82 protein-coding genes and 2 pseudogenes are annotated in these 115,343 nt (G+C 42.7%); 39 read left to right on the top strand and 45 right to left on the bottom strand.

Annotated features, from left to right (window positions below):
* Window positions 1-519 precede the first annotated feature (519 nt).
* The 10 genes from A7985_RS06215 to A7985_RS06260 form a co-directional block, all read right to left on the bottom strand.
* Window positions 520-885 carry a hypothetical protein gene (locus tag A7985_RS06215; protein ID WP_065789548.1) on the bottom strand — a complete coding sequence of 122 codons (366 nt, stop codon included), beginning with the start codon at window positions 883-885 and terminating at the stop codon, window positions 520-522.
* 259 nt (window positions 886-1,144) lie between these two features.
* Window positions 1,145-1,513, bottom strand: a complete 369-nt coding sequence (locus tag A7985_RS06220) for a hypothetical protein (RefSeq protein WP_065789549.1) — start codon at window positions 1,511-1,513, stop codon at window positions 1,145-1,147.
* A gap of 1,125 nt (window positions 1,514-2,638) precedes the next feature.
* Entirely contained in the window at window positions 2,639-2,851 is a 213-nt protein-coding gene (locus A7985_RS06230; RefSeq protein ID WP_141685272.1) for a hypothetical protein, read from the bottom strand.
* Window positions 2,852-2,899: 48 nt separating this feature from the next.
* Window positions 2,900-3,091, bottom strand: coding sequence for a hypothetical protein (locus A7985_RS26400; RefSeq protein ID WP_176716691.1), 192 nt, complete (start codon window positions 3,089-3,091; stop codon window positions 2,900-2,902).
* 96 nt (window positions 3,092-3,187) lie between these two features.
* Window positions 3,188-3,769 carry a hypothetical protein gene (locus A7985_RS06235; protein ID WP_065789552.1) on the bottom strand — a complete coding sequence of 194 codons (582 nt, stop codon included), beginning with the start codon at window positions 3,767-3,769 and terminating at the stop codon, window positions 3,188-3,190.
* A gap of 267 nt (window positions 3,770-4,036) precedes the next feature.
* Entirely contained in the window at window positions 4,037-4,471 is a 435-nt protein-coding gene (locus A7985_RS06240; protein WP_065789553.1) for a DUF4177 domain-containing protein, read from the bottom strand.
* Window positions 4,472-4,703: 232 nt separating this feature from the next.
* Complete coding sequence (locus A7985_RS06245; protein WP_065789554.1) at window positions 4,704-5,693, bottom strand: questin oxidase family protein; 990 nt, start codon at window positions 5,691-5,693, stop codon at window positions 4,704-4,706.
* Between the two features lie 185 nt (window positions 5,694-5,878).
* Window positions 5,879-6,565, bottom strand: coding sequence for a helix-turn-helix domain-containing protein (locus tag A7985_RS06250; RefSeq protein ID WP_065789555.1), 687 nt, complete (start codon window positions 6,563-6,565; stop codon window positions 5,879-5,881).
* A 375-nt stretch (window positions 6,566-6,940) separates the two neighbouring features.
* A complete protein-coding gene (locus tag A7985_RS06255; RefSeq protein WP_065789556.1) occupies window positions 6,941-7,264 on the bottom strand; it encodes a hypothetical protein in 324 nt (107 codons plus the stop codon).
* A gap of 309 nt (window positions 7,265-7,573) precedes the next feature.
* Window positions 7,574-7,969, bottom strand: a complete 396-nt coding sequence (locus A7985_RS06260; protein WP_065789557.1) for a M23 family metallopeptidase — start codon at window positions 7,967-7,969, stop codon at window positions 7,574-7,576.
* A gap of 200 nt (window positions 7,970-8,169) precedes the next feature.
* Between A7985_RS06260 and A7985_RS06265 the strand changes: the two genes are divergently transcribed.
* The 11 genes from A7985_RS06265 (at window position 8,170) to A7985_RS06315 (ending at window position 39,917) form a co-directional block, all read left to right on the top strand.
* Window positions 8,170-9,657: a PfaD family polyunsaturated fatty acid/polyketide biosynthesis protein gene (locus A7985_RS06265; protein WP_065789558.1), complete on the top strand. Its 1,488-nt coding sequence runs from the start codon at window positions 8,170-8,172 to the stop codon at window positions 9,655-9,657.
* 14 nt (window positions 9,658-9,671) lie between these two features.
* Entirely contained in the window at window positions 9,672-10,787 is a 1,116-nt protein-coding gene (fabD, locus tag A7985_RS06270) for an ACP S-malonyltransferase (RefSeq protein ID WP_065789559.1), read from the top strand.
* Between the two features lie 84 nt (window positions 10,788-10,871).
* A complete protein-coding gene (locus A7985_RS06275; RefSeq protein WP_065789560.1) occupies window positions 10,872-12,614 on the top strand; it encodes a carbamoyltransferase family protein in 1,743 nt (580 codons plus the stop codon).
* Window positions 12,615-12,720: 106 nt separating this feature from the next.
* Window positions 12,721-32,892, top strand: coding sequence for a non-ribosomal peptide synthetase (locus A7985_RS26205; protein ID WP_065789561.1), 20,172 nt, complete (start codon window positions 12,721-12,723; stop codon window positions 32,890-32,892).
* 97 nt (window positions 32,893-32,989) lie between these two features.
* Window positions 32,990-33,652 (top strand): DNA alkylation repair protein, encoded by a 663-nt coding sequence (locus A7985_RS06285; protein WP_065789562.1) that lies wholly within the window; start codon window positions 32,990-32,992, stop codon window positions 33,650-33,652.
* An 86-nt stretch (window positions 33,653-33,738) separates the two neighbouring features.
* Window positions 33,739-34,215 (top strand): GNAT family N-acetyltransferase, encoded by a 477-nt coding sequence (locus tag A7985_RS06290; protein ID WP_065789563.1) that lies wholly within the window; start codon window positions 33,739-33,741, stop codon window positions 34,213-34,215.
* Window positions 34,216-34,343: 128 nt separating this feature from the next.
* The gene (locus A7985_RS06295) at window positions 34,344-34,955 is read left to right on the top strand and encodes a LysE family translocator (protein ID WP_065789564.1); all 612 of its coding nucleotides are present in this window, start codon (window positions 34,344-34,346) and stop codon (window positions 34,953-34,955) included.
* A gap of 31 nt (window positions 34,956-34,986) precedes the next feature.
* On the top strand, window positions 34,987-35,697 hold the full coding sequence (locus A7985_RS06300; protein ID WP_256096649.1) for a sulfite exporter TauE/SafE family protein: 711 nt from the start codon (window positions 34,987-34,989) through the stop codon (window positions 35,695-35,697).
* Window positions 35,698-35,835: 138 nt separating this feature from the next.
* Window positions 35,836-37,728 (top strand): hypothetical protein, encoded by a 1,893-nt coding sequence (locus A7985_RS06305; protein ID WP_065789566.1) that lies wholly within the window; start codon window positions 35,836-35,838, stop codon window positions 37,726-37,728.
* On the top strand, window positions 37,725-39,431 hold the full coding sequence (locus tag A7985_RS06310) for a HEAT repeat domain-containing protein (protein ID WP_065789567.1): 1,707 nt from the start codon (window positions 37,725-37,727) through the stop codon (window positions 39,429-39,431). Before A7985_RS06305 ends, A7985_RS06310 begins: the two co-directional genes overlap by 4 nt.
* Window positions 39,432-39,557: 126 nt before the next feature.
* A complete protein-coding gene (locus A7985_RS06315; protein WP_065789568.1) occupies window positions 39,558-39,917 on the top strand; it encodes a glyoxalase superfamily protein in 360 nt (119 codons plus the stop codon).
* 31 nt (window positions 39,918-39,948) lie between these two features.
* Here the strand turns inward: A7985_RS06315 and A7985_RS06320 are convergent, their stop codons facing one another.
* Together A7985_RS06320 and A7985_RS06325 are read right to left on the bottom strand one after the other, a co-directional pair.
* Window positions 39,949-40,362, bottom strand: a complete 414-nt coding sequence (locus A7985_RS06320) for a rhodanese-like domain-containing protein (protein WP_065789569.1) — start codon at window positions 40,360-40,362, stop codon at window positions 39,949-39,951.
* 131 nt (window positions 40,363-40,493) lie between these two features.
* Window positions 40,494-41,852, bottom strand: a complete 1,359-nt coding sequence (locus A7985_RS06325) for a hypothetical protein (protein WP_065789570.1) — start codon at window positions 41,850-41,852, stop codon at window positions 40,494-40,496.
* Between the two features lie 163 nt (window positions 41,853-42,015).
* On the opposite strand from A7985_RS06325, the gene A7985_RS06330 reads away from it, so the two are divergent.
* Window positions 42,016-42,384 carry a HopJ type III effector protein gene (locus tag A7985_RS06330; protein WP_065789571.1) on the top strand — a complete coding sequence of 123 codons (369 nt, stop codon included), beginning with the start codon at window positions 42,016-42,018 and terminating at the stop codon, window positions 42,382-42,384.
* A 147-nt stretch (window positions 42,385-42,531) separates the two neighbouring features.
* The gene (locus A7985_RS06335) at window positions 42,532-42,783 is read left to right on the top strand and encodes a TIGR03643 family protein (RefSeq protein ID WP_065789572.1); all 252 of its coding nucleotides are present in this window, start codon (window positions 42,532-42,534) and stop codon (window positions 42,781-42,783) included.
* An 87-nt stretch (window positions 42,784-42,870) separates the two neighbouring features.
* Here A7985_RS06335 and A7985_RS06340 read toward each other — a convergent pair whose 3' ends face one another.
* Together A7985_RS06340 and A7985_RS06345 are read right to left on the bottom strand one after the other, a co-directional pair.
* Entirely contained in the window at window positions 42,871-43,299 is a 429-nt protein-coding gene (locus A7985_RS06340; protein ID WP_065789573.1) for a response regulator, read from the bottom strand.
* 193 nt (window positions 43,300-43,492) lie between these two features.
* Window positions 43,493-43,723 carry a hypothetical protein gene (locus tag A7985_RS06345; protein ID WP_065789574.1) on the bottom strand — a complete coding sequence of 77 codons (231 nt, stop codon included), beginning with the start codon at window positions 43,721-43,723 and terminating at the stop codon, window positions 43,493-43,495.
* A gap of 244 nt (window positions 43,724-43,967) precedes the next feature.
* Between A7985_RS06345 and A7985_RS06350 the strand changes: the two genes are divergently transcribed.
* From A7985_RS06350 to A7985_RS06365, 4 genes are all read left to right on the top strand, one after another.
* Window positions 43,968-45,143: an efflux RND transporter periplasmic adaptor subunit gene (locus A7985_RS06350; RefSeq protein WP_065789575.1), complete on the top strand. Its 1,176-nt coding sequence runs from the start codon at window positions 43,968-43,970 to the stop codon at window positions 45,141-45,143.
* 6 nt (window positions 45,144-45,149) lie between these two features.
* Entirely contained in the window at window positions 45,150-48,299 is a 3,150-nt protein-coding gene (locus A7985_RS06355; RefSeq protein WP_065789576.1) for an efflux RND transporter permease subunit, read from the top strand.
* 196 nt (window positions 48,300-48,495) lie between these two features.
* Window positions 48,496-50,838 (top strand): hypothetical protein, encoded by a 2,343-nt coding sequence (locus A7985_RS06360; protein WP_065789577.1) that lies wholly within the window; start codon window positions 48,496-48,498, stop codon window positions 50,836-50,838.
* A gap of 219 nt (window positions 50,839-51,057) precedes the next feature.
* Complete coding sequence (locus A7985_RS06365; protein WP_065789578.1) at window positions 51,058-51,495, top strand: hypothetical protein; 438 nt, start codon at window positions 51,058-51,060, stop codon at window positions 51,493-51,495.
* Between the two features lie 8 nt (window positions 51,496-51,503).
* Here the strand turns inward: A7985_RS06365 and A7985_RS06370 are convergent, their stop codons facing one another.
* Window positions 51,504-53,771 carry an acyl-CoA dehydrogenase gene (locus A7985_RS06370; RefSeq protein WP_065789579.1) on the bottom strand — a complete coding sequence of 756 codons (2,268 nt, stop codon included), beginning with the start codon at window positions 53,769-53,771 and terminating at the stop codon, window positions 51,504-51,506.
* A 225-nt stretch (window positions 53,772-53,996) separates the two neighbouring features.
* On the opposite strand from A7985_RS06370, the gene A7985_RS06375 reads away from it, so the two are divergent.
* From A7985_RS06375 to A7985_RS06395, 6 genes are all read left to right on the top strand, one after another.
* On the top strand, window positions 53,997-55,808 hold the full coding sequence (locus A7985_RS06375) for a M2 family metallopeptidase (protein ID WP_065789580.1): 1,812 nt from the start codon (window positions 53,997-53,999) through the stop codon (window positions 55,806-55,808).
* Between the two features lie 126 nt (window positions 55,809-55,934).
* Window positions 55,935-56,744, top strand: coding sequence for an ABC transporter permease subunit (locus A7985_RS06380; RefSeq protein WP_065789581.1), 810 nt, complete (start codon window positions 55,935-55,937; stop codon window positions 56,742-56,744).
* The gene (locus tag A7985_RS06385; protein WP_065789582.1) at window positions 56,741-57,643 is read left to right on the top strand and encodes an ABC transporter ATP-binding protein; all 903 of its coding nucleotides are present in this window, start codon (window positions 56,741-56,743) and stop codon (window positions 57,641-57,643) included. The genes A7985_RS06380 and A7985_RS06385 overlap by 4 nt, the downstream gene beginning before the upstream one ends.
* A gap of 77 nt (window positions 57,644-57,720) precedes the next feature.
* A complete protein-coding gene (locus tag A7985_RS25730; RefSeq protein WP_176716692.1) occupies window positions 57,721-58,206 on the top strand; it encodes a SixA phosphatase family protein in 486 nt (161 codons plus the stop codon).
* 123 nt (window positions 58,207-58,329) lie between these two features.
* Entirely contained in the window at window positions 58,330-58,971 is a 642-nt protein-coding gene (locus A7985_RS06390) for an NAD(P)H-binding protein (RefSeq protein WP_065790047.1), read from the top strand.
* An 80-nt stretch (window positions 58,972-59,051) separates the two neighbouring features.
* A complete protein-coding gene (locus tag A7985_RS06395) occupies window positions 59,052-59,495 on the top strand; it encodes a GNAT family N-acetyltransferase (protein WP_065789583.1) in 444 nt (147 codons plus the stop codon).
* An 11-nt stretch (window positions 59,496-59,506) separates the two neighbouring features.
* On the opposite strand, the gene A7985_RS06400 is transcribed toward A7985_RS06395, so the two are convergent.
* Complete coding sequence (locus tag A7985_RS06400; protein WP_065789584.1) at window positions 59,507-59,893, bottom strand: hypothetical protein; 387 nt, start codon at window positions 59,891-59,893, stop codon at window positions 59,507-59,509.
* 204 nt (window positions 59,894-60,097) lie between these two features.
* Between A7985_RS06400 and dld the strand changes: the two genes are divergently transcribed.
* Both dld and A7985_RS06410 read left to right on the top strand, forming a co-directional pair.
* Window positions 60,098-61,798 carry a D-lactate dehydrogenase gene (gene dld / locus A7985_RS06405; protein WP_065789585.1) on the top strand — a complete coding sequence of 567 codons (1,701 nt, stop codon included), beginning with the start codon at window positions 60,098-60,100 and terminating at the stop codon, window positions 61,796-61,798.
* Between the two features lie 192 nt (window positions 61,799-61,990).
* Window positions 61,991-62,935, top strand: a complete 945-nt coding sequence (locus tag A7985_RS06410; protein ID WP_065789586.1) for an endonuclease/exonuclease/phosphatase family protein — start codon at window positions 61,991-61,993, stop codon at window positions 62,933-62,935.
* A gap of 56 nt (window positions 62,936-62,991) precedes the next feature.
* On the opposite strand, the gene A7985_RS06415 is transcribed toward A7985_RS06410, so the two are convergent.
* A complete protein-coding gene (locus A7985_RS06415; protein WP_065789587.1) occupies window positions 62,992-64,335 on the bottom strand; it encodes a serine hydrolase domain-containing protein in 1,344 nt (447 codons plus the stop codon).
* A gap of 75 nt (window positions 64,336-64,410) precedes the next feature.
* Window positions 64,411-65,850, bottom strand: a complete 1,440-nt coding sequence (locus A7985_RS06420) for an MATE family efflux transporter (protein ID WP_065789588.1) — start codon at window positions 65,848-65,850, stop codon at window positions 64,411-64,413.
* Window positions 65,851-66,147: 297 nt separating this feature from the next.
* Between A7985_RS06420 and A7985_RS06425 the strand changes: the two genes are divergently transcribed.
* The 3 genes from A7985_RS06425 (at window position 66,148) to A7985_RS27070 (ending at window position 69,078) form a co-directional block, all read left to right on the top strand.
* Window positions 66,148-66,345, top strand: coding sequence for a DUF1289 domain-containing protein (locus tag A7985_RS06425; protein WP_065789589.1), 198 nt, complete (start codon window positions 66,148-66,150; stop codon window positions 66,343-66,345).
* 97 nt (window positions 66,346-66,442) lie between these two features.
* Complete coding sequence (locus tag A7985_RS06430; protein WP_065789590.1) at window positions 66,443-66,823, top strand: hypothetical protein; 381 nt, start codon at window positions 66,443-66,445, stop codon at window positions 66,821-66,823.
* A 23-nt stretch (window positions 66,824-66,846) separates the two neighbouring features.
* Window positions 66,847-69,078, top strand: a complete 2,232-nt coding sequence (locus A7985_RS27070; protein WP_141685273.1) for a fibrinogen-like YCDxxxxGGGW domain-containing protein — start codon at window positions 66,847-66,849, stop codon at window positions 69,076-69,078.
* Window positions 69,079-69,118: 40 nt separating this feature from the next.
* On the opposite strand, the gene A7985_RS06440 is transcribed toward A7985_RS27070, so the two are convergent.
* The 4 genes from A7985_RS06440 to A7985_RS06455 all read right to left on the bottom strand — a co-directional run bounded on the left by A7985_RS06440 (window position 69,119) and on the right by A7985_RS06455 (window position 73,902).
* Window positions 69,119-70,780 carry a tannase/feruloyl esterase family alpha/beta hydrolase gene (locus tag A7985_RS06440; RefSeq protein ID WP_065789592.1) on the bottom strand — a complete coding sequence of 554 codons (1,662 nt, stop codon included), beginning with the start codon at window positions 70,778-70,780 and terminating at the stop codon, window positions 69,119-69,121.
* Window positions 70,781-71,061: 281 nt separating this feature from the next.
* Window positions 71,062-71,388 carry a hypothetical protein gene (locus tag A7985_RS06445; protein ID WP_063374099.1) on the bottom strand — a complete coding sequence of 109 codons (327 nt, stop codon included), beginning with the start codon at window positions 71,386-71,388 and terminating at the stop codon, window positions 71,062-71,064.
* A gap of 294 nt (window positions 71,389-71,682) precedes the next feature.
* Window positions 71,683-72,804, bottom strand: a complete 1,122-nt coding sequence (locus A7985_RS06450) for a response regulator (protein WP_065789593.1) — start codon at window positions 72,802-72,804, stop codon at window positions 71,683-71,685.
* Between the two features lie 18 nt (window positions 72,805-72,822).
* Window positions 72,823-73,902, bottom strand: a complete 1,080-nt coding sequence (locus tag A7985_RS06455) for an HD-GYP domain-containing protein (RefSeq protein ID WP_063374101.1) — start codon at window positions 73,900-73,902, stop codon at window positions 72,823-72,825.
* A gap of 91 nt (window positions 73,903-73,993) precedes the next feature.
* Between A7985_RS06455 and A7985_RS06460 the strand changes: the two genes are divergently transcribed.
* Window positions 73,994-78,004, top strand: coding sequence for a PAS domain-containing hybrid sensor histidine kinase/response regulator (locus tag A7985_RS06460; protein WP_065789594.1), 4,011 nt, complete (start codon window positions 73,994-73,996; stop codon window positions 78,002-78,004).
* Between the two features lie 107 nt (window positions 78,005-78,111).
* Here A7985_RS06460 and A7985_RS06465 read toward each other — a convergent pair whose 3' ends face one another.
* Both A7985_RS06465 and A7985_RS06470 read right to left on the bottom strand, forming a co-directional pair.
* Window positions 78,112-78,597 (bottom strand): GNAT family N-acetyltransferase, encoded by a 486-nt coding sequence (locus A7985_RS06465; RefSeq protein WP_065789595.1) that lies wholly within the window; start codon window positions 78,595-78,597, stop codon window positions 78,112-78,114.
* A gap of 404 nt (window positions 78,598-79,001) precedes the next feature.
* Window positions 79,002-79,286, bottom strand: a complete 285-nt coding sequence (locus A7985_RS06470) for a YciI family protein (protein WP_065789596.1) — start codon at window positions 79,284-79,286, stop codon at window positions 79,002-79,004.
* Between the two features lie 270 nt (window positions 79,287-79,556).
* Between A7985_RS06470 and A7985_RS06475 the strand changes: the two genes are divergently transcribed.
* The 3 genes from A7985_RS06475 to phnW all read left to right on the top strand — a co-directional run bounded on the left by A7985_RS06475 (window position 79,557) and on the right by phnW (window position 84,389).
* Complete coding sequence (locus tag A7985_RS06475; protein WP_065789597.1) at window positions 79,557-81,008, top strand: PepSY domain-containing protein; 1,452 nt, start codon at window positions 79,557-79,559, stop codon at window positions 81,006-81,008.
* The gene (locus tag A7985_RS06480) at window positions 81,008-83,107 is read left to right on the top strand and encodes a TonB-dependent receptor (protein WP_065789598.1); all 2,100 of its coding nucleotides are present in this window, start codon (window positions 81,008-81,010) and stop codon (window positions 83,105-83,107) included. Before A7985_RS06475 ends, A7985_RS06480 begins: the two co-directional genes overlap by 1 nt.
* 187 nt (window positions 83,108-83,294) lie before the next feature.
* Window positions 83,295-84,389: a 2-aminoethylphosphonate--pyruvate transaminase gene (gene phnW / locus A7985_RS06485; RefSeq protein ID WP_065789599.1), complete on the top strand. Its 1,095-nt coding sequence runs from the start codon at window positions 83,295-83,297 to the stop codon at window positions 84,387-84,389.
* Between the two features lie 78 nt (window positions 84,390-84,467).
* Here phnW and A7985_RS06490 read toward each other — a convergent pair whose 3' ends face one another.
* From A7985_RS06490 to A7985_RS06525, 7 genes are all read right to left on the bottom strand, one after another.
* Window positions 84,468-85,274 (bottom strand): energy transducer TonB, encoded by an 807-nt coding sequence (locus A7985_RS06490; RefSeq protein ID WP_065789600.1) that lies wholly within the window; start codon window positions 85,272-85,274, stop codon window positions 84,468-84,470.
* 67 nt (window positions 85,275-85,341) lie between these two features.
* On the bottom strand, window positions 85,342-85,761 hold the full coding sequence (locus A7985_RS06495; RefSeq protein ID WP_141685274.1) for a hypothetical protein: 420 nt from the start codon (window positions 85,759-85,761) through the stop codon (window positions 85,342-85,344).
* A gap of 93 nt (window positions 85,762-85,854) precedes the next feature.
* Window positions 85,855-86,268: a hypothetical protein gene (locus A7985_RS06500; RefSeq protein WP_065789602.1), complete on the bottom strand. Its 414-nt coding sequence runs from the start codon at window positions 86,266-86,268 to the stop codon at window positions 85,855-85,857.
* Between the two features lie 376 nt (window positions 86,269-86,644).
* A complete protein-coding gene (locus tag A7985_RS06505; RefSeq protein WP_065789603.1) occupies window positions 86,645-87,148 on the bottom strand; it encodes a hypothetical protein in 504 nt (167 codons plus the stop codon).
* A 16-nt stretch (window positions 87,149-87,164) separates the two neighbouring features.
* Window positions 87,165-87,932: a hypothetical protein gene (locus tag A7985_RS06510; RefSeq protein ID WP_065789604.1), complete on the bottom strand. Its 768-nt coding sequence runs from the start codon at window positions 87,930-87,932 to the stop codon at window positions 87,165-87,167.
* A 368-nt stretch (window positions 87,933-88,300) separates the two neighbouring features.
* Window positions 88,301-88,504 carry a hypothetical protein gene (locus A7985_RS06515; RefSeq protein WP_065789605.1) on the bottom strand — a complete coding sequence of 68 codons (204 nt, stop codon included), beginning with the start codon at window positions 88,502-88,504 and terminating at the stop codon, window positions 88,301-88,303.
* Window positions 88,505-89,441: 937 nt separating this feature from the next.
* Window positions 89,442-91,076, bottom strand: coding sequence for a methyl-accepting chemotaxis protein (locus A7985_RS06525; protein ID WP_065789607.1), 1,635 nt, complete (start codon window positions 91,074-91,076; stop codon window positions 89,442-89,444).
* A 334-nt stretch (window positions 91,077-91,410) separates the two neighbouring features.
* On the opposite strand from A7985_RS06525, the gene A7985_RS06530 reads away from it, so the two are divergent.
* A complete protein-coding gene (locus A7985_RS06530) occupies window positions 91,411-92,574 on the top strand; it encodes a DUF819 family protein (protein WP_065789608.1) in 1,164 nt (387 codons plus the stop codon).
* 49 nt (window positions 92,575-92,623) lie between these two features.
* Here A7985_RS06530 and A7985_RS06535 read toward each other — a convergent pair whose 3' ends face one another.
* From A7985_RS06535 to A7985_RS06560, 6 genes are all read right to left on the bottom strand, one after another.
* Window positions 92,624-93,316: a UTRA domain-containing protein gene (locus A7985_RS06535; protein ID WP_065789609.1), complete on the bottom strand. Its 693-nt coding sequence runs from the start codon at window positions 93,314-93,316 to the stop codon at window positions 92,624-92,626.
* Window positions 93,317-93,409: 93 nt separating this feature from the next.
* Complete coding sequence (locus A7985_RS06540) at window positions 93,410-94,816, bottom strand: FAD-dependent oxidoreductase (protein WP_065789610.1); 1,407 nt, start codon at window positions 94,814-94,816, stop codon at window positions 93,410-93,412.
* Entirely contained in the window at window positions 94,813-95,622 is an 810-nt protein-coding gene (gene phnX / locus A7985_RS06545) for a phosphonoacetaldehyde hydrolase (protein ID WP_065789611.1), read from the bottom strand. The genes A7985_RS06540 and phnX overlap by 4 nt, the downstream gene beginning before the upstream one ends.
* 27 nt (window positions 95,623-95,649) lie before the next feature.
* Window positions 95,650-96,981 carry a DUF5690 family protein gene (locus A7985_RS06550; protein ID WP_065789612.1) on the bottom strand — a complete coding sequence of 444 codons (1,332 nt, stop codon included), beginning with the start codon at window positions 96,979-96,981 and terminating at the stop codon, window positions 95,650-95,652.
* Window positions 96,982-97,033: 52 nt separating this feature from the next.
* Entirely contained in the window at window positions 97,034-99,838 is a 2,805-nt protein-coding gene (locus tag A7985_RS06555) for a TonB-dependent receptor (RefSeq protein ID WP_065789613.1), read from the bottom strand.
* Between the two features lie 193 nt (window positions 99,839-100,031).
* A complete protein-coding gene (locus A7985_RS06560) occupies window positions 100,032-101,108 on the bottom strand; it encodes a serine hydrolase domain-containing protein (protein ID WP_065789614.1) in 1,077 nt (358 codons plus the stop codon).
* Window positions 101,109-101,408: 300 nt separating this feature from the next.
* Here A7985_RS06560 and A7985_RS06565 point away from each other — a divergent pair, with 300 nt between their 5' ends.
* Both A7985_RS06565 and A7985_RS06570 read left to right on the top strand, forming a co-directional pair.
* Window positions 101,409-101,927: a hypothetical protein gene (locus tag A7985_RS06565; protein ID WP_065789615.1), complete on the top strand. Its 519-nt coding sequence runs from the start codon at window positions 101,409-101,411 to the stop codon at window positions 101,925-101,927.
* A 46-nt stretch (window positions 101,928-101,973) separates the two neighbouring features.
* Window positions 101,974-102,348 carry a nuclear transport factor 2 family protein gene (locus A7985_RS06570; protein ID WP_065789616.1) on the top strand — a complete coding sequence of 125 codons (375 nt, stop codon included), beginning with the start codon at window positions 101,974-101,976 and terminating at the stop codon, window positions 102,346-102,348.
* A gap of 22 nt (window positions 102,349-102,370) precedes the next feature.
* Here A7985_RS06570 and A7985_RS06575 read toward each other — a convergent pair whose 3' ends face one another.
* The 4 genes from A7985_RS06575 to A7985_RS06590 form a co-directional block, all read right to left on the bottom strand.
* On the bottom strand, window positions 102,371-103,339 hold the full coding sequence (locus A7985_RS06575) for a glutathione S-transferase family protein (RefSeq protein ID WP_065789617.1): 969 nt from the start codon (window positions 103,337-103,339) through the stop codon (window positions 102,371-102,373).
* Between the two features lie 143 nt (window positions 103,340-103,482).
* Entirely contained in the window at window positions 103,483-103,899 is a 417-nt protein-coding gene (locus tag A7985_RS06580) for a DoxX family protein (protein WP_065789618.1), read from the bottom strand.
* Window positions 103,900-104,156: 257 nt separating this feature from the next.
* On the bottom strand, window positions 104,157-104,873 hold the full coding sequence (locus A7985_RS06585; protein ID WP_065789619.1) for a DUF4397 domain-containing protein: 717 nt from the start codon (window positions 104,871-104,873) through the stop codon (window positions 104,157-104,159).
* A 195-nt stretch (window positions 104,874-105,068) separates the two neighbouring features.
* Window positions 105,069-105,989 carry a hydrogen peroxide-inducible genes activator gene (locus A7985_RS06590; RefSeq protein ID WP_065789620.1) on the bottom strand — a complete coding sequence of 307 codons (921 nt, stop codon included), beginning with the start codon at window positions 105,987-105,989 and terminating at the stop codon, window positions 105,069-105,071.
* 300 nt (window positions 105,990-106,289) lie between these two features.
* Here A7985_RS06590 and katG point away from each other — a divergent pair, with 300 nt between their 5' ends.
* Complete coding sequence (gene katG, locus A7985_RS06595; protein WP_065789621.1) at window positions 106,290-108,503, top strand: catalase/peroxidase HPI; 2,214 nt, start codon at window positions 106,290-106,292, stop codon at window positions 108,501-108,503.
* 147 nt (window positions 108,504-108,650) lie between these two features.
* Here katG and A7985_RS06600 read toward each other — a convergent pair whose 3' ends face one another.
* Window positions 108,651-109,154 (bottom strand): RNA methyltransferase, encoded by a 504-nt coding sequence (locus A7985_RS06600; protein ID WP_065789622.1) that lies wholly within the window; start codon window positions 109,152-109,154, stop codon window positions 108,651-108,653.
* A gap of 389 nt (window positions 109,155-109,543) precedes the next feature.
* Here A7985_RS06600 and A7985_RS26405 point away from each other — a divergent pair, with 389 nt between their 5' ends.
* Window positions 109,544-109,708, top strand: coding sequence for a hypothetical protein (locus A7985_RS26405; protein WP_176716693.1), 165 nt, complete (start codon window positions 109,544-109,546; stop codon window positions 109,706-109,708).
* A 226-nt stretch (window positions 109,709-109,934) separates the two neighbouring features.
* Here A7985_RS26405 and A7985_RS06605 read toward each other — a convergent pair whose 3' ends face one another.
* Genes A7985_RS06605 through A7985_RS06615 form a run of 3 tightly spaced genes read right to left on the bottom strand, consistent with a single transcriptional unit; the run spans window position 109,935 to window position 111,503 of the window.
* Entirely contained in the window at window positions 109,935-110,384 is a 450-nt protein-coding gene (locus A7985_RS06605; protein WP_256096650.1) for a methyltransferase family protein, read from the bottom strand.
* A gap of 54 nt (window positions 110,385-110,438) precedes the next feature.
* On the bottom strand, window positions 110,439-111,032 hold the full coding sequence (locus A7985_RS06610) for a Crp/Fnr family transcriptional regulator (protein ID WP_065789624.1): 594 nt from the start codon (window positions 111,030-111,032) through the stop codon (window positions 110,439-110,441).
* A gap of 12 nt (window positions 111,033-111,044) precedes the next feature.
* Entirely contained in the window at window positions 111,045-111,503 is a 459-nt protein-coding gene (locus A7985_RS06615) for a GNAT family N-acetyltransferase (protein WP_065789625.1), read from the bottom strand.
* 1,516 nt (window positions 111,504-113,019) lie between these two features.
* Here A7985_RS06615 and A7985_RS27220 point away from each other — a divergent pair.
* Together A7985_RS27220 and A7985_RS27225 are read left to right on the top strand one after the other, a co-directional pair.
* Window positions 113,020-114,471, top strand: a pseudogene (locus tag A7985_RS27220) (PAS domain-containing protein); the annotation flags it as partial.
* Window positions 114,472-114,735: 264 nt separating this feature from the next.
* Window positions 114,736-115,293 (top strand): annotated as a pseudogene (locus tag A7985_RS27225) (methyl-accepting chemotaxis protein); the annotation flags it as partial.
* Window positions 115,294-115,343: the final 50 nt, after the last annotated feature.

The raw sequence follows: 115,343 nt of genomic DNA on the forward strand, positions 1-115,343 counted from the left end.
ACCTCTAACTCATTCATTATTAAACGTAAATATCAAATAAACGCGCCGAAAAGTAGAATACTGATTTGCCATTCTCACACTTATAACTATTCAAAAATGATTAAATTAGTTAAAAACTTAGGAAAATCAGTAAACTATGAATGTATTAAGCACTAGATTGTTGTTAGGAAATAAGACTTATAACTGTAAAATAATCAATGATGTGAACACACCTTGCTTTTTATCGCCTTGATAACTCACTCTGCACCTATGGCCATCGTTAATCTTCAAGAACTAAAGTACCCGGCTTACAATACCTCATCTTCAGCCCTCTAACCCTAAGCGCTCTTTTATTCAGCCTATAGCTTGATACTCGCCTACTTTGCAAACCTTGTAAAAACTGTAAAATCCAATTGATATTGGACTCGTTCATATAACATGGGGATTTATTAAAGCTGGGTTAGGCGTTGCCTAACTTAATTGAATTGGGCCCAGTACAGACTCCACTTGGGCAGTGAAAGGCGTTTTTCGAAGCGGTCTTTATACATGTCGAGCACTTTTGAAGCTTTCAAATCTTTTGCTCCAGTTACCGTCATTTTCAGCTTCACAAGCCTCTTCAGTATCAAATAAAATACGCTTTTTGATACCCTTTACTTTGATATCAAAGGTCAATAATTTTTTTTCAATTGTTCCCTTCAGCTGCTCGCCTTTATTGTCATCTAAGGCTTTTTGTAGGTGCTCTTTATTATTGAAAACACAGACGATTGATAAACTCTCTGGAAAATGTTGATAGTTGACTATATGGGTTAACCACTGAAACCCTTCATACGCTTCTAGTGCGTCTTCACATGCTTCAGTTAAAGCTGAAACAATGTTTTTCTCTAATTTCTTATCTGATTTTCTCATGGTGTTTCAGTAACACGCCCCGCTAAAGACACATTTTGCATGCCTCTAAATTACTATAATTGGATAACTTTACGACGCCCTGTAAAGGTTTAATATCCTCAAGGACGAAGAAGGTTTTCGACGCCAACACATTCCTTAATATTGCAGATAAAGAGTCAGCTCAACAAGCATGTATCTCTATACGGTGATGACCTACACAACAGGTTATATCCCAAAAGCAAAAGAGTGGCTGCCTGACTCTCAATAGTATCTACATCAATTACAGTATGGTTATGTACTGTACTTTGCAATAAGAGGGGCTTGGAAAGTCTACCGTGTCGTCAAACGTAATTCTAACTCTTTTACTTGCCATCTTGGCTGCAAGCACCATCGAAATTGCTGTGTCATTGCCATCAGGAATCGTAATTGAGTAACCGCCCCCATGAATGTAACAACTTGGTTTTGGCTGCCCCGGATCTGCTTTCAAAGTAAACCAAGTATGCTTTTTCCAAGAAGGTGCTAACGTATTTGAGGCTTCATGATATCTGATTTCACCTATTTCACCTATCAGGTCGAATCTATTTGCATTGGCTAAAGCATGACTACTCACCACTAGCAGCAATAATACAAATAACATTTTTAACTTCATTAATTATCCCTCGAAAGAGTTTATTTTTTATGTGTCGAATAATAATAAATAATACAATGAAAGCCAATACGTTTCGATAGCCTTATGGCTGTTTATATTAAAAATATTGAGAGTTAAATTAATAAGCCAGTGAATAAAACTTCAAATTTAAATTCAAGTTAAATATGAGTAAAAATTAAGCAAAAAACATTCTCGCTCAATCACATCAGCCAGATACTTTAAAATATAACACTTTTATATAAGAGGGTTAGCCAATTTGATAGCAATTTAAATACCAGTACGTTTGTCTAACTTTGCAAGTACCTTAGCAGCCCTATGACACTACTATGTTTGTACAACAGGTCTCCCCTTTCCAACTAAGTCTGGGCTTATAAAACCTTCATATACAGTGGATTAAATTCCATCTTTGTGTGACATAAAGTTACTTTTTATATCAATGGATATAACAAGGCCTTGCAGAGATACCTCGGTAATTTTGACGTGTTTCTTTGAGGCCCTGACACGGTGGAGCTTCTAGCCGACCCAGTTAACACATTCTGGGCCGTCTCAATCTGATTAATTAAGCACCGGTATAGTTATATATCGCCGCGGCCTGCGTAGCATAAAAAATGCTTGGAGTAAGGATTATCGAACCTAACATAAACACCTTTGTGAGTGTTTTATTGTTTTTATTTCGAACAAACTTTAGTCCACACGTTGCTACGACAAGTATTGGGAATAAGTAATGAAATTTAATAAGGGCAGTTAAAACAAAAAGCTGCTGAACTTCTGAAAGCGTAGGCAAATTGTAGAGCGATGCCATCAAAGGAGCACCTATAAAACCTCCCAGAACAATTGTGGTGATATATAGGATGATAATGAACCACCACGGTGTGGTTTCTATGAATTTGATCATGTTTGAATTTACTCTACAACGACGCAGTATGAGGCGTATTACGCTTGGCTAGCACTAGCATTGAATGGGCGTCAGCCAAGCTTTAGACGACCCATTCGTAATTTCAGTACCATTTTACAACTTTTATCGCTGCTTGAAACTGTTTATTGATTGGCGAAGCCATAAAGGCACGCTTTTTGATTGAAATTCCCTAGCATATAACAACTGGTAAATAGCCACTCTATTAGATGTTAAAATGACTCAGCTACATTGAGTAAAGCCAAAGCGGCTTTCCATTCAGCTCTATCTTCATCACACTCAAAGGGAATTTCTAGTGTTAAAATCTCAAGAATCCGATTTACAGCGTCTTGTTCATTTCGGTGCCAGCTCGAAAAGCCCATAGAAGCCAGCTTTTCTAACATTAACTCCGGTGCAAGTGTATCTACAAAATGCGGCTTGCCCATCAATTCAAGCATTCTGGGTAGAAAGTGGCAAAAGGCCTCTCTGCTAGATCAATGATCTGCGACTTCGGTAACCAGAGTGTAACCGTCACTAGCGCCTATATCAGATAACGACATGTGCGCGAGTGCTATCTGCCATGCTTCAGAATGGCAGAAAGTACATGAAAAAGGCACACATTTTGGATAAACAGTAAATACGTCATAGAGGTGATTCATTGCGACACTTCGTGCGTTTACCACCATATTTACCCATCTGAGGAAACATGTCTAAACAGGTTATGAAAGTAGCTCCACACTTATAAAACAAGCAACCAAACAAGTCCTCTTGTTCATGGTCACTTAGGGTGAGCCAGCAGCCATTACCGTTGCTGCAAAAAACACTGCGGGCACAGTAACAACCGCGTCTATTGTTATGGTTGCTGGTGTCGCAATAATTTTTCCTGCAGTTTCTGTAAATGTTCGAGGCTGAGCCACCATTATGGTATATTCTTTCTCTAACTTCTCGAGGGGTATCTCACCTTCTATGGTGTAACGCTTCCCTGTTACTTTACGTGTCAATTGTAACCTTTTGGAATAGATATCTGGTTCAAAACCTAAAGATGCTAGCTCAGCAGCAAGCGACTCAGGTGGAAACTCTTCTTTTAGTGTCAGCGTTACATAGCCGCTCACTTCATTTTTATCATTGAGTTTAAAATCTTCAAACTTAGGCATAAACTCAATTTTTCTCGATAATTGAAGCGCATTGCCAAATTGTTGATCAATGCCGAGTAAGTAAGCTGTTTTTGTGGTTGTGACAAAAAGTTCGCGGGTGTCACTTTTGACATAAAAACCATTAAGGCTTTCTTTTTTGTAATTTGGTGCCCATAAGCTTGTGGTGCATCCATTTAAAAAAATTAAAACGAACAAAATATACTTGTACATAGAACCTCCTTTATCCATAACACGACTCTAACACGCAAATACATTTCAGCGAATTAATCTTAGCGTTTGAATTACCATAACATATCACTTCAAAACTCACTCTGTAATAGAGAGCTATAGGAGTCGGCAAAATTGACAATGTGGTATTTCAAATACAGCTTGGCTGACCAAAAATGCTGACAAGAAAGAAAGTTTTTGGACATAACACTCCTGTTTAAACACCTGTGAGATTTCCTATCTACCAACTCAATCAAGTTAAGCAGTATTTCATACACTCTCGTCTATTATTTCTTTTTGCATTATGATGATAAACCTTCCACTTTTGCCAGACCATACACCTTGCGCAAGATCTGGCGTTAAGATTTGCACCAAAGACCACCCTTGCTGCCCTTCGTGATTGAGAATATCGGTAAAGTTAGGTAACTTAGCCTTTGCTATCCCACTTAAAAAGCCATCTTTCGATTCAATTTCTATCGATTTAAATTCGTATTTCTTGACCATGCTCACCTCCTTGAAGTCAAGCGATTCAATTGCAATATCAAATGCAGACGCTAACGCTTTTCTTGACTGTAACGAAGCTGAGCCTTCTCGTTCAATTCTTTGAATCGTTCTCAAGTTAAGGCCCGTTGATATGGCTAACTCTTCTTGAGACCAAGCATGTTTGTGTCTCAACTCTTTTACTAGTTCAGCATTTATTTTCATTTTATTAAACAGCCATGTTGATGATGAAGTTACATAATCTATTATTTTTATTGTTTTTTTACGAAGTTTATACGCAGAATCAACGACAACTATACGGCACTAATACGACATCAGCAATTTTCAAAGTGGTTTCAATTAACTTTCTTGGTACTGGCGTGAGTAGCGAATGCAATTTAGCAAGCCAAAAATAGTCGTTTACGATAAAGGCTTAACTTGGCGGGTTATGCATACCTTATTTGTGCTCATGAAATACAGCTCGATGCGCGGCTAAATAGTATAATGAGTCACCGGATAACTGATATTCTCTCAAACAGCTATAAACGAGTTTGATAACATGTGAATCGTTCGATAAACAGGCATTGTCCCTCACTAAATCAAAACAGACCTCTTTGCACGGTATTATTATTTTTTCACCTTTATACGCGAGACCAGTGCTCAAATATGCAACAACTATCGCCTTCCAAAAAGACCGTAAAGCACACTCTACGTCATCAATAAAAGGTAAGATAATAGAAAATGCATGGCACCCAGTTACCGTGTGTAGTAGTGTAAAATCGTCCTGTAAGTAATACGACTTTATAGCAAACTGTCGTATTGTCGAAAGATCTATGAACGCGGGTTGAATCTCTGAGTCTAGACGCTGTAGCAGCCCGGCTATTTCATCCATTCGGTCGACTATAATGCCAGGCGAAAAACGGAAGTTCTCACCATATTTAGATAATCGCGCAAGGATATCTTCACAACTTTCCTCTGTTGTCTTGTCAGATAATTTAAAGGGCTGATATTCAGAGCTCCAAAAAGCAAGCGCAATCGCCATTTCACTTTGGTTATTTGCTTCAACAGCATAAGCTAGCCTTATTAATCCATGAAATGCTGACGCGGCGATACCTGATATTAAACTCGGCAAGGTCTTTTCGAGTACGGTATTAACGCCATTTTCAGCCAGTTCTCTTTGGTAATACTTTAAATAACTCAGATAGCTTCCACTATTCCCTAATTCACTTTCAACGCCCTCAACCACATTTACTTTATCAAGATTGTCTGTTAGCTCAAGCTCATCCAAACCGTTATCAAAAGCCTTCAAAAGTATCTCATCTGGCGCTTTCAATTTTGACAACGCAATAAGCACCATTGGCAGGTGCGTCGCCAATCCTCCTCCATATAAGGGATGATATACCGCCACTTTTTCCAAAAGCGAATTTAGAGTATTTGATTCGTCCATGTTGCTCCTAACTACTTGTTAAAACTCAACCAAAATACTTGATAAAAAGTAAAACTTCGAGATACCCTTCGTCAAGGAAGCCTGTGAAATTAGCCTTCAACATGTATGTAAGTAAGCTGGTAATTCAGGCCCAAACCCGCACTACCTTTTGTCGTATAGTTTATAAAACATAACTCGCTTTAGAGCTACTCACTAATATCGCACGTTTTGAGCTTGATGCTCAAAGGTCGAAACACGCACTCACTCAGTATTGCTGCATAAAATAAAACGACTAAATTTACTGCTAACGCACGTAATAGCGCAAAGTTCTCATAGTTATCTATATTTCCAAATATCGCAATTGCCCCAGCGATCATACCAACCAAAGCTCCTCCATATAAAAACTTTATTTGGCTCTCATATACCTCACTTAGATGTTTCGCTTGAGAACCTCCATTCATTTCTTCTGTAAACAGGTATTTAAGACCACACAAGGACTTGATAAAGCCACTGCTTCCAAATGTTACGATAGTCGCTGAATACAAGAATAAAATTAAAAATATTCCAGATACCACGTCTATGTAATTTTTTACACTCGCCCCCAGAATAATCAGCATTACAATTGCGCCAGATATGAGCAGCAACGCCAGTAGGTTTTTCATAATCATTCTCCTCGTCCAATTTACTTCAATTTCATTTGAAGTTGCTTTCAATGCCTGAGGTGACAAATTAAAAACGGAAGCCAACGCCAGTGTCGATTCTGCCGATGCTTTACCTTCAGCCTCTATACGCTGAATTGTCCTTACGGATAATCCCGTGGAACGAGCTAATACTTCTTGAGACCAACCATTTTCACTGCGCAATGTTTTTAATTTATTTGTTGATAGGTACAAATCAAACTCCTTTTAAGCTCCGAAAGTAACTGAGGTGCATTATGTGCGGCTTTGTGTACTTTGATAGCTTTATACTACGCCATTTCTACGACACTACACGACAAACTATATTAATCAATATGTTAGAAGACCAATAGGTCATGATGAATGGAGTTCTAATCATGCTCCTATTTCAATATTTTCTTGGCGCATACATAGTCTGAGTAATTCAAAATGAGATTATTGATGTGTTTTACTCGAAGGTATAGCTCAGACAAAAATGAGTATTCAATGACAAGCTTGCTAACCGACCTTTTATGCTATGAACATAACAGTCATCACTTAATATTGAGGCTTACACCAAATTGTAAGTAGTGGCAAATAGGGACTTTTGGGTTACCTAAAAGTTATTGTTGGCATTGACGCAGTAAAACCTAAGGTCAATTCAGCACAACACAAGCCGAACTCCCAAATAGCCCCGGTCTTTTCTATCGAGTCGAGACGAATGATGTCCCATGGAAGATTGAGGTTTGATGTTGCATCTGTGTCATGACTTTCAACATAAATGATGTTCACATTTTCAAATAAGGCAATGGCCTCATTTTGCAGATCGTCCCATGGCGCTACAACAATCTGAATTTGATGCAGCGAAATTGATAGCTCCTTAAGAGCGTGTGTCCCTAAAGAGCGAAACAGTGCATCAGATAAACTTTTATTCATATCGGCCTTTCTTAAGTCTTTACACATGTACAGAGAATGCGAGGCAAAACAATATTTAATAATTCTAGTTCCCCACCTATCACGCCTACCAGAATATTTAGGGTATTTGCCATTGAAGCTCCAAGTGATACGCAATATTTCCGTAGAAAGTACCTTCCGCTTTAGTAAGCAAAGGAGAACTGACTCTAAATTTTATAAAAACGAGCGCTTAAAACAACGGAGTAAGCCTACATTGCTGCTCTAGTCTGTAAAGCGAAATTAAATCAAGTGTTCAGGAGTACTGTACCTATCTCACAGTTTGGCACAACACTAGAAATAATGACGCCTCATATGTGCATAGTAATGAATGCGCCATTTTGGACCAAGCACTGCCACTGCATTCCCACCTTTTTCGACATCCCCCTTAAAAATTACAAAACCGTCTCCGGCTGAGATAACCGTAGTACCAACCTTTCCAAAAATATCAATTCCCTTGTGCACGCGGGAACTTCCCCAAGATTCATACCAAAACGTTTCTTGATTCCAATCGTGTGTAGATGCACCTGTAACAGGTATTTGTATTTTTTCTGGCACCAACGTACCTAATAAAATCACTATGAACAGACCAAAAAGAATTCGTTTGAAGTACGTCAACTTTCTCTCCTTAAAAATAATTACTTTGCTATGCGCAATAAAAAGCGAGCAGAGCAATTGTGGTAATTGCATGAAAAGTATTAAGTTAGCAACTAACCAGCCTTTAAAAGTAGATTAAATACTAAAACTCCTTAAAAAGTGCTGAATATCCATTTGCTCAAAATACAAACTAGTAATCTTGTCTGATATAAAATCAATTTATCCCTCCATTTTGCTTTCATAATTATGTATCACTATGTGCTAAGAATACGGTGAACCAGCTCGGAATTTATATGCAGCAAACTCAAAATGGGGAAAAACCTATACCCATAAACTCTGTTTGTGAACAAAAAAATAACAAAAAAAACGCTAAAAGTAGTAAAAAACCCGAAAAGATTGAAATACCTGCTATTTCACCTTCTAGCTTGGGAAGCGCTGAATTTCGTAAAGACTATTGCATCAAGTATGCTTATTTAGCCGGCGGAATGTACCGCGGTATTGCATCAAAAGAATTAGTGATTGCGCTAGCAAATGCAGGATTGATGGGCTTTTTAGGCACTGGAGGCAGAAGCTTAAATGACATTGAGCAAGATATCATTTGCATTCAGGACGCGCTCAAAGAGGACCAAGCTTATGGCGTAAACTTAGTCGCCAATTTGGACTCGCCAGATTCAGAAATAGCGCTAATTGAGCTTTATCTCCATTACAGTATTCGTTGCATAGAAGCAGCCGCTTTTATTCGCATCACCCCTGCGCTTGTTTTATATCGTTTGCAAGGCATATATAAAGACCAACATGGTGCGGTGCGCACCAAAAACAAAGTCATCGCCAAACTCTCTCGCCCAGAGGTAGCTAATCAATTCTTAAGCCCCGCACCCATGCACCTCGTTCAGCAACTTTTTGCCCTCGGTAAGATTACCCCCGAGCAAGTTGAGCTCAGTCAGTCCATCTTTATGTGCGATGACATTTGTGTTGAAGCGGACTCCGGCGGGCATACAGACAGAGGACAACCCGCGGTGTTACTGCCAGCGATTCAAACCCTGCGCGACCAAAAAGTACTTGAACATGACTTTGCTCATAAGCCTAGAGTCGGCCTTGGTGGGGGTATTGGCACACCCAATTCTGCAGCCGCCGCCTTTGTGATGGGTGCAGACTTTATTCTCACAGGCTCTATTAACCAATGCACCGTTGAAGCCGGAACTTCAGACCTAGTAAAGCACATGTTGCAAGACATCAATGTACAAGATACCGATTACGCCCCTGCAGGCGATATGTTTGAGTCTGGTGCAAAAGTACAAGTTCTTAAAAAAGGTGTATTTTTTGCGGCACGCGCAAACAAGCTTTACCAGCTCTATCAGCAATATGATTCGCTACATTCCCTGCCCGAAAAAATACAAACGCAGCTACAAGACAAATATTTCAATGCATCTTTTGAAGATGTTTGGACGCAAACAAAACAGTACTTGTTGAACTCAAATCGCTCACAAGATATTGAACGAGCCGAACATGACGAAAAATACAAAATGGCACGCGTATTTCGTTGGTATTTTGCACAAAGCATGAAACTGGCTTTTACTGGCTCAGAGCACGCTAGAGTTAATTTTCAAGTACATACCGGACCTGCTCTTGGCGCGTTTAATCAGTGGGTTAAAGGCACGGAGTTAGAACCATGGCAAAACCGCCATGTGGACCAAATTGCAGAAAAACTGATGCAAGACACCGCAGCATTGTTAAGTAAACAAACACAACAGCTCATCACCTTGAGCCACGTGGCAGGATAATAAACTGAGGCCATATGAAAACTTACATATTTCCGGGACAAGGATCTCAATATGTTGGTATGGGTAAAAAGCTCTTTGTTGAATTTACACAACACGTTGAGCTGGCAAATGACATACTCGGCTATTCAGTGACAGAGCTTTGCTTGGCAGATCCAAAAAAACAGCTCAATAATACTCTGTTCACACAGCCCGCGCTGTATGTAGTAAGTGCCCTCGCCTATTTACAGCAACAAAAACATGATGCTTCTCCTGTTGATTACTTTGCAGGTCACAGTTTAGGAGAATACACGGCACTGTTCGCCGCAGGCGCCATGAGTTTTGAAACCGGTTTAAAGCTTGTTAAAAAACGTGGTGAGTTGATGAGCCAAGCGGCATCTGGCGCCATGGCAGCGGTGTTGAATGTTGACGAACTGAATCTGCGCACTTGCTTGCAAGCGCATAATTTGGTGGGTATCGACATTGCAAATTTAAATTCACCAGAGCAAATCGTCATTTCAGGGCTTGTTGATGACATAAATCGCAGTCAGCACAGTATCGAGCAACTAGGTGGGCGCTTTATCAAGCTTAACACCAGTGGTGCGTTTCACTCTCGTTACATGGCACCCGCACAACAGGAATTTGCCCAGTACATTGCTGATTTTGATTTCTCTTCATTACAAACCCCCGTGATAGCCAACGTCACGGCAAAACCTGTTACGGAAAAAGAGATTGCCCATTGTCTAATTGAACAATTAACGCAACCAGTCAGGTGGACACAAAGTATTGAGTTCTTGCTCGCTCAGGGCGAGATGGCATTTGAGGAACTTGGGCCCAAAAAAGTACTCACTAAGCTTGTCGATAGCATCACAAGTCATCGCGATGCCACTCTTCACATCGGCGCTCATAAGCCAACCGACACAGCCCAGACTTCTTTGACGCCACAACAGCAAATAGATACGTGGAATACCACCTACCCCATTGGCACCGAGGTCAAACTCAATAAAACAGGAAAGATCTGTTCAACGCGCGCTCAAGCCACTTTATCGTTTGGCCACCGCCCTACAATTTATTTGCACGATTACGGCGGATACTTTCACTTATCTGAATTAAGCCCACTGCCACAAGTCGTTAGAAAAACGACTGAGGCTTAACACAATTATGAATAAATACATTGGCTTCGAACATAGTCAGGCCACCAACAGAATAAACATTAACAACACTTTTGGATCACAGCGATGAAATATTATATTGGCTTAGCAACCTCATTTCACGACCCTGCTATTGCAATCGTAAACGAAAAAGGCGAACTCATTTTCGCTGAAGATGCAGAGCGCTTTTTGGGCTACAAACGCGGTTTATACTGCTTGCCAGACAACCCTTATTACATAGAAGAAGTACTAAAAACTCACTGCGCTGATTGCACCGAGTTAGTTATTGCCAAAACTTGGAGCAAAGGGCGCGAAAAAAGCACTAATATTCTCGAGAATGTGGTCCTCAGTATTTTAGAAACGTTTTCTTTCAACATTGACGTCAACACACGAGATATCAAAGATCAGTTCTATTTCGCCAGAGCTTCTCAGGCAGCGGCTGGCAGAACCTTGTCTCGGTTTTTTGAAGCGGGTTGTCGGAATTTTATCGTCGGTAACTATCGTACAAAAAAACCGACCGATGTGCGCTATCACGACCACCACTTAACGCACGCTGCCAATGCCTGTTTCAATAGCCCGTATGACGATGCAGCTTGTATTGTGGTAGATGGTATGGGCGAAAAAAGCAGTATTGCTTATTACACCTATAAAGACGGCAAAATCAAGCCCGCGCCAATTAAGGTAAAACGCTCCTTTAAAAGCCTAGGTTTGTTCTACACCATCATCTGTGAAAACCTCGGTTTTGACCCGCTTAAAGGTGAAGAGTGGAAGGTCATGGGTTTAGCGCCTTATGGTAAAAAAGATCAGAAAGTCTATGACTTACTGCGCTCATCGCTTCAGGTAAAAAATGGTAATTTTTTCGTACCTAAAAACCTTAATGCCATCATGAAAGAAATCAAAAGTATGGCAAGAGAACCCGGTGAGTCGGTTGAGCGTTTTAAGGACTTCGCTTACACAGGACAGTTGGTGTTTGGCGAGATCTTTATGGATTTGATCGATGCAGCCTATGAGTATGCACCGTCTAAAAACCTCACAATTTCAGGTGGCTGTGCACTGAACTCATCATTTATGGGAACCGCGTTAGCACGCTCTAAATTTGAAAACATCTTTGTGCCTTCAGCCCCTGCAGATGATGGCAATGCCATTGGCGCTGCACTTTTAAGCTATCAGCAAGATAACCCTAGCTGGCAACCAAATAAAACCGTGCAATCTCCTTATACTGGCTCCACAGTCAAAGAAAAGTCACTGCAAAAGTTAGCGCAATACGGCCACTTAAAAGCCACCGATTATGGCGATGACGTTTACCAAAAAACCGCTGAGTTTTTAGCCGACGGTAAAATCATTGGTTGGGCACAAGGTCGCGCCGAGTTTGGCCCTCGCTCTTTGGGTAACCGCTCAATCCTTGCAAATCCATGTTTACCAGACATGAAAGACACCATCAACGCGCGCGTTAAATTCCGTGAAGAATTCAGACCTTTTGCACCGTCAATCTTGCACGAGCACGGCGATGAGTACTTTGAAAACTATCAAGAGTCTCCTTACATGGAGCGTACTTTGGTCTTTAAAGAAGCCGTTCGCGATAAGGTTCCTGCGGTTGTGCACGTTGATAACACAGGTCGTTTGCAATCGGTGAAAAAAGAGTGGAACGAGCCTTACTACAACCTGATAAGCAGCTTTAAAGAGATCACCGGTGTCCCTGTATTACTTAACACTAGCTTCAACATCATGGGTAAGCCCATTGTGCACTCCGTTGAAGACATGCTTGCGGTCTTTTTGATGTCAGGCATCGACGTATTGGTGATCAACAATACCATCTACGAGAAAAGCTAGCGGCAATAGCCCTAAATCAAGGTCGATTTAGGGCGACCGCCAAGGTGGTGGTGACATTATTTGTTTTGCCCATTTTTTAGTTACATCCGTTTTACTGAGACAAACCATGAAAAACAAACAAGATACTATGGCCAATGAACCTGCAAATGCGCAACAAGAGATTGCCATTGTCGGTATTTCTCTGCGCTTCCCCGGCGCTAGCAGCAAAGAGCAGTTTTGGCATAACTTAATAAACAAAGTAAGTAGTATCTCAGAAATCCCCGCGACACGCTGGCAATGGCAGGATGACTTTGACCCAGCCCCCAAAAAAGACGAACAAAAAATCGTGAGTAAATGGGGTGGATTCATCGATAACATTGACGGCTTTGACGCAGGCTTTTTTGCCATTTCGCCTAAAGAAGCTCAAAGCATGGACCCGCAACAGCGCCTAAGCATGGAGCTGGCGTGGCAATGTTTTGAAGATGCGGGTTTGTCTCCAAGCACCTTCAAAAACACCAAAACGGGTGTGTATTTGGGCTGTAGTAATACAGATTATCAAGAGCTTGCTACGGGGAATATCGACCCGCATTTCTTAACTGGCATGTCGACTGGGGTGTTTGCCAATCGTATTTCCCACTATTTTAATTTTCAAGGGCCTAGCGAAACCGTCGATACTGCATGCTCTTCTTCTCTCGTAGCTCTAAACAAAGCAGTGAATGACTTTAAAGCGGGTGAAATCAATGCAGCGCTTGTCGGTGGCGTTAACTTACTGATCACTAAAAGTCGTTACGTTTCATTTAGCAAACTTGGAGTGCTGTCTCCGCGGGGACGCTGTAAAACATTGGATGCGGATGCCGATGGGTATGTACGTGGAGAAGGTGTTGGTATGGTTCTACTGCTGCCGCTTGAACGTGCACTAGCAGAAAACCTAACCATTTACGGGGTAATAAAAGGTAGCAGTGTTGGTCATTCTGGCCACACCAATACCCTCACCTCACCTAGCCCATTTTCGCAATCTCGGGTTGTTCAAGCTGCCATCGACAATGCAAATATACATTCCGACGATTTATCTTATGTGGAATTGCACGGCACCGGCACACGGCTTGGCGATCCCATCGAAATTCAAGGCCTTAAACGCGCTTTTCGTGCAACCAAGTCAAAAGATGCCAACAGTGACCATATTTGTTATCTCAGTACCGTTAAAACCAATATTGGTCACTTGGAGTCCGCCGCGGGCATTGCTGGCATCATCAAAGTGCTCTTAAGCTTTCAGTATCAGCAAGTACCGCCTCTACAAAACTTTGAGGTGTTAAACCCTAAGATTTCTTTGGAAAACTCACCGTTTTCTATAGCAACTGACGGTGTACCAATACAGCAAGCTGACGCACTTGCGGGGATTTCATCATTTGGGTTCGCGGGGGTCAACGCCCACGTAATATTGCAATCACCGCCAACAAAAGCAGCACACTCAATCAAGCTTGGCGCGCCAGCCGTTATTGTCCTCTCTGCCAAACAGCCTGAAGCGTTAGTCGCACGCGCCAAAGCGCTCAATGCATTTATTGAAGAGCAAAGCATCACCAATGATAAGCTGGTAGACTTGGCTTTTACCCTACAGGTTGGCCGCGAAAGTATGCGCCACCGATTGGCTTTTAGTGCTAGCTCAATTGCCGATGTCAAAGAGCAGCTGACTCTGTTTATCAACGGCGAGAATGGCGCTTGGCAACAAGGTAAGGCTAAAAAAGACAATGCCAAAGCCTGTATTAAAGCTGATCATAAAAATATCTCCGACGCATTAAACCAGTGGCTATCCGGTGCTAAGGCTGACTGGTCAGCGCTTTACCTTGAGACAAAGCCACATCGACTTGCCCTGCCCGGCTACCCGTTTAATCCAAAGCCATATTGGATAACTTCAAAAAAAGACGAGCCAAAAACCGACGTTTTGCACCCTCTGCTTCATAAAGCATTACCAGTTTTTGATGAACTGCTGTTTAGCTCAACGTTTACTGGCGAAGAATTCTTTTTAGCCGATCACCAAGTTAATGGCGAGAGAGTATTACCTGGGGTTTGCACCTTGGAAATGGTCCGTGCTGCCATCGCATTATCGCACAATTTAGATACGTCCCACGCCATTCAAATCGAAAACGTCAAATGGCTACGCCCAATCAGTATTAATCCAGGAACATCGACTGAGCAAAACACTGTTTATTTATCCCTTTGGGAGTCTGGCAGTGCAATGCAATTTGAAGTGTGGCAAAAGCATGAAGGCGCACAGCAGGTATGTGCCTCAGGAGAGGTGCAAGTATCACAGCGAAATGCCTCAGCATCCCTGTTTGAGTTAACCACAGACTCAGATCAGCGACTTATACCAAGTGACGCTTACGCTGCATTTAAAAGCATGGGCATAGACTACGGCATAAGCTTTCAAGGTCTACAGCAATTAAGCAAACAAGGAACTGTAGCAACCGCCAAAGTGGCGGTGTCTTCATCATACAGTCAAGGCTTTGGATTATCACCAGCCCTTTTAGACGCGGCGCTGCAATCACTGATCATATTTGCTGACCAAACCCACGCTGCGCTGCCATTTGCCACAGAGCAAGTTTGTTATTACAACGCACATCAATTAAGCCAAGCGCAGCACCATGAGATCTGGGTAAAAGCGACTCAAGTAAGTCCAGATGCGAATAACACGCAAAAATTTGATTTAGATATTTGTGATCTAGATGGCAACTTACTTATGGGCATTAAAGGCTTTTCAACACGTAACATACCGTTAGATACCATCAAACCAAGCACGCAAGACTTGCTGACGCTCGCGCCTTCCTGGCAAGCGGTGGTACCAGACTTTTCAAACTCATGCAGCCAACGCGCATCCTATTTTGGCCCACAGACATTAAAACCTGATTGGTTAACTGAGACTTCAGACACCAATCAGCTGGTTTGGCTGGCAACAGATGAGTATGCGCAGCCGCTGGCTTTATTCCAGCAGCTTAAGCGCCTGCTGGCAGACGGATTCGATCGCAAGCCCCTCTCAATCACCTTAGCCACAGAGCAAACTCAAGCTGTTTTTGGCCAAAGTGAACAAATTAATTGCGAAGGTGCTGGCCTGATAGGTCTATTGCAAAGTGTGGCGCAGGAATATCCAAACTGGACAGTGCGTATTATTGACGCGGAGCAACTCAGTTCTATCCCAAGTGAGTTTTTGACTTTGCCTGCCGGTTTGTACGCGCAGCGCTCTGATCAGTACTTTACTTTTGAGTTGGCTAAACACACCTACTTAAATACCGTATCCAAGAACAACAAACGCTTCCAAACTCATGGAACCTATATAGTGCTTGGTGGTGCTGGCGGCCTAGGCCAAGTGTGGAGTGAGTGGATGATAACACACTACGATGCACAGATTATTTGGCTTGGTCGCCGAGCTGTAAATACTGACATTCAAAGCGATATAGACCGTTTGGCGAAGCTTGGCAAAGCGCCTGTTTACATTCAATGTGATGCCAGCGATAAAGTCGCTATGGAAAATGCATTTGCCGACATTACCAACCAATTCGGAGCTTTAAATGGTGTAGTGCACTCTATTTTACACCTAGAAGACCAAACGCTAGCAAACATGGATGAAGCGCAATTTAACCGCAGCTATATCGCCAAACAGCAAACTGGTGAAGTTGCGCTGGAAGTATTCAGTCAAGCTGATTTAGACTTTTTCTTATTCTTTTCATCGATGCAGTCGTTTTCTCCAGCTGCTGGACAAAGTAATTATGCTGCTGGATGTCTTTACTTGGATGCCCTCGCCCGTACTTATCAACCACAATGTCCAATTAAAATAATTAACTGGGGTTACTGGGGATCTGTCGGTGTAGTGCAAGATGAATACTACCAAAAGAAAATGCGTGCCATGGGCATTGGTTCCATCGAGGCAGAGCAAGGCATGCAAGCACTTGCAACCTTCATGAGCTCAAACTTAACTCAATCTGGGGTTCTTAAAGTCGCACACTCTGAATTAGTCGATACCTTTAAACTACACAGCTTTAGTGCAGACGGCACGAAAGATACTATCACGCAACAGGGCTCCAAACATCAGCCCCCCGAGCTAGATAACAAAGCACAGGTGGAATTAAACCAGCTTTGCTTTGCACTCAAACAAGCCGGTTGGCAACACCCCACAGAACGTGAACAAGCGCTTGCTACTTTGCCTGAGTATTTCAGCACATGGTGGACAGAAACCGCGCGTTACTTAGAGGTTGAGCGATTAATAGACCGTGGAATAGTCCAAGATGTAGAAGTCACACCTATTTCAAACCCCGAAGCGAACCTACTGGACAACTGTTTAGCTAACTTACCAGCGATTTTAAATGGGGAGATTAAAGCCACAGATGCGTTGTTTCCAAATGCCTCTATGGCCTTAGTCGAAGCCGTTTACCAAAATAACCCTGTTGCTGATTATGCGAATGCAGTGCTTATTGAGCAGCTGCAAACCTACTTGACTAAAGCCAGTGTAGAGTCGGTGCGAGTGCTTGAAGTAGGTGCGGGTACTGGCGGCACGACCCGCTCCGTATTGCCAGCACTTGCGCAGTGGCAAGTCACTGAATACGCCTATACTGATTTATCCAAGGCGTTCTTTAATCATGCCAAAGAGCAGTACCAAACTGATTACCCGTTTGTTGACACCAAATATTTAGATATTAGCAAGCCACTTGCTGGTCAAAACATTGATATCGGCAGCTATGATGTGGTGATTGCCACCAATGTGCTGCACGCCACTGCGGATATTAAAAACACCCTGCAAAATGCCAAAGCTTGCTTGAAACAAGGTGGTCTTTTGCTTATTAATGAAGTGGTACAAAAGTCTCTCTTTACGCACCTCACGTTTGGATTGTTAGAGGGTTGGTGGCTAAGCCAAGATCAACACCTGCGTCAAACTGGCTCGCCCATGCTATCAATTGAAAACTGGCAACAGGCCCTTTATGAGTCAGGGTTTGCTAACATTTTTTCAGCCACCGCCACCCGCAACCCTCAGCAAGTTTTTTGCGCCCAAAGCGATGGCATTTCTTTACAAAAAAGAGTGCAAAAACAAACTACAAATACACACATCAAGGGCAGTAACAAAGCAACACCGAGCATGAGCAGTACATCAATACAAAAACCACAACACAGTGCAAACAATACAGATCCCTCCGCGCTGACTGAATTTGTCCAAAATGCGTTATTCGACATTGCTAGCACAGCCTTAGGCATGGCCCCAAATGAACTGGATGCAGAAGAGTCATTTGCGGACTATGGCGTCGACTCCATCTTAGCCATTCAAATGCTTGATGAAATCAATGCCAAGTTTAACTTAAACCTGCCAGCGACCTTGCTGTTTGACTATCCGTCAATCGACACACTGAGCGCCCACATCATTGCAGAGCACTACGATAACATTGTAGCGCTACTGCCGGTGCAAAACCGAACCAGCAGCACATCTACGCCGCCTCTTGAAACCCAAGTGGACTCCAATCACACTCATAATTTGCGTAAGCACCAAGCACACAGTAAAGCCGTGCATTCCGAACCAGAACAATCAGCTACCAAAGCCAGCGTTGACAGCGGTAGAATCGCCATCATTGGCATGAGTGGCCAATTTGGTGATGCGGATAATCTCGACGAATTTTGGGCCATGCTGGCTGAAAAACGTACGTCAGTGAAGACTCAAACACGCTGGGATTTATCGGACCTTACCACCAGTCAGCAAAGCTGGAGCAAATATGCCAGCCTGCTTAATGACATTAGTCTATTTGATGCGCCGTTCTTCTCAATTACGCCGCAAGAAGCCATGTATATGGACCCACAGCAAAGACTGTTTTTACAAGAGGCCTACAAGGCATTAGAAGATGCCAATATGATCACGAAGGTGGCTGGCCAAAATGTTGGGGTATACTTAGGTTGCGCACAGAGTGATTATGCTGGTTTGACCGAGGATGATGCGCCCGCACAAGTATTTTGGGGCAATGCTGGCTCTGTGATCCCAGCACGCGTTTCTTACTTTTTGAATTTAAAGGGCCCAGCCCTTGCCATCGATACAGCGTGCTCGTCTTCTTTAGTCGCTTTGCACAGTGCGTGTCAGGCTTTAAACAATAATGAGATCAGCAGTGCCCTTGTTGGCGGCGTTGCAACTTTATGTACACCCAAATTTTCGCTTCATGCTGGTAAAGCGAGTATGCTGAGCCCAACAGGTACATGCTATACCTTTGATGATCGCGCCAATGGATTTGTGCCTGGTGAAGGTGCTGGTGTTTTAGTACTGAAAAAGTTAGAAGATGCGGAACGTGATGGCGACCATATTTACGGTGTGATTATTGGGTCTGCTACCAACCAAGATGGCACCACCAGCGGAATTACCGCGCCGAGTTCTCTGTCTCAAGAGCAATTACATCGGGACATATACGCGCGATTTGATATTCACCCTGATTCAATTCAAATGATCGAAGCGCATGGTACTGGCACCAAGCTCGGTGATCCGATTGAGTTTCAAGCGCTCACTCGCGCTTTTAGAGAGCACACAAGCAACAACGAATTTTGTGCGCTGGGTTCAGTGAAAACCAATATTGGCCACTGCCTGACCGCGGCAGGCGTTGCAGGGGTGATTAAGGCGCTGCTCGCAATGAAACATCGCACTATTCCAGCATCACTGCATTTTGAAAATGGAAACAGCCATATAGATTGGCAAAACACGCCGTTTTTCGTCAATCAAGACGCCATTGCATGGCAAACCGATAACGCGCAGAAACGCCGCGCAGCGGTGAGTTCATTTGGCTTTAGTGGCACTAATGCCCATGTTGTACTCGAAGAGTACCAGTCTGATCCCGTAATACCATCAGGCGGATCTCAGCATGCTGTGATCATCACGCTCAGCGCCAAAAGTAAAGATGCGTTAAAAAACAAAGCCCGCACGCTGAAAACTTGGTTAGAAAGCGAAAAAGTACCAAACATCATGCTTGCAAGCTTAGCCTTTACGCTGCAAAGCGCCCGTGAAGAAATGGACTACCGGATGGCGTTTGCGGCCAATACCATTGCAGATGTGGATACTGAGCTATCGCGCTTTTTAGGCAGCGCTCGTGGTCAATACAAACACGGAGAGGTCAAGCAAGGTAAAGAGATTTTAAGTGCATTAGATAATACTGATTTTGCGCGCTGGATAGACCAAGGTGAACTTCACAAGCTACTCGCGCTTTGGGTCGTCGGTGCGACCATCGATTGGCCCTTGCTGTACGCAGAGCAAACGCCTTCGTTAATGCGCATCCCTACTTACCCGTTTGCAAAAACATCGTATTGGCTACCAGAAAAGCGCGCAAGTAAGCCTATCAGAGTTGAAACTCACGCTGTTGAGCCTGTTGAAACCGATGAAAATTCAAGTCTTGAGTTAGACTTCAACGTAAAAAGCACGCCGATTTTTGAGCCCATTGAGCAAATACCCAATGCACATCGCCCAGCCCCTGCGCTTTTACATTACACAGCCAGTTGGCAGGACACACCGATAACATCAACTGAGCCCGCAACTTATCATCGCCAAGTTGTATTACTGGGTCGTGACTTGCCGAAGCTCTACTCCGTATCGAGTACACGCTTAGATTGCGAAAAATCCAAGGTTCACGAACAACTTGAAATGTATACAGTGGGCCTTATCGACTACTTCAGACAACTTGAATCACAACAGGGAGCAACAGCCAGCCAAGCTGGCAGTAAACTGCTGGTGCAAGTGATTGTACAAGACAAAGCTAACTTATTGTCAGCACTCAGTGGGGTGCTTAAAACCGCTGCGATAGAATACAGCAGCATCGAAACGCAACTTATTGCTGTAGATGAAACTAACGATCTAGAGCACCTAGTAGAAGCAGAAGCCAAAAAACAAGATTCATGCGTACGTTACCAACAAGGCAAACGACAAGTAATCAACTTTGACTTGCAAGCCTATCAGCAAGTCGACAATTCAACATTGCCTTGGAAAGAAGATGGCGTCTATGTGATCACAGGTGGCCTTGGCCAACTCGGTCAAACTTTTGCTAAGGAAATTATTGACCATACCACAAGCGCGCAGATCGTCTTTGTCGGCCGCCGAAAAAACAGTACCGCTATCCAATCTCAGCTCAATACGTTAAGTGATAAGCACGCTAGATTGAGTTATGTGTCTTTAGATATTGCCAACCACAACGAAGTGAAAGGGCTATTTAACAACCTCAAAGCCAAGTATGGCACCGTGACTGGTATTATTCACAGTGCAGGCGTGATTAAAGATCAGCTCATTAGTAATAAAACGCCGCAAGAAGTGGCGCACGTGTTTGCGCCAAAAGTGGCAGGCCTCATAGCGTTGGATGAAGCAACCAAAGCACTAGATTTAGACTTTTTTGCCTGTTTTTCCTCGATTGCTGGGGTCTTTGGAAATATGGGACAGGCAGATTATGCTTGCGCCAATGCCTTTATGGATCGCTTTATGGCAACTCGCCAAACGCAGGTAGAACAAGGTGAGCGCAGTGGTTTAAGCCTATCTATCAACTGGCCGCTGTGGTCAGAGGGCGGTATGCAAGTTGACTCATTAACGACCTCAATTTTGCAATCTCAAGGCATTGAAGTAATGCCAAACAAAGTGGGCATCGACGCATTTTATCGGATATTTACATTACGAAAAATCCCAACGCAGCACTGTTTTTTATTTGGTGATACAACTAAATTAACGCGACTTTGGCACAAGCCAAAAACGGCATCTCAAAGCCCCAATGCTACCTCTGTATTCACAGGAAAAGATCATGCTCAGATCCACAACTACGTTAAGTCTCTAATTACAGACATTACGAAAATAGATAGTAGCGACTTAGACGATGACGTCGATTTTAAAGACATGGGCTTTGATTCCATCATGCTGATGTCTGTAGTGCAAAGATTAGAATCTGAGCAGTACTTGGCTATCGAAACCTTGCCACCGGCCTTACTGTTCGAGATAAGCACCATCACCGAGTTGTGTGACTATTTGGCAGAGCACCAATTGCCAACGCCCCCAAACGAGCTACCGGTTAATAACACATCACCCACTACACCATACAATTTGAGTGCGCCAATACCCCTGTCAAAAGCCCAGCAAGGTTTGTGGTTATTGCACAAGCAAAACCCGCAGCTGAGCAACTATCACGTGCCGATGGTGTTTGAAGTAAGTAACTTAAACCCAGCTTACATGCAGCAAGCGCTAGACTGGTTGACTCAAAAACACCCAATATTGTCGGTAGTGCTCTCTGAAGTCGAAGGTTTACCTCAGCAACAAGTGACTGGCCAAACACCTGTGTTGACACAGAGCAATACAAAGAGCATGTCCAAATCGGCCCTGATTAGTTTGATTCAGGCAGATATCAAGCAACCATTCGCCCTCACACACGCACACACTGCACAAAACCAATTGCTATGGCGTGCAACGCACTGGCAAGTGAACAATGAACGCGATGTCGTGGCTTTAGTGTTTCATCACCTGCTCATCGACGGTGTCTCTGCGACCTTACTTCTAGAACAATTATGGCAAACTTATCATGCGCTTGTGGCGAATGATACGCTTGAATCACCACAACCAAATACTGGGTTTTTCACTTATGTTGAGTGGGAAAAGCAGATGCTCAACAGCGAGCAAAGTACACACTTAAAACACTACTGGCAATCACATTTACAAGGCGCAGAGCCTGAACTAGCGCTTGCCAACAAGCAGCCTCATCAAGGCGGACAAAAGCAAGCACAGCGCATCGAATTGCATGTAGAAAACAGTCATGTCCAACGTATTCACCATTACTGCCGGAACAGTAAGATAAACCCAGCAGCATTCTTCTTATCTGCTTTTCAAACGCTGTTAAGCGCAAAAACTCTGCGTACAGACATCATTTTAGGCGTACCTGTATTGCATCGCCCGACTAACGAAATGACTAACTCGTTGGGGTTATTTGTAAATCAGTTACCATTTAGAAACGCACTCAATAAAGCACAGTCATTCGCCAAACTTGCACAAAGCAACCAACACCGTCTTGGTGAATTGATAAAACACAGCGCCTATCCATTTGCAGAGATTGTCCGTGCAACTGGTGCGCAGCGCACCCAACATTGTCACCCAATTTTCCAAATGGGGTTTGCATACCATAACTTCTTAAAACCTGACTGGGTAGAGTCGAATCAAGATCTGGTTGACGCCATTTGGACTCAGTGCTTGCAAGAGCCTGAGTTAGACTTAAGCCTTGAAGTCACTCCATTGACCAATACCTTTAAGGTTGCCTTTAAGTTTGACGCTGCCATCTATCCATACCATGTAATTGATGCGTTAGCCAAAGACTACTTGACCCTGCTTGATGACGTCATGTTTGCAGGCGATCAGTTACTTGGCAACTTACCCGTATTTTCAAACTCGCAGCCTCAAGCCATGGTGCAATCAGCGCAAACTACGCTCGTTGATTTATTTGAAGCGCAAGCTGCAAAGCACCCCGAGCGCACAGCCGTATGCTTTGGAATGCAATCGATCAACTACCGTCAGCTCAATAACAAAGCCAATCAATTTGCGCACACCTTGTTAAATCACAGCGAGTTCAAACAAGGTGCTGAAAACCTCATAGCACTGTGCGCAAAGCCATCCATTGAGCTAATCGTCGCCATACTGGGCATTTTAAAATCGGGGGCTGCCTATGTACCGCTTGATGCCAACTCTCCAGAGACACGTATCAATCATATTTTACAAGATGCCAAACCCAGTATTTTGGTCCTAGGCGCAGATCTGCCGCATGCACAGGCCAGCCAACATAATCAGGTGATTAACTTACAGTCGGCCCTTGCGGGTAACGCACAAGTTGCCAATATCAATCACGCATCATCAGCAAGCCTTGCCTATGTTATTTATACATCCGGCTCAACGGGTAAACCCAAGGGGGTGTTAGTCGAGCACCACAATGTGTGTAGCTTGTTTAACAATACTCAATCACTATTTGGTTTTAATGAACAAGACACTTGGTGTTTATTCCACTCTTACGCATTTGACTTTTCAGTGTGGGAAATTTGGGGGGCGTTGCTACACGGTGGCAAACTCATGATCCCTGACGAGCTAACTCGAAAAGAATCCACCAGCTTTGCCAAGTTTGTCACAGACAATGAAATTACGATTTTAAATCAGACCCCATCCGCATTTTATCCTTTGCTGGACATATTACTCACCAAACCAACAAATGCGCTGCGCAAAGTGATATTTGGCGGTGAGGCGTTAGATCTAAGCAAATTAGCACCTTGGTTTGAACAAGCACAACCACAAGCTGAGCTTGTCAACATGTACGGCATCACGGAGACTACGGTGCATGTAACTGAAGTGACCATAGACGCCAATATGGTATATGGTGCACAAGCGCGTAGTGTCATAGGCCGTGCCCTACCCGGCTACGACATACTGCTGTTAGACGAGCAATTGAACCCCGTTCAACAAGGCCAAGTGGGCGAGATTTATGTTGCAGGCAGCGGCGTGACTCGCGGCTACCACAACCTACCGGCTCTGACTGGTGAGCGCTTTATCACACATAATTCAGGTCAGCGCCTTTACCGCTCAGGGGATCTAGCCCGCTTAAACGAAACAGGGTTACTAGAATATATGGGCAGAGCCGACGACCAAGTTCAGATCCGTGGCCACCGCATTGAACTTGGCGAAGTGCAACATGCATTGCAAGCGCTAAGCTACATAACAGAAGCCTATGTTGTTGCCGCACAAAAGCAGCTAGGACAAGTCTTAGTGGCTTATATTATTGCCCCTGATGCGCCGCCTACGGCAAAAATCCGAGCGGATTTACTTACTAAACTACCAGAGTACATGGTGCCAGCTTATTTTGTGTTAGTGCCTCATTACCCACTGACCTCAAACGGTAAAATTGATAAAGAGACATTATTAAAGCAGCTGCCTTTCAATCAAGCAGCAAAAGCGGCGCTTTTAAATTCACAGCAGCCAGCATACACCAGCGCTCCCCTTCCTCAACTTGCAACTAGAGTTGAGCGCTCAGAGTTAACATCCGCCGTGAAACAAATTTGGCTGCAAGTATTAGAAGTTGATGACATTGCTTCTAATGTGCCATTTTTTGAGGCTGGCGGTGATTCATTACTGGCTAATGTGCTGACTGCGAAATTCAAGTCACAGTTAAGCGTTGAGTTTCCGCTGACACAGATTTTCCAATATAGCACCATTGATGCGATGACAGACTACATCGCACAGCAGCTGCCTGAACACAACACCAAACCTGTCCACACAATTGAAGAAAATCAGCAAAACAATGTATCAATGGCAAGCAGTAGCGACCAAAACATCGCTTTAATCGGATTGTCTTGCCAATACCCTGACTCACCCAACCATCAAGCGTTTTGGCAAAACTTAGTCGAAGAAAAAGACTTTCTAAAACGCCTCAGTGAATCTAGCGAACAAGGGGACATCACTTGGCTAGACTCATGGGTTGAAGGCCAAGATCAGTTTGATCCAGAGTTTTTCAATATCTCTGAAAAAAATGCTAAAACCATGAGTTATTCACAGCGTCAGTTACTATTGCACGCTTGGAAAGCCATTGAAGATGCGGGCTATTGCGCAGAAAACATGCCAAATACTGGGGTTTATGTGTCATCTTCTGGCGCTGATAACCCAGACTTGAACCTGCAGGACAAATTTAAAGACGGCCAGTTTATTTTAAACGCCGAAGATTATGTGGCTTCAACCATTAATCAACCCGGTACGCTGCCAACTACAATTTCTTACCACCTTGGTTTTACAGGCCCAAGTTTGTTTGTCCATTCAAACTGCTCCTCGTCTATGTCTGCCATTGCATTGGCCTGCAGTGCATTGAAAGCTGGAGAAATAGACTATGCCATTGTAGGCGCTGCTTGTTTATATCCACAGCGCTACACGGGATATGAGTACGAAAAAGGCCTAAACTTCGCAGGCGATGCCCGCTGTAAAGTGTTTGACGAAAAAGCGGACGGCATGATTGGCGGCAGTGGCGTTTCCGTGATTGTGCTCAAACGCGCAGAAGATGCAATCGTAGACGCAGACAACATTTATAGCCTAATACGTGGCATAAAAGTGAATAATGATGGTAAAAACAAAGCTGGCTTCTTTGCACCGGGTACCCAAGGTCAAATGAGCGTGATTGAGCAAACGCTCAACGCTGCTAAGGTGTCTGCTGCGTCGATTAGCTATGTTGAAGCCCATGGGACTGGCACTGCACTCGGGGACCCTATCGAGTTTTTTTCGCTTCAGCAGATTTATCAAAAGCAAACCAACGAAAAACAGTTTTGTGGTCTTGGCGCCGTCAAATCTAACCTGGGCCATACAGATACGTTGGCGGGTTTAACCGGATTGGTTAAAACCTCTTTGGCGCTTTACCATAAAAAGCTCCCCGCGTCTTTGCATTATACAAAGGCAAACCCACATATAGAGCTGGCCAGTTCGCCATTTTATGTTGTTGAACAAACCAAAGACTGGCAAACACCGCTTTTACCAAGGCGTGCTGCGGTTAGTTCGTTTGGCATCGGTGGTACCAATGCCCATGCTGTTCTAGAAGAAGCTGGCGCAAACGTCGTCAATTTAAAGGCTGACAACGCATTGCTTTTACAGCCTAAGATCATTGTTTTGTCGGCACACAATTCACAAGTGCTTGCAAAACAAGTAGCGCGACTCAGTGAATTTCTCGACCATCATGACTTAGATGAACAAGCCCTCGTACGACTTGCGTACACGCTGCAAACAGGTCGCACCGTTATGGACGTGCGTACAGGTTTTGTCGTTCATTCAATTGCAGAGTTAAAAGTCAAACTGAGCAATTACCTTGGAGCGCCGGATTATGTTGCAAAAGACACTGACACAGCAGAGCCTGTTACCCCCTCAGAGCTTAGCGTGTTGCTTGCCCAAGAAAATCATGAAGCAATTTTAAACGCTTGGCTGAGAGCTGGATTTAACAATTGGGGCTTTTTATATCAACACGCTAAGGTCACTAAAATAAGTTTGCCAACCTATCCGTTTGCACTCAAAACGATACCAACAGGGGAAAATCATCAAGTCACAGCGCCTAACACAGGGCATTCTAATCAGACCAATGAAGGTCAGGTTTGTTTAAAAGTGCCGATGTGGATACCAAAAGAGCTGGCTGTTCACGATGATAAAATGCAATCTAAAGAATATCATCATGTCGTTTTATGTGAGGCTCCTGCTGTCGAACATACCAGTGACACCTTACATACACTGCACTCTGAGCATTTCGCTATTGAACAAAAAATAGCAGACTACGGCTTTCAACTCGTTGAGCTGTTCAAGCAGCTTATCGCAACCAAACAACCAATAAAGTTACAACTGGTGATAGGCGCAACCCAAGAGGAAGACGCGGCTAGCTTATACACATGTTTTCACGCGCTGCTCAAAACTGCCAGCCTTGAAAGTAATACACTAAACACACAATTAGTGTTATTAAATTCAAATATGTCGGCATGCGAGATTGCAAGCATACTTAACCAAAACCTAAACAGCTTTGAAGATAGCTATGTACGCTACCAACATGGCAAGCGAGAAGTATTAAGCTATCAACCTGTGCCTAGCAAAACGCCATACACGCCGTTCAAACATGATGGTGTCTATCTTATCACGGGTGGTTTTGGAGGAATTGGCAAGCACTTTATCGATGAACTTAACGCACAAACATTCCATAAAACGGTCATTGTTACTGGCCGAAAACCCTTAGAACATCCAGATGTACAGCAGTGTTTGGCGACATTGCAAAGCCCACACACCACTTTGCAATATCACTCAGTAGACGTTTCACACAAAATGAATGTACTACTGTTGGTGCGTAAAATTATTGCCCAGCATGGCGCCTTATCTGGCGTTATTCATGGCGCAGGTGTTCTCAAAGATACACTGTTAACCAAAAAAGACCGCGATACATTTAATCAGGTGCTCAGCCCTAAAGTTACTGGCCTCGTTGCTTTAGACGAGGCGACACAAGACATTACCCTAGACTTTTTTGCTTGTTTTGCGGGGCTAAGTGGCGTCAATGGCGCATTAACTCAAGTGGATTATGCCACCGCGAATGCATTTTTAGACTGTTACATGCAGTATCGTGCAGCGCTACAAAAACGCGGCAAACGCCACGGCCTGAGCGCAAGTATTGACTGGCCCTATTGGCAAGATGGCGGCATGAAGATCAACCCTGACTTCGAGCACACCCTGCGCCAAAGCGGATTTGCACCGATGCCAACACACATCGGAGTCGAAGCGTTCTATCAAGCTTTGTACTACCCACAAGCATTGGTTGAATATACCCATCAAGACGAGCCTAACGTAGCAAATAATCAGCAAGTCGCACCTCAATTTTCTGACTTAGCATCCTTACAGTCTGAACTATCGGTGGGCCTTGCTAGCATTGCGGCAAATGTTCTAGGCGTCAAAACTGAAGAGCTTGATGCAGATACTGATTTAGGAGACTTTGGCGCTGATTCAATCGCATTTATCACCTTTATTAACCAAGTAAATTCTAAATATCAGTTAGCACTCTCGCCCAGCGTGCTATTTATGCACTCAACCTTAAATGGTATTTTGGGTCATATAGTCGATGAACACAGCGATTCATTGATAGGCACGGCAGTAGCGCAAACCTCGAATCAAAACACCCCAGATGAAATGCTCAACAACGACAATGAAGATCGCATTGCGATCATCGGTATGAGTGGACAATTCCCACAAGCAGATAATCTTGAGGCTTTCTGGCAAAATTTAGTCAATGAAAAAGACAGTGTCACCGCGTTCGATTGGCAGTCCCAACAAAATAGTGATACCCGTTCACAGCAACCACTGCCAAAAGATATTAACTGGCTAGGTCGCCTTGAACGCAATCAAATTTTTGACCCTCTGTTTTTCAATATTGCACCGGCTGAAAGTGACCGTATCAAGCTTCAAGAAAGCCTACTCATGACCCATGTATGGAAATGTATTGAAGATGCTGGCTACAACCCTAAAGCACTCGCAGGTACCAATACCGGGCTGTTCATTGGCTGTCAGGCGAGTTATCACGACGGTTTAATTACTTCTTCAGCCTATGCCCCAAATCGTATGAGTTACTTTCTTGATTTACATGGCCCCAGTGAAGGCATAGATACCACCTGTTCATCGTCACTTGTGGCTATTCATAAGGCTGTGCAGTCCATTCAGAACGGAGAATGTGAACAGGCGATTGTGGGTGGAGTCAATGTTATCGACTCTCCAAGTGCGTCCCTTGCCATGCATGAAATTGGCGCTTTATCTCCTTCAGGTCGATGCCGAACTTTCTCTAGCGATGCCGATGGTATCGTGCGGGGTGAAGGCGTTGGGATGATCTTTATTAAAAAGCTTTCAAAATGCGAGCAAGACAAAGATCACATTTATGCCTCTATTTTAGGTTCTGCCATCAATCACGGTGGTAAATCTCAAGGTTTTACCGTCCCCAATGCAAAAGCGCAAACACGCTTATTAGATAAAGCTTGGGCTGATGCGGGCATAGATCCAACCACACTAAGCTACCTAGAGTGCCATGGAACGGGCACATCATTAGGCGATCCGGTCGAAATTGACGCGCTAAAAGCTGCGTATAAAAACGCCCAGCCTGACACGGAAGCAACAACAAAATGTGCTTTGGGCTCTGTAAAAAGTAACATTGGACATTTAGAGATTGCAGCGGGAATAGCTGGGGTCATTAAAGTGCTGTTGCAGCTCAAAAACCAAACTTTGGTGCCCTCTTTACACGTCAATGAGCTCAACCCTTACCTTTCTCTTGATAACTCACCATTTAAAGTACAAACAGCAGTTTGTCCTTGGAAAGCCGAGCACAAGCGCAGAGCGGGTATAAGCTCCTTTGGGATCAGTGGTGTCAATGCACACCTTGTGCTAGAGGAGTACCCACATCAAACCTCAAAACAGGCGCAAACACCTGATGAAATGACTGAGCACACCATAATTTTGTCTGCTTCGAATAAATCCGAATTAACGGCTAAAGCCAGTGAACTCAGCATCTACCTTAAGAAGCACCCGACCACTGAACTCACTTCTTTGGCGTATACCCTGCAAGTAGGCAGAGCCGCGCATAAATATCGGATCGGTTGGGTCGTCTCGTCACTTGACGCTTTACAAGACAAGCTCTCGAACCTTAAGCCCTGCGCAAAAGCGCCCAGTGGTAAACAGCCAGCATTAAATGATCACGAGGTTTTGCAATTACAACACAACCCACAAGCCTTGCTGCGCTTATGGCTTGAGGGCAAAGCGATAAATTGGCAAGCACTGTATACACATAAACCAAAGAAACTGGCATTGCCAACTACGCCATTTATCAATTCCAAAAAGGTGCCTTCCAGTCCTGCGAGCTCACCGTGGTTGCTGCTTGAAAACCAATGGCGGGACCAACCTTTAGACTTGCCAACCAATGAGCCTGAGGAAGTTCTCCGAGCTATCAACGAACAACACGTTATGGTTGTAGCACTTGATTCTCAAACCGCGAGTGAGCTAAATGAAAAATTACCCAGCGCACATCTAACGACCGTTTTATTCGCGCAATTAGATTCATTGAAATTAGACGCTGAGACTCTGCCTGATATTGTGTTTTTCATCGGTCCGGCGGGTAGTTTGACGGCTGTCAATTCGCAAATTGAGCCGCTTTTCAAGTTTATGCAAGCGATTGCGCCATTCGATAACCACCCTATGCAACTTTTTTATGGGCAAACGCACTGTGATGACAGGACCTGTTGTGATGATATTTCCGCGTTGCTCAGAAGCTACACTTTGAGAAATTCAGACCATGTATGGACCTTGATTGAACTTTCACATCAAGTTCCAGATTGGACACAAGTCATGACGCAGGAACTGATTAGCTCCAATTTATGTACTCAGCAAGCGCAACCAAACCATATCAAATACCAAGGCAAGGAACGAATGGGCATGCACTTGCACAATGCACCTGTGCCGCAAATAAGCACGACTCAGTTTAAACAAAACGGTGTCTATCTCATTGCCGGTGCACTGGGTGAGTTAGGGTTGGCATTAAGTACGCACCTGCTCAAGGAATTTAACGCCACGCTAGTGCTACTAGGTAGACGACCAGCACAAGCATGCACTGAGGCACTTGCATACTTAAAGGCGCTAGATAAAGGGCAAATTCATTATCTCACAGCGGATATTGCCTCTGTACAGCAGGTGCGTAATGTTAAACAGTTCATTACAGATAACAATTTAGGTTTAAATGGCGTTCTTCATTTGGGTACAAATTATACACCGGATGAAAGTACTTGGGATGAATTTGAAAATGCCATGAGTGTCAAAGTCCAAGGTTCATTGAACCTAGATACGGTCTTCGCACGCAGCAAATTGGATATGTTTATCCTATTTTCTTCTATGGCTGTTTTTGGCAGTCTTAATCACCTCTCGTATTCATACGGTAATGGTTACCAAAACGCGTTTGCTAAGCAGCGTCAGAATTTGGTTGAGCAAGGAGAAAGACAGGGTAAAACGTTGGCAATTAACTGGGGGTACTGGCACTCAAATGATTCGGTAAAAAGCATCGAAAACGGTTTCGCAGAGAAAAAAGGATATCAACTCATTAAGATGGCTGAGGCATTTAATTTGATTGAGTCTTTACTGCACTGCGAGCATACCTCAATTGGTGCCCTATTAAGCTCAAAGCCTGAGCAGATATACCAAAACACCGCCCAGTTGATGACTCGAAAAACGCCGAGTATCAACACGCCTTCTTCCTCTTTGGCGGCTATGGACCGTGATTTCAGCCATACAGATATTCGCAGCACAGTGATTCAAATTGTCAGCCGCGTTATTGGTATCGCGCCTGATGAGCTCGATTTAGAGTGTGACTTGTATGAATATGGCTTTGATTCCATTTCGTTACTTAAAACTTTCCAGCAGCTCAAAGAGGTGCTGGATATCGACTTGCAAGCGGATGCCTTCAAGAATATGAACACCATTCAATCGTTCATTGACGATATTGAAAGGCTACACCTGACACAACACAGTGATAATGCAAACGCCGAGGTTCAGCAAAAGCCTGACTTTATTTTAGACGCAGGGTTCTCCCCGACTAAGCACACGGACATGCTCGAACATGCATTTGAAGGTAACGTAGAGTCTGTTTTACTCACAGGTGCCACAGGCTTTTTGGGTAGTCATATTCTGCATCAACTTCTGACAGAAACAAATGCAACTATATTCTGTCTAGTGCGTGCAAAGTCATTAAAGCAGGCTCAACAACGTATCGAGCAATCCGCTCAAAGTTATCAATTGGATATTGATATGTCACGAATAGTGCCAATGCTTGGAGATATGGAGCAGCCTCAACTGGGGCTAAGTAATGCCAACTGGCAAACCTTGTGCGCGCAAGTACAACATATTGTCCACACGGCATCTTATGTAAACCATATTCAGCCCTACTTTGCGTTCAAAAAGTCAGTCGCGGGTACCAATCAGTTGCTCACCATTGCGACGACTGAAAAGCTTAAAATGATTCACTTCGTGTCTAGCACCACAGCGAGCACTCAGATTAAAAATTCACATTTTTCGGTTAACCCGGTGGAAGACTTCATAAATATTGAAGATGCCGAATTGATTTGCAGCGGTTATGGTCAATCTAAATGGGTGCAAGAAGAGAATATTCGACAGGCGGCCGCAGCGGGTGTGCCTTACACCATTTATCGCTTCGCACAAATATCTGGCTCGTCAGAGACAGGTATAGGTAACACCGATGATATTTTCCATCGTATTTTAAAGATGATGATGCAAGTCCCTGTGCAACCGGATGACGTGCCCTATTTGCTCGATATCATACCGGTAGATAAAGCGGCATCAGCCATCGTGTGTGGAATGAACGAGCCACAAAAGCGTAACTTGGTGTTTCATGTTGCAAACTCCGCTCCTTTGCCTGTGGCGCAGTTTTATCGTTTTGCTCAGTCTCAAAAATTGAGTTTCGAGGCAGGCTGCAAATCCAAATTTATCCAGTCCTGCAAAGCATATGTGAATACATTAGAGCCGGATGATACACAAGTTATTATGGAGGGGTTACTTACCCAGCGACCAGGTTATGATGAATACTTATTTGAAACCTACTTAATGCCGATGACGCCCTATGATAAGGACAACTACATAGCGCTGATTGAAACATACAACATCGGCTTAACTGATTGGGGGTCGCTATTTGCAACTTACTTTAAGCAGTGGCAACAAGATAAGCATTACCAAACTATATGGCCTGCTGTGACGGAAAAATGATTTAACGCTGTACTAAAGCCTCACACTCGCTGTGAGGCTTGGAATCTTTGCACTAAGTGAGCTAGCTTAATTCAAAAGCCCCAAGAAACAAACAGCAATGAATATAATTGAAACAGCTTGGCATGCGCTGGCAGTCATTAGTTACCCCGAACAACAAGTCAAAACAGCGCAAATACGTAAGATCTCGTCTAATACTTATAAACTGCTAACAGACCATAACATAGACAATGTGCTCACATACTGCGAGCAACTGCTTTCTCAGCGGGATTGGGCATTGAGCCTCATTGCCTATGACTGGGCATTTCGAGTTAAACGTCAGTATACGCCGAGTACATTTGATGTATTTGAGCATTGGCTGTTTGAATATGTGATTGACTGGTATGACTGTGATGATTTTTGCACACACGCGTTTGGTGAGTTACTCGCGCAACACAATGACCTCATCGCAAAAACGCATGCTTGGGCGACACACCCTCACTTTACAGTCAGGCGAGCGATGGCTGTCATTCTGATTTATCCAATCAAAAAAATGCGCTGTCCCACTGGTGCACCGATGCAAGCCGCAAACTTATTATTGAATGATCAGCATGATTTAGTCCAAAAAGGGTATGGCTGGATGCTAAAAGTGTTGTCACAAGAATCTTTGAATGAAGTCATTGAGTATTTAAAATCAAACCACCAACACATGCCAAGAGTGGCATTTAGATATGCAATAGAAAAGCTAGATAAACAAACCCGTACAGCACTAATGTCTCTATAAGAACCACAAACATGACCGTTGGCCGTAGTATTTCCACCGTATATAACATATGATTTTGTTACTTTATCACAATTAAAACGAAAACCATGATAACGATAAAAAAGCTCTCTGACGCATATGTGACTCAAGTTGAAAAAATACAACTGTGCGATAATCAAATAGAATTTGCTGGCACTACCGCTGAATTTTTGAATGACGCATCTGACACAACGCATTTGCACGTCATAAAAAATGACCAAACCGTCATTGGGTATTTTAAGCTCGACTTGGCGTATGCCTATAAATATGACTTTTGTCCACAAAACGCTGTAGGAATAAGGGCATTTGTAATCGACAAACAGCAACAGGGTAAAGGCTTTGGCAAGCTGGCCGTACGCGCGCTGTTTGCCTATGTGGCCGAAAACTACCCGACTTATTCGCAAATCATGTTAACCGTTAACTGCCGCAACCAAGTGGCCTATGAATGCTATAAAAAAGCGGGATTCCAAGACACCCAAGAAAAGTATTTAGGCAGCCCGGCGGGCCCTAATTACATCATGCGCGGCCTTTGCAAAGTGGCTTAAGGATTCCGCAAGACGTTTCTAGTCAGGTTAACTCTACGGAGGTTACCTCTACGGAGATTATCTCTGGTCATTTTATTCATTTCGATTATGCTACGATGTCTTGCGATTAAATAATGATGGAGACTCAAGTGAGTATTGAAAGTTATATTGCCCTGTTCAGTGCTATGTTTGTTGTAGGTATTATCCCCGGTCCGGCTGTGTTTGCCATCACCACCACATCCATCACCGGTGGCTTTCGTCGTGGCGCGGCAATGACCATTGGCTTAGTACTCGCCGACTATGTGTTTATTTTATTGGCAGTGTCAGGCTTGGCATTTGTTGCTGAGTCCATGGGGGGCGCTTTTGCCATCATCAAGTATTCGTGCGCTGCTTATTTGGTCTGGATGGGCATAAACCTATTCTTATCAAAGCCTAATTTAAAGGACAGTGCCCATGTACCTAAGGCGCATCGGTTTGATGTTCTGGCTGGTTTTTTACTGACAATGAGTAACCCAAAAGCGATTATTTTCTACGTCGCGCTCTTTCCAGCTTTCGTCGATTTTCAGCATATCTCTCATACCGATATTTTAGGCATTTTTGCCACGGCGACGCTCGCTTTTGGCTCTGTTAATTTGGGTTATGCATATATGTCTTCTAGCGCAAGGCAACTCGTTTCAAATTCAAAACGACTTGGGATATTTAACAAAGTAGCGGGTACTTTACTCTCAGCGTCCGGTATTGGCGTTGCGCTAAGAACTTAACTTAGCGACCCTCAAGGAGTGAACATTGGATATGGATTTCTTACTAGGGGTGATAGCCTTTGCGACATCCTTAATAGCAGCAATTATCGGGTTTGGTGGCGGAATGTTATTGATTGCTATCCTGCCAATTTTTATTGCCCCCACGCTGGTGATCCCTATTCATGGGATCACCCAAATCGCCAGTAATGCTTCACGCGCCGTTTTTTCTTTTAATTATGTAAAGTGGTCGTTATTGCCTGCTTTTTTAGTTGGCTCAATAGCTGGCACTATTCTGTTTGGCTCAGTGCTTTATGCCCTACCTACAACATTCATACCTCTGGCAATTGGTACCTATTTGCTACTTAACTTGTGGTACCGCCCATTTGCGAATTTTATACGTCAATTCGAAAGCTATTATCTGATTGGCTTATTGCAAACTGGGCTTGGGCTAATTGTGGGCGCAACAGGCCCCTTATCATTGTCAGTTTTAACAAAAGATCTCAAGTCAAAAGATGAAGTCGTAGCAACCAGTGCGGTGTTTATGACCATCAGCCACCTCGCTAAAATACCTGTATTTATGATGGTTACACAGATGCTTTGGCAAAGCTTAGGATTGATTTTATTTATGGTGATAGGCTCTATTTTAGGTTCATTTGTAGGCACAAAATTAAGACTCAAGGCAGATAATACCAAGTTAATAGCCTTGATTAAATTACTGTTAACCTTGCTCGCACTTCACATGATTGTTGCAGTTTTCAACTAGGTTTCAGCGTCAATTCTTCAATCAAAACCTCCCTTAAACCGAAACAAAATTAGTACTTAGTTCGCTAACAATCGCTCCACACTCGCTCCATATTCCTAGCCTACAATGATGAACAGATAAATAAGATAGAGAATCGACATGCGCTTAATCACGACTGCTTTGTTGAGTTTAGCCACTTTGACTGGGTGTCAATTTGGCGATAACGACACGCCAACAATAACGGAAGTCACCCCCTCCCCCGAGGTAAAAAGCAACCTAGAAATTACTGCAATTTCAACAGGCCCTTTAGACACTCTAGAACCCTCCGACACGGTAAAAACATACTACTCTGTTGATGTAACGGGTTTTAACGAAGTCGATGTAGAAGTTCACTTCTATCTAATGCACTCAGACGAACTTGACGAGCAAAGTGAACAAGAAGCAACGATTGAAGACATCCAGCAAATTGCCGTCGTTGAGCTGACCTCACTGAGTGAAGGCTCAAGCGAGCACGAAATTGATCTACTACTGCCGAACACACTCGAAGGCGGAAACTACCATATTATCGCGCAAATTGATCCAAACGATTTACACGTAGAAGACATTGAAGAAGACAATCACCCTTCGGTAGATCACCAGCCTCACCTTGATGGTGAATTTCCGCATGCTGATATTGTTGTACGTGAGCAAGAGGGCCATGATTACAAGCTACTAGCAGCCTCTTTTGGCCAATCAGCACTTATCTTAGATGTGCCAAATGTCGATAACGGAACCAGTGAACACCACTCAGATCTTATCGGTTACCTCGAAGCAGATTATGAAGGTGGTAACCTAGGTCTTTCACATATCAAAGCTGAAGTGATGGTTGCCGGAAACTGGGTAGAGACTCATTTTTGGGATGCTCAAAAAAAACAGTATACAGATACACTAGCGCATGCATTCACCGCTGAGCTGCATGATGAACATATTGGTTTTGATATTGCTTTAGAGCCTGAGTTATTACAACAAGTTTATGCTAATTATGATGCGCAAGGTGATAACCAGTTAGAGTTACGTTTCACGTTGATAGATGCTGCACAAGAATCTGAAACACGTACCGATAACAATGAGATCCTGACATCTATTCCGCTTTATTTCTTTGAACAGGCTGACGAACCACAGGCGCGTCCAGCAAGACAACAGCGCTTTGAAGAAACCGCCATTGTGCCAGCCTCAGTTGGCCTTGCAAATATCAACTTTTCAAGTGAATTCGACAAGTCATATGGTGACAAGTCTAAGTTCAGTGTGGGTGTAGACTTGCAGGGTCAATTGTTTATTGTACCTACTGGCGATCCGGGTGGTCGTATTACAGGTGAAGGGACTGTAGAAGCCTACTTCTTTAACGCCAAAAATACGCTGTTTAGTATTTCATATAACGGTAGTGCTTATATCAGTGGTCTAAACACTGGCTATGAATCAGAAATGATTATCTTCAACAACGTTGTTTTTGAAGATGAAAAGTTTACCGCAAAGTATGAAAAGTCATGGGAAAAGAAGTGGGAAGAAGAAAAAGTACTTGCCCAAGCCACATTCACAGTGGGTCCAATTCCCATCAAAGTCGAAGCGGGTGTAACTGGTAACCTCGGTTTTGAATTAACAGTCGGTTACAACGCTGAGCTGTATGCTGAAGGTGACCTTTTCCATGTAGACTTTGGTGCATTTGGCCGTGGTGGTGTGAACCTATTGGTGGCATCTGCCGGCGTACAGGCGATTTTAAACTTAATCGATAATACCTTTGCAATGGAGTCAAACGCAGGATTTGCGTTACTTACCAACGACAACACTAGTCCACATATTTACTACGGCATTGAACTGAAAAATGACCTAGATGTTATTTCTGGAAAGTTTGGTCTGTACGCTGAAACCTATGGTGTGAAGTGGTGTAAAAAATGGGGGATCCCCTACCCTTGCGGTAAGAAAACAACTCGCTATGATCTGTGGTTATACCAAACCAACAGTGTGTTCAATAAATCGTGGACAATCTACTCCAAAGAAGGCGATATCGATCTATGATTACGCTTAATAAAGTGATCTTAGCCGGTGCACTCTGTGCACTGGCTAATTCTCAATATGTGCAGGCCAACTGCTCTGCCCAATTTGACTTTACCATAGACACGCGCACCACGTTTAATTACGATCAAATTAATAAACAAGGCCAGCAAACACACATCAAACTGTCAGGGCAACTCACAGTTAAAGCCGCCGAACACAATAATGAAGCCGGCTGGTGGGCAATAAAAGCAGACAATGTGCGTGCAGGAAGCGGCCAATTTAGTTCAGAGTTGAACAGCTACACTGTGCCATTCGCCTTCAAATTGACACCAATGGGATTGATCAGCGAATTTTGGTTTCCAACACCACTGAATAAACAAAATCAAGACCAGCTAAAAGGGCTGGCATATTATTTTCAATTCCAGCGCCAGGCTGACAAGCAGCTTGAAATGGAGCAAGATACGCTCGGCCAGTATTCCGTATCTTATTTCTTTAAAGACGACAAAGTCCAACTCAATAAGCACAAATACCAGCTGCACAATGCCAATCAAGATGCACTGCAAACAATAAGTATTGCTTCATCCGGACATGAAATTACGCCAAGTCCGTGCTTTTTCACAACTCGATCAGGTCAAGAAACCCTGCAATTTACCGGCAAGTCGCAAAGCTTAAACCTCAAAACCAAGCAACAATATCGCCTTGAACCCGCTGAACAAGCCTACCCGTCTGCGCTATTTTCTTTGCCTGCAGATTTAATCAGCTGGCCAAAAGACAACCAAACACTTAGCGTTGAAGATGTTGCCCTGCTCAAAAAGGCATTAGTGCGATTGGTACTCGAAAATGATTTAACACAAATTGCAGCCCATGATTTGGCAAAGCAGCTAGCTCAATTTGACGCTGTGCTTGGTTCACTAAATGACGTATTTTTAAAACAGCAGCTTCCAGATGATGCGCAAATGCGTTTATTCAACGCCTTGGGTCAGTTAGATAGCAACAATAGCCAAGAGTTGCTGGGTACACTGCTAATAAAAGCCGATAAAGATCCGCTTATGCAATTTAGGGCATTGAGGGCACTATCTCAGGGTAGAAATACTTTCAGCCCTGAGCTTGCTGCACTACTCAAAGAACAAGTTGAAACGGGCTTCACCAGTTTGGACCCTGAAGTAACGAGCAGTTTTTACATGACCATTGGCGCGATGTTGTATGAACGTGCGCCCGACGCTCAATCGCAACAACTACATAGTGCACTCTCTGAACAACTTTCAATAGAAACAGATGGACGAGTCCAATCAGCACTGATCACAGGGCTGGGCAATAGCCGCGATGAACAACACTTTGAACAAATTGATAGTTACGTCGACAATCGCAACAAAAGTGTGCAGAGAGCCTCTTTTCGGGCCCTAGGTATGTTGCAAACTGAGCAAGCATATACCAGCTTAGAAAAGCAGCTTTCAACCCCTGAGCACCGCAATCAAATTGCACTGCTCGGTGCGCTTGGGAAATACCAGCTCAAGCCCGCAGCCAGTGATGCTGTACTTGCAATTGCTGTGAATAACGAAAGTGCTGAAAGTCGCTATGCAGCGATTAAAGCGTTAGCTACCCAAAAAAATCAAGCCGGGATTAAACACACTTTAAAATCAGCATTACGTTCGGAAAAATCAAAAAGAAATTTCAAAGCGATTGTTGAAATACTACACAATACGGACAGCTCAACACAAAACTAAATCCACGCGCACAGCCATCGTCTAATCATTTGATGGCTGTGTTTCTCATGAGAATGCATTGCCTTTGTTTGTATAACTGGAAATCGACAAACTCTTTGTACTACACCAAACTAACGAGCCTAGCATATGCACCTACAATCACCCGTTCCGATATTGCGCTCATTTGATGAACGCCAAGCCAAATTGTTTTACATCGATTTCTTGGAGTTTCAGCTAGACTGGGCGCATAAACATGAATCGGGACTGCCTCTGTATATGCAAATATCTCAAGGAAAGTGTGTGCTTCATCTTTCGGAACATTACGGAGATGCCACCCCCGGCGCAACACTTAGAATTGCTGTGGTTGATCTCGTTCAATATCAACAGTTATTAGAAAGCAAACAGTTCAAATATGCTCGCCCTAACGTTAATACTCAACCATGGGGCTTAGAAATGCCAATTACGGACCCATTTGGTAATAAACTGATTTTCACTCAACTCGCTTAAAAAGGCAGCACTTTCGCTGCCATAAAAGTGACTATTTTTGTGCGTCGTCAACGCGCCTGTTAACTGGGTAGCGCTCAAAATCCTCCCAATAATGGATCCCTCCAAGCATTTCTTTGACTAAATATCCCAACTCAGAAAGCTTTTGTGCAGCCTTGCTTGCGCCATTACATCCGGGCCCCCAGCAATAAACGATGAATAGCGTATCCGACTTGAATTCTTGCATACGAGCGAGTGTCATTTCCCCATGTGGAATGTTAATCGCAGTGATGGCATGACTCTTTGAAAATGCTTCTTTAGCGCGCACATCAACTAATACAAAATTATCGTTGCCAGATTTAATGTCCGCATAAACATCCGAGCAGTCCGTTTCAAACGCGAGTTTATCTGAAAAATATTGATACGCCTTTTCAGTGTTTCGCTCTATCAGGTAACGTACATTAGACATGATTTAACCTCCTTAATTAACCTGCCAAGTAATTTACTAACCTATTGCAAGTAAAGGAATTCATAAGTTTTGAACGCAGTGTTCAGATATTCTGAACACTGCTAAAATGAGGTGTGTTCCACTCTATTCCTTTAATCTTCCATTTGCTCAATGGCAACAATTTCAGAGCGGTTCATTGTGAGTTTATAGCGTTCGAGTTGGACTTCATCTTTGGTCTTAAAGCGCATAACCAAGTTGATTTGATAACGCCGCTCTACAGAGTTTTTGGACACTTTGTGCCCCTCCAAGCTATAAAGTTTACCAGCGCCTTTTTTCAAATAGCGCGCAAAGGAGCTCATATTAAATGTTATTCTCTGCTGCACCTCTTCATAGCCGGGTAAAAATTCGTCTACATGCACTTGATTTTTTGCGCAAAAATGCAAAAAATTCGCCTCTTGCCGATTCTGTCTGCCGCGTTTTTTAAGCAGCTTATCAACATCATCTGGGATCTCTTTTTTCTTGATATGCTCTAACCATATAGTTTGTGTGCATACCGTTGCATCATTCACTGAGTTCTTGAACTTATTACGCCACTTTGGCCTCCCCTTTTGTACTTGTCGCCAAGCCCATTGAGTTAAGTCATCTTTAAAGGTTTCCCTTAAACCGTAAATAACACCCAGTAACGCGATGAGTGCAACCGTGATCTCTTCAAAATTAGAGCGCGCATTGAGGACGAGATACATCACGAATGCCATTATCACCGCCGTTACCGCACCGCGCGCTAGGCGCTTTAAGTTTGCGCCTAAGTTAGTCGTTTCTTTATTAAAAACGACCCCATATTCAATCAGCCTTTCGAGTAAACGCATCTTATTGGTAATGCGATTGGGGTCATCTAAAGTAACTTGTGAGTTATAACTAAGCTTTTCTCGATATTCACTTTCTTGTTTACAGAAGTCGACGACTGTATTTCTTTCACGGCTAAAGTCGCTAGATTTTGGCCCTCTGGCCAGTAGCTTCAAAAACGCTTGTTCTGTGTGCCAGCTCAGGTAGTTGTCTGCATTTTGAAAGTAAGACTTTAGCTTATTATCTGGCGGCGTGTAGCGCCGCAACTTTACTAACAAGCGTGCCGACTGTTCGACCAGCTCAATCGCGGCAGGATAAAACTCCTCAGCTTGCTTCAGTTTCAGTGTGTCTTTTACATCTGCGTCTAATGCGATGCGAATTTGATAGCAAAACAAATTTAAGTTCACGCGATAGTCACTTTTTTGCCCTTTACTTTGGCTAATAAAACGACTTCTAACTAATGGCAAGTGTAACTGTTCAGAATAGTAGGCACTGTGACTCTTAATGTTTGCGTTAAAGTAGTCCACTTCATTTAATGTATTGGCATTGATACCCATATCAGTAGGGATAGAAAAATACAGGTCAAGTTGGTTAGTCTCTTTGGGCAGGAGCTGGTAATTGATTTTAAAAGATAGGCTTTCGTCTTGGCTTAGTTTCGCTTTGCTCACTCGAATAATGTACCTCCAATTTTTTGTACTCTGCAATTATAACACAAATCCTTTGGTAACATTGGCTTATGCTCTGAAAAACTCGGCTTTTTGTACCAAAGTCGAGGTTTGCAAGCCTGAAACTTTTAGCGATAATGGCGTTTTAATTCAATAAGAAGTATCAATGACACATTCACCCCAAACACCCGAAAGTATTGAAATTTTTTTAAATCGCGTAACCACGCGGGGAAACACCATAGAATTTGAACAAACCATATCCTTGATAGACAGCCACTATGTGTTTAATTCATGTGCATTTGTAAATGGCGAACAGCATAACGAAGCAGGCACGAACTTGGGGTCATGCAAAATATTGGCATTTGCGAAGGCGCATAACTTGTCAGAACAAGCCACACTGCACTGTTTTGGTCACTATTACAGAGAAGACGTGCTACTCAACCCTAATGGCACAGACCACTCAAATATCAGAAACTTTATTAAATTTGGTTGGCAAGGGGTGTCCTTTTCACAGCAGCCTTTAACTCAAAAGTAGCAAATAAGTTTGGGTGCACAGAAGAAGCCTTATAGGTGCGCCCAAATTTATGACTTACCAATCGACTACGACGGTCATCATGTCAATCATAAATCCAAATTAACGGGTGTCTCGTATATCTCCTCTTTAATGAAAGCTTAAATCAAGATGCAATTTAGAGAAGACGAAACCTCACGGATCATAGAAATGGCATGGGAAGACCGAACGCCTTTTGAGGCAATACACGCATTATTCGGGCTAAATGAACAAGCCGTTATTAAACTAATGCGAAAAAACCTGAAGCCTCGGAGCTTCAATCTTTGGCGAGAACGTGTATCAGGTAGAAAAACCAAGCACTTACTCATGCGTTCAAAAAATGTTGTCAGGGGCTATTGTAAGACGCAATATAAGCACAGGTAGTCTTTATAAACGCCTTAATATGGACAGCAACACCTATTTTAACAAGCATGGGTGTAAGAACCCATCAGCACAGTTTTAGATGGTTAGCTAACTGACAATACAAACCTTCATTGTCTCTTTCAAATTTTGTACAGTTAAATCTTCTTTCACCAGATAGCCTTTTACAAAATCATAGCCTTTAACTCTGTGCCTATCTTCAGCACATTTTGAAGAGGTATACAAAGTTAGAATTGAATTTTCGAGTACTCTAGTTGTTGCGCGCAACTTAACAAAAGCTTCTAGAAACTCAAAACCATCCATAAGCGGCATGTTGATATCAAGGAAGATAATGACTGGCGGGAACTTGCCGGGGAATAGTTTTGCATTGTGTTCATAGTTAGACAAGAATTCAATTGCGACTTGTCCATTGTCGGCTTCAAAGATGTGACCTGCAAAATCCACTTTCTTTAATGCTCGTTTTAGTAGATACCTATCAACTTCATCGTCGTCAATCATCATAATGGTATAATCTTTCATCTACACTTTCCTTAAGAACCATTGCAAACAAAATCAAGATGAAAGCTAACTTTAAAAACAGTTACTTATCGATTTTTTGTATTTAGTTGTGCTTACCAAAGTCTAGTCAAAGAACTAAGTTCTACAAATCAAAGCTGGCACGATTTGCGTTAAATTGAAAGAAGTTTGAAGTGCTTAAAAGATAAAACGGCGATCACGTAACAGCTTCAAGGTATATCAAGTTAGCCATTGCTTGTTCGTTATTCGAGCCACATGTATCTTTGTCGGCTTTAAAATCACTACAAACCTTGGGACGCTCCGGCTTACCAAAAATGGAGCAGAGATTTTGCGCGTTTAAATACTCACAGCGCACATTAGCGGCTTTTTTTAATGAACTGATACTCGGGGCGATACAACACGCACCGCAGCCTAACCTACACTCCATTTCAACCCCCATACCAAAAAGCCCAGATTATACGTGTTAGCACACTTTCTGTATGTAAAAAATAATTCATTTATTAAATTTTAAGCAATTTTACCTGCTAATTGTAAAATTGTGACAATAGTCGCAATGCTTTGTTACATATTGATATGAGATCAAAACACCTAGAAATATCTATTGGCGTATTATTCTGAGTAACCGATACGTACCAGTATCAAAATTGTCAATTCAGGAAGGAATTAACATCGTGGCTAGTAAAAAACAAATTATATTACCCTGTGTGGTATTGCTTGGAGGCATAGCAAGTGCTATTGCATTTTCCTCAATGCAAACACCTCCGCAAGAAAAACCAGAAAAAATCATTCACCCACTCGTAGAAGTGTCACCTATTAAAACATCACCTCTGCAAATGTCAGTAAGTTCTTACGGTATCGTCAAACCTAAGTACAGCACACAAATGGTTGCCCAAGTCAGCGGTCAAATCATTGACCTCTCAGACACATTTGTAAAAGGGGGATTTGTTAAAAAAGGGGCGATTTTAGCACGTATAGACCCCAATGATTACGAAGCTGCACTCATTGATGCCGAAGCAAACCTAGCACAAGCGAGTTCTGCACTTGAAATTGAACAAGCACAAGCACACGTTGCTAAAACGGAGTGGGAACGTATAAAGAATAATGCTAACTCGACAATTCCATCTGAACTATATCTACGTAAGCCTCAGTTAGCAGAAAAACTGGCGCGATTTCAAGCGGCTCAAGCCAGTGTAAAACGAGCTAAACGCAATCTAGAACGCACGTACATAAAAGCACCTTACGACGCGATCATCGAAGCTCGGTCGTTAAGTCTAGGTAGTGTTGTTAATCAAGGTAGCTTAGTCGGCGTATTAAATGCTATCTCTGTGGCTGAAGTGCGTTTGCCTGTTGCAGACAATGAGCTACAGCATCTAAAAAACAACGGAATCAATGCGCATGTAACACTCACAGCAAAAGTTGCGGGTCAAGAAGTGAATTGGTCTGGCACCATTGTACGCAGTGAAGGCGTAATCGACAGCCGTAGTCGTATGACATACTTGGTTGCACAGGTCGAACGCCCATATGACGACCTTAATAAGCCACTGAGATTTGGCGCATATCTGAATGCAAATATCAAAGGTAAATTAGTTGATAATGCCGTAGAAATTCCTCACCACTTAGTCAGAGATAGCCAGGTTGCCATTCTAAATAACGACCAAACATTGTCGTTTAAAAAGCTCAATATCGTAAGAGAATACGATGGCTTAGTTGTTGTGGATCAAGGCCTTGAGTCTGGGCAAAGTTTGATTGTTTCAGCGCTTGAGTATCCAACCGAAGGCATGCAGCTGCGCGTTGACAACGACACCCTGAATCAAGCGGCGACTCAGCTTGCATTAAAAGAGGAGTAACCACGTATGGAGACTCAAGAAAAAGGCATCATTGCTTGGTTTGCACGTAACCCCGTTGCCGCCAATCTATTAATGATATTTGTACTCGTGGGTGGATTACTGACCGCATTCACTATTCAAAAACAAATATTTCCACAAAACAAAAATTACTGGTTGAGCATTCAAGCAGTGTATCCTGGCGCAGCCCCACAGGAGGTGGAAGAAGGGATCACAATTAAAGTCGAAGAAGCAATGGAGGGGCTAGAGGGAATTAAAAGGCTTATTACCTACTCAAACCGAGGCTTTTCGCAAACTTGGATTGAAGTAGACCAGCAATACGAGCCAAAAGATGTACTCGATGAAGTTAAAATGCAAGTAGATGCTATCTCGAACTTTCCTTCAGGTATGGAACGCCCAATTGTTCGTAACGAGAAAAACGAACAAGACGTCATGCTACTGACACTAAATGGCGACATGGATTTCAAGGAACTCAAGAAGCTAGGCAATACTCTTCACGATGAAATGCTCGCACTACCGGGTGTCAACTTAGTTAATTTTAACGGTGGCCTTAACTATGAAATAGGCATCGAAGTGAGCCCAGACAAGCTGCGTGAGTACGGCCTGACATTTCGCGATATCTCTTCCGCTGTGCGAAATTTCTCGGCCAACATGTCAGCCGGTCAAATTCGTTCAGACAACGGTTACATCTCAATGCGCGTTGAAAATCAAGCGTATCAGGGTCATGAGTTTGAGCAATTACCTTTAATAACCCTTGAAGACGGCGCACAAATTCGCCTTGGCGATGTAGCTAAAATCTCTGATGGTTTTGAAGAAGGTTTAATGTACTCCCTATACAATGGAAGAAATTCATTGATATATGAAGTGATGGCATCCAAAGATCAAGATATCACTAAAGTAGCCAGTGTCATCAAGGGCTACTTAAAAGAGAAAGAATCTCAGTTGCCGCAAAATGTAAAACTTGAGCCCTTTTTAGATTTCACCTATTACCTTGAAGGCCGCCTAAACATGATGATCGAAAACATGGTTATCGGTGGGATTCTGGTAATGTTGATGTTGGCGCTATTTTTAAGAGTTAGACTCGCGTTTTGGGTCATGATGGGTCTCCCAGTGTCGTTTTTAGGTGCCTTCTTGCTCATGCCTGTGGGTTTTATGGACATCACTATCAACTTAGCTTCTTTGTTTGCCTTTATACTGGTACTCGGTATTGTTGTGGACGATGCAATCGTTGTTGGAGAATCCGCACATGCTGAAATCGAAAAACATGGTCATAGTTTAGATAACGTCGTACGTGGTGTGAAGCGTGTTGCTGTGCCCGCCACCTTTGGTGTACTAACGACCATCGCAGCTTTCTTGCCACAGACTCTGTCTACAGGCCCAGAAGCTGCATTTTCCAAAGCGATAGGCGGTGTCATTATTCTGTGTTTGATTTTCTCTTTGATTGAATCAAAACTGATTCTCCCAGCTCATTTAGCAGCGATGAAAGACAAGCCAAGTAACCCTAAAAACCCGCTTCACCGCTTAAGAGCGGGAATGGACAATGGGCTAAAAAACTTTGTCGAAAACATCTACCGACCATTTATCGATAAGTGTATCCACTACCGTTATACGGTGATCGTCAGCTTTATCTGTATTTTGATTGTTAGCGCTGGACTCTTTGCGGGCGGGTTTATTAAGTTTGTCGCGAATCCAAAAATTCCACACGACTTCCCTAGCATACAAATTGAAATGAACTTATCTGCTTCAGAGTCTGCAACGCTTGAAACAGCCAATAAGATTGAAAAGCTTGTATGGGATGTTGAGAAGAAAATTGAGGAAGAATATGGACAAGTGATGGTTAAAAACTTGTCGGTTAATATGAATGGCCGGACCAATGCTTCAATCCGCGCAATCCTAGTTGAGCCCCACTTGCGCCCGATAGACACATTTGAACTCAGCGAAATGTGGCGAGAAGATATGCCGCCTTTACCAGGCGTTAAAAGCTTGAATATCGACGACAATGTATTCAGTGGTGACCGCGATGATGGCGATATTAGCTTCCGCCTTGAAGGCAAAGACAAAGACACGCTTAGAGAAGTTGCAGCCAAGCTAAAAGCGAAGTTAAGAACCGTTGAAGGTGTTGGCGATGTCAACGACTCAATGCAGTCTGCAACGGATGAAATCAGACTAGAGCTTAAGCCGTTGGCCTACAGCATGGGCTTGACCCTATCCGACGTGGCTTCTCAAGTGAACTTTAGTTACTACGGTCTTGAAGCCCAACGTATTTTACGAAACGGTGAAGAAATAAAAGTGATGGTTCGCTACCCTAGAGAGCACCGTAATGCGATTAGTGATATTCAGGACGTTCGCATCATTTCACCTGCTGGGGCTGAAATTCCACTGGTTGAAGTTGCTGACATTAAAATGGTTGAAGGTGTTAACCGCATTCGTAGAGAAAATGCGAAGCGCACCATCAATGTCTGGGCATCGGTAGATACAGATAAAGCCGAGCCATTTAAAATTGCTGAACAAATAAGTGACGAATACTTGCCTAGTTTGTTAGAAAGTTACCCTGGCGTCTCGAGTAGCATAACTGGACGTGTACAAGAAGAAATGGACAGCGTTGCTGAGCAAATGCGAGATTTCGCACTATCGCTGATGATTATCTTTGCACTGTTGGCAATTCCACTTCGCTCTTACTCTCAACCATTGCTGATTATGTCGGTGATCCCATTTGGTGTCGTCGGCGCGGTACTAGGTCATATGGTACTGGGTATGACAATGAGTGGGCTATCTTTCTTTGGCATCATTGCCGTTGCAGGTGTTGTGGTAAATGACTCTCTCGTCATGGTTGATTTTGTCAACAAGGCACGGGAACGCGGATTAAGTATCAAAGAAGCTGTAGTCGAAGCTGGTTGCCGCAGATTTCGCGCAATCTTGCTTACATCACTCACCACTTTTATCGGTTTAGTGCCAATCATTATGGAAACCAGTTTGCAGGCACAAATCGTCATTCCAATGGCGGTATCGTTGGCATTTGGTGTACTGTTCGCAACCGTCATCACACTGATACTTATCCCTTGTCAGTATGTTGCGCTTGAAGATGCAAAACGTCTAAGCAACAAGCTATTTGGCAAAAAAAGTGAGGAAATAACTCAAGCACAGTCCAATTTAAATTAAGTAAACGCCCTTCCTGACCAAGCCCGGCACGTATGCTGGGCTTTTTCACCTTACAACTCCTTACATTTATAGAACAAACATTAACCCATTCATTAAGTTACCATTAAAATAAAGCAGACTAAATTGCTTGGAAATAGGTGACCTCTTCCTATTGACTAAAAAATAATGTGAAAACTGCCATTGATAAGGAAAAAAAATGCGCAAACTACTTTTGGCCTCACTCGTTGGATTGTTAACTGCCTGTGGTGGCGGTGGTAATTCTTCCGGAAATGACGATCAACGCCCTTCGACACAAAACCGAGCCCCGACAGTAACATTGAGCGGCGAATCACTCGCTTTATCAAACGAATCTATTGTTATCTCTACCAGTTTTATCGACCCAGATAATGATCAACTAAGCGTAAAATGGACTAGTTCATTGGACGGCGTTCAGTTTGTTCAAGAGTCAATGACTAAAACACTCGTTAAACTCCCTCCTGTAACAGAGAAACAAAGCATTACAGTCACGTGTGAGGTCTCGGATGGAGTGAATTCCACGGTGGTTAAAACCCACATAATTTCACTGTATCCAGAAGTTGTAGGCGCAAACATTGAGATGAAGGACAGCTATACATTCAGTGGTGGCGACACAGTGTCATTGACAGCCTCATATGAAACTGATGCCAATATTCAAAAAGTGGATTGGCAAATTGAAGGGCTCAACCCATCACGTGAGATATCGACATCAAACTCAGGCCGCACCGGAGACTCGACACTAACTCTCACCCTTCCAGATGTATCGGAAGAAACTGAGTTTACTGTGGTGATTAATGTTGTAACCGACAACGGCGTACATACTCGCCCAGCAACCGTAAAGATAACCCCGGCTGACGGTCCTTCTTTGACTTTATCGTTACCTGAACAGGTGACAGTAGCAAGCGGAAAAACCGCAAGTATCATCCCAACAGTCTCTCATAGCCACGAAATCGAAGCGTATGCATGGCAATGGCAGCCTGACCCGCAGCCAACCAATGCGACCAGTGATAATAAAGCCTATCACTTTACCGCCCCCATTGTTCAACAAGACACCACATTTGACTTATCACTTGAGGTTTCAATGAAAGGTGGCGTGACTGAAACTGCCACCACAAAAGTGTTAGTCACTAAACAAGCGACTCAAACCCCCATCACACTATCTAGCTCTCACGAAGTGGCCGCTTCAGGACAGACAGTCGAAGTATCCAGTAATTTAACTGACTTCTCGAATATAGACAGTGTTACGTGGACTATCAACAATCAGTTTGACGAACAGTATCTCACTAAGACAAACAGTAAACTGACGATACAGTTGCCTGAAGTTGAGAGCTTTAATAACTTTCATACAATAAGTTATACGGTGAAATATAAGTCAGGTGGCAGCGCAACGGCAACCCAGTCGCTAACTTTCCATAATACAGCAGCGACACGGGATTCTATAAATATTCCTGATAAAGATCATAGATTTGAACTTTACCCTAAACGAGAGGTTACACAAAACTACACATTGGAAAGCGCAGTGCCAATAGACCAAGTGCGCATTGTTCCCATCACTAATTTGCACACTTACGATCAATTAGACGTTACTTATGCGGACGGCATTGCTGCGGTAACGGTATTAGATAACGAATACACGATAAGCTCACTTAGGGCATTTAACCTAATAATCAAAGCAGGTTTTGCCGAGAAAGAAGTTAAAATTTATGGCGAATCGTACAACTCTCTCTTAAGAACCTATGCAGGCGTCAATGAAACCTATGTGAGTGGATCGACTTTTTCCTTGTATGGTCAGTTCATTCATTTAGATGGCAAAACAGACTATGTGCCTACTTGGGACAGTACGATTGGGGTATCAAAGACTTCAAATGATGTGGCCTTATTTGCCCAATATCACCAGATATTACCTCAAGACCTTGATGCTAGATTGTCATTATTCACAACAGATGAAGCGGATAATTATGTGACAAACAGCCTAGAAATTGCATTAGCAAACAACTTTGAAATCGAAGGTGAGCATTATCGTTGTGTTGTTGAAGACCGAGCACTAACAAAGTGTACCAGCACCAATAGCCTGCTTACATTTGAAACACAGCCCGAACAACTAAAACAAGTTGTAACCCGTGGATACTACGCCTGCTTACTGGGCAATGCAGGAGACGTGCATTGCGCTGGATTTAATGACTCACCAGTCGCGCAGGTAACTGCACTTACAGGTGTCAGCAAGCTCAATGCCGTGAATTATGATACAGCATGTGCGCAATTTGCTGATGCGAGCTGGCAATGTTGGGGTAATGATGCCGCACCTATTGAACAGCTTATCGCGCAATCAGGTATCGTACATCAAATTTTGGGCAATAATACACATACCTGCTTAGTAAATGATGGCCATTTACGCTGCTATGCTGGCAACACTTTGGCATTCCAAAGTAGTGGAGACTTTGTCGAAAACATCGTAATGGACGATGACAAACTATGTTACAGAAACCAGGGCTCGAATATACTCAAATGCCCACTTGAAGATTAAATGGTGTGACTCTTCCCGCGGCATTGCTGGGTATTCACCTAGCTTTGTCGCATGATCTAACATCGATTTGTGCCCTACTTTTACTAATTCCTGACTTTTATAAACATCAGCTGTTTATATTAATATAAAATAAGCAGTTAGGTTATTTTAACTAGTTAACTTTACAAATGAACTGAATAAAGACACACTAGATACAGTGATTCAAAACTCTTTTTTAAAATGAAATATCTCTGTTTGATTTTCGCTCTAACAACACTGTTTTTAGCTGGTTGTGGCAACGAAGAAGCTGGTCGAGGTGATAAAGACACCCCAGGCTATGCCGCTACAATGTATTTTGATGCGCTCTACAACCGCAAAGATATGAAAGCCGCGTTGAAGCTGTCCACACCCAGACTTGCTAGAATAATGCGCTCTTACGGCACCCCATCACAATTCACTAGAAACCTCGTGAATATGCAATTTGATCATGTCACCATAGAACTGGACATGACCAACAAAAGCTTGCGCGAACAATATGGTAAAAAAGCCAAGGTGAATCTCATTTTTACCGGTCAGTTACATGGCGACCAAGTTGACGATATGCGTAGCGTACAGATGGTAAAACGCAAGGGTGATTGGTACGTCGACAAAATAAACCCTGACCCCTATGCACGCTAACTGCCCTCTCAAGCGCTTTGTGAGTCTACACTAAGCGCTTCGTCTCTGAGCTTTAACCATTTTTCAAGTATCTCTTTATCCCCTTCAGAAAGTGCGCCTGACTCACAAGCCTCTCTCAATTGCTGAGGAATTGTCCTGTCGTAAATTGTTTCCGATTGCTTCCTCTGCCAACGCAAAAAGTCATGATAAGGCGCTTTTGCATGCTTAGAAACAGACAGTGCTTCTTCGAGCTTTTCTAACCCCCTCATACCTGTACAGTCGCAGAACGCACTGATACGATTGCGCGTATTGCTGTTTTCAACAACACTCGCGCACAAGGATTTGACCTCATCATCTGATGCACTGAACGCCCTAGTACCGAGAGGGAAGATCACTCTCTTCGTTAAGCTTCTTAGTCCCCTTGGCAAGAAATTTTCGATGAATGTTTTCGCAGCATGACTATAACTAGTCAAGTGGTAGGCCATGGCCACGCGAACGAGGGGTAAGTCTCCGCATTGATGACCATCATCTTCATATTTTTTCAATACGCAAGAAGCCAAGTATAAATGGCTGAGCATGTCGCCTAATCGGGCTGACTGCATTTCACGATATTTAAGTGCCCCACCCAAGCGCAACATTGCAATATCACTCATCACTGCCAACACTTGGCTGTACCAGGTCAGTATTTGATAATAGCGCGCTACATCGCCTCCAACTGGTGAACTGACAAAGCGCGCCGCGGTCAGGCCATTAAACAGCGCTTTTAAGCTATTTGTTCCTGAATGAATAAGATGAGACAGAAGTAACTTATCAAACTCTTTCAGCCCCTGCTCTTTATCTTCAATTTGCACGGCATCCATTTCTTTTAGAATAAACGGATGGCAACGGCTTGCGCCCTGACCAAATATCATTAAATTTCTGGTCAGTATATTCGCTCCCTCAACCGTAATACTGATTGGCATACCCGCATAATGATTGGCCAAATAGTTTAAAGGGCCTTTTTGAATCGCTTTGCCCCCATGCACATCCATTGCATCATTTATGACAACACGTGCCTGTTCAGTTAAATGGTATTTAGCAATGGCAGTGATAACCGATGGTTTCTTATTTAAATCGACCGCCAAAGCAGTATTTTCACGTCCTGCCTCAATGCTATAAGTTAGTCCGCATATACGCGCTAAGGTACTTTGCACGCCTTCAAATTGGCCTATGGGCTGCTTAAATTGATAGCGAAGCTGGCTATACGCGGAAGTCGCTCGACTGCATAATTGCGCCGTACCTGCGCTCAAAGCAGGTAACGAAATGCCGCGCCCAGCACTCAAACAAGAGACTAACATGCGCCACCCAATTCCAACGCCATCCTGTCCACCAATGACCCAATCTAAAGGTATAAAAACATCCTTCCCCTCTGTTGTGCCATTCATAAATGCCAGCCCCATAGGGTCATGTCTTTCGCCTTTAATCACACCTTCATGGGCTGTCGGTATCAAGGCGCAGGTTATACCTAGCTCAACTTGCTCTCCTAACAAATGATCTGGGTCGTAAACTTTGAATGCCAATCCAAGTACATCTGCAACAGGAGCCAAGGTGATATAGCGCTTTGACCATGTCACACTCAATCCTATGGTTTCTTTTCCCTCGAAATCTTGTTTGCAAACCGTAGCATAGTCGGTGATACCACCTGCATCGGAACCTGCGTGCAATGAAGTCAATGCAAAGCAAGGTAGCACTTCGCCAGTTGCAAGCTTTGGTAGCCAGTGCTGCTGTTGTTCGTGTGTGCCAAAGTGAAGTAATAGTTCTGCGGGGCCTAAACTATTTGGTACCATAACCGTTACCGCTGTTGACAAACTGCGAGTCGCTATTGTTGATACGATCACCGAGTTTGCCTGTGCACTGAACTCTCTTCCCCCATGACTCTTAGGGATAATCATTGCAAAGAACCCCTGCTCTTTTAAGTACTTCCATACAGATTCAGGCAAATCACCTTGCTCAGTTATTTTTGACTCATCAAGCATGGACATCAGCGACTTCAATTCGTTGTTTACAAACGCTTGCTCTTCATCGGATAACCTAGGTTTCCCCGAGTGCAACCACATTTTCCAGTCGGGTTTACCGCTGAATAGGCTTGCATCCCACCATGTATCACCCGCCTTCATGGCCTCTTTTTCTGTATCAGAAAGCTCGGGTAAAGCACGTTTAAAATAATTGAACAGTGGTAAAGATATCCATTTCACTCGTATATCCTTAACGCCAAAAACAACCCAAACAGCTATAATTATTAATAAAACTAACCACATGAGAGTCTGTCTCCTTCCTAAAGTTAAAGTAAGTATGGATGAAAAACATACTTACTCAACCATGACAAAGCATTGTGGGCAACAATTCGAGCACATTGCCATTAAGAAATGGGTATTGTTTGATTTTACAGGTGCCTAATTTAGCTTGATGCGTACTGTTGACGATTGAGGGGACGCTAATAGGCTGTTATCATCGCTTTTCTCTATAACAAAAAGTGAATAATTATGTCAGCAAAATTTAAACTCAGCCTAAGCGCGATCTTCGTAGCTGGGGCACTCTCTCTGAGTGGCTGTAACTCGACAACAAGTGAAAAACTAACAGAAAAAGACGCTGAAGCATTCCTAGTACAAGCTGAAGAGCAGCTTCGAGACCTATCAGTCAGAAGTAGTCGTGCAGCTTGGATATACGCAAACTTTATCACAGAAGATACAGCTGCACTCTCTGCTGAAGTTGGCGAAGAATACACAGCAGCGCTTGTTGCGCTAGCGAATGAAGCTGCAAAATTTGATAGCCTAGAACTGAGCTATGATAACCGCCGTAAGTTAGATAAGTTAAAATTAAACCTTACACTTCCAGCACCAAAAGACCCTGCTAAAACAGCTGAATTGGCTAAACTTTCTGCGGATCTAGATGGCCTTTATGGTAAAGGGAAATACTGTAAAGAAGGTAAATGCTTAAGCTTAGGCGATATGACTGCCAAAATGGCTACAAGTCGTGATTACGAAGAGCTATTAGATATCTGGCAGGGCTGGCGTGATGTATCAAAGCCAATGCGTCCTCTTTATACGGACTTAGTATCTCTTGCAAATGAAGGTGCCAATGAGCTTGGCTACGCTGACACGGGTGCGATGTGGCGCAGTAAATATGATATGCCAGCGGATGACTTTGCAAAAGAACTAGACCGCATTTGGGGTCAAGTAAAACCTTTGTATAACTCTCTTCACTGCCACGTACGCGCAAAGCTTGGTGAAAAATATGGTGAAGATAAAGTGCCTCAGGATCAGCCAATTCCAGCACATTTACTTGGCAACATGTGGGCACAGTCATGGGGTAACATCTATGATTTAGTTGCACCTGAAAATGCTGATCCAGGCTATGACTTGACTGAGTTACTTAAGCAGAACGACTACGATGCGATTAAGATGACCAAAGGCGCAGAAAAGTTCTTTACTTCTATGGGCTTTGAGCCTCTACCAGAAACGTTCTGGACTCGTTCATTGTTTTTGAAACCAAAAGATCGCGATGTTCAGTGTCATGCTTCTGCTTGGAACTTGGACAATAAAGATGATTTACGTATCAAAATGTGTATTCAGCAAACAGGTGAAGAATTTTCAGTTATTCACCATGAGCTAGGCCACAATTTCTATCAGCGTGCTTACAATAAACTGCCTATTTATTATCAAGAAAGTGCGAATGATGGATTCCATGAAGCGATTGGTGACACTATCGCCCTTTCGGTAACACCAGGATACCTAAAAGAAATTGGTTTATTAGATCAAGTACCTGATGAGTCAAAAGACATTGGCTTGCTCATGAAAATGGCGATGGATAAAGTTGCGTTCATTCCATTTGGTTTACTAGTAGACCAGTGGCGTTGGAAGGTTTACTCAGGTGAAATAAGCCCCGAGCAGTACAACCAGGCGTGGTGGGAACTGCGTGAGAAATATCAAGGTGTTAAGGCACCTGTAGCGCGCACAGAAACTGACTTCGACCCAGGTGCAAAATACCATGTTCCAGGAAACGTTCCTTATACTCGTTACTTCTTAGCGCACATTCTTCAGTTTGAGTTCCACAAGTCTCTATGTGAAATCGCTGGCAGCAAAGAAGCTATCCACCGTTGTTCAGTTTACAACTCTAAAGAAGCTGGTGAGCGATTGAACACCATGCTTGAAATGGGAAGTAGCCGCCCTTGGCAAGAAGCGCTTGAAACCGTTACAGGTAGCAAGCAAATGGATGCAACAGCAATCCTTGACTACTTCGCACCTTTACAAGCATACCTAGACGAGCAAAATAAAAATCGTCAGTGTGGCTGGTAACCGCTTTTCTTTCAGATAGCGCAACAATTGTTGCGCTATCTCTTTCACTCGCCATATCTTGCAACAATTTTTTTCTTCCTCCTCTTTAAAAATATAGCTAATGTATTGATATCAAGAGGAGAACATATGAACTTTCATCGTACTTGGCTGTATAGTCAGTTTGAACTTACACGCTTATTTGCCACGAAAAGAGGCTGGCTAGCCGTGACAGCATTTTCGTTAGTATGGTTTATGGTGCTGCGCTACCCGATTTATAACGCGGTGCCTTTTCTGAATAGTCCAGAATTCGAAGGCCTTGTTAGTCAGCTTGCTGGCACAATTGGACTCAATAGTTTGGTAACTTGGCCTGAAGCGGAACTCGCCATATTCTGGGTTATCGCATTGTTTACCTTTCCCATGTTTGCTTTGTTTGTTACCGCAGATCAAACGGTTGAAGACAGAAATAGAGGGACGGTTCGCTTCTTAACACTAAGAAGTACGCGTTTTGAATTGTTACTTGGGCGTTTTTTAGGTCAAGTGATGATCTTAGCCGCTTTAATTGGCTTAGTGAGTGTCGCTACATTAGTGATGATGGGCATGCGAGAGACCGACTTAGTCGCTTCAGGTCTAGTCAAATCAGCTGCAATATGGGTTAAGTTATTGGTGACGTGTTTGCCGTTTATCGCACTGATGAGTTTACTAAATCTGGTGACAAATTCAGCACGAATGAGCATTGTGTTCGCGATTTTGTTTTTTACCATTATCGCCTCATCAATCACTTACATTGGTGATGAGTACCCCATATTTGCGTGGCTTAATTACCTTATCCCAGGACATCATATTAGTGATATAACAGGCTGGCAAAGCAACGCTAACTTCTCTCTATTCTTGCCAATCTTGCAAGCTGCTGCGCTACTTGGTGCCGCTCAATTCATTCTAAGGGAGCGTGACCTATGAGCACAGTAATAGAAGTCAGCGCACTGTCAAAGTCATTTGGCGCAAAACAAGCGTTATCTGATGTCAACTTCACCATTGAAAAAGGGAACACTGTTGCTCTGGTTGGGCCTAATGGCGCAGGTAAAACCACACTTTTCAGCATCATTTGTGGTTACCTCAAACCTGATCAGGGTAAAGTTGATATCCTCGGGCATAATCCTCGCAGCCCAGCCTTGTACAACAAATTAAGTGCGCTACCACAAGATGCGCAGCTAGACCCTAAGTTTTCAGTGGCCAAGCAACTCAGCTTTTATGCCCAATTACAAGGCATGGACAAAAAGTCAGCTTTAGCAGATACCGAGCGAGTCTTAGAGCTCGTCGACTTGTTACAGGTGGCACAATCCAAAACATCAGAGTTATCCCATGGCATGCGTAAACGAGTATGCATTGCACAGGCCTTATTAGGTAGCCCGGAAATCGTGCTGCTCGATGAAGCGACAGCTGGCTTAGACCCCAAAAACGCAAAAGCGATTAGAAACCTCATTGCATCACTCAAAGGTCAAATCACATTTATCTTGAGTTCGCACGACCTCAGTGAGTTAGAACGTCTTTGCGACACTGTTTTATATTTAGAACAAGGGCAGTTAAGTAGTCATCAAAGTGATTTACACCAAACACAGCAAGGGAGCTATATCACTTTGCAAATGCTTAACCTCAATGAGCAAATGCAGGCTCAAATTGCTCAATTGCAAGGGGTGACAAATGTTAAGCAAACTCAGTCTGACGAACTGGTGATTGAATATACAAAGCACGCTGAACCACTAGATTTGTCACTACTGACTTTAATACATAATAATCAATGGACATATAAGCAAATAGTCAATGGAAGAACCTTGGAAAACCAACTATTTGTTGATTAAGTATTGAATTAACAAGCAAGTACCTCTGCCACTCAGAGGTACATTTTTCTTCCCTACCCACAAGCGGAGTACCTTCATTGAGAACCTTACGTTTGATCCGCCATGCAAAGTCTAGCTGGAAAGACCCTTCCCTTAGCGACCTAGAAAGGCCTCTCAAGAACAAGGGGGTAAAACGTGCTTCACAGCTTGCGCAGAGACTCCATTCGCTGCCCGACACGGTGTTTTTTAGTAGCCCAGCAAAACGCGCTCTGGACACAGCCAAAATCATTCACCGAACTTGCACACCACAAAGTCCGCTCAATATATACTCTCCTCTGTATACATTTTGTGAGCATGAACTCCTCTTGGCTATTCAAAGCTTCGATGAACGAGCCCATGACTGCACAGACATTTGTGTTGTCGCTCACAACCCGGCTTTAACACTGCTAACAAACCATCTCTGCGCGACAAATTTTGAAAATATCAGTACTGCTGGTTATGTTGTCATTCAGAGCACTTCTGATTGTTGGGGCCAATTAAGTGCAACCAACTGCCAATATCAAGACCATCTGTTTATAAGGTAAGTTTACAGCGAACTTTATTTATATACCTTGCATCTGTATTATCGCAATGGTGTATTACCAACAACATAAGCTCTAAACATCAGGTAGATACGCATTGTATGAATTACACAGAGAAGGTCATTGATTATGAAAACGGCGATTGTCTTGGGGGCTACAGGGCTCATTGGAAAACATGTAATTGCCCAGCTCATACAATGCGATGACATCGAAAAGATCATTGCGATTACGCGTAGACCCATTGATTTTGGCAATAAAAAAGTCGTCAGTGCACAGGTTTGCTTTGACCAACTCACCGATTATAGCGATGTATTTAAAGGCGACCTGCTATTTTCTTGTTTAGGTACCACTAAAAAGCAGGCGGGTTCTATTTCAATGCAACGTACAGTGGATTTTGACTACCAACTTCAAGCTGCTCAAATTGCAGCTCGCAATAAAGTTCCACACTATTTTCTAGTATCTTCAAGCGGCGCAAATGCGCAAAGTCGCAACCCATATTTGAAAATGAAAGGGCAGCTCGAAGATGAAATCAGCAAACTCGGTTTTGCTAAGATCTGCATTGTTCAACCCTCACTGCTATTGGGTAAGCGCGATCATTTCCGCCTCGCAGAAACCCTTGGAGCCTGCATTCTCCCAATTGTGTGCAAAATACCAGGCCTACATAAGTTCAGACCAATTTTTGGAGAACAGGTCGCTATAAAAATGGTCAAGATCAGTCAATCACAAACCTATGGTAAAAAGACCTTTAAATTAGACGAGCTTTTTTAGCCTCTACCTAGGGGCATAAGCGCTGATTCACCCTCGCGCATCCAAAGTGCTAAGTAACCTAAGCAGAAACACATAATACAATGAAAATAAGAGCACTGACTAACCACGATTGGCCCGTAATTTTCGACATCTACGCTAAATCCAAGCTCGATGAGCTTCAAAATGAATCACAAGATTTTATGCTCGTTCCACTAGAACACGATACTCAGCGACTAACCGAACTAGAAGAGTCAGACGTTTACATCTGCGAACATGGCAAAGTCATGGGTTTTGGGGCAATTTTCAAGAATGAAATTCGTGCTTTATTTGTCCACCCGAACTACCGAGGTTGCGGTGTGGGACAAACCCTTCTTGAAAAACTACAAAGCGTGGGACAGCGCACTATCAGTCTGAATGTTGCCAACTCAAACTCGACGGCGATAAACTTGTATGTTAAGAACGGTTTTCGCTTCGAAAAGGAATTTACCGCAAACTATCATGGTATACCTGTTAAAGCTAGCACAATGACAAAGCGCTTGAGCTAGCACTTTCCCCGCTATTTCGCGGGGCTAAAATCTTTAACGTAACCCGCACATGTACACTGAACTTCCCTTCCTTTGACCTTAATACGCCAATTGAGTTTGGTATCAGATGCCAAAGTATCTGCATTGAATCGGTGGGTTTGATTTCTTAAACATGCATTAAACTCTTGCTGTGAGTAGGCTTGAGAGTCCTTTAAAGTGGGATAGCCAGACTCTACACACGCTCCGACAACGTATTTTGACGCATTGAGCATCAGACTACTTACCTGTGAATCATCAAGCTTATTCGCTGGTTGCTCTGAGATATGCTGCTCATTTTGATTGCCGCCGCACGCCACCAAGGGCACAAAGCTCAATGCAATGAGATAGAAACAAATTGAAGTAATGGGTTTGCCTTTCATACGTTTTACTCGCTCCTTGTGACTGATTCAAGCTTAGAGCAAATAGATAAAGTTGCCTTTAAATCTATTCATCTAAGTTAACTTGTACCGAATAAAATACTATTTATCATGTAAATCATTCGATTCACTCCAACTGTTGCTTACGGTATACTAGTACCCAAACCCATCAGTAATGCCAATACTAACATTCATTTAGAGAGTAGCATGACCAGTAACGCCTCAAAAAATACCCTTATTCAAGAGTTAAAATCTATCGTTGGAAATAGCTTTGTACTTACTGACGAAACCAAAAAACAACCCTATACAAAAGGGTTTAGATTTGGCTCGGGAGAGGCACTCGCGGTCATTAGACCTGCTACCCTGTTCGAAATATGGCAGGCGCTTGAAGCATGCGTTGCTGCGGATGTTATCGTCATCATGCAGGCAGCTAATACTGGTTTAACTGGTGGTTCAACACCTGATGGTAAAGACTATGACCGCCCGATTGTGATCATCAGTACCATGCGCATTGATGATATTCAGCTAATTGATAATGCTAAGCAAATTGTTGGCCTAGCTGGCAGCACGTTATTCGGCCTTGAGGATACACTTGCGCCACATGGTCGTGAGCCTCATTCTGTGATCGGTTCATCCTGTATTGGCGCTTCAATCGTTGGGGGCATTTGCAATAACTCAGGTGGCGCACTGGTTCAACGTGGGCCTGCGTACACAGAGATGTCTTTATTTGCGCAAATAGACGAGCAAGGCAATTTGTCTTTGGTCAATAATCTCGGTATCAATCTAGGTGACTCGCCGAAAGAGATCCTGACCAATCTACAAAACAAAAACTACACCGATGCTGACGTGCACTTTCCTGAGCTCAGAGCGTCTGACGATGAGTATCACGAACGTGTACGCGACGTCGATGCCGATACCCCTTCTCGCTTCAATAATGATGGCCGCAGACTGTATGAATCTTCGGGCTGTGCCGGTAAATTAGCGGTATTTGCCGTACGAATTGACACCTACCCTGTGCCTGAGAAGCATCAAGTCTTTTATGTTGGCACCAATGATCCGGCTGTTCTAGCTAAAATTAGACGGGATATTTTATCAAAGTTCGAAAACTTACCTGTATCAGGCGAGTACCTACATAGAGATTGCTATGACGCCTCTAAAAAATACGGTAAAGATACTTTCCTTGTGATCGATAAGCTGGGCTCAAAATACATTCCGAAAATGTTCGCGATGAAGCGAACTGTCGATCGTATCGCTGAAAACTTTAAGTTTTTACCCAATAAGTTTTCCGATCGCATCATGCAGTATTTAAGCTGTTTGTGGCCAAACCACCTGCCAAAGCGCATGGAGGAATACAGAGATCACTATGAACACCACTGGATTGTTGAAATGAGCAATGCAGGTGTAGCTGAAGCTAAAACCTATTTTGACGAATTTTTCAAAAGCCATGACGGCAGCTATTTCGAATGTACTGAAGACGAAGGTGAGAAGGCAATTTTACACCGTTTTGTAGCTGGTGGCGCTATCGGCCGCATGCAAACCATGAATAGCAAAGAAATGGGGGCAATCATGACCATTGATGTGGCTTTCCCTCGTAACGAGCAAGATTGGTTTGAACAACTTCCGCCAGAAATTGATAACCAAATAGCCGTTAAACTTTATTACGGTCACCTATTTTGCCACGTGATGCATCAAAACTACATCATGAAGCCTGGTGTTGATGCTAAAGCAGTGAAGAGCAAAATTCTTAAAACGTTTGACGAACGCGGTGCTGAATACCCTGCAGAACATAATGTTGGACATGAATATTTTGCAAAAGATGCGCTTAAATCGTTTTATAAAGAATTAGACCCTACCAACTCATTTAACCCAGGTATTGGTAAAACAAGTAAATGCAAGCATTGGCACTAACCCGCTGATTAATTGCTTTATTGTGTCTTATCGCTCATGGTTTACTGAGTGATAAGACACAGTTGGCTGTTGGTGCCATTTTCGAGTTAAAACCCCAATTATTCGCGACAAATAAAAATTTTTATATAATCTATTTGAAACATTTTTGATACACTATAACACTATTAAAAATATTCAAGTGTTGTAATACCTATGAACTATCCTTTCAAAGCAAGTGCTGTCGCACTTTGCGCTCTGCTTACCTCTGCCTGTAATGCCACAAATCCAAGTAACGAGCACACACAAACTAAAAGTAATTTGCGCGTTGTCACTTGGAATATTGAACATTTAGCGGCTGATAATACCGCAGGCTGTAGACCAAGAACTGAAAAGGAGCTAGCCGAGTTACAATCTTACGCCAAATCACTAAATGCAGATGTAATTGCATTTCAAGAAGTTGGTTCAGTGAAAGCGCTTGAAACCGTATTAGATCCACAAAAGTGGCAACTAATTATTTCTAACCGTGCTGATAGCCCTAGCTATACGTGTCGTGGCAATGGTTTAACTTCCACTCAGCAAAAAGTGGCCTTTGCCGTTAAGAAAAACCTGCCTGTTGAAAAAGTTGTACAGCATAAACAGTTTTCAGATTTAAAGATGGGCTTGAGAAGTGCACTTGAAGTTCAGCTTAATTATCATGGCGAAACACTGAGCCTGCTCAATGTACATCTAAAGAGTGGCTGTTTCGTGGATGATTATCGCCGCTCAGACAAAGATTCGTGTAAGCTCTTAGCAAAACAAGTCCCATTGTTAGACAAGTGGGTTGAAGACAAAAGTAACGCCAAGGCACCATTTATTGTGCTCGGTGATTTTAACCATAGGCTTTCAGCACCATATAACCGCTTCAGCCGTGACCTTAACCATCCGAATGGTTTGGCTGATAAAGCGCCTAACGACGTGACAAAATCAACATTATTTAATGCAAACTTAATGCTGACGGGCTGCCACCCATACTATCCAGCTCCCATTGACCATGTCTTAGTTTCTAAAACCTTAAAATCAGACTATGTACAAAATAGTGCTCAATTCCACTACTTTGATAACATGGAACCAAAGAAAATGCTGAGCGACCACTGCGCACTCAGTATTGACTTAAAATAAGCGCAAGTAGCACCTAGCCATACACTCTATTTTGTAAAGCTAGGTGCCATCAAATCTTACTTTTCCAACTGTTTAATCACATCTACAACCGCTTTAAACAAGCGTTTGTTTGCCAGCCCAATGCTCTGATTTACGATCGAGCCATAAGCGCCAAATCGAGCAACGACCAGCTGCTTTGAAGGAATAATAACAACATATTGACCACGATGACCTCGTAATGACACCGTGTCTTGTGGCAAAGATGGTAACCAAATGCCAAGGTCATTTAACCATAATTGACCGCCATAATGATCAACCACACCCGCTCCCATCATCACCTCATTTATCCATTCTTGAGAGACGATTTGTTTGCCATTCCACTTACCTTGTTGAATGAACAGCTGCCCTACTTTTAACCAGTCATGAACACTCAAGAACATTCTCGCGCCACCACGCAGGTTTCCAGCCTCATCAAACTCAGCTATTGCGTTGTTTATCCCAAGAGGCGCAAACAGATGGGACTGATATAAATCATTCAATGATTGAATATCACCACCAGCGGCCTCTTTTACGACATCACTCAGTAACTGAGTTGTGCCTGTTGCATACTCAAACTTAGTCCCTGGTGTGTAGTCTGTAGGGAGTTTTGATACATAGTTTACTGAATCTCCCGTGTGATACCACATAGGAGCAAGGTCCTCATAACCGTGTATGTCTGGTGTTTCCGCCCATTTCACACCTGAACTCATATTAAGTAAGTTTTTAACAGACATTGAATGTTCGCCAAAGCTAACTTGCTGGTCTAACGTCAACTTCCCTTGTCGCTCCAAAACCCCAGTCAGTAACCCCGTCAAAGTCTTTGCCATCGACCAGCTCAACATTCGGGTATTGCCTGAGTGATGGGCGTCATACTGCTCAGCGACAAGCTTTCCTTGGTGCATTACGGCAACGGCAAATGTATTGTCACTCCACGTATAGTCGAGGTGATTTTTGGCAAAAAACTTATCTAAAGAAACGTCATGACGAATGGCTTTTTGCAATGGTGTACTCGGTTGCTCTTTTGGTAATCGTAAGTCTTGCGTTTGAGCATGCAATTGTGAAGGCGTCAACTCATGGAGTAAGGTACATCCAAGGCCCTGTCTAAATACCGAGGTGCGGGAGAGATCCTGACCATCGACTTCAGCGGTTATCGAAATATGCTTTTTGGTGGGATCAATATCGAGACTGTAAGTACTGGGCAATGCACCCAGTGCCTCCGGTATGACCCGTTGCTTTATAAAGTCTATAGGCTCATCTGATATAAAATGCCGAGAACATAATTGGTTTGCGCTGTATCCTAACAAGACATTAGGGTCTGTATTACAGCCACTCAGTGTTAAAGTAGATGCAATACAACTCAATGCCAATACTGTGTTTTTCATATTTATTCCTTTTGTTATTGTCGAATTTTATGACGAATAACTAAACAATAAATACAAGAAAACCTATCTCGAAAACTAGCTCAGCACAGCCTTTTTCTGCACTGATAGTGTTTCGTTTTTCTTCGCGCTATACAGCACTAAGCACGCACCTAATATAAAGTTAGATAAGGTCAAGCCCCAAACGATCCCATGAAAGCCAGCCACCGCGGCACCGATATATGCACTTGGTACAGAGAGTACAAAGAGTCTCACAATACTGAAATTAAGCGCCACTCCACTGCGACCTATCGCATTACAACAACTGATATAGAGCATCACCGCAGCAAGCGCAATGTATGAGATAGGCAACACTGAAACCGCAAAGTTTATCGCATTTTTCACCTCTGATTGTTTACAAAAACCAACGCTGAGCATATCTGCCCCTAAGAATAGCAACGTAGCAATAACAAGCTGCCACGCAACACATGCAACGACAGCCAGTTTCATCCCTCTTCTTACTCTCAGTGCTTTCTTTGCCTCCCAGTTTTGACCAACAAATATAGGAAGTGAAGTCGTTAAAACCATTGGCAACAGCAAGGCAATTGGCTCCAATCGCATCACTACCCCGTATGCAGCTACGGCATCACTACCTTGGGTAGACACGATCCCCATTAACAATGACTGGGCGATAGGGGTAAGTAATTGCATTGCAACTACCGGCAGCAGCAAACGAATCAAACAGCGGAACGCTTGGCGACTTTGTTGTGACAGTAAATTTACTTTTACTGAAATATTTTCTTTGACGATGAGTAAATACAGGGCATAAACACAACCGATACACGCAGCTATTAGGTGAGCAATACCTAACTTTTCTAGCCCATTGAGCGACACACTATGTGCAACGGGAGAAAACAGCAAAGCACTGATAGAAGTTTGAGCAACAGAAAACGTGACAAGCAGCCAAGCAGCTGCACGCATATTGCCAAATGCGCGTAACACACCAAAAACCACCATAATGATGAAAAACAGCACCACTGCGCTCAAACGATACTGCATATATGTTTTTAATGTCGGCCAGACCTTCATCTGTTGCACAGAAGTTTCGTCAAACCCCAATAGATTCAGTATTGGTAGCAAATTCAACCAGAGAATTAAAGCTAATAAAGCACCAACAATCGCTGTAAAAATCAAGCTTACCGCAGCGAGTTCTTCTACCTTACGCGCTTGAGTCAATCGAGTTGCAACCACAATTCCCAACCCAATTGCAAACGCGAATAAGGTAGCTTGTATCGGCAGTGTGAAACTCATGGCCGTTAGCTGTTCCACCCCCAAGCGAGATGCAAAATAAAGCTCAATTAAGTCAGCGCCAAATAAAGCCATAATTGCAAATAGCATGGGCGCGGTGAGCTGACCTAACACCGCGCTTGTGGACCCAGTTAAAATCCAGCGTTTACGCACTGCTCGTGCACGTTGCTTTTGGCATGTTACATTTGAAGAAACGGCATCATCTGAAGTTTGGTATTTTGTACTTGTCATATTGCGTGGTTTACTCCTTGGTGTTAAACCATTTTATTGTTATTCCAAGCATGTTCTATAAAGCACAGACCCGTGTTCTATAAAAGAGTTCCATCGGTATTTTATGTACTCGACCAATCCCCGAGTAAACAAGATAAGCCACAAATTACACTTAATTAGTAAGCAAATGTGAATGCGATAAATATGCTGATTTTATGTACAAATTCATTATTTAAAATTCAGCCAAAGTAACGACTTTCAAGAAGCCCGTAAAGCCGTCATAATTACCTCTGATACGTAGCAAAGTAAGTAATTCATATGGGTCAAAAATCGACCGAAAAACAGGTAAATGTTGCCTCACCTTGTATTCGAAATTGTTGCTTAGACGATAAGGATATATGTGTGGGTTGCCTTCGCCATATCGATGAAATCGTTGGATGGGGCAGCAAAAGTCCGCAAGAGAAGTTAGATATTCTGGCTAAATGCGAGTCCAGAAAACAAACCAAACAGAAATAAAGGGGCATACCAAAACTTTACCTCTTTACTCATAGCTCTACCCGCTCTCAATCTTTAAAAAAACCTACTCTACACTCAATAACCCTTAAGGATATCAATGAAAAAGTCTAAATTATCACTCGGTATAACTTTGGCCCTTTGCCTCTCAAGTACTCAAGCTTTTAGCCAAGAATTAGTGAGCGATGGCCAGTTCAGTGCACCTAGCTTGCAAGAAGCACAAACAAGTTCAGAATCTACACATTGGCAAGTATCCTCCATCGACGATGCGGGTATATTTAACCCTACTTCATCTCAATATCTCTCACATGACACTATTAACAATATTGGATTTGTAAATGCCGGTGCCAAGCTGAGCCAAAGTTTACATACAGCACTTGATATGCAGAGCACATATACAATTTCTGCCAAAGTGGGTTGGCGAAATGACAGCGATGCCTACAATTTAAAATTGGTTTTAGGGTTAATGGCCAATTCATAGATTTAACCCCAAGTGTGCAATTGGTGCAGGGCGAATTGCAGGCGATTTCGGTCACATTCACTCCAGACAACTCTCATCAAACCTTGATTGACTCTGCACAACCCATCTTCATCGAATTGATAAACTCGGACTCGCAAATAAGCATCATCGATTTTGATGATGTCTCCGTGGTTGTCGCGCCTAAAACACTTGATACTGATGGTGACGGCATGCCTGACGCTTGGGAAATTTTACATGGTTTAAATCCATCGGATCCAAGTGACGCAAACGCAGACTTAGATGGCGACCTAGCAACCAATCTATCTGAGTATTTGAATAATACCAACCCTACCGATAGTACGAGTTTGCCTAGTGCATTTAGCCAAACATTAAACGGCAATACACAAGTGAATGGGGCTTTGCGCCTTGCGCCACAGTCTGGCTCACCAGTGCTTTGTGACACAGCACATGAGGGCTCGATGTACTACAACAGTGTAGAAAAACAGGTATTCGTTTGCGATGGCACCATGTGGAATGAGTTTAAAGGTCTGCAAGGTGAAGCCGGCGTTCAGGGTGCACAAGGCCCTCAAGGTATCCCTGGCTTGCAAGGCCTTCAAGGGGAAATGGGGGCGACTGGTGCCACCGGCGCTATTGGGCCACAGGGTGATAGAGGGCCTATTGGTCCTCAAGGACCACAGGGTATTCAAGGCTTACCGGGCACCACGCATTGGCAAGATGGAGTTGGAAAAGTTACAACCAATGTCAGTGTTGGTGTTGGCACTGTTACACCCTCTGCGGCTTTAGAAGTTATCGGTAATGCTATTGCTAATACCCCAATTCAGCCAAATCATTTAGTCACTAAGGGGTACGCTGATTCAGCAGATAGAATTCTTATGGCCAAGTATGATGAGCTATTAGCCATGCTTAATGTATTAAACAAAGAAGTGTTCCCAAGCGATGGGTCAAGCTGTACCAATGTACTCGCATCTAACCCATCTGCACAAAGTGGTATCTATTTGATTGACGCAGACGGCCCAGGTGGTGAGAAAGGTGTGTATTATTATTGTGATATGCTAGACCCGAGTGCATCACGCAAAGCCGTTTTTGGGCAAGAAACTGGGCCTAACAAAAACATCGCTCTGGTCTACACTAACTCTTTACAACCTGCAAGCTATTCAGCAAGCGCCACCGTTTCGGGCTTTACCCCAGCAGGCGCGTTTGATGGGCACCTTTATTACACAGCCCCTGATAGAAAAATAAATCTGGATGCGGGTGATTATATCTCTCATGGTATTTGGCTTGGGCCTGCCAACAACAATGAATGGTTACAAGTTGCATTTGCCAAAAAGGCCGTGATCACCGCGTTTAGTACCCAAGTCGCAATGCACGATGCTGATTTTGCCCCAAGAACGCCTAAAGAGGCGATATTGCAAGTATCGGATGATGGCATAAACTTTGTTGACCACGAACACTTAACGATGGAAAAAGGAAAGGCGCTAGTTACACTTCAACGCCCAGCTGCAGGCTCCTACTTTAGGCTGTTAGTGCAATCAACTCACGGCTCTTCAAGCCGAACCCAAATTGACGAAATGGAATACTACGGGTTTTTCATCGATGAATTTGGCTTAGATCCTAACACTGCGCAAGGCACAAACTGTCGAGACATTCAGCAGAAAAACTCGGGGGCCGCATCAGGGTATTACAAGATAGACCCTGATGGCGCAGATGGCGTCACACCTTTTACCGTTTACTGTGATATGGACACATTAGGGGGAGGCTGGACTTTGTTTGCCAACCATGCCGATGGACTTGAAAGGAAGATTGAGAAAGATCCGGTAAAGGTTGACCAATATGGTGTTTTGGCTTCTGATCGTTGGCAAGCCCTAAGAGCAACAATGACCGAGGGACTCATGTTTATCGATGAGAACCAAAAGGTATCTATGATCTCGGCTTATAATGTCACTAACCCAACAGGTGTCGGTTGCCAAAGCCTGCTTGACGCCACAGCAGCAAACCTCACAGCGACATTCAATAATACAGCGCACATGGAAGGATTAAATATATTCCGTTCAGAACCAACCGGTGTTGCATGTAACTACGTTGACTCGGGTACCTTCACCATGGCGCAACTGGCAGATAATACCGGTTACTACCAATACCATATCGCGGGCGCCGCAGTGTTCAACGGAAATCCAGAAAGGCCGTTCTCAGTTTGGCCATACAATACAATTTACGCATATACCGAACAGGATGAATTGAAGTACTTCATCAAGTAACCTAAAAAGCGGTGCAGTAGCACCGCTCTTTACAACCTCACTATTGATTTAAAACACCGGGTCTAAAACTAGCAGCTTTATTAGGGTCACCTTTTCCATCATACACAGCCTGAATCGGGTAAGGAAATACTGGCTGCGCTCGGATCACCTCACCTTGAGCATTTTCCTTCTGAGTGAGCAGGCTATCAGGGGCAACCCCACCAATCACCCACTCTTCCAAGGCCTTCATTGCGTCAAATGTAGCGTTCCCGGGGCCATCTACGCCGCAATGTATCACACCGGGCAATAAAAACAGTCGGCTGAAATCACGCACTTCCTGTTTGTGGCTAGCCATGAAGTCATCGACTCTTTCATACCAATCTATGGTCGCATAGGCGGGGATCGCAGCATCCGCCCAGCCGTGTAATACCAGCATTTTTCCACCTCGATTTTTAAATGCACGTAAATCGGGGTCGTCAGCATCTATCATTTTGCTAATTTCAGCGAGCCTATCCGCCTCATCTTCATAGGAGAAGTCTCGCCAATTATAATCCACATGCAGTGCTTCAGGATAAGCTATGTATTTCAAATATTCTGTTGCCGCATAATAGTGAAATGGTTTGAGTTGTGCCAATTGAGGGGCAACCCATCCCATCCATTCTACTTCTGATCCATAAGGTAAACCGCCATAAATGACCTCTCCGTTTGAATTTCGAGAAGGCTCATAGAGCGCTTTTGCAGCGTCGACCTGTTGCTGTGAAAAACAATTTTGTACTTGCCCAGCCTCACAGGCTAAAGTTTGAGGGTCAAAATCACATAGTCTCGGGTCACTAATCACTCCATCTTTTAAACCGTCATACGCATCGCAGCGTGCCATAACCGCTTTAGCGATTTTAGGCATGTCGCTTGGGGCAAAAACCGGCTCATCTCGCTCATCCAGTATTGCACGCGCGTTATCCATACAGTTGATTAAATTCACATTTGTATAATTAATCGTTGGTCCTCGGGCTATTACCCCATCAAAGTCATTGGGATACCGTTTGGCAGCCATCACACCTGCGTGGCCCCCTTTAGAGCAACCGGTAATAAATGAATACTGAGGCTGAGTATGATAGTACTTTTCTATAATTGCTTTAGCCGCCACAGCGACGACATGGTTGGCACGATAAGCAAAGTCAATTTTACCCTGCTCATTATTTCTCGCCCATTTGCCATCAAAGCCATAAGCGGTATGTCCGCCATCATGACTCATAGTTGCATAACGCCTTACTATGCCCGCCATGGGTGGGTAAGAACTGACATCGCCACAAAACCCCATGCATGCATTGAGTAAATACTTTTGGTTCCATTGCGCACGGGCTGGCAAGCGCAGTTCGAAACGAATTGTTGGTGTCACATACCCACGCACTAGGCAATGATCTGGTAAATGCGTTTGCGATTTAGGAATGGGTGCCCCCATCAACCTACTGTGTTTATAGGCCCACAGAGACTCAGTTTCGTTCATTTCATAACGTTTGACGAAACGTGATTCAATTACATTGGTTGCAGCTTCTCCATCTTCCAGTTTTGCAAAGTCATCAAAACGTAAAGCCATGCAAGCGCGCTCTTCCGGACTTATTTGCATTTCGGCAGTCGCTGCCACCACAGTGTGGGAAACAGTCAGACCACCTATAAAAGTTAGTAAACCAGCTGTTTGTTTTAGCGTATTAGATTTTACAGACATCCCATAAAGCTCCTTTCTAGGGTTATATGCAATTGATAACTATTATCGATTGCATATAAATTGTCTTGTATACATCATAGAAACTCAAGTGAATTAAATGAAAACTTAGACGTAAACCTAGGATGAATTCATTGACAACGAAGATTTAATGGCTCGGTCTGAGTGCACATAGGGCGAGCAGAAAATAGCGTTTTTCTAAAACTTAATCTATTGATAAATAGATAATTAATAATATAATTTTGATCATAAGGCCCCTTAGGGCCTAATACTGACCAAAAGACTTATTTCTTTACTAACGCAAGTAAAGTTAGGCTGCCATCGTTATCACGACAACGTCTATCGCCTTCGTCTGACTGAACAACCAATGTGTAGTAAATGCCTTTACGGCCATCGCTTTCAGCTTTCAGTGCTTGGCCCAATAAGTAGTCTTGCTGGATTTTTGCTGAGTCCTGATAAACACCGTATACATTCTTAAATTCAATGACATACTGATAACCGTTATATCTAACGTCGTCAACTAGCCCATCACATGTGAAAATAGTATTTGCAGAAGCAGAAAGTGAAGCGAAACCAGAAGCCAACAAAGCACCTAACAGTAATTTTTTCATTGCTATATTTCCTTTTATTTTATGAAATGTCGATTACCTTGTAATCAATCAGTTTCCATTTTGGGTGTGAATTGTGTCACTATCATGTTGAACTTTAACTCTAAAAGAGTGATTTTTGCGGGCACTTTGTGTTGCTAGGTAGCAACGTATACAATTCAGTGTGTACTGATTGATTCAGGCCAATCCAATAAAAAGCAATGAAGATGAAAGACGGTGGTGTGAAAAGGAACTGACTAAAATATGGGCACACAACAAACATGCGCCCCTTCCATTTATTAGTTATTAATTTGACAGCTAATCAATAAGTTTTTCAAGTTTGATAAAGAAGTCATTAAACGTTGCAGACATATCTTCAGAGTGCTCTTGCACTTGCTGTAAATCATCTTTAGCACTATCAAGCGTATCTCTTAACTGCTGCTCTTGTGAATCACTCAAACCAAAATCTACGATCGACTCTTCGACTTCAAAAATGAGCCCTTCAACTAACTCTTGGCATGATTGGCTGTAATTCTTAAACACTGACTCAATGTCTTCTAAATCTTTGCTCGCAACTTGGCTTAATTCTCTTAGGCCTTTATTTTTGGCTTGAATGGCCTGAATATTGGTTTGTAAGCTCCTAAGTCGGGCGTCTGCTCCCCTGACAATCAAAGCCAAAATATCATTAAACCGGCCATACTTTTCATCGTCTTCAATCGGCATATTTTTCACAAGTAGTGAGCAGTAACAGCTATTAAAAAAGCTGCGCTTCTCGATGTTAATGACCGTTTTACTCTCTCGCCCTTTTTTAAGCAGTTCGCTTTCGAGCGGGTTAATGGCGCCAAAGTTACAAAAATCTCTAAACTCGCCAAGTAAGCCAATTTGAACCGAGGCATTTAAATCTAAATTAGTGCAAGTTTCTAAAATGGCACTAGATAAATCTGACAGCGTATTACACTGATATGACTTTTCGATAAACTCCAAACATTGTCCCAATTCACTGCAACTCGTTATTGCGGTCATAGTGACTTCTTCAGCGGTCTCGCAGTTTACTTTCAAAGTGTCAATTTCACTGCTGTATTTTACCAGCCGCTCTATTCGAAAGCTTAATTCGTCAGCATCGAAAGGCTTCGTAATATAATCATCCCCACCTGCCTTAAAACCTTCTAATTTATCTTCTATACAGTCTTTAGAAGAGACAAATAATACGGGTGTATCTGCGTTGGTAGGCTTGTTTCGTATTGCTTTACACACTTCATAACCATTCATTCCAGGCATCACAACATCAAGCAGCACAGCATCATATTTTCGCTCATCGAACAGCGCTAACGCTTCGTCTCCATTAAATGCCGAAAAGTACTCATGTTCATCACCTAACATCGTTTTAGCAATATCATGATTCACTTCATCGTCGTCAACCAGTAAAACAGTGTATTTCATACCACCCCCAATTAGATGCTAGTCTCGATATTGTTGGGAAATATCAAAAAACAAATCCTCTTTTTGCAAAAACTCGTCGAGCAATTCTGGGTCAAAGTGTGTCCCACGCCCCTCTCTCATAATTGCAATTGCTTTATCGTGCTCCATTGCATCCTTGTATACCCGCTTGCTGATCAACGCGTCATAAACGTCCGCTATGGCCATTAAGCGAGCACTAAGCGGGATTTCATCCCCCTTCAATCCCATTGGATAACCCGAACCGTCCCACTTCTCATGGTGGTAATGGGAGATTTCTTTTGCTGTTTGTAAAAAACTGTCGGTTTGACCAAGCGCCGATTCCGCAGTTTCTATTGCATTGCGGCCAAACACGGTGTGGTTTTTCATTATTTCAAACTCATCAGCGGTTAAACGCCCTGGTTTGAGTAAAACATTATCAGGAATACCCACTTTGCCAATGTCATGCAAAGGGGCTGATTTATAAAAGTTGTTGATTGTTTCTGAGGTAAGCACTTCTTTATACTTGTCTTTTTCACTAATGATGGTCGCAAGTAGCTTGACGTATAACTGAGTTCGACGAATATGATTACCCGTTTCTTGATCTCGAGTTTCGGCCAAACTTGCCATCGCCTGAATAGTAACGTCTTGTAACCTAGACATTTGTTCGGTGCGTTTTTGAACTTCCTCTTCTAAATAATCGTTTTTGTTTTTAAGGATATCTTTGGATTCTTTGTTTAAAAGGTGAGTATTCAACCTAGCGAGCAAGATCGGAGGGCTAATGGGCTTGTTAATATAGTCACACGCCCCCAGTAAAAAGCCTTTTTCTTCGTCTTCAACGCTGGTTTTCGCAGTCAGGAAAATAACCGGTATTTCGCTATAAACCTCATGTGATTTCAAATATTTAATTACTTCATAGCCATTCATATTAGGCATAACAACATCAAGCAAAATAATATCGACATTGTTTTTGGCGACGACTGAAATTGCAGCTTCGCCACTTTTTACTGCCAGCACACGGTATTTATCCTTAATGATCTCCGTCATGAAAGCTAAATTCTCTTTAACGTCATCAACCACTAGCACTGTTTTTTGCTGTTCCATAGTCCCTTCTATTGATTTGTTGGACAATTGTTCACCACACACAAAAATATAGGTCTATTATTAGTGAAACGCCAAGATTGGACCGGATCCGATGAAAAGTTTAAGAATCAGCTTTTTTATCACATTCTCAATCATGCTCCTCGTCAGCATCGGGATAGGGCTGATGTCTTACTATGTGAAAACCGAAGTAAGCGCGCTATCTGCAAAACAAACCCAATTATTTAAGCTCACTGAACTGGCCCATGAGCTGAAACTCAGTTCGGATAATCTAACCAACTTTGCAAGGGCTTATGCTGTAACGGGGAACGATAAATGGCAGCAGTTATTTAGTTACACTCTGCTTGTCCGCGATGGCAAAGTGATCGCCGAAAATGCTAATACCTATGATTACTGGGATAGCTTGGCTGCGCCCCACTCCAGCTTGCCGCAATATGAAAGAATTACAGATGGCCACAACATTATTGAGCGCTTTCAACAGCTCGGCGCGCAAGACTTTGAACTGTTACAAATGCAAAATGCGCTTTCAACCTCAAACTCTCTTGTAAGCCTCGAAAGGCGTGCTTTTAATGCAATTGAAGGGATCCACAAAGATGAATATGGAAACTGGGTAAAAGATGCAGACCCAGACCTTGTAAGTGCGCAAAAAATTCTTTTCAGCGACAACTACTTAGTTGAAAAGTCGAAGATCATGTCTGCAATTGGCGAGGCGCATAGAGCCATTGAATCACGCCTCACAACTGAGCTAGAAAACCATCAATCGAGTTTAAGTAATGCTTACTTTCTGAGAAACATTTTTAATTTAGTGCTGTTGGTTAATATTGCTCTGTCGTTTTATTTACTTTGGCGGCTTTACATTAACCCCGTGGCGTCAATTCAAAAACAAGTCGTTAGTAATGTTGAGCAAGGTAACTACAACTTCACCTTAGATGAATCTGTCAAGGGCGACCTCTCAGACCTATCCAAATCCATGAATAAGTTACTAGGTGACTTGTCAGAGCAATTAGAATTTAACACGATTATGAAGGACTTTGGCCTTGCTCTTCGAGGCAAAAAGAACCCCCACGAACTTGGTGAAGAGTTGCTACAATTTTTAGAACAACGCCTTTCTGTGCCATTACTGGGACTTTATGTCTTTGAAGAACAAAAAGTGCTAAATCGCGTGGCTGGAACTGGCTATAGCTGCAATTCTGCAAAAACTTACAGCAATTACGACTCTATCCACTTTCATGTGCTGAGTACACAAAAGCCCTACTCTATGAAGTTTGAGAAAGATCAGTACGCCATTGAGCTCAACGGCGAAAAGCTATCAATTTGCGAGCTCTATTACTTTCCTCTGGTGGTGAGCAATGACAGCATTGGCTTATTAGAGCTGGGCAGCTTAGTTGCTTTGACAGATCAAGACTATAAATGGATTAAGTCTGTCATTAACGACTTAGCAGTCAGCCTGCAACTCACACAAAATATTGACCTGCAATCCAAAGCAGAAAAACGCATTGTAGAACAATTAGAACTCAATAAAAAAATTCTCGATGCCATTCCAAGCCCGATGTACTACAAAAACAGTGATGGCAAATATTTAGGAGTAAACAGTGTTTTTCACCAGTATTTTGGGACATTTGATGCGGACGTGTTAGACGCGACCGCAGAAGATATTTTCAATTATGAAATCGCCCAAGTATTTGAGCAATCGCATCAAGATTTACTCACGGGTAATTCAAACCAGCACTATGAAATCACCATAAATAATTCCGAAAATACACCGCGCAACTTTATTGTCTATGAGGCCGTGTTTACTAACGCTGAAAATGAGTTAGCAGGTGTCGTAGGCCTGTTATTAGACGTAACAGAGCGTAAGCAAATGGAGCTAGAGCTGCGACTCGCGAAAGACAAAGCCGACGAGATGAGTACCGCAAAAGGCGAATTTTTGGCAAACATGAGCCACGAAATCCGCACGCCCATGAATGCAATCATTGGTATGAGTCATTTGGCTTTGAGAACGGAGCTGACTGAACAACAATCTGGTTACGTCAACAAGATTGACCAAGCAGCCAAGAGTTTACTTGGGATAATCAACGATATTTTAGACTTTTCAAAAATTGAGTCGGGAAAACTAGAAGTAGAGCAAATTGATTTCTCACTACAAGAAGTGCTTGATAACGTGGTCAACATCAATGTGATACGCATGCAAGAGAAAGGTCTTGAAATGCTGCTGGATATCGCGCCGGATGTACCGATAAGTCTAATAGGTGACCCTCTTAGGTTAGGTCAGGTACTAATTAACTTGTGCGGCAACGCCATTAAGTTTACAGAGCAAGGAGAAATAACGATATCCGTAACCACGGTGGAGCAACAAGAAAATACAGCAACATTAAAATTCAGCGTGAAAGACACCGGTATTGGCATGTCACAAGCGCAGCAAGATAAGCTGTTTCAAGCGTTTTCTCAAGCCGATGGGTCAATTACCAGAAAGTACGGTGGTACTGGGCTCGGTTTGAGTATTTCGAAGAAGCTTGTAGAGCTTATGGATGGCAGTATTGGGGTCAATAGCGAAGAGGGCAATGGCTCTGAGTTTTACTTCACTACGCGCTGTGGATTGCAGTCAGCCAAGCTGACCAACGTCATTTGTCCTGACAGCCAATTAACAGGGAAACGCGTTCTGGTCGTTGATGATAATGAGAGTGCGCGGTCTATTCTCACTAATTTACTCAAAGCCATGAAGTTTAACGTTACCTGTAGTGCCAGCGGTGCAGGTGCCGTTGAATTGGTGCAAGCAAGTAAATACGACATCATCTTTATGGACTGGAAAATGCCACATATGAGTGGTATTGATGCTATTAAGCACATCAAGTCACTCGAACTCGAAGAAGAGCCTAAATACATTTTAGTGACGGCCTATGGCACAGACATTGGCATGAACGCCGAGATCCATGATTTGATTGATGCAATTATTCTTAAACCGGTTAATGCATCCGTCTTGTTAGATGCAATTATGGAGTCATTCAAGCTCACACCGCAAACTTCTGGTGTCGCCTCAACGCACACGTCGCAATCAGAACAAATAGAGTTTAACCAACAAAAAGTGCTGTTGGTGGAAGACAACAGTACAAACCAAGAAATCGCCAATGAAATGCTTTGCTCATTAAACTTATCCGTTAAAATTGCGGACAATGGACAAATCGCTGTTGATATGGTCAATAATGAACAATTTGATATTGTACTAATGGATATTCAGATGCCCGTAATGGACGGCTACAGTGCAGCGAAAAACATAAGAAAAAACAACAAATTTGACTCTTTGCCGATCGTTGCCATGACCGCAAATGTGATGAAAGAAGATCTTGAAAAATGCGAACAAGCAGGTATGGATGGACACATAGGCAAGCCCATAAACTTTAATCAGATGGCGGAAACAATACAAGCACACTTGGCAACTGAACGTACAGCGCAGCCAAAACCCTCTATCACACCTTCAAAGCCTGTAAAAAGTCCCGAGCAAGCTGAGGTTACCAATCAAGCACCTAGCTTAAAGGGAGTCAATGTCGACTGTGCCATCAAGCGACTGGGTGGTAATGAAAAAGCATTTTGGAACATCATCAGAAAGTTTGCTAGAAATCAAATAGAAGAGACCATTAACTTAAGCCAAGCACTCGTAATCGGAGATTTAGAACATGCAGAGCGCATCGCTCACTCACTTAAAGGGGCAAGCGCAAATCTGTGTATTGATGAGCTATCAAAGCAGGCGTCGGATATTGAGTCTGCAATTTCAAAAGGTGAAAAAGTTCCCTCTGAAGACATCGAAGTAATGACTGAGTATTTGCGAGAATTGCATCAGGCATTATCTGAGTCACAACCGCAAGAAACACCAACACCAGAGCAATCAATATCGAATGTCGTGCCGTTAAACTTATCACGAGACGATTTTATAGAACTAGAGGAACTGCTTTTGAGTTGTGATACCCAGTCAGTTGAGAAAGTACAAGAACTTAAAGCAAAGCACAAAATAAGTGAAGAGACTTGCAATCAGCTTGTAGATCTAATCGAAGATTTTGAATTTGACCAAGCGAGAGATGTCATTTCACAACTGCTCAATCAATCTGCTTAGAGTTGGCCGTTAACATGCTCAACAAATTTTATTAATTTACATATACGCGGAGCCCTTAATTTGGGGCCTGTAGATTACTTGCATTGTACTTAGGCCCCGCCCTAACATTATCGAGGACTCATATACACATTATTCAAAATACGCTTTCCGGCGAACTCAAAGCTCAACTCTCCAATGAGCTCAAAACCTAAACGTTTATAAAACGCATTAGATATGTTTTCTGTCCAAGTATATAGCCAGAAATCAGAACCAAAACGGGCTGTCACCTCTGACAACAGAGCTCTACCCACACCTTTACCTTGAAAATGGCTATGTACGTACAGCTTTTCTAGCTCAAAACCATTTTCAGGACCTTCAAATTGAGAGCGATTATTTACTACAGCAAAACCTATTATAGCTCTCTCCTCTTCACATACGATGATGTCATACTCATCACGCAACAATAAGTCTTGAAAATAATCCTTCGTAAATTGACCGATAGCAAAGTCAGCATATTCACGGCGCATTCCATCCAGAGTATAAGTGTTCAGCCATACTTGAAGTGAAAGTGCAACTAAACAGCTCAGGTCATTGACATTTGCACGCCTTATCATACCGCCCTCACTCTTTTTCTAAAGTAACTGGTCTTATGATGGTTTTGGTTAACAAGATAATAGCTCAGCAAGATTGACCCCATAAATATTGAAATTAAACTCATAAAGATGAAAGTAAAAAGTACAACCCTCCCCATTATTGCGGCAATTAACATGCACATAATCAATAGCAAAAGCGTCTACTTTTTCGAAAGTAAATGGCTTTAGTGTGAGTACTGCCCAAACTTAAGTTTACGTTTGTTTACTCAAAGATATAAATATTGAAATTCCATGCTTAAAAAACACCCACAACACTAAGAAACTAAGTCATAAATAGTTGATTATGCGTATAAGTTTTTATCGTTTTGTAAGAAGCTCTTTTTTAAAGCAACTCAGTTATCAAGATGACTAAAAGAAAACACACACTATAATAAGTAATCTAGTTCCTTAGCTGTTTTAGAGGGGACAAACTCAGTAATTTGGTATTCGGCAATACCCGTTTTAAAGAAAGGGTCTTCACTTAAAACTTCTTCTAGCTGCTTTTTGGAGGTAGAGGTTGCTAAGATCACGCCACCAGTTCTCGGTTCAGTGCGACCAGACATTAAGAAAATACCATCGTCGTAACACTTGTCCAAATATTCTACATGCAAGGGTAAATACTTATCAACTTCAGATAAACCAACTAAATAATTTAGTGTGACGATAAACATGCCAGTTCCTTTTTATAATAATTTATACGCGGTCAATGCTTAATCAAAATACGCATTAATTTTATCAAATTAATGAAACTCCTATTTCGATTCAGTGAATAATGTATCAGCCAAAAAGAAATGTGTACATAGGTGCTCACATTTACTTACAACTTGCGAAGTGCTGGTGCTGTTAACTAAATGCAGTCAACATGCGACAATTTGTCACATGCCATTCCAGAGTCTCGTTACATATAATAAGCAAATTATCCCCAATATAATAATAATCATATGCTTAAACAGCTACTAAAATGGCATCGACGAATCGCCCTTGTTTGTTTGGTGCCTTTTGTTATTTGGGCGCTTTCTGGTTTACTGCACCCTGCTATGTCGCACTTCGCAAAAGCACCAAGGATCAATGCAGCGCCTATTCAAGTTAATACGCAAAATATACAAATTTATGCACAGTTAAAAGAACTGCTGAATCAGGCGCATATAGAACATTTTAGTCATGCAAGCCTAATACACTTTGGCGGGCGCTATTACTACCAAATTAGGGAAGTGAAGTTCAATCAGCTACTGGTTCACTACCTACCCATTGATGGGCAAGTATCAACCCTAACTGACCAACAGTATGCACACGCCCTCGCAAGCCAATGGTCTGAGAAAAATATAATTGATTCAAAGTTAGTCACCCAATTTAGTCCTGCCTACCCAGAAATAAATCGCGTACTACCGGTATATCGATTTACGCTAGAAGATGGCAACCTCTTATATATTGATACCCTCGGCAAAAGAGTTACCGCACACAACACCCCATTGCGTGAATCACTGTCTTTTTGGTTTAAACATCTTCACACTTGGCAGTTTGCTGGCGACCGCCATAGCCCTTGGCGCATTCTTCCCATGTTGTTTCTCAGTGGTGCATTGTTAGTCATGGCAATTCTCGGGCTTTTTGCGTACAGCTTACTTTGGCCCCGCATAAAATCGACACGCTTAAATAACCATACATTACATCGAGGCGCGGGATTGGCACTCAGTTTGTGCTTATTGGGCTTTGCAACCAGTAGTATGCATATATTAATAGACAAGTTCTATCCGCAAACGTTTAGGCAAACCGTGCCAGACAACACCCTTTACACTCGCGCGTTAAACCATGATCCTGTAAAAGCACTGGTTCAATCCGGTGGAGATAACTTTCAGCTTGTCTCTATCGATGGCGAAATTTATAGCCAAGTCGTCTCCTATGAAAAACGTAATATGCAATTTTCATATTGGCAACAAGGGCCTACCAACATTAATAATCAATTACGCGCTGAGCATGTATTATATACGCAGCTGAATGTTCAAGGTCAGGTCAGTCACGTCGAGCAAATTAATAAATTCGGTCCAACTTACGGCTTTATCAACAAGCGCCTACCCGTTATCCAACTCAGGTTTGAGCATAACCCGAGCACACTTTACAGTGTCGAACCACACACAGGTTATATCGCAGCTGTTGACGATACATGGCAAAACGCCCGTAGTTGGCACTTTGGTTACTTACATAAATACCACTTTCTAAATCCAATCGGCAAAGGTCCGCGTGACATAGTTATCGCAATTATTTGTCTTGGATTAGTATCAGTTGCCATACTAGGCACTAGTTTATATTTTGCTAGAACAGTTCGTCAGCGACGAGCGAAACAGCAACGTGATTTAAATAACAATGAATTACTAAAAATAACTAAGGAACAAGCATAATGAAATCAGGCTTTTCTTATTCACTGATTACCATTGCACTTTTACAAGCAGATATGGCCAACGCACAACAAGGTGCGACAGATGATATAGAACAGATCACGGTTACTGCAAGCCGTACGGCCAAAGCCAATACTGACCTCGCACTGAGCGTTGGTAGCGTATCAGAAGAAGTGATAAGAAATGACAATGCACAACATGTTTCCGAGTCTTTGGAGACAATTTCGGGCGTATTGCTAAACCAACTCTCGGGCGGTCAAGGCCACAACGCTGCGATCCGAATGCCCATTAACTATGGCGGCTATACCCTATACCTTCAAGACAACGTACCACTGCAATCTGCAGCGTTCTACAATCACAATGCGCTTTGGTGGGCTAGCACTAACTCGTCAACCTCAAGATTAGAAGTCATCAAAGGTGCGGGTACCAGTCTATATGGCTCAGGAGCTGTCGCAGCAACGGTGAACGTACTTTCAACACCCGTCAATACGAGTAGTAATAAACTCGCCACTACATTTGGAGAAAATGGCTACCAGAGATTTAATGGTGCGCTAGTCCATAAAATGTCAGATAAAAATGGGGTTAGAATCTCAGCAGCACACCTAGACAATGATGGCTGGCGAACTCACAGTAGCGTCAAAAAGTCTGAGTTTAATGTACTGCACGAATTGACCATTGATGACAAACAAAGCCTCAAAACAAGCTTAATTGCATCGGCTCTCGACCAACAGATGCTTGATGCGTTGACCCATGATGAATTTACAGCCGATCCTACACAATCCGGCCTATCACAAGAGGTCTTAGATATTGACCCCCGTCGAGACACAAATTACGTGCGCTTGAGCTCTGAGTACCAGTATGAAGGCCAAGATTTTTATGCCTCTGTCATACCCTATCTGCGCTACAGAAGTAATGATTATATCGCCACATGGCAGCCAAACATGCCCAATGTTGAATCGAGTGTGAGATCAATTGGCTTGTTAGCTTTAAGTAACTTTGAACATAGTAGTGACTTTGAAACCACAGTGGGTATCGATATAGAACGCTCTGAAGGTGAAGCATATTCATATCAACCAACCACCACCACACCACCTAGTAAAGTGCCAATAACTTACCCTGAAGGGCATATTTTCTATAATGATACCACCCGCTATACGGGTATCTCTCCATATGTACAGCACATTGGCCACCTCAACGATCAGTTAAGTTATGCACTCGGGTTGCGCTATGATCATAACGAGTATGATTTTGACAACCACTTGCCGACATACGATGACGACGGATTTAATAATCGTTCAATACCTAGCCGCAGTGACACCTTTGAACACTTAAGTCCTAAAGCGAGTTTGAATTACAAACTTCAGGACAATGCCAGTGTATATGTGCGCTACGCAAGTGCAATTCGCCTTCCAACCCCGTCACAGATGTATCACCTTAAAACCAAGGAAACCAGCTCTCAGCTGGACTCTCTCAGTGAAGAAACATCCGATACATATGAGATTGGTTACAAAGCCAACTTAGACAAACTCTCGGTTGAAGTCGCCTATTATGTGATGGATGTTAAAGACGCGATAGTGACTGCTTATGATGAGCTTGGTGCTAGCTACAGAACCAACGCTGGTGAAGTGAAGCATCAGGGCTTCGAGTTTGGTGCCAACTATACCTTTAGCCCTAACTGGTCATTAGCACTAGCTTACAGCCAATCAAACCATGAGTTTGGACACTATATTCAAGATCAAAACCGACAAGACAGAGACGAAAAAAACCTAACGGGTAATAGCTTACAGATGGCACCCGAGTATGTCGCCAACTTAAGAGTCAATCACAACAGTCAGTTACTTGAAGGACTACAAATTACAGCTGAGCTCAAAAGCATCGGCGATTACTGGATGGATGCCAAAAATTCCCAAAAGTACAACGGCTATACAATTGCAAACTTAAAAGTTAACTACCAATTGTCACAAGCACTCAAACTCCATGTACGCCTTGCTAATGTGACAGACAAAAAATACGCGCTTCAAGCTGAAAAACGCTACGGTAGAGAGCGAATTCAACCCGGTGCGCCGAGAACAGCTTATGTTGGGTTAAGTTACACTTACTAATCCACCTAAAGCGATTAACGATAAATCTGCTGTGGTATCGCAACATCATGCGTGATATCACAGCCCTTTGTTCAACTTCCCCAGTTTATTGCAACCACTTAAAAATTGACGACTGACTTATTGTCGTCATCAAATCGTCATTAACTCCGTGCTTTAATAACTGGTATAGACCAGAAAGAGAAGCATTATGAACAACGATTATTTATTATTAACCCCTGGCCCATTGTCTACATCCAATACTGTTAAAGAAGCCATGCTAAAAGATTGGTGTACTTGGGATGATGATTATAACTTAGACATTGTGCAGGCCATTCGTAGCGAACTGTGCTCACTTGCTACAAGCAGCCCTGAATACACAGTGACTTTAATGCAAGGAAGTGGCACAAGCAGTGTCGAGTCAGCCATAGGCACGCTTATTCCCAATGGCGGCAAACTCCTGGTGATTAATAATGGGGCCTACGGTGCACGCATACTAGAGATTGCGCAGTACCTAAACATCGCTTGTTCGGCACTGAATTACTCTGAAACACAATTACCTGAGGTAAAAGATGTAGAGGCGGCTCTACGTTCAGACCCGACTATCACACACGTTGCGATGGTGCATTGCGAAACGACAACTGGTATTTTAAATCCCGCCAAAGAGATTTCGGCCGTCGTAAACAAGCATAAAAAAGTCATGATATTAGATGCCATGAGCAGTTTTGGGGGGATCCCCTTTGATATTGCAGATTGGCAAATTGACGTATTGATAAGCTCTGCCAATAAGTGCATTCAAGGTGTGCCCGGTTTTGGCTTTGTCATAGCCAAAAAATCACTTATGCACACTGCCAAAGGTAACGCTCGTTCGTTATCTCTTGATTTATACGCGCAGTGGCAAACCATGGAACAGCACCATGGTAAATGGCGATTTACCTCACCAACCCACGTTGTAAGGGCATTTGCTCAAGCGTTAACAGAGCTTAAACTTGAAGGCGGTATAACAGCTCGTTACCAGCGCTATCAAAAAAACCAATCTCTGCTCGTAGAAGGCATGCAAGCGCTCGGTTTCAAAGCCTTACTGCCTAAAGAGTTGCAATCGCCAATTATTACTTCTTTTTATTCACCAAGTTCGCCTGATTACGACTTCAAACGTTTTTATCAGAAATTGAAATCTTTAGGCTTTGTGATTTACCCAGGAAAGGTCTCCAATGCAGACTGCTTCCGCATTGGTAATATCGGTGAAGTGACACCGCAAGACATCACAAATTTACTAGAAGCTGTGACTAAAGCAAAATATTGGTAAAAACGGAGTCATTGGCGCAGTGTTCATTCAATATTGCACTGCGCCTGCGTGATAGGTGCCCAAAAGGACTGTAAAAAACTACTCTATTTCGAAATTTAATTGTACTTTCAGCTGCTTTCCATTCAATACATTTCCATTTTCATCAAGCTGCACGTGGTATTTCCATTTTGCCAGCGCTGCCTTGGCTTCTTTATCAAAAACCCCAGTGGGCACAGAGTCAGTCACTTTAATATTTATTGGAATGCCCTGTTTATTTAAATCGAACACAAGTTGAACATGTCCCACTATGTTAGCTTGGGCTGCATGTAACGGGTATTTGGGTTGTATGTGTATAACGGGTTTCGGTACTACCTGCTTGTCTGGCTGCACCTTTTGCAGTAACTGATAGGCCATTTTATCAAGTGGCCTATCAAGGTAGGTGTAATAGATTTTCAGTTGCTGCTTAGCTGCGTCGTGATTATTCAACCCAACGAATATTTCAATTAGGTTCTTCAACGCCTTTTCGTGGTCATGGGCATTGAGTTCTTTTAAATTAACAGCACGGTTCAAATACGTTACGGCTTGTTTTGGCATTTGATTTTGAAATGAAATACTGCCGATATAGTAATCAACCACAGCCCGATCATGTGAGTTGCTTGGCTCAATACTCAATAGAATATCAAGTGCTTTATCCAAATTACCAGCATAAGTGTAGTCATACGCATTAAGCACTTTAACCGCAGTGGCATCACTCATTACTTTTTTCTTCATTTTACTATGACAAGCATAAGTAAAGTGCTCTGGCAGGCAACTTGGTCCAGCCTCGCTCTGTTGTTGATTAGCTTGATTTGACTGGCAGCCAATCAAAATAAAAGCCAAGCAGCACAATATCAATGTCGTTTTCATCTTATTACTTCTTATCCTTTAATCAGAGTCGAATTTAATTGTTTAATCAATTTCAAATAATTAGTTTCTATTTTGGCTCTTTGTTCGAATCGTTTAAAACTATTTTTATTATTTTATTCGTCATGTCATCATTAAAATAGCCAATTTCCATACAGTTACCATTCTTTATCACTTTCCTATCATTCTCACTCCCATGGAAAAAAGGCTCAGGAGTTGCATGGCTATACTTAAAGGCAACACCATTTATTTCAAACTCAGTTTTATGCCCACGGCCCGCTTGGTGATGCCTATATCGCTCTATGCAACCAGACACTACCTCATAATCAGCCTTACCTATCCGTTGTAATAAGGCGATATCTTCCTTATAAGCAGAGTAAGTATTAGTTATACCAATTATACAGAAGACACTTAAACCTATCATTCCCTTGCGTTGCCACGTTTTAAAGACAGGCTCTTTAAAACCAACATAGAGAGGTACTATGGCCATGAGTATCATCAGGATTACACATGGAAAGACCCAAAGAAAGTAATCAATACTCGGATTTAAACTCACTTCGAAATACAGCATTCAGCCGCAACCTTACACGCTATAAACGCCAATAAACACTGAGTAAATCAACCAGAACGCTGCGCAAATAATGTAAATTGAAGTGAGGTAAATACCACTGTGAATACCACCCAGTGATCTTTGATTCGACGAGGTGATTAAGGAGTAGCCAAGTTCAGATTCTATGCGTATCGCTTCATTTTCATATTTGTCCGTTGCTTTTGAATTTCTTAGAGCAAACATCATTAAAGACAATGTGACTAAAAAGCCAAAGCACGCAATAGGTAGGCGCTCCAATGAATCGACAAGTAACTTCGAATTAAATTGAATAGCAAGTAACGCGGCATTGATTACTAACATAAAATGAAATGCTTTATGTCGAGTATCATACATATGATGGATATATGAAATAGCCTGAGCGTACTCGACTTCTTTATTTCCTGCCATAATTGCTGTCTTACCTTAATTTAAATGACTAAGGCTTTGTATAGTAGCAAGTTTAATCGCCAAGGGCATTAGGCAGACAAGGCGCAACGCAAAGTTACGAGTATATGTGATATGAATAAGTCTTAACTTGAACTGTCAGATTCGAATAATAGGACTCAATCAAATCTGACTGTCACATATGTGCCAAGCTCGGCCGTTCAACAGCAACTTAATATCGTAAATCCAATTGCAATGAATAAACATGTATATGGACAGAAGCGCGTTAGAGACGAATGACAGCTATATACCAACATCGTAACGCCATGCTCTAGGGAAAGCAGAAGCGTGGCGTAGGCTTTTCCCTAGAGCATTTTGTTACGCAATTTTTTGATCTTCTCTATTGCTTTTTAAGATTCGAGTTTTTGGCTTCAACATCTACCTTTGACATCTCAGAAATTTGAGATATTTCCTTATCAGTTTTAGCCGCTTCAACACTTGAAAGGTAAGTCGTTAAACTTTGCAAAACCTCATCTCTGTGCTTTGAGTAAGCCATAATTGATTCTTCATTATTTAGTCGCACTAACGTCTGACATGTAGAAGTTAAAAGGCCATCATAATAAAATATTGTACTCTTTATCTTCCTAATAGACTTCTCTTCAAAATCTACTTTCCCAACCTTAAACTGGAGCGGGTTGTCTGATGAATTTGGGAACTCCAAACCTTCAACAGAAACATCAAATCCGTCCCACTTTATAGATGGAGAACAGCTTTGTGATACATATTTAATTTTCTTTCCACCTACATTTAGTTCTTTTAGATTGGCTGATGGAGTAGTTGAGCAACCAGCTATCATCGAAACAAAAAAGCATAAAATAAACGTAATTATTTTTTCAGCATTCATAATTGGTTCCTTGCACTTATTGTGTCAGACTAATTGAGTTTAAATATTCGGCATACTTATCAGTCGCAGATTGATTTAACTTTCTAATTTCACCCTGGGCTGGGCTGCGAACCTCTAATGGTTTCTCTATGAGTTTTCTTACCGCTTTTTGATAGAGCGTCTCCAGTTGTTCGTATTGTTTAAATGCATCTTCTAAGATTCCCTTAGACGCAATTTGGTATTCGAGGTTTTCTTGTTGCTGATGGATATCTCTAAATGAAGACTCTAACTCCCTATAAGCCTCAGGTTTAATGAGTCTGTAAAAGTTGTTTGTTATTTCTGCCTCATATTCCAACGCGTTTTTTAGTAACTTTTCACGCTCACGTGCATAGATCAAGACCTCTTCATCTGTTAAATCGGGGTTAAACATTTTCCGGCGAAGCTCTTCCTCTATATTTTTAGTTCTAACTAAATTTTCTTTGAGCTCACTTTTAACGTTGTCCGGAAATTCTTTAAAGTTATTTTCTATGTATTCATTAATCTCAGCTTTGGAAGGAGATTTTCCACAATCACATCCTCTAAACTCAATTGCGGTGGAAAAAACTTCTATTCTTGAAAATAGATCGCCATTTATTGAGCTGCTAATTAATCCAGTTTGAATTTGAGAGGAAATATTGTCTCTAATCAAGTCACCCGCCTTCGCATCCAAAAGAATACGACTAAATGAGTATGATGGCTCAAATGCTTGTGCAGTACCTATAGATAGGAAGCCAACTAAAAGAAGCCTTAATAATAATTTGCACATACTAAATCCTTAAGCCGCATAACAATTTAATATCGACCCATTGGGTCGTTTTTCTACCGAGCCAAGGGGCATTTTTATCATTGTACCAGTTCTATCACAATAACTAACTTGTTGCTAAAGATATATTTTTAATCATTGTAGAAATTATGGAAAGGATAAAAACGACCCAATAGGTCGCTTTCTTGACTATAGAAGAAACACAAAGCAACTGGACATAACATCAGTGCTTTAAAATAAACTTTCTAATGGCCGCTATTCTTTTGAGGCATTCGACTACACACGTTTTGGGGCAAAGGCGAGTTATATTCATAACCCATCGATGGACAAAAGTGCGTTAGAGACCAATGATAGCTATATGCCAACAACTATCAGTCGTAACGCTTTGCTAAGGGGCAATTAATAACCAAAACGTACTCTAATACAGCATTACCTTTTGCCGAAGTAAGCAATAAATTAATGACGTAAGCTAACCAGGAAACAGAGAAGCCGAGAAATAAATTGATTGAAAATGATAACTGGCTAACTCGATGATTTTGCCAGCGAGCATAACGCTCTCTTTGCTCAGGTGTCACGGTGCCTCCTTTCTATGTGGCATATAACGCCCGCATAATGGGCGGATTAAGCTTGGCTAAAATTAGCGAAGAATGAGCGTCAGCCAAGCATTAAGACGTCCATTCATTAATGCGCTTGTTATACGTGTTTTACACAGAACCTAAATTTGTAAGCCAGTTTAACTAAACCAAAACTAACAATTGGAAACAACGGCGTAAAAAGGATAAACATTAAAAATAATCCACCGTCCATTATGCCTGCTTCGGTGTTTCTTAATGGCGTCATAAAAATCACTAGCATCATAAGTGTGAAGGTTAAAGGCCCAGTAAATAAAGTGATCAGGGCTTTTGATGCACTATTTAGCTTTTGCTCATATGATTTTGCAAAGTAACTACACGCTAGGAAAGATATGTAGAAATGAATAAAAATAAACACACCTAACACTAAATATCCCACCAAACTTCCCTATACGTATAACAATTTAATATCGACCCATTGGGTCGCTTTTCTACCGAGCCAAGGGACATTTTTATCATTGTACCAGTTTTATCACAATAACTAACTTGTTGCTACAGATATGTTTTTCATATCATTACAGACAATTATGGAAAGGATAAAAACGACCCAATGGGTCATTTTCTTGACTATAGAAGAAACACAAAACAACTGGGCATAAGATCAGTGCTTTAAAAATAATATTCTAATGGCCGCTATTCTTTGAGGCATTCGACTAAACACGTTTTGGGGCAGGAACTAGTTGGCTGAACGGCCGCTTTGTAGAGTCAAGCTAACAAAACCATATAATCACGACCGCCTCTTGATCGCTCATAGCTGTCTATCAGATGATAGTCTAAACCTATTCATCGAAACTGTAAGATCAGGTATGAGCTAATACATGTAATGAAACATGTAGTCGCGGGCCATCGTGCTGCTACCTGATGACCCTCTATCGTTGTACTAAACTCTGAAACCTTCAACCACAAGCCCTAGTTCTTGACTGGCACTGCGCAGCGCCTTGCTTGTATCAGTCAGTGATTGCGTTGCATCTAGAGACAGATTTGTAGAATCCGACAGATCCGTTATGCGTCGATTAACTTCTTGAGCTGCATGAGATTGCTCTTGCGTCGCACGCGCAATTTGACTATTCATCTGCGAAATGACTTCGATTAAGCGTTCAATCTCCGTCAAAGCGGTATCCGCTTCTTTTGCTTGCTGTACTGATTCTTTTGAAGTTGCTTGACTTTGTTGAACCGCTATCACTGCCGCTTGCGCACCCTGTTGCAAACGCTCAATCATGGATTGAATTTCATCGGTGCTCTCACTGGTTCGACTTGCAAGCGTTCTGACTTCGTCGGCAACAACCGCAAACCCTCTGCCCTGCTCTCCAGCTCGGGCTGCCTCTATCGCTGCGTTCAAAGCCAGTAGGTTTGTTTGTTCTGAAATACCGCGAATAACATCAAGTACCGATCCTATATTATTACTTTCCTCAGCCAATGAACTGGTCACTTCATTGACTTGCTGGATGTTTGAAGAAAGACTCTCAATCGTACCAATTGTTTTTGCGAGCGTATTTTTACCTGATGCACTGTTTTTCATTGCATCGCTTGCAGCTTGCTCAGCTGCTTCAGCATTATTGTTAATCTCTTGAATCTGCATACTCATTTGTTCAACCGCAGTAGCAACTTGCCGGCTGTTGTCATTTTGCATTTCGATGAAGTTTAAATTTCCGCGCCCAGCCTGATCCACCTCATGGGCAAGGTTTTTTACGCTGTCGCTGTTGCCCGCAACTTTCAAAATTGAACTGCGCATTCTTTCTGTGTAAGCATTAAAGTGCTTTGTCAGTTTAGCGACTTCATCTTTACCGTACTCATCTAGACGCAAAGTCAAATCCCCATCCCCATTGGCGATACGCTTCATGGTATTTGCAGTTTCTCGAATAGGATGCAAAATACTTTTTGAAATGAGTATACTCAAGCTAATCGCAAGAATAATAATCACACTAAAATCGACGAGTAGATCATTTCTCTGCGACTGATATTCTGCATAGATAGTATCTAGGTAAACACCTGAGCCAACAATCCATTGCCACGGTTCAAACCCTTTCACAAAGGAGATTTTCTCTACGGGCTGCTCCGCCCCCGGTTTTGGCCATTTATATGGTACAAATCCACCACTTTGCCGCTTCACTACACTCACCATATCCACAAAGAGCGCTTTACCATCAGGATCTTTTACGCCCGTAAGTGACTTGCCATTCAGGTTTGGCTTAAAGGGATGCATCACCATCACAGGCTCAAAGTCATTTACCCAAAAGTAATTATTCTCTTCATACCGTAAGCTCGCCAACGTATTTAATGCACTTTGGCGCGCCTCTGATTCAGATAAGGTGCCATTTTGCTGTAGTTGATAAAAGTGACGTAAGATACTGTGGGCACTTTCTACTAAACTTTGTGTTTTTTCGTATTGTTGTGATTCCAAAGCAGCATATTGACGCTGCAAATTAAGCATATTTTGGATCACCAAAGCGGCAATCACTGTCCCAATTAAAATCGTGAGGCGTTGATAAATACTGCATTGCCTTAACGTTCGCATAAGTTGTTCCTTCTTGCATACATATTGAACCTTAAATATAGACACGCAGAAACCGTTCGCCAGTGAAAATAAAAATAAAGTTCATTTAAAACATATAGATAGAAGTTTTTAGCAACTTTGTAAAAGCAATTAGCCTTTAGTCTAAAATTTGGGGATTTTTTAATTTTAGACGCACAAAAGTCAAAGTATAATTATTGGCGAGTTTAGATTATTAGCCTAAATATCGGCTGCAAGCAGCTTGCATAATCACATGATGCCAAAGATTACCATCGTTTTTCTCTAGGAGATCGGCTAGCATAGCGCTGGTTAAATAATAATTAAAATAGAGGAAATCATGATCCAAGATGGATTCTCATTTATCGCATTTTTGATGTTTTTTTCAGGTCTCGTCATTTGGTATGAAAATAAATATAAAGACGGCCGTTTTTTTAAATATGTCCCCGCAGTTATTATTATATATTTCTCTGCGATGGTGATGTCCACATTGGGTGTTTGGGAAATGACAGATTCCGTAAAACAAGCACGCGGTGAAGTGAGAAACGCTATTTTACCAGCAATGATTTTTCTCATGTTATTAAGGGCAGACTTAAGAGACATCGTCAAACTCGGGCCAAAACTACTGGGCACATTTTTTGCAGCGACACTCAGTATCGTACTTGGTTTTATCGTCTCATTCACCCTGTTCCAAAATTACTTAAACGATAACGCTGCACTGACCTTTGGCGCACTTGCCGGAAGCTGGATTGGCGGCACCCAGAATATGGTGGCAGTCCAACAAGCCCTTGGCCTTAACGATGCGGGCATGGGATATACGCTACTCATAGACTCGATTGACTACGCTATGTGGATTATGTTTTTGCTTGCACTTGTGCCCTTTGCCCACAAGTTTAACGATTGGACAAAAGCAGATACCAGCACCTTAGACGACCTACAAGAAAAACTGACCCTTTCAAACGACCAAATTCGTAAAGAAACGACTTTTCCAGATATGATGTTGTTACTCGGCTGTGCTTTTGGTTTATCAGCACTTGCAAACTATGCCTCTGGGCTATTACCACAAAATGCCGTACTGACCAGCACGACTTGGAGCATCATGATAGTCACCCTTGTAGGCGTAGTTTGCGCGATGACACCTCTGGGCAAAATTCCAGGCTCGCCTCAACTGTCCAATGTTTTACTGTACACTTTGGTTGCACTAATCGCTGCTAATGCTAATTTTGCAGAGCTAACTCAGGCACCAGCATATATATTAGCCGGCTTTGTGATTTTGCTTATTCATGGCCTTATTCTGACCACCATAGCTAAAATCTTTAAACTAGATCTGTTCACCTGTGGTATCGCTTCATTGGCGAACATCGGGGGCGTTGCGTCTTCACCTGTACTCGCGGCAGCTTATAGCCAAACTTTGGTACCTGTTGCCATTCTTATGGCATTGATGGGAGTCATTATAGGCACAGGTGGCGGGATTGGCGTCGCTTTGCTATTACAAGCAATGTAAACTTTCTCTCACAGTGACGCGGTAGCGTGCTATCGCGTCTCATTAAACCTTATATTCCTTCAACTACCATTTCTATGGCGTCATGAAGCCAATACTCTATGTTGTAGTCCACTAATTGCTTTTGAGCATCATAACGTGCTCTTTGTACTTTTAAACATGGTGCCCCGCTATTCTTTTCCAGTCTTGAAGACGCTTCGTCAGGTAATACAGTGACACTAATCACACACTGTTCATGGCTCACTTCAGCATTATATTCAGTAGACATCACCTCCGTAATTGAACCGTTTAATACCTGATTTTCAAGCCCTTCGAATCGTGCTGCGAGACAGTATATTTCTTCCATCAAAATTGCACGCTCATCCACCTTTCTTACGCGAGACAATTTATAAATCGCCTCGCCTTCAAATCGCTCATGAGCCACTTGGTGTGCAGTGCTTGGCGCTTCAATACTAATCACCTCCGTTTTCGGCTCAAATCCTTGCTCCTTGGTTAAGCGATTAAAGTTTACTTTACGCGCAGGGTGCCACCGAAGTTTTTGTGGTGTGACAAACCAACCACGGCGTTTCTGACTGTATATCACGCCCTCGGCTTCAAGCCTTGCAAGGGCCTCCCTTACTGTGATCCGTGTAGAGCTAAACTCCTCTTGTAAGCTCCGCTCTGAAGGTAACTTTGACCCAGGCTGCATGGAGCCTTGAGCTAGTAAATCTTGAATATAATTACGGATTTTTTGATAAAGCAACATGGTATTTTAAAAGTACAAACCCCAAAGATGTGACAAGCTTACGTGACTTTTATGACAATCGGAATCTCATTTGGTGTAAATCTAAAACTCATTTCAAACACTGTTTACATCTGGGTCCAGTTTAGCCGCGCTGCCGCTTAAACTACTCAGCCAAGTGTCTAATTTGGATGGCACCAAATTCATATCTTGCGCATGCTCTTTACGCCTTATTGCGTTTCTAATCGCATATGCACCAATACTTCTAAATGGTTCAGCAGGAAATTTGGCTAGCTTGCCATTTACTAATGCACATTGGCTCCAACAGTCTTGCTGATTGGCTATCAAAGATGAAAGGATTTTCCCTCCTAAGTATGATTGCACAACACCATTGCCAGAATAGCCACTACCATAAAATACATTTTTCTTTCCTTTGAGTAGGCCAAAAAATGGCATACCTGAAACGCTGCGATCAGATGGGCCCGTCCATGTTCGCTCGATAGGTAAAGGGGTATCAAAAAAGTGCGCGAGTGAACGGTGTAAAATATCTAAATAACGGCTCGGTGCATCAAAACGAGCCTGTACTTGATTCGCAAAACTAAAATAGTTACCTCCCTTACCTAGCATTAATCTGCCTTCAGAGGTCGTACGATAATAATTGACAAAAATCCTCGCATCTATGACAGGCGCGCCATGCACAAGTTTGAGTTGTTCAAGCAATTCAGGCATTGGTTTAGAAATCACCATATCACTTGACACTAAAACAACATGTCGAGAGAACTCTGAGCGCAGAGAAGGCAGCCACGCATTGACGGCAAACGTCAGGCTAGTAGCGCGAATCTTGACGCCCTGTTTGGTTGAGATAGTGACAATCTCGCCGTCTACATGTGACTGATAAGCTGTTTTTTCAAACACACGTACACCAAGTTTAAGCGCGACATTTCTGAGCCCACGCACTAACTTTGCGGGTTGTACACTGCCGGCATGCGGGCTATAAATTGCATGTAAATTGGTCTCAGACCCGGTTGCTCGCAAGCCTTCTTTATCAACTGCTTGCCAATTGTTGAGATCATGTTTTTCAAGTAATGAAACGACCGGAGCTAGGCTCTCAATTTGCGCTTGATTGGACGCCGTGTAATACGTCCCGTCCACTCGGCAATCACACTCAATAGCGTGACGATCGGCAAACCGTTTAATTTCATGCACCGCCTGCTCTGAGCTTTGTACCAAAAAGCACGCTTGATCTAGGCCGAACTGCTTTACCAAACTGGCAAACTTGGTTGACCACGTCAGCATGGCCCCACCATTTCTACCTGATGCGCCTTGCCCACATAGATCTTTTTCTATCACCGTAACATCCAACTCTGGCGCTCGTTGCTTCAACATAATCGCCGTCCAAAGCCCTGTAAAACCGCCACCAATAATACAAGCGCCGGTTTCTAAGTTATGCGTTAGCGGCTTCGCTGAGACGATATCTGTCTCAGCAATTGCGTCATCAAACCAAAATGGCTGGAAGCGCTTCATGGGCGCTCCCCGCGCGCGAGTTTAGATTCAATTTCAACCAAAACCGCTTCTACATCGGCCAATGAATCCACCACATAATGTGCCCCCGCAGCAGACAATTGAGTGTAGGCAAGTCCGGTTAACGTCCCTTGCTGCGCGTTATCTAACGTGTGCCATTCTTGCTCACTCAAGCCAATTGCATTGCCAGTTACAGCTACGCCGATGGTCCACATACCTGCATTTAACCCCTCTGTAATGCCATGCACGGAATCGTCGACTTTTACACACGAAGCCACACGGTTTATCCCTAAGCGCTGGATATTTTCTAATGCCATCCAAGGGCCCGGACGAGAACCTGCAACACATTCATCACTTGCAACCACACAATCAGGCACGTAACCATATTCAGCCGCAGCAGGCACCAAGACATCCATCACGGGTTTTGGATAGCCAGAACAACTACCAATTTTCACGCCTTGAGCTTGAAGTCTATGTATCACTTCCAACACACCTTTAATGGGCTCTGCCCGCTCTGCAACTTTCGCTATTTGCAAAGGCATAAAAGTTTCATATATATGGTCAACATCTTGACTCGATGGTTGACGTCCGAATTGAGCCAGCCAACGAGCGGCTATTGCTGGCGTATTGAGTAGCGTATTAATATGATCCCACTTTCCCATACCCATGGGCCCACGAGCTTCATGCAGCGAGATATCAAAATCAAAGCCACGTTTAAATGCTTCAACAAAAATACTGGTTGGTGCAATGGAGCCGTAATCCACAACTGTGCCTGCCCAGTCTAAAATAAGTGCTTCTATATGTTTCATATTGATTCCTAATAAGTATAAATTCGATTAGCTAGATGCGATTTCAATGTTGCGAGTGGGCGACCATTGCTTGCTGACCAGTGTCGCTTTGAAGTAAATCAACGCGCTGATAACCAGTACGCCAGCAATGGCCGCAACCCAATAGCACGCAGATATAAAAAATTGCAGCCAGGACAGGTCAGGTGTTGCAAACGTTTTGTACAATAAAATTCCTACAGAACCGATGTACCCCGCTGAATCTGCGAGGTAAATTAAAAAACCCGCATTGGCGCTCGACCCCACAGCAGAGATCAGTCGGTCAAACAAAAAACAGTTATATGGGATGTAACTGATATACAAACCTGCACCGAGTAAGACCATCCATGCTTTAGAAGACAGCCACTGAGATTCATATCCGTATGTGCTCCCGGCAAGTAGTAAAACCCCAAACAAAATAAAGTAATGATTGGCGAAAAAAGCAGTTCGATTATTTTTAATTAATACCAACGCCGCCATTGCCAGCAGAACAAAGAATGCAATTCTAATCCCTGCGTAAGCGAAGATAGTGGGCTCATGGCCATAGCCCAGTGCTTGCCAAATTTCAGCCGAAAAGTTGTCTCGAAAGTCTCGAAAGCCCGTAAAGAGTAAAAAGCTTAAAACTAGCGCTGAAATGCCAAACCAATATCGTTTGAAAAATTGCCATCGCGCTTTGCCGCTCATAGGCGCGCGTTTTTGTCTGGCTTGTTCATCTTGTGCGGTCGGTTTTGGGATGCTGTTTAAACATAAAACGCTTAAAAACAACAAAGGCAAAAATATAGCCCCCGTTGCTGCTGGCATCCATAGCTCTGTGACATTGAGTTCTACCACCAGCCATTGGCCAACCGTTCTAACCAGACCTGACGCCAATATAAATGTCACACTCAACACGGCACCAAGAATTTCAGTACTTTTACGCCCCTCCAAGTAACTGAATACCAACCCCCAAATCATGCCCAGTGAAAGGCCATTGATAAAAAGCCAAAAGACATTCAAACCCGCAGGCGTTAACGCAAACAAAACCAGCGCAAGCTCAGCGCTTAAAATCATACCGATGATCACATACACTCGCCTGTCTGGCCGCATTTCAGCAATGACTTTTACACCGATAAACTTGGCGCATAAATAGCCAAATACTTGCGCTAATATCAGCGCCACCTTGAAACTCACGAGCCAGTCCGAGCTGTTATATGCTTCATATGAATTAACAGAAAACGGCTTGCGAAACGCATACATACTAAAGTAAGTTAAAAATGCACTAGATGCCGCAAACAAAACGAAACCAATGCCGCTGGCTTTTTCAAGCCAATTAGGTGGTTGCTGCCAAAGGCGAAGATTGATCATGATACTTCCACTCGTGAAGGCAGGCTTAGCACCTGCCATATGATATTAAAAACTAGAACTGATAGTTCAGCCCGACCATACCGCGAATACCGTAGTATTCGACTTGCAGAGGACGTCCTTCATTTCCTTGGTAGTACTCAAGTGGCTCGTCGGTCAGATTGTTCAGCTCTAGGTACACTAGTGCATGCTCGTTAAGTTGATATGACGTAGTAAAATCAACGGTCGTATTCGCGCCATAATAGATATCTTCTTGCGACGCCGTGCCACCAGTGCCATGCTCATCGATATAGGCCCCCTTGTGGTTAACAGATAATCGGGCAGCAAACAGCGTGTTATCGTAATAGAGTGTGAAGTTATAAAGTTCATCGGCTTGACCTGGAATTGCAGGGTTGTCACTGCGGCTGAGCCCCGTCATTTCTGAGTCCATAAATGTGGCGTTACTCATCACTCCAAAGTTTTCTAATTGAGGGGAGATAAATGCCAAGTCTCGATTGAACGCAACTTCAACCCCAGCTACTTTTGCATCGTTACCATTTTCTGGGCGATTAATGCTGATCCCGTCAATACCTCGATAAGTATCTTTTCTTGTTGACCAGTAAATTGGGTCTTGAATGTCTTTGTAAAATACACCAGCAGATAGCAATCCTACGCGTTCGAAGTAGTACTCGACCATTAAGTCTAAATTTGTTGAGAACGTTGGATTGAGGTCCGGGTTTCCGGTTTTAAGCTGTTGCTCTTGCTCTAAGAACGTCCCCCCCGCCGTCAAGTCCCCAAAGTCGGGGCGGGAAAATGTGCGCGTCAAGGCAAAGCGATAATTGATGTCTTCACTTGCACGATAGGTAAGATGAAACGACGGTAAAATAGCCCAGTAATCTTTTGTATGATTGTTGGCTTCAAGTGTTTTGGACTCCTCTAGGTAGGTAAATCCAGATACGTCCGTGTCGGTATGGGTTGCTCTAATACCTGCGACAATTTCAATATCTTGATTAAATTGATAAACCCCCATTCCGTATAAAGAAGCATGTGTTTCATTCACAGTGAAGTTTCGACCCAGTGCCCCGCCATTGTTTACAAGTGCGGACTCGTCTGCAATCAGTTCAAAATTAGATCTATTGCTATTCCAAAACTGCATCGCATCCTCTGTCGATGCAACGGGTGCGAACAGGGCGTGATAATTCACGGGTAATTCTGACAGATAATCAGTGCGACCCGGTTGATCTGCTAAAGAAAAGCTATCTAGGGTTGGCACGTCACCACTTGACGCTTTCCAACTATAGAACTCATCCGAAAAGCTTGCTTGCCTTTGCTTATCTCGATATTTCGCTCCGAATTTAACGGCAAGCGCATTGTCAACTTGCCACTCAAGATCCACATTAACCACAGCTCGGTCTTTCTCATTAACGAAGACTTTGTATAGATTGACCCAAGATAGCTGACTTTGAGACGGGTCCATTTTGAAGTTTTCAGGTAAGTAAGTACGAATACCGTCCCACGGGTCTTGACCACCATCGACAATATTGTAGGCGTAGTTCTTACCATTTCCGGCTTGTGTTAAACCTGAAAAGTTCACCTTTTGATCAAAGCGCATCACAAAATAGCTATGGTCTTGTTTATTGGGCTTATTGCCATAGCGGAATTCATTTTCATAACTGGCAATTTGCCAATTTAGGGTTTTATCAATACCCAAGTCATGGTCACCTCTCAACTCAAACCCTGTCATTTCGGTGATCAATTCATCGCGGATATGTTGCAACTCGATGCGGCTTTTATCAAATCGCAAACGATGTTTGTAATGTGTTTCGTCATCAATCAAAGTGCCATATAACGCGCTGGCGCTAATAGAACCACTATCTAATTCGTATTCTACAGAGCCATTTAAACCAAACGTTTCTCTTGTGCCTGTATAGTCTCTAAGTTCTAAGCGGTAAATTCCGTAGTTTTCTTCCTCTCCTCGTCTGCGTGCTTCGAAATTATCTGTCGCCCAGTCGCGCTTCCAAGCTGTCGCATTGATTATAAAACCAAGCTTGTCATCGAGCAGCCGGTCGCCGTAAATCACATTCGCCGAGTAATTATTTCCTTCAGCGAGCTCATTCTGACCGACACCCACATTCGTCTTCAAAATGAACTCATCAGCCCCCTTTTTGGTGATAAAATTGACATTACCGCCAATTGCATCGCCCTCCATATCTGGTGTAATTGCCTTAGATACCTCGACGAACTCAATTAATTCACTCGGGAAAAAGTCAAATGCGGTTGCTCGACTCGTTGTTTCTTCTTCTGCTGTTGGCAACCGGTTACCGTTTAAACTTGTAGAGCTCCACTGTGCCGGAAGCCCTCTAACTGCGACAAAGCGACCTTCCCCTTGGTCTCTTTCAATAGACACACCTGGGATCCGCTGCACAGCTTCCGCCGCATTTCTGTCAGGCAACTTACCTATGCCATCCGCAGCAATGACACTCTTTATACTTAACGCATTCTTCTGAGTATTAGCCGCGGCCATTTCACCTCTAAAAATTTGTCCAACACTCACGACTTCTTCAATCGTTTGACTACTATTGAGAATAATGGGCTCAAGCATCACTACTTTGCCATCAACCACTTCAACCTCTACCTCTGCGTCTCCATAGCCAATGTAAGACACTACCAAGGTATATCGACCACGACTCAGCTTTGATAACGAAAACTCACCGCGATAGTCCGTCACTGTAGAGAATTCGCTTCCCTTTACGCGCACAGTTGCTCCCGATAAACTTGTATGTGGGTCTGCAACTACCCCGACTAATTTGCCGCTTGAGGCATATACACTTGCACTACTAGCCAAAACTATCGCTGCCGCGATTTGTGTTAGTTTACTCATTGCTTTTATCTCAAATGTTGGGTTTCTTTTCTGGTCTAGACCAATTTATTGCAGATAGAGTAATGGTGGTTTTTTACACTGGCGTGACGGTTTGGTTAAAGCTTGGTTTAAGGAAAAAGACGAAACCTGTCTTTTGATAAGATAGCGCTGTATATATTGGTAAGCAGCGCTTATTTAAACAACTGTACAACTGTCAGAGTGACAAGCTTGCTTGAACGGCGTCCACAAGCTCTCGTGACCAAACACCGTCACTGTTACCATTTGTAAAATAGACAATGATGTAGGCATCATCCAAGTTATCTTTGAATAAGATCCTTACTCGGCTTAATGCACCGCCATCGTGACCCACCTCCTGAAACTGCCAATTACGGCCATAATCCCAGCCAGAGGCGAAATAGCTGATGTTTCCGTCACGCAGGCGGTAAGGCTTAAAATACTGTTGCAATTGGGTTTGCTCTATTAGTTTTCCATTAGCCACTGCAGATAAAAACCTGCCAATGTCATCGAGGCTACTGTAATAGCCGCCATGCACAGCACTATAGTCAGGCCATTGAATAAACTCGGATTCAACCAGTTTTCCAGCGCTCACATGGTAAGTTTTCACAGCATTGAGATGGCTTTGAGGGTGCTGTAGCCGCAACGTGTTTTTCATTGCAAGCGGATTGAAGATGCGCTGTTCAACAAGCGCTTCATAGCTATGCCCTGAAACTGACTCTAATAAAGCCGCTAGTACTAAATAATTTGTTTGTGTATATCGGATCTTTGCCCCAGGGGCAAAACGCACAGGCTTAGCCTTTAGCTGTTCAAATGTCTCTTTTTTATTTGCAGCAAAAACAAATTTACTGACTTCACGGTCAAAGTACTCGGGTATACCTGAGGCGTGATTCAAAAAGGCACTAATAGGAATATTATGCCATTGTCTTGGTAAGCCTCGTACATAGAGAGATGCGGGCTTGTCGAGTGAGATTTTCTGCTCTTGTGCAAGTTGCAAAACCAAAATACTGGCAAACAACTTACTTATGGAATGAATGGGAAATAAACTGTCTTCGGTAAGTGAGTGCTCTTTTTTGAACAACTCACTACTGTGTATGCCCTTGAACAACTCTTTGTCTTTATGCAAGACCAAAAGCCCTTGAGCCGGTATTTGATGCTGTTGCTCATGCTGAGCAAGTAATACCTTCAACTTCTCTGCATCACTGCGCTCATCAAAGAAATTACACCCTGACAAAGTGAGTACACACAACGAAACTTGAGTGATTATTCTAAACATCGACGACTCTTTTATTGGCAACTCTACCGATAACCTCCAGAAAAATCTAGAGTTACCGATTATTTAGCCCACTTAAATTACACAGTTTATATGAATAATTATCTAGTCTAGCTGCTTTCTCCCACTTTAAATAGTCGTGAATCAGCTACTCCATTTAGCACCTGTGTGATATTCCCATGCCTTGTGTTGATGTTTAGTCCACTTTAGAAACATCTATTAATGGAATTTAGCTATCCAATAGTTATTTCCTAATTTTTGAAGTAACCTCAACAAAGACTGAAAATGCCCAAGGAACGCCATATGGCAAACATAAAATGGACTCAACGCACTTTGACGCATAAAGACGCTATTCTTTATGCAGTACTAACCTGCTCAGCGATGCTAATTACTGCTACCATCATTTGGGTAAAAACGCCGAACTTCCGTCCTTTAATAGACGATCTTCGCCTGGTAGACGCGGTAAAAATCGCCGATGTCTTAGACATGCACAAAATTGCTTATTACGCTGATGTAAAAAGCCACATGCTGTACATAGATGAACAACATACTCAAAATGCACGACTTGCACTTACCCGCGCAGGTTTTGTGATTGAGTACCCTAAGCATGCGTCATTTAGCGCTTTGCCAAAAGCCTGTGCAGAACTCGAATCACAGTTTGGTCAAACTGCAAAAATACCTATTTGGCAGCAATCTTGGTTTATGTCTGTACTGCGGCTAATTATGGGTACGCTCATTATTATTATATTTATTGTTGCCGTTGTTCGCCCTGCTCTGAGAGCACTTATTTACGGCACAGTACCAAATGAACAACACAAATAGGCTGCAAAATACTAACATGGGATAATAAACAAACTGGATGCCACACATGGAAAGCACTATTACACAGCAAATTTTTCAGGCAGAACAAAAGCTAAAAACGGCGATGCTCTGCTCAGATACAGCGTTATTAGCAGAATTATTGGCTGACAATCTCGTGTTTATTAATCATCAAGGCCGGCGCTTATCTAAACAAGATGACCTTTATTTACACGCCTCAGGCCAACTTTGTATTACAAGCATTGTGTTGGAAGATTTATCCGTTATGACAATGGGCGATATGGCCATTGTTCACGTTAATGCCGATATTACGGGGGAATATGATGGACAAAATGCAAACGGGCAGTTTGCATTCACGCGAGTTTGGGCTAAACACCGATTAGATTGGCAAGTCATCAGCGCACAATCAACTCTACGCCCCTAAAAAGGGGCTCGTTAAACCCGTATTAGCGGTTATGTGCTCGGGTATAGTCTAGCTCTGGTCCATCTGGTACCACTTGTGTTGGGTTAATCATGGTATGACTGAAGTAGTAGTGGCGCTTTATATGGAAAAAGTCGACCGTCTCCGCAACATCTGAGTATTGATACAAAGCACGTACATAATTAGAAATATGCGGATAACTTTCAATGGTGCGCTTGTTACATTTAAAATGCCCGACATATACCGAATCAAAACGGATTAAGGTTGTGAATAAGCGCCAGTCAGCCTCGGTTAACGTATCACCCACAAGGTATAAATTTTCACTCAGTATTGCTTCGATTTTATCGAGCGCATTAAACAGCTTATCAAATGCAGCTGAATACGCTTCTTGGCTCGTTGCAAAGCCGGTGCGATAGACCCCATTGTTGATATTTTCATAGACAAAACTGTTTATTTCATTAATTTCAGTGCGAAGTTCAGCAGGATAAAAGTCCAGCTCATTACCCGTTAAATGATTGAATGCACTGTTAAACATACGAATGATTTCTGATGATTCATTGCTCACAATACGCTGAAGTTTTTTATCCCAGAGCACAGGCACAGTCACACGGCCGGTGTAATCAGCTTTGTGTTTAGTATAAATCTGATACATGAAAGCGCTGTCGAACAAGGCATCGCCCGTACTGCCAGCCTCTTTGTCAAACGTCCACCCGTTTTGCAACATGTCTGGGCTGACAATAGACACATCGATATAGTCCTCCAGTCCTTTTAACTGACGAAAAATTAGCGTGCGATGCGCCCAAGGACAAGCTAATGACACGTATAATTGGTAGCGACCTTTCTCCGCTTTAAACCCAGCATCACCACTTTGCCCAGCTTCGCCATCTGCGGTAACCCAATTGCGCAGCTGTGCAGCCTCTCTCTGAAATTCTCCATTGCTTGATGTAGTATCATACCAGCTATCATGCCACTGACCATTTACTAATAAACCCATCGCCAATCTCCTAATCTACAAAATTGAAATCGTTCAAGCCGCTTTGCCTAAGTGCTTATCGTATCAAGTCCCACCTAATGAAAAGCCACTTCCTCATAATATGTAACGTGCTGATTAAACGCGTACATCAGCACATTCGAGCATTATTGCTGTGTCAACTTGTGGTCAACACTAAAACGTCCTGCACCTGTTGATGCCAGTGCTAAAAACCCACCTGCCATTGCAATATTTTTGAAAAACATAAAAAATTGCATTTGGTCGGCTAAGTTGTTGTGGAACACCAGAGCACTGATCACACAAAACCCTGCGAATGCCAGCGCGGTTAATTGTGTCAATGCGCCAGCGAGTATGAATAGACCACCAATCAATTCGAATGCAATCACCAGAGGTAATAAAAATTCAGGTAAGCCACCTGAAGCTAAGTACTGCGCATTACCTTCAAAATATTGGATTTTGTTCATACCAGCAAGAATGAAAATGACTGATAGACCGACTCGTCCAACTAAATTTGCGATATTCGCAACGCCTTCATTGTTAGAGATAATATTGACTAATTTCATTTGTCTGCTCCTAAACTTTAACTTGTTTCTAGGCATGACTGCCTGACTTGCTAACAAGTTTACTATCTAATTAAACAAATAAAATTAGTGAATTTAGGGTCTATCGTTCGTTTTTTGTGGATGTTAATCAGTGGATAAATGAGGATGGTCATACAACAGGATAACGCTGAAGAGCCGCCCTTGATTATTGAAGTATGGAGTTCAGCATACAATGGGCCATCTAGAGAACAGACAGCCGCATTAGGTTTACTTTTGAATTATTGGGCTGCATTGACCTTATATGACTTAATATTACCTTCATTTTCAGAAGTCGAAGTAATATAAGCCAATTGAATATCACCAGCTTGTGGAGAAAGCGTGGCTTTGGCAATCGGGTTTTGTGTATTTGCCCCCTGTCCGGCCTTGACAACAATAAGTTCGTTGCGCTCAATCGGTAGATCCAAGTAGTTAGTCGTATCACCATATTCAAGGTTTTCTGCCACTTTTTCATCACCCACATAGACATCAATCTTACCCATATCAGCCACATAGGTATGAAAAATTATGACTCGATATTTGCTACTCGCGATTTCGTCATCATTGATTTTTACAGCGCCCAATTGTGCAGCTTGTGCAGAATCATTGTCGAGACGACCAAACGTGTAAACAACATAGTCCGCATGCTCGGAAAAACGAAAGCGGGTAGACTCTATTGCGGTCTCAAGAGAGTTCCCTTTAACGCCGTAAAATGCAAAGACATTGCCATCTGAATCATCTTGCACCAACATCTTTTCATCAGATTTTTCACCAAACAGCAGACCACTTTTATCCGTTAAAGACATTTCTTCATGGCCTTTTTCGAATTGCCAATATACATCCACTTCGCCATTTACTAAATTAATGGCACTGACGTCTGCTGTATAGGTGTCATCGTTATTACAACCCGCCATCACACCAACCATTACTGTCAACACTAACCCTTTGACTAGGTTCATTTTAAATCCTCCAATTGTCACTGAGGAAAGTATAATCAAGACGGTATTTGCAAGTTGTTATCGAGTGTAATTATTAACAGCTTTGATGTTTTCAAGCGTTACGAGTTAGGTGAAATTGTGATGAACATCGTAATATTCTTCGATTATGTTCAAACTCTGAACGCCTTACTGATAGCAACCAAAGCAGTTTGATTGTTAAATATTACAAAAGCTCATGGCGCAATTTTTCCTGAGCTCTTGTTCAAAGAGCTTTTGTAAAATTGTTATGTCGTTTGTGCGCACATAGTTTGGCCTAACAACCAATGAGATCGTCCGATGAGGTCCCGGTTCATTGAGGTGAATAGCCACCAAATCGGACTCCCCTTTTACGAGCTGGTCCAATGCCATTTGTGGCACAAGGGTGGTGCCCATTTTTCCAGCTACCATTTGAATTAAGGTATGTAAGCTTGTGCTATCAAAAGAAGTGTCTTTTTTATCACTGGATAACTTACAAGCACTGAGCGCATGCTCTTTAAGACAGTGACCATCCTTTAACAGCATAAGTTTGTCGATTTCAAACTGCTCGCTGGTAATTTCCTCAATGCTGGTCGTACATTCATCTTTGTGACTTACCCAATAAAAGTCTTCATGCCAAAAATCAAACGCCATCAGCCCTTCTATTTGATAAGGCAAAGCTAAAACAGCTGCATCTAAATCCCCTTGGCGCAGCATATCAACTAACACATGAGACTGCTCTTCAATAATTTTCAGCCTGAACTCTGGGTATTGATTACGAACTTCAGGCAATACTTTTGGCAGTAGAAATGGCCCAATTGTCGGGATCACGCCGATTTTCATAGGGCGGCATAAAGGCGCTTTGCTGGTTTGGGCAAGCGTCATCAATTCATCCATTTCTAGCTTGATGCTTCTTGCTTTGTCGAGTAGCTGCTTGCCCTCTTCAGTCACGAAAACGTGCTTGTTGTTACGTTCAAAAATAACTGTACCTAACTGCTTTTCCAACTCATGGATAGCCGTACTCAAGGTAGATTGCGACACATGGCAAATATCCGCAGCCTTTTTAAAATGCAGTGTTTTCTCGACTGCCAGCGCATAGACAATTTGTTTAAAAGAGACCATCTATATATTCTTTATTTTAGATTGTTTTCTCTATCTTAATCGTAAAATCAAATAATGCACCCGCTCGCTTGCTCAAAAATCACCCAGACACAATTTCTATGCCGACTGAACAAAATAAACCTATTTAATTTCAACTAGATAGACAACATTAGGTACTCTTCGAATGAATATTCTAAAAAACTGATGATTATCTTTAAGTTATTCAATTTTAATTCTTAAGTTTGTACTTTTAGGCTCTAAAGAGCACCCCCTCAGGTGGATCACAGACATGACCTGAGCATACTTATTTGGAGCTTTTTTATGCGTACACATTTATTAACCTTAGCAGCAACCGTCAGTATGGCACTTTCAAGTGCCGCTAACGCATCACCGTCTGCAACCCAAATTAAAACCAATCAGTTTTGGTGGCCCGAGCAACTCGATCTTAGTCCTCTTAGGCAACACAGCGTTAAGTCAAACCCATATGGTGAGCACTTTGACTACCGAAGTGAATTTATCAAGCTCGATTTAGAAGCTGTAAAAGCCGATATTAAAGCCACTTTAACGGATTCAAAAGATTGGTGGCCTGCCGATTGGGGACACTATGGACCATTGATGATCCGTATGGCTTGGCACAGCGCTGGCGTTTACCGTGTTCACGATGGCCGTGGTGGTGCTGCTGGTGGGCAGCAACGCTTTAACCCACTGAACAGTTGGCCAGACAATGCCAATTTGGATAAAGCGAGGCGTTTACTTTGGCCAGTAAAGCAAAAATACGGTAAACAACTCTCTTGGGCTGATTTGATGGTGCTCGCTGGCAATGTTTCTCTGGAATCCATGGGTTTCAAAACTTTTGGTTTTGCCGGTGGTAGAAGCGACGATTGGGAACCAGATTTAGTCTATTGGGGCCCAGAGACAGCCTTTTTGGCCGATGAAAGACGTGATAAGAAAGGGAAGCTAAAAGGACCTCTGGCTGCCGTAGAAATGGGGCTAATCTATGTCAACCCTCAGGGCCCGCATGGTAAACCAGACCCAATATTAGCTGCTAAAGACATACGCTTATCATTTGGTCGTATGGCAATGAATGATGAAGAAATCGTCGCGTTGATCGCGGGCGGTCATACATTTGGCAAAGCCCATGGCGCAAAAAAACCAAATAATTGTGTAGGAAAAGAACCCGCAGCAGCGCCGACAGAACAACAGGGCTTTGGCTGGAAAAATACCTGTGGTAGCGGTAAAGGGGCAGATACAAGTACCAGTGGGTTCGAAGGCGCGTGGACAGTGACTCCCACCCGTTGGTCAACTAACTATTTAGATAATTTGATGAATTTCAACTGGGTACAGACTAAAAGTCCGGCCGGCGCGATTCAGTGGATCCCAGATAACCCTGCGGCTGCCAACTTAGTACCCGATGCACACATCAAAAATAAACGCAGCGCACCAATCATGTTTACAACAGATCTGGCGCTCAAAGAAGATCCTGCATTTCGTAAAATTGTTGAACGTTTCCGAGCCGACCCCAAAGAGTACGAACTCGCCTTTGCTAAAGCTTGGTTCAAACTAACGCACCGAGATATGGGTCCTCGCGCTCGCTACCTTGGTAATGATATACCTAAAGACGTTTTACTTTGGCAAGACCCATTACCTGAGCAAACAGGAAAAAGCATCTCTGATTCAGATGTTAAAAAGCTGAAAAAAGCCATTGTTGATACCGGCCTAAACAATGCAGACCTCATTGAAACTGCATGGGCAGCTGCATCGAGCCACCGCATCACAGATATGCGCGGCGGTGCCAATGGCGCTAGGATCAGACTCGCGCCTCAAAGCAATTGGGCAGTAAATAACCCTAAGCAACTCGCTTCTGTGCTAAACAAACTGGAACGCGTTCAAGCAAGGTTCAACAGCAAATCAAGACGTAAGGTGTCAATGGCTGACCTGATTGTGCTTGGTGGCGCTACAGGGCTTGAAAATGCTGCGAGTATTGCTGGATTCAAAGTATCAGTACCATTTACTCCGGGCCGCACTGATGCGAATCAAGCTCAAACAGATGTACTTTCGTTTAGTTATCTAGAGCCAAAAGCAGACGCTTTTAGAAACTACTATCATAAAGACGCTTTTATGTCTCCGACTAAAATGCTCGTAGATAAAGCTAATATGCTTGGTCTATCAGTCCCAGAAATGACTGTGCTATTAGGTGGTATGCGAGTGTTAAATACCAATACAGATAATTCCAAAACTGGTGTACTGACCTACACACCCGGAAGCTTAAACAATGCCTTTTTTGTCAACCTTTTGGACATGCGGACTAAATGGAAGAAATCAGATAATCAGCCGGGCATGTATCTTGGTTTCGATAGAAAGTCAGGTAAAAAATTATGGCAAGCCAGCTCGGTTGACTTAATATTTGGCTCTAACTCAGAACTACGCGCAATTGCAGAAGTATATGCATCCAAAGATGCCAAACAAAAGTTTGTCGATGATTTTGTAACAGCTTGGGTAAAAGTCATGCGACTGGACAGATTTGATCTTCAATAGTCTTAAAAGTAAAAGCCGCATGATGCGGCTTTTACTTAATTAAGGCATAAAGCTTATGCTGCCATACAAGGGTGCTATCGATTGACTACAATGAGGATTGTTATGACTCAATATCTTTTCAATTCACAATTGCTTATGCAGGCAAGCCTAACTAACCACTAACCTATTATTGGTATCTCTACTGGACAGAACTTGATTAGTGTCAAACGAAGTCGTGCGTTTTGCCATTCGATCGTATAACAGTACATTTACCGTAGCAGCGAGATTCATACACCCAGTAGTAGGTACATAAACAACGGCGTCCGCTGCATCAACAATACTTTGTGGCAGGCTGCCATCTTCTGGCCCGAATATATAAAGTGCATCCTCAGGATGTTGAAATTCAGGCAATGGAGTTGCACCTTCGACCAGCTCCACGCACACCAACGCCCTACCTGGTGTTTTCAACGAGATTAAGTCATCGACTTGCTGGATCGGAATGTGATCGGCGATGTTCTTAGTATCAGTATGATACTTCGCGGCTTTCGCATACCTATTACCATTAAAGTACACAGCCTGCGCGCCATAACATCCTGCTGCACGTAGTACACCACCCACATTGGTTGGTGATTTTGGGTTAACCAGTCCAATGGCCGAATACGACTTACTCATATTATTTAACTCTCACCTATAGGCAGTAAAGCTGCCAAGAAATACCGACGCGCGATTGTATCATGTGCAAAAGATTGTGCCAGCAAACTAAAACACACTAAGAAGTCTAATTTGGACATAAACTGTAACAATTGGGAAACGCCCTTATGAACCCCCTCCATTTAACACGAACGAAATTTATTGCAAAAAAAGAAAGCAACAAAAACAATTCACTAGTAAGTAAAATTGAAAAATAAGTAATAATATATTTCAATTTTATTACCCATTTAAGGTACCTCAGGTCACTTACCCTGCCACGAATGTAACATTTCGTGTTTTTGCATTGAATCCATGCGTTCGATTCGCTAGCTTAGAAACGGTACAATTTTGTACAAATCAAGGAGATACCAATGAAATTAAAAATAAAGAAAAGCACAATAAAACACTTATCAAACAAACGTTCATTGAACCTAGATTTAACGCCAAATGTCGCAGGCGGTAAACCATTGGTTGAGACTCGTGCAGCGTGCCAGTCTATTTGGGCCTGCACTACTCCACAAGCTTGCTTGTCATAAACACCAATAAATCACTTGTTATCAAGCCAATTTAATGGCTTTTTAAGCGACCATCGTTGTACACGAGGTCGCTTATATGACCCTATAGATTAAGTAAAAAACCTATTGCCGAGGTAATCTAAAGCTAAAACGGAAGCTGAGGTTAAGTGGGAATTTAATGTCGGTTGCTTTATTTGCTTTGTTACATGTAATAACCAATCAATTTTTACCCAAACCTAGTTAAAACCTATATCCAGCGCCTAACATCGCGACAGTATGCTGCATACTGGGACCCAAACTTTTCCTGCATTACTCTCTCTTCGTAACAGATATACCAACGATCAGTAATGACCACGAATAGCACAACAAATGCCCAAGACAACTCATTTGCACCTATAAGTAAACACACGCCCAGCAATGATATTACGAAGCCTAAATACATTGGATTGCGCGTGTGCTTGAATGCCCCTTCAGTGACAAGAAGATCAGGTTTGTCGAATGTCATGACGTTGGTTTCTAACCGAATAAACAATCGCTTTGCTTGCGCAGAGAGTACTAAACCCGATAAAGCAAAAGGCAGTCCTAGCAAGTTAAATGGAAAAACTAAATGGTGAGAAAGTTCAAACCACCAGCACGTCAAAATCATCGCTGTTAGTGTCAATATGTATAAAAATGGGGGAAGTAACTTTTGCATCATATGCTCCTTTAAATAGCGAGCAGTTTAACGCCTGAGCACAAGACTGGCCTTTACCTATGTTAAGCCCATTTTATTTCTTATTCTTGATAAGCTGACATCTGTTATCCCTAGATACATCGCCACTTGGTTGAGAGTGAAGAGTTCGCTCTGCTCACCAAACTCTTCTAAAAACTGCTCGTATCTTTGCTGTCCACTCAAAAGTAGAAGCCCCGCCTCCCGTTTTTCTTTTTTCAGCGCTAGCTGCTCATAGAGCTTGCGTACATACTCGCTCCAATTCAAATTGGACCTGGCCAGCTCAAGTAATTGCTTATAAGGTATTGAAGCCGTTGTACAAACACTCAAAGTCTGGGTGTAAAATGGACTTGGCTGGTTTTCAATCAGTGACCCTATACTTGTAAATGCCCCACCTTGTTTAACAAGCGACTTATTAAACTCTTTTCCTTGCGCATCAATATAGTAATAACGCCCAATGCCAGAAATTAGGAAATGTACATCAGATACTATGTCTTGGCAGCGAAAGATATGTGCTTTCGGTGCAAAGTGGTTAAACTTAAAACAGTTAAGTCCACTGTCTAGCTCTTGTTTATTAAAAGGGACTAACCTCGTCAATATCGACTGTAATAAGTGCCTATTTTCAGCTTCATCCATGTTTTACTCATATCAAAGTGAGTGATTGTCGGTGTTATTTTTCACGAACAAAAGTGTTTCATGGTCATAAATTTCATTACACCAATGGTGCTTGCTTAATATTAAATCAGGTGCCGAGCTTCGCTCTGATACACACTCAAATCCAAACTTCGTGTAAAACTCAGAGAGATGAGAAAATGGTAAGCAATATACTCGTTGAAACTGACTGGCACTTTCAACTAAAAACGAAACTAACTTTGCAGCAATGCCGGCACCTCTAAAATCAGGGTTCACATACATTCCCCCTAATTCAGCATCCTTGTCTGATAAAGTCTGTACTCGACCCACACCGACTTTTTGCCCATCGATTAAAGCGATTGCGATTAAATCATGTTCGAAGCTCGAGAGCTTGAAACCTATGCGCTGATATTGCTCATTGACCCAATGAATTTCTTCTTCCTTTGCTATTCTAATTTTGACTTCGCCATTCACTGCCTGTTACTCCTAGAAACATCCTAGTATTTGAATATCATAGGCTTATAACAAATACCAGTATTTGCACTAATGAATGATAAATTGCATATAGTGCGATTTAGAAAACTCAGTTATGTGCGGGCTTTTTCACATAACTTAAATTAATTCATTACGAGCGACAAAGCTCATTTTGTAAAAACAGATTCCTTGCAAAACCATACTTATTTAAGATCAGCCCCCCTTATCACATTGTAAATATTGAAGTTTATAATTTTAATTCAATTTAATTTTAAACTCGTTAAGCCCGTAGTTATCCATGCCGTCAGGACATATTTTGGCAATAATGAAACGCATTGTTATTTAGCTTCTATACTTGTTTCAGGACTTTTGATATTTCTCGCTACACCAGCGTCTTAAGGGAACTTTGAACATGGTTAATCCGACCCGATTCAATCTGTTATCTACATTAAGATCAAAGCTTATCGCAGCTTTTTCTGCCGTTATGGTCACACTGGCTATCATCGGTTTAATTTCTTTCTTTGCTTTGAAAACAGCATCCGACGGTTTTAAAGACTACCGCGAACTGGCTCGCGACAGTAACTTAGCGGGCATTCTCCAATCGAACATGTTGATGGTTCGCATGAATGTGAAAGACTTTTTGCTGACCGGCAGCGATAAAGATGTTGAACAATACAATCAGTATTTCACCGAAGTGGAAAAGCTACTGAGAGACGCCAAACGAGAGATCAACAAACCAGAGCGTGCCGCGATGGTTGAAGAACTCAACAAAGAAATAGCGCAGTACAATCAGACGTTTGAAGTTATCAAGTCATATCGATTGCAAAGAGATGATCTGGTAAACGGGCAACTCAATGCCCTCGGTCCGCAAATGGAGCGCGAACTAACAAAACTTATGTATAGCGCCTCAGAAAGCAACGATACGCAACTTGCCTATCTCACTGGGGTTGCGATGAGAAACCTCCTTTTAGCGCGTTTATATGTCATTAAATATCTCGAAAGTAATGACGAAAGTGCTGACCAACGTGTTAGACAGGAATTCTCTCAATTTGAACAGCAGATGGACAAAATTGAACTTTTGACTACGTCTAATACAAGCAAGCAAATGATTGACCAAATCAGGTCGATGGAGTCTGAATATAAAAAAGCTTATCAAAGCGTGCACGATATCATCGTAGATCGAAATGATAAGGTGGCTAATACCCTTGACGTGATTGGGCCACAGTTTGCTAAGTTGGTTGAAGACCTGAAGCTGTCTGTTAAAGCAGATCAGGACACGCTCGGGCCAAGATTAAAAGCAGACAACGAATATGCCGTTAATAAAATACTTGTCACCTTTGCTATTGCACTGCTTTTGAGCGGCTGTGTGGTCTTTATATTAACCCGAAATGTTATGGCACAACTGGGTAAAGACCCCAACGAGTTACAACAAATTGCTATGGCGATAGCACGTGGTGATTTAGATGAAAAATATGACGAAACCAAACCAAAAGGTGTTTTCAAGTCAATGATGTCGATGCGTGATAGTTTGCGACAAGGTCGTGAAAAAGAACGTGAAGAAAAGCGTATCGCGAGTGCGAATGCAAGAATTAAAAGTGCGTTAGACAACGCCAGTGCATGTGTCATGATAACAAACAAAGACGGTAAGGTGACCTACTTAAATGATGCGATCAACACCATGTTTAAGGTAGCTAACAAAGACATCTGCTCCTTGGCCCCTAGCTTCGATTACACTGCAATACTCAATGCACCTCTAAGTCAGCAACTGCCTTCTTTTTCTGATATTGAACAAAAACTTCAGCAGTTAAACGGTGCATTTGAAGGAGAGTTTGAAATCGCAGGTAGAACGTTCGCCTTAGTTGCTAGCCCTGTAATTGTTGATGGTAAAACCGTCGGGTTAGTTTATGAGTGGGAAGACAAAACAGACTGGTTGGCCAATGAGCGGGAAAAAACCCGTATTGCCTCAGAAAATGCCCGCGTAAAATATGCATTAGACGGCTCTTCTGGGCAAGTAATGATAACCGATGATAAATATCAAGTAATTTATTTAAATTCCGCTTTAGAGCAAATGTTTGCTACAGCGTCTGAAGACATTGCCACAGTTTTACCCGAGTTTAATCCTGCCGATGTGCGGGATCAGTCTATTACTCATTTCTTTGAGCACTTTGCGCAACATTTAGTTGAGTATGATCAATTAACAGCCAGTCATGAAAGTGAATTTGTACTTGCTGGCAGAACTTTCTCCATTGTCGCAAGCCCAGTTAATGTTGAAGGCGAACGTGTAGGCACCGTACTCGAGTGGCAGGATAAAACGGATTGGCTTGCGCTTGAGAAAGAAAAGTCTCGTATCGCTTCTGAAAATGCGCGTGTTAAATATGCTTTGGACAGTGTCTCCGGTAACGTCATGATCGCTGACCCTGAGTTAAACGTTATTTATGCAAATAATGCTCTGCAAGACATGATGTTAGACTCAGAGCGCGATATCCGCATGCACGTTGGTCAGTTCAGTGCAAATGAACTCATTGGCTTTGCAATTCAAGATTTTTATCTAGAGCCGGAACAGCAGAAGTTGATGTTTGAGAATCTGCAAGATACGCACAGAAGTGTGGAACATATTGGCAACAAGGTGTTTGCATTAACCGCTAACCCAATAGAGGTCGATGGTAAACGCATTGGTACCGTGCTTGAATGGGTTGATCGGACCGCCGAGGTCAACATTGAAAAAGAAATTGATCAAATTGTACAAGCAGCCTCTCAAGGTGACCTCAGCAAAAAGATCGACCCATCGGGTAAATCAGGTTTCTTTGGCAACCTTAGCCAAGGACTAAATGGCCTTTTAGACACCGTCGAAGTAGCGTTAGATGATGTAATGCATATGTTAGGCGCGCTGGCCCACGGAGACTTGTCGAAACGAATTACCAATGATTATCAAGGTAAGTTTGGTAAGCTCAAAGAAGACACAAATGCAACCGCCGATAAGCTTACCGAAATCATTTCGAGTATTCGTACATCTGCGGGGAGTATTTCGCAAAGCGCCAATGAAATTGCTCAGGGCAATATGGATCTAAGTCAGCGTACGGAAGAACAGGCATCTAGCCTTGAAGAAACATCAGCCAGTATGGATGCAATGACAGACGGTGTGAAACAAGGGAGTAAGCGCGCAGAAAGTGCCAGTGAACTTTCGATGGAGGCGGAAAAACGTGCAGAGCAAGGTGGCCAAGTCGTTAACCTAGCTGTAACGGCCATGAAAGAGATCAGTGATTCAAGTAAAGAAATATCAGAAATCATTGGTGTTATTGATGAAATTGCATTTCAAACCAATCTATTAGCGCTCAATGCCGCCGTTGAAGCAGCCAGAGCAGGAGAACAAGGTAGAGGATTTGCAGTCGTTGCAGGTGAAGTGAGAAACCTTGCACAACGTTCATCAGAGGCCGCTAAGGAAATTAAGGAGCTTATTAGAGACAGCCAAACTAAAGTGGAAGAAGGCACATCTTTGGTTAATAAATCTGGTGAAACCCTACTTGAAATTGTAGAGTCCACTTCAAAAGTGCGCGCAATGATGCAAGAGCTTGCCGAGTCAGCGCGACAGCAATCAGAAGGTATCGTGCAGGTAAACAGCGCAGTGACTCAAATGGATGAAATGACTCAGCAAAACGCTGCGCTGGTAGAAGAAGCTTCTGCAGCAGGACAGTCTATGGCCGACCAAGCACTCAACATGAATAAAACCATGGACTTTTTCAGCTTAGAAAAAAGCGCGATAGGGACCGGTTTAGCTCATATTGCCTCATAGAACTTTACACCGCGGCACAATACGCCGCGGGTGCCCCCACTCTCTTCTTT

This window comes from Pseudoalteromonas luteoviolacea, from assembly GCF_001696455.1.
Lineage (GTDB): Bacteria > Pseudomonadota > Gammaproteobacteria > Enterobacterales > Alteromonadaceae > Pseudoalteromonas > Pseudoalteromonas luteoviolacea_C.

What these genes read in the sequence shown, in the direction of transcription:
- A7985_RS06215 (WP_065789548.1), bottom strand. Translation starts at nt 885, where the DNA reads ATGAGAAAATCAGATAAGAAATTAGAGAAAAACATTGTTTCAGCTTTA.
- A7985_RS06220 (WP_065789549.1), bottom strand. Translation starts at nt 1,513, where the DNA reads ATGAAGTTAAAAATGTTATTTGTATTATTGCTGCTAGTGGTGAGTAGT.
- A7985_RS06230 (WP_141685272.1), bottom strand. Translation starts at nt 2,851, where the DNA reads ATGGGCAAGCCGCATTTTGTAGATACACTTGCACCGGAGTTAATGTTA.
- A7985_RS26400 (WP_176716691.1), bottom strand. Translation starts at nt 3,091, where the DNA reads ATGGTGGTAAACGCACGAAGTGTCGCAATGAATCACCTCTATGACGTA.
- A7985_RS06235 (WP_065789552.1), bottom strand. Translation starts at nt 3,769, where the DNA reads ATGTACAAGTATATTTTGTTCGTTTTAATTTTTTTAAATGGATGCACC.
- A7985_RS06240 (WP_065789553.1), bottom strand. Translation starts at nt 4,471, where the DNA reads ATGAAAATAAATGCTGAACTAGTAAAAGAGTTGAGACACAAACATGCT.
- A7985_RS06245 (WP_065789554.1), bottom strand. Translation starts at nt 5,693, where the DNA reads ATGGACGAATCAAATACTCTAAATTCGCTTTTGGAAAAAGTGGCGGTA.
- A7985_RS06255 (WP_065789556.1), bottom strand. Translation starts at nt 7,264, where the DNA reads ATGAATAAAAGTTTATCTGATGCACTGTTTCGCTCTTTAGGGACACAC.
- A7985_RS06260 (WP_065789557.1), bottom strand. Translation starts at nt 7,969, where the DNA reads ATGCAATTACCACAATTGCTCTGCTCGCTTTTTATTGCGCATAGCAAA.
- A7985_RS06265 (WP_065789558.1), top strand. Translation starts at nt 8,170, where the DNA reads ATGCAGCAAACTCAAAATGGGGAAAAACCTATACCCATAAACTCTGTT.
- fabD (WP_065789559.1), top strand. Translation starts at nt 9,672, where the DNA reads ATGAAAACTTACATATTTCCGGGACAAGGATCTCAATATGTTGGTATG.
- A7985_RS06275 (WP_065789560.1), top strand. Translation starts at nt 10,872, where the DNA reads ATGAAATATTATATTGGCTTAGCAACCTCATTTCACGACCCTGCTATT.
- A7985_RS26205 (WP_065789561.1), top strand. Translation starts at nt 12,721, where the DNA reads ATGAAAAACAAACAAGATACTATGGCCAATGAACCTGCAAATGCGCAA.
- A7985_RS06285 (WP_065789562.1), top strand. Translation starts at nt 32,990, where the DNA reads ATGAATATAATTGAAACAGCTTGGCATGCGCTGGCAGTCATTAGTTAC.
- A7985_RS06290 (WP_065789563.1), top strand. Translation starts at nt 33,739, where the DNA reads ATGATAACGATAAAAAAGCTCTCTGACGCATATGTGACTCAAGTTGAA.
- A7985_RS06300 (WP_256096649.1), top strand. Translation starts at nt 34,987, where the DNA reads ATGGATTTCTTACTAGGGGTGATAGCCTTTGCGACATCCTTAATAGCA.
- A7985_RS06305 (WP_065789566.1), top strand. Translation starts at nt 35,836, where the DNA reads ATGCGCTTAATCACGACTGCTTTGTTGAGTTTAGCCACTTTGACTGGG.
- A7985_RS06310 (WP_065789567.1), top strand. Translation starts at nt 37,725, where the DNA reads ATGATTACGCTTAATAAAGTGATCTTAGCCGGTGCACTCTGTGCACTG.
- A7985_RS06315 (WP_065789568.1), top strand. Translation starts at nt 39,558, where the DNA reads ATGCACCTACAATCACCCGTTCCGATATTGCGCTCATTTGATGAACGC.
- A7985_RS06320 (WP_065789569.1), bottom strand. Translation starts at nt 40,362, where the DNA reads ATGTCTAATGTACGTTACCTGATAGAGCGAAACACTGAAAAGGCGTAT.
- A7985_RS06330 (WP_065789571.1), top strand. Translation starts at nt 42,016, where the DNA reads ATGACACATTCACCCCAAACACCCGAAAGTATTGAAATTTTTTTAAAT.
- A7985_RS06335 (WP_065789572.1), top strand. Translation starts at nt 42,532, where the DNA reads ATGCAATTTAGAGAAGACGAAACCTCACGGATCATAGAAATGGCATGG.
- A7985_RS06340 (WP_065789573.1), bottom strand. Translation starts at nt 43,299, where the DNA reads ATGAAAGATTATACCATTATGATGATTGACGACGATGAAGTTGATAGG.
- A7985_RS06345 (WP_065789574.1), bottom strand. Translation starts at nt 43,723, where the DNA reads ATGGAGTGTAGGTTAGGCTGCGGTGCGTGTTGTATCGCCCCGAGTATC.
- A7985_RS06355 (WP_065789576.1), top strand. Translation starts at nt 45,150, where the DNA reads ATGGAGACTCAAGAAAAAGGCATCATTGCTTGGTTTGCACGTAACCCC.
- A7985_RS06360 (WP_065789577.1), top strand. Translation starts at nt 48,496, where the DNA reads ATGCGCAAACTACTTTTGGCCTCACTCGTTGGATTGTTAACTGCCTGT.
- A7985_RS06365 (WP_065789578.1), top strand. Translation starts at nt 51,058, where the DNA reads ATGAAATATCTCTGTTTGATTTTCGCTCTAACAACACTGTTTTTAGCT.
- A7985_RS06370 (WP_065789579.1), bottom strand. Translation starts at nt 53,771, where the DNA reads ATGTGGTTAGTTTTATTAATAATTATAGCTGTTTGGGTTGTTTTTGGC.
- A7985_RS06375 (WP_065789580.1), top strand. Translation starts at nt 53,997, where the DNA reads ATGTCAGCAAAATTTAAACTCAGCCTAAGCGCGATCTTCGTAGCTGGG.
- A7985_RS06380 (WP_065789581.1), top strand. Translation starts at nt 55,935, where the DNA reads ATGAACTTTCATCGTACTTGGCTGTATAGTCAGTTTGAACTTACACGC.
- A7985_RS06385 (WP_065789582.1), top strand. Translation starts at nt 56,741, where the DNA reads ATGAGCACAGTAATAGAAGTCAGCGCACTGTCAAAGTCATTTGGCGCA.
- A7985_RS06395 (WP_065789583.1), top strand. Translation starts at nt 59,052, where the DNA reads ATGAAAATAAGAGCACTGACTAACCACGATTGGCCCGTAATTTTCGAC.
- A7985_RS06400 (WP_065789584.1), bottom strand. Translation starts at nt 59,893, where the DNA reads ATGAAAGGCAAACCCATTACTTCAATTTGTTTCTATCTCATTGCATTG.
- dld (WP_065789585.1), top strand. Translation starts at nt 60,098, where the DNA reads ATGACCAGTAACGCCTCAAAAAATACCCTTATTCAAGAGTTAAAATCT.
- A7985_RS06410 (WP_065789586.1), top strand. Translation starts at nt 61,991, where the DNA reads ATGAACTATCCTTTCAAAGCAAGTGCTGTCGCACTTTGCGCTCTGCTT.
- A7985_RS06415 (WP_065789587.1), bottom strand. Translation starts at nt 64,335, where the DNA reads ATGAAAAACACAGTATTGGCATTGAGTTGTATTGCATCTACTTTAACA.
- A7985_RS06420 (WP_065789588.1), bottom strand. Translation starts at nt 65,850, where the DNA reads ATGACAAGTACAAAATACCAAACTTCAGATGATGCCGTTTCTTCAAAT.
- A7985_RS06425 (WP_065789589.1), top strand. Translation starts at nt 66,148, where the DNA reads ATGGGTCAAAAATCGACCGAAAAACAGGTAAATGTTGCCTCACCTTGT.
- A7985_RS06430 (WP_065789590.1), top strand. Translation starts at nt 66,443, where the DNA reads ATGAAAAAGTCTAAATTATCACTCGGTATAACTTTGGCCCTTTGCCTC.
- A7985_RS06440 (WP_065789592.1), bottom strand. Translation starts at nt 70,780, where the DNA reads ATGTCTGTAAAATCTAATACGCTAAAACAAACAGCTGGTTTACTAACT.
- A7985_RS06445 (WP_063374099.1), bottom strand. Translation starts at nt 71,388, where the DNA reads ATGAAAAAATTACTGTTAGGTGCTTTGTTGGCTTCTGGTTTCGCTTCA.
- A7985_RS06450 (WP_065789593.1), bottom strand. Translation starts at nt 72,804, where the DNA reads ATGAAATACACTGTTTTACTGGTTGACGACGATGAAGTGAATCATGAT.
- A7985_RS06455 (WP_063374101.1), bottom strand. Translation starts at nt 73,902, where the DNA reads ATGGAACAGCAAAAAACAGTGCTAGTGGTTGATGACGTTAAAGAGAAT.
- A7985_RS06460 (WP_065789594.1), top strand. Translation starts at nt 73,994, where the DNA reads ATGAAAAGTTTAAGAATCAGCTTTTTTATCACATTCTCAATCATGCTC.
- A7985_RS06465 (WP_065789595.1), bottom strand. Translation starts at nt 78,597, where the DNA reads ATGATAAGGCGTGCAAATGTCAATGACCTGAGCTGTTTAGTTGCACTT.
- A7985_RS06470 (WP_065789596.1), bottom strand. Translation starts at nt 79,286, where the DNA reads ATGTTTATCGTCACACTAAATTATTTAGTTGGTTTATCTGAAGTTGAT.
- A7985_RS06475 (WP_065789597.1), top strand. Translation starts at nt 79,557, where the DNA reads ATGCTTAAACAGCTACTAAAATGGCATCGACGAATCGCCCTTGTTTGT.
- A7985_RS06480 (WP_065789598.1), top strand. Translation starts at nt 81,008, where the DNA reads ATGAAATCAGGCTTTTCTTATTCACTGATTACCATTGCACTTTTACAA.
- phnW (WP_065789599.1), top strand. Translation starts at nt 83,295, where the DNA reads ATGAACAACGATTATTTATTATTAACCCCTGGCCCATTGTCTACATCC.
- A7985_RS06490 (WP_065789600.1), bottom strand. Translation starts at nt 85,274, where the DNA reads ATGAAAACGACATTGATATTGTGCTGCTTGGCTTTTATTTTGATTGGC.
- A7985_RS06495 (WP_141685274.1), bottom strand. Translation starts at nt 85,761, where the DNA reads ATGGCCATAGTACCTCTCTATGTTGGTTTTAAAGAGCCTGTCTTTAAA.
- A7985_RS06500 (WP_065789602.1), bottom strand. Translation starts at nt 86,268, where the DNA reads ATGGCAGGAAATAAAGAAGTCGAGTACGCTCAGGCTATTTCATATATC.
- A7985_RS06505 (WP_065789603.1), bottom strand. Translation starts at nt 87,148, where the DNA reads ATGAATGCTGAAAAAATAATTACGTTTATTTTATGCTTTTTTGTTTCG.
- A7985_RS06510 (WP_065789604.1), bottom strand. Translation starts at nt 87,932, where the DNA reads ATGTGCAAATTATTATTAAGGCTTCTTTTAGTTGGCTTCCTATCTATA.
- A7985_RS06525 (WP_065789607.1), bottom strand. Translation starts at nt 91,076, where the DNA reads ATGCGAACGTTAAGGCAATGCAGTATTTATCAACGCCTCACGATTTTA.
- A7985_RS06530 (WP_065789608.1), top strand. Translation starts at nt 91,411, where the DNA reads ATGATCCAAGATGGATTCTCATTTATCGCATTTTTGATGTTTTTTTCA.
- A7985_RS06535 (WP_065789609.1), bottom strand. Translation starts at nt 93,316, where the DNA reads ATGTTGCTTTATCAAAAAATCCGTAATTATATTCAAGATTTACTAGCT.
- A7985_RS06540 (WP_065789610.1), bottom strand. Translation starts at nt 94,816, where the DNA reads ATGAAGCGCTTCCAGCCATTTTGGTTTGATGACGCAATTGCTGAGACA.
- phnX (WP_065789611.1), bottom strand. Translation starts at nt 95,622, where the DNA reads ATGAAACATATAGAAGCACTTATTTTAGACTGGGCAGGCACAGTTGTG.
- A7985_RS06550 (WP_065789612.1), bottom strand. Translation starts at nt 96,981, where the DNA reads ATGATCAATCTTCGCCTTTGGCAGCAACCACCTAATTGGCTTGAAAAA.
- A7985_RS06555 (WP_065789613.1), bottom strand. Translation starts at nt 99,838, where the DNA reads ATGAGTAAACTAACACAAATCGCGGCAGCGATAGTTTTGGCTAGTAGT.
- A7985_RS06560 (WP_065789614.1), bottom strand. Translation starts at nt 101,108, where the DNA reads ATGTTTAGAATAATCACTCAAGTTTCGTTGTGTGTACTCACTTTGTCA.
- A7985_RS06565 (WP_065789615.1), top strand. Translation starts at nt 101,409, where the DNA reads ATGGCAAACATAAAATGGACTCAACGCACTTTGACGCATAAAGACGCT.
- A7985_RS06570 (WP_065789616.1), top strand. Translation starts at nt 101,974, where the DNA reads ATGGAAAGCACTATTACACAGCAAATTTTTCAGGCAGAACAAAAGCTA.
- A7985_RS06575 (WP_065789617.1), bottom strand. Translation starts at nt 103,339, where the DNA reads ATGGGTTTATTAGTAAATGGTCAGTGGCATGATAGCTGGTATGATACT.
- A7985_RS06580 (WP_065789618.1), bottom strand. Translation starts at nt 103,899, where the DNA reads ATGAAATTAGTCAATATTATCTCTAACAATGAAGGCGTTGCGAATATC.
- A7985_RS06585 (WP_065789619.1), bottom strand. Translation starts at nt 104,873, where the DNA reads ATGAACCTAGTCAAAGGGTTAGTGTTGACAGTAATGGTTGGTGTGATG.
- A7985_RS06590 (WP_065789620.1), bottom strand. Translation starts at nt 105,989, where the DNA reads ATGGTCTCTTTTAAACAAATTGTCTATGCGCTGGCAGTCGAGAAAACA.
- katG (WP_065789621.1), top strand. Translation starts at nt 106,290, where the DNA reads ATGCGTACACATTTATTAACCTTAGCAGCAACCGTCAGTATGGCACTT.
- A7985_RS06600 (WP_065789622.1), bottom strand. Translation starts at nt 109,154, where the DNA reads ATGAGTAAGTCGTATTCGGCCATTGGACTGGTTAACCCAAAATCACCA.
- A7985_RS26405 (WP_176716693.1), top strand. Translation starts at nt 109,544, where the DNA reads ATGAAATTAAAAATAAAGAAAAGCACAATAAAACACTTATCAAACAAA.
- A7985_RS06605 (WP_256096650.1), bottom strand. Translation starts at nt 110,384, where the DNA reads ATGATGCAAAAGTTACTTCCCCCATTTTTATACATATTGACACTAACA.
- A7985_RS06610 (WP_065789624.1), bottom strand. Translation starts at nt 111,032, where the DNA reads ATGGATGAAGCTGAAAATAGGCACTTATTACAGTCGATATTGACGAGG.